Source organism: Pelagicoccus sp. SDUM812003 (genome assembly GCF_031127815.1).
Classification (GTDB): Bacteria; Verrucomicrobiota; Verrucomicrobiia; order Opitutales; family Opitutaceae; genus Pelagicoccus.
The window spans coordinates 1-115,343 of the sequence record NZ_JARXHY010000001.1 but is presented as its reverse complement, the minus strand read 5'-3'; the positions used below and the strand labels follow the sequence as shown (position 1 = coordinate 115,343).

The following is a 115,343-nucleotide window of genomic DNA, read 5'->3' as shown; positions in this document are numbered from 1 at the left end:
ACGCGAAGTAGGGATTGAGGCTTTCTCCCTGAATGAAGTTGTAGATCCTCCCGCCTTCGCCTTCGAGTCGCATTAGATTTTGGTAGGTCGATTCGTGACGAGCCTCGATATCGAGAGCCTTGGCCTCCCCAGACAAAGTTGCCTCTTTCCACCGCTGCAATGACAGTAGCCTCGTGTTAAAGGAGCTGGAGGTACCATGCTTGGTGTACCCCGCAAGGATACGATCCGGGCCAAGCGCTAGCAAAGACGCGTTGTTGTAATTATCCTTCTCCGTCCAAGAGCCGAGCTCGTACTCATAGCGGGCATAGCAGCTCGGCTTGGACTCCAAGCCATAGGAGGTCACCGCGGTCCTGCCGTCGCTCTTCCTGTAGGAGGCATAAAAGGCATCTTCATGAAAGATGACCCGTTCATCGTTGAACCACGTCCAAGCGCCGTCTTCCGCAACCAGTCGTGGCTGGAACCGCTGTGCCGTAAGAGCCGCCATCGCGCGCGACGGTTGCAGCTTGAGCATTTCCACCCCAGCCAAGATGAACGCGCCTGCCGCGTAGTCACGATTGTCTTGCGCCCGCGTCGCATAAGGAGATCCAGCGACCAATTGCACGTAGCCCAAGCGCCCCTCCGGAGATACACAGCCCAACAATCCGCTCCAGCCCCGCAAAACGACCGGCTCGAAATACGCCCGCGGCAGCCATCCCTCGTTAATTCCCTTGGTCATGGCGTACACATAGAACGCGGACCCGCTTGTTTCCTTTTCTGGATGCCATGCCGGATCATTCAAGCTGGACCGCCACAACCCGTCAGGCTGCTGATGCTTCGCCACGCCAAAGGCCAGATCAACGAAGAGTCGCAAGTACCGCTCGCGTTCGGGATCGTCGATCGGGATAAACTCCAGCATCCGAGCCAGGCCTCCCAAGACCCACCCGTTGCCCCGCCCCCAAAAGACCTTTTTCCCATTGGGCGTCGATTGATCGAAATAGGCCGCATCCCGAAAGAAGAGCTGCTCCTCGGGATCGTAGAGAAAGTCGACCGCGTCCCAGTAAAGCCGATGCAGATCCTGGAAATAACGTTCGTCGCCAGTCGCTTTTCCCATGCGGGCGTACACCGGAGGCGCCATGTAGAGAGCATCGCACCAATGCCACAGCTCGCGGCCCACGAAGTCTATCGGCTCCTGTATCCACTCTCTGAACGCGCCTGGTTCGAGCTGCTTCACCCCCAAATACGAGGATAGTTTGGAATTCAGGCTCTCGATCTTCTCCTCTCCCCCTAGAACGAAATACAGATCCAGATATGTCTGCCCTGGGCAAACATCATCCGCATCCACCGGATTGCGAATATCCCACTGCGAACATTCTCCCCACTCCCTTGCTTGGTCGATATACCACTCGTCGCCCGTTTCCTGGTACGCGGCTACAAATGACGAGAAGAACGTGCCGACCAACCAATCCTTGGTCGGCACCGCCCCGCCATACAACTCCAGCTGGTGACGGGCAACCTTCTTCATGACCGTTTCGATGCTTTCCGTTCGGTAGGCGTAGGCGTCCAACTGAGAGAAGGGAGCGGAAATGAGACGACTTGGCGCTAGGGCCAAAACAAAAAGAAGCAGAAAGGCGTGCTGCATGGCTTGGAGTCCGTCAGGACCTTGATCTTTATAGGGGTAAGGGTCTCGTTGGAGTGGGCGCTTAATCAACCGGCATCGACGGCGACGCCAACGAGCGACCAAGAAATGCACTTTGTCTATTGCATTCAATATTTAAATGCCGCTCTTTAGCACGAGTTCCACGCCTCGCCTACGTCTTGCTCTCAGCACCCATTCCCTCATTTACCTAAACGTTCACCCCGCCCATCGAATGAAGCGCCCCACAATTATCCGAATCGCCATCGCCGTCATCCTCGCTCATCTCGCGATTGTCACCTCGGCTCGCGCCGAAACCGTCAAGCGCTGGCACACTTTGGAACTGTCATTCACCGGTCCGCAAAGCTCCGAAACAGCGGAACTCAATCCTTTTACCGACTACCGTCTGCAGGTCGAATTCGTCCACGCCCAGTCTCGCTACATCATTCGAGGCTTCTACGCCGCCGATGGCAACGCGGCGGAAACCGGGGCAGTTTCGGGCAATCAGTGGAAAGTCCGCTTCACTCCGGACCAGCCCGGCGAGTGGCGCTACAAGGCCAGCCTGTGCCTCAGTCCCATGATCGCCATCGACCCCTCCCGTCAAGCGGGCAAACAAGTCCCTCTGTCCCACGCGGAGGGTAGTTTCCAAGTGCTTCCTCGCGACGTCGAAGGTAGAGACTTCCGTTCGCTGGGACGTTTGTCAGCGCGAAACGGATACTTCTATTTCGCCGCCTCCGATCGATACTGGATCAAAGGCGGCGCCGGCAGTCCCGAGAACCTGCTGGGCTACCAGGATTTCGACGGCACCTACCGCTACGTGGCGGAAGCCCGCGATGGCGAAGCGTCCGCCGACGAAAAACTGCACGTATTCGCCCCTCACCTACAGGACTGGCAAGAGGGGGATCCCACTTGGCGCGACGGCAAAGGCAAGGGACTGATCGGCGGCATCAACTACCTTGCGAGCAAGGGGGTCAACTCGATCTATTTCCTCACCATGAACATCGATGGCGACGGCAAGGACGTCTGGCCCTACCTAGACCACCACACCCGGGACCGCTTCGACTGCAGCAAGCTCGACCAATGGGAAATCGCATTTCGCCACCTGCAGGAGAAAGGCATCCTTTTGCACGTAGTCACGCAGGAGACGGAAAACGAACTCCTGCTCGACGACGGCGAGACCGGCCCTCTGCGCAAGCTCTACTACAGCGAGCTGATCGCCCGCTTCGGACACCACCTCGCCCTGGTCTGGAACCTCGGCGAGGAAAACGGTCCCGTGCACTGGTCGCCGCGCGGCCAAAGCGCCGACCAGCAAAAGGCCATGGCCGACTTCATCGACCGCGCCGATCCCTACCAACACCCTATCGTCCTCCACACCCACTCCACCGCCCACGAAAAGTACGAGCTCCTGACGCCCCTGCTCGGCCACCGATCCTACGACGGCATGTCCTTCCAAATCGATCGTCGCGAACAGGCCCATTCCGAGATCATCAAATGGAAAAACCTCGCCGACTCGTCAGACCACCCCTGGCTGATTACCTTCGACGAACAAGGCAAGTGGCACCGCGGAGTATTACCCGATACAGACGACCCCGACCACGATACAATTCGCCGTTACGCCCTCTGGGGTAGCCTCATGGGCGGAGCAGCGGGGATCGAGTGGTACTTCGGGGCTCATTACGCCCATAATGACCTCAGCCTCGAAGATTGGCGCAGCCGCGACCGAATTTGGGACCTAACACGCTTCGCCACCGTATTCTTTCACGAATACCTACCCTTTTCCGAAATGGCGTCGCATGATGAACTTACCCCAAGGACAGACGACTACTGCTTCGCCAAACCGGGCGAGATCTACGCCATCTATTCGCCCGACTCAATCACGACCGAACTCGAACTCGGATCGGACGCCCAACGCTTCAGCATCCGCTGGTATGACCCTTTGCAAGGTGGCGGACTGCAAGAAGGTAGCGTCTTATCCGTATCCGGCCTTGGACTGCACGACCTTGGCGAGGCTCCCAAAACGGCAAATCAAGACTGGGTGATTCTCGTTCGCAGAGATTGAATCCGTCCCAGCGGCTCCTCACGTCGTTTCCCCACCTGCCCGAGCGTTGCATAGGCTGCCCTGAAATGGGTTCTTGCCTAGATATACGGCGTGACCACTTCATCGCCCCCAAACGCTCAACGCACCTACGACGCTAAAGCAGTACTTTGTTGCTTTTTCCAATTCCAAATCACTCTTTGCACCACAACATTCATTCATTCCTAGGAAAGGAACGGATGAGCAGGGAGACCTAAATATTGTCCTTTGCATGCAATTTCAGAATTGCCTAGCGCATAAAATCATTGCTAACCATCATACGTCCGATTTCACGACCCCCCGATTTCCTCCGGAGAAAGGAAACGCCTAAAACGAAGGAAAACTCCCCATTATTACTCGGATTCCCTAGAACTGAACTTTGTGATGAATGGAAAAACGGTCCCATCCCCTGATTCATAGAGTGTTGGCCAGCCGAAATCTGCAATATCACCTGCTGGCAAGACTCGAACGCCCAACGTGAAAATCGATAGAGTCAGGTGCCTTATCCATATCCAGGAATCGCCATTCCCAACGAAAACAACGACCAACTTTACAATGAGACTCCAAGGAAAAACAGCTATCGTTACTGGAGGCGCAGTCGGTATCGGCCGAGCCATTTGCCAAAGATTCGCGGCCGAAGGTGCAGGTGTTGTCATTGTCGACATCGATATCGATGGCGCGAATACCGTCGCTCAGGATATTGTTTCTCGACAAGGCAAGGCGATCGCGGTCGAGGCTGACGTCACCAACCGACAAGCCGTTCGGGAAGCAGTCGAACAAGGATTGGCCGCCTTCGGTCGTATCGATATTTTGGTAAACAACGCAGGAACTGGAAAAATCATTCCTTTCCTCGAGACTACAGAAGCGGACTTTGATCGACTCTTTAGGGTGAACTGCCAGAGCGTCATGATCTGCTGTCAGGAGGTAGCCCAATATTTGATCGAAGCTAAACGCTGCGGCAAAATAATCAATCTCGCTTCCCAAGCCGGAAGACGCGGAGAATCACTGGTCATGGCTTACTGCGCTACAAAGGCTGCCGTCATCAGCATGACCCAGTCCATCGCCCTAGCCCTAGCACCCCACAAGATCAATGTGAACGCCATCGCTCCAGGGGTGGTGGACACCCCCCTGTGGGAGGCTCTCGACAAGCAATTCGCCCTACTATCCGGAGTTGCAGAAGGAGAACCAATCCGCAAAGCCATTTCCACAATCCCCCTGGGGCGAGTCGAACAACCAGAGGATGTCGCAGCGGCCGCCGTATTTCTCGCTTCCTCTGATGCTGATTATATCACACAGCAATGCCTCAACGTGGATGGTGGTAACTGGCCAAGCTAGAAAAGCCGCATTGCAATCGATCCAGCACTAGTTCGAAAGCGAAAAGCTAATCTTATGGGTATAATTAAAGTTCGGCTTGACTTTATTGCATTTTGTATGCAATACACTTAGTACTGTAAACCGCTCAAACCACCGACTCACGTTCAGCCCTCTCGAGTGACTTGATCGCTTCTCACCCACGTCGGCTAGACGCTGATCGGTTTATTGATCGCTTGTCGCCCGACCAGAGACCCCTTGGCTTGTCCTAAGCGACAGAGAACCGTTTTTTTCCTTCGCCCAGAAGGACAATGGTAAAACCCGAAACACCCCAACGATGAACAAGCAACCCAAAGCCAGCGCTTGCGCTGCAACTCCTCGCGAGAACAATGCTCGCAAACGCGGATCGACAACCTACCGCTTCGCTCTCGCAATCCTGATGTCGAACCTCGCTATGGCCGGACACGGACAAGAAAGCGAAAACAAAAAAGAGGAAATATTCGAGCTCTCTCCCTTCGAAGTCAACTCGTCCAACGATTCCGGATACGTCGCGGAAAACACGCTCTCCGGCACTCGACTCAACACTGCGGTCAAGGACCTAGCGACCACCATGTCGATCCTAACCGAGCAGTTCTGGGATGACACCGCAGCATCGAGCGTCAATGACATGCTCATCTACACACCAGGAGCCGAACGAAGCGACACCCAATTCGGAGGAGGCAACGCCCGCTCTCAATTCTGGGGCGACAACACGATCTTCCGCGGTGTCCAAGTCGAGAACATTGTACGCAACCAGTTTCGTTCCAATATCCCCTCCGACACCTACAACGCTTCACGTTTCGAAATTTCCCGCGGCCCCAACGCTGTGCTTTTCGGAGTAACACGAGAACCGGCCGGATTGGTAAACCGAACCACTAAGGACGCCACTTTTTCCAATTCCAACGAGGCCGAAATCCGCATCGACGAGCACGGTTCGCTACGTGCCAGCATCGGACTGAACCGCGTACTCATTGAAGATGTTCTCTCTGCTCGAATCGATCTGCTCAGCGACGAGCAAGACCACTGGATAGAACCGGGCTTCCAAGACCAACGCCGCATATACTCGGCAATTAACTACACGCCGAACGACAAGCTATCCGTCAAGTTCCGAACCGAACACATGACTTGGGACCGAGCCGCCGTGGACCCCTCCGTGGGCAGCGATCGTGTCTCAGCTTGGATCGCAGCCGGACGCCCGGGAGTCGATATTTCAGCAAGCGAAGACATCCCCGCCGAGTCCTACCCATCGGGAACTGCCCGGATGACGAGCGTCAACCAAGTCGCCTTTGTCAATGATGGTTCAGGACGCATGATCAACCTGCGAAATTTCGCCCAAGGTGACATTACACGGCTGATCAACGGCTCGGCCGCGTCACTGCCTTTGGAATTCGCCCCACTAGACTTCAACTTCTTCGGAACTGCTGGGTCGCAATACTTCTCCGGACGCAATTACCAAGGCGTTGTCCAGTACCGGGCCAGCGAAAAAGTAAACCTCGAGTTCGCCTACAACGACGAGTTCATGCTCTATGACTTCATCGCAGCCGGCAACAGCAACCTCTTCGTCGACGCCAACACAACCCTCGACGACGGGATCACAGAGAATCCACACTTCGGCGATTATTTCGCCTTAGCGACTCCAAGCTTCCGCCTGAAACAGGATCGCTACCTGCGAGGGGCGCGCCTGTCCGGATCGGTCCGGCACGATTTCGCTGAGAACGACCGGTTCGCCTGGCTCGGCAAACATGACTTTGTGGCAATGCTCGAACAGAACACCGACGAGTTCTACTGGGACGTACTGCGCCTCATCCCAGAAGGAACGGCAGCGGCCGACGAAAGCGCCACCCTTGGACGCGTCATCACTTACGTCGACTTGGAGAATAAGGAGCTCTCGGGGCCGACCTGGAGTCGCGATTTTCAGAGCATGCTCAACTCAGTACCAGGAAACAACTACAGCTGGCAAAACGGAATCAATGGCAGCGGCATCACCAACAACAGAACCGAAATCGACTCTGCCCTCTTCGTCTGGCAAGGTCGCTTCTGGGACGATCGTATTGTGCCTACCCTTGGTTGGCGCCAAGACGAAATCTATCAATACAGTACCTCCCCTGCGCCTGACACAGGGGGAGAAGAAGTCCGATTTACTGCTCGGGAAATTGGTTACGCGATCGATACCTTGAATTCCGGGGCAAAGCCCAACACAGCGAATCAAGGCATCGTATTTCACGCTATCGAGAACGCGGGCCCCATCGATCACTTCTCACTCTTCTTCAATCGAGCGGACTCATTCGCTGCCTCCAACTTCAACCTCAGGCCAGACAATAGCACCCTACCCGCAAAGACAGGCGAGACGGAAGACTTTGGTTTCCGATTCGGCCTTATGGATGGAAAAATCAGCGGAGTATTTACCATCTTCGACATGGACGTAAAAAACTCGACCGCATCCGTCTCTTGGCGTCCTGTCTGGTTCGCCCTGGACGACCTGTTCGGTGCAGTTGGCATCAACGAATACCACGACATCGCTCAGGTTTCGGATACCCAAGACCTCAAATCCGAGGGCTGGGAATTCCAACTGACAGGAAACATCACCCGCAATTGGCGGATCATGTTCGGAGTCGATCACTACAAAACGTTCGATTCGAATGTCGTGCCCGTAACTCTCGACCTGATCGATGAGTACGGCCCCACCTTCCAGTCCAACGCAGCTGTCATCGTACCCGATCGCGAAGAGGAGATCACCGTCGGCGAACTCTACGACCAAATGCTGACCGATCTCGCACTTCAACTCGCTCAAGTCGGCGGTTACAAGAACAACGAACGCCAGTACAAGTCCACTCTCTTGACCAGCTACTCCTTTTCAGACGGAGCGATGAAAGGCATTAGTTTCGGTGGCAACGCGATCTGGCGCGACAAGCCAGCCACCGGCTTTGCGTTCCGCGAAGACCCAGAACTTGGACTTGTGGTCGATGCAGACAACCCCTTCTTCGGAGAGGACTCCTTTAACGTTGGTCTACACGCCTCCTACGAGCGCAAGATCCTGAAGGACAGTGTAGATTGGAAAGTTCAGCTAAACATCAACAATATCGGCGACGAGGACCCATTCGTCACCCGACACACTGTAGCTGCCTCCGCACCCACGACTCCCATCGTGCAGACCTACAGCAGAGGCAACCCGCAGACCTTGGTGCTCACCAACACCTTCCGTTGGTAACATCCCTCTAAAACAGCGACAGAGCGACCTCATTCAGTGGGCCGCTCTGTTACCGTCTTCCCAATCTGCCTGAACCGCGGCGCAAAGGCACCCTTTCGCATTCCCTCCCCAACGGTCTAGCGAAGCAAAAGAAATAGCCAAACTGCATGGGACACCAAAACACAGGATAAAATGCCGTTCGGACAGTTTTATGAAGAAAAGAAAAATTACTGTATCGCCATCGAAATGGGCTAGCGTCCTCACGTTTCTCGCTGCTGGCGCTGCCAACTCCGCTGGGGAAATCCCCATCACCTCCTTCGAAAAGACGGATGCCGGCCTTGATCCAAAGGCCGAAAATGCCACGATCAAGCTCGTCTCGGGCAAAGGCGTGAGCGACGGAAAAAAGGCCCTTCAGGTCGACTTCGAGGTGGATACCGATTTCGCCGGCTTCGAAATCACTCCCGCCCAGCCCTGGGACACCACCAGCCTCGGCGATTTCCATCTGCGCTACGACGCATACAATCCCAGCGATCGTTCAGTATTCCTCGCCATCACTGTCACAAACGCCGAGGGGCATAATATCCGCCGAGCGGTAGGAATCCCCGCTCGCAGTTCGGGTAGCTACTACTTCGAACTGAAAAGCGAACACCTCGGCGAAGACTACGGCCTGCGCGACGATCCCGATCCCTTCGCGCTCGACGCGACGCGCATGATCGTGAGAGGACACAAATACGCAGTCGACTTTTCAAAGGTGAAGTCGCTCAAAATCGGCACTCAAAGTATCATTCACGATAAGTCGGTCGTGATCGATAACCTGCGTTTCGTTTCCAGTCCCAAAACCGATCCCGATTTCCTAGTCGATATCGTAGATGAATTCGGACAAAACGCTAAGCGTGATATCAAGTACAACGTCACCAACGAAGGCCACCTCAAGGAACTAGCCGACGCCGAGATGCGAGCGCTCGCCGTATCAAAGCCCATGCAGGACCGCAGCTCTTGGGGCGGCTGGAAAGACGGCCCCAAGTTCGAAGCGACGGGCCACTTCCGTACCCACAAATACAAAGGACAATGGGCTCTGATCGATCCCGACGGCTACATCTTCTTCTCCTCCGGCATCGCCAATATCCGTATGGCGAATACATCCACCTTCACCGGCGTCGACTTCCGCGACGACTCCGTTCGCTACCGCGATCCTGAAGACGTCACGCCAGAAGACTCGGTCGGCATCGTCAGCGTCTCCGACAAGGTACGCCAAACCCGCTACATCATCGACAAAACGCGACACAAGATGTTCGTCGAACTGCCGGAATACGACAGCGAGCTAGCCAACCACTACAGCTACCGCCGATCCACGCACAAGGGGCCAGTTCCCCACGGCGAGACCTTCAGCTTCTATCAAGCCAACTTGGAACGCCGCTACGGCGAAACCTTCCCGGGCTCCTACCTGCAGAAGTGGCGCGACATCACGCTCGACCGCATGATCGATTGGGGCTTCACCTCCTTCGGCAACTGGGTCGCGCCCGAGTTCTACCACGCCAAGCGTTTTCCCTACTTCGCCAACGGCTGGATCATCGGCGACTTCAAGCGCCTGTATTCAGGAGCAGACTACTGGGGACCGATCCCCGATCCCTACGACCCTGAATTCGAACGCCGAGCCAAGTACACCACCATGGTAATAGCCGACGAAGTGCTCAATAGCCCCTGGTGCATCGGCGTCTTCGTCGACAACGAAATGAGCTGGGGCCTCGAAGACACCTATGGCATAGTTCTCGACGCCCTGCGTCAACCCCTAGCCGATAGCCCGGCCAAGCAGGCTTTTGTCAAAATACTCAAGAAGAAGTATCCACAAATCGGAGCGCTCAACCAAATGTGGGCCACCGACTTCGCCTCTTGGAAAGCGTTCGAGCAAAATGCCGACCTCCGCGATACGGAACACTCGGAAGAGATGATCGCCGACTTCTCCATCCTCAAGGAGGATCTGGCTAGCACCTACTTCCGCATTGTGCACGACGCCCTCGAGGACGTTCTGCCTAATCACCTTTACATGGGCGCTCGCTTCGCCAGCTGGGGCATGAGCAAGGAAGTCCGGGCCGGAGCCAAGAAGTACGTCGACGTCATGAGCTTCAATCACTACCGCGAGGGACTGGGCAAGAAGAAGTGGGAGCACCTCAAAGATATGGACCTTCCCTGCATCATCGGCGAATACCACTTCGGAGCCCGCGATTCCGGCGTTTTTGATTCAGGCATTATCGAGGCCGCCGACCAGAAGGACCGGGCGGAAATGTACACCGAGTACATGGAAAGCGTATTGGAGAACCCTTACTTCGTCGGAGCCCATTGGTTCCAGTACATCGACTCCCCGCTCACCGGCCGGGCCCACGACGGCGAGAACTACAATGTTGGCTTTGTCACCATCGCCGACGTACCCTATCCCGAAATGGTGGATGCAGCCAAAAAGCTCAACCGCAACCTGTACCAGAACAAATACGGGGATTAAGTAAAGCTAGCCTACGCTTGCCTTTCGAATACCAGGAACATCACCCCTAGGAAAGGCGGTTTTCGCCTCGATTCTCGAGCTGCTGTATAGTCGCTGGCCAGCCAGGGAACTGGTTGGCGGGGTTGCCGTCCGTGGCATCGACCAAGAAACGATAAGCCTCGACAGTGTAGGTCTTGGCCACGGTATCGAAGGTAATAAAACCAAAACCGCTGCCCTTTTGATGCGCTTTCTTATAGCGATCTGACGAAGTGCCGACCTGCGGGTTTCCAACCGCATAGACGTACACCTTGTTGCCAAAGCTGTCTTGGTACTCTCCTGTATTCGGCAAGTCATGACTCGGTCGATTCTCGAATGGAAGCGGCACGTCATCGGGGTTCCACCAACGGGACCAGCCGGCCGCAATCGCAGGCGTGCAAAACGCCCAATTGCTATCTCTCTGAGCTTCGACTCCGTACTGGGAAAACGTGCCGAGGTGAGTGTCACCACAAATGTGCAATGCCATCGAAGTCCGCATGATCCCGATAGCTCGATTCCGAGCGCGAGGCGGCCAGCCGCTTCCATCGAAATCGTATTTCAAGTAGCGATCCGGGCGGGGTTGATGCGTAGACAATCCTGCGAACACCGTTTGACTCAACACAGCCTTAAGCTTGTGACCTCTCCAGTCGTCGGCCCACACCTTCAAGAAACGCTCCTGGCGCTCTCCCAAAAGTTCAAGTCCCTCAGGATTGAAATCCGGATTAACAAACAACGGATCCTCATCCCGCCCTGTATGCCCAACGATTACTCCGATGCGTTCGGGACCACTCTTCCACTGGCGATCCGCCAATATGGCAAAGCCAACTCCACCATACACCATGTCTCCAAAATAAACACTAATCCCCCTTTCCGCCGGCGTCGGATCGTACGGATCAGGGTGGTGTGCCACATTCGTTCTATGGACGGCATTTACTACCCTTACAGGCTCAACATAACCTCCCAAAATGGACGCCCCGGGATCCTTATCAGGATTCTCCATTTTAGCCCCGCCCTCTCCCCAGAGATTACCCTGCAGCACGTCATGATCATCTGGAAGACAAACCGTCGGAGCATCCTTCATCACTTCTCTGAATGCCCATCCAAATTGGTAGAATTTTCTGAGGTAGTTTAAAATGGACCCCTCCGCAGGTTCACGAATGTACCCAAATCCGCCATGGTTCTCGTAGATCTGGTCACCAGAAAAGAAAACAAGATCCGGATCCAATTTCTTCACATTCTTTACGACAGGTTCGTACGGGAAGGCGTAGTCGTTCTGACAAGTCAGCCCTGCCATTCGCAACGGCCCCGTTGGATTAGCTCTCACAACACCTTCCCAATATGCTGGGGTCTCGCTCTGGTCTCGATGTTTCTCCCGGTAAACCAATCGATAAGGAACGGCCTTCTTCTCGCTCCAATTCGGTATTCGAAAAGTGGCTACCCAAGCGTCGGAATCGAGATTCGCGAAGCCTAGGGACTCCCATCCGGATCCGTGATCGCACTGCAGCTCGACCCTCTTGTTATCGTGGGCTCCCAGAGGGCCAGTGAATGCACTCAATTTTAGCACAAAGCCGTCTTCCGAACGCGAATCGCTAAGCGTATACATCGACCAAAGGATCGGACCGAACGCATGCTCGGCAGCGACCGAGAACGCATCGCCTTCCATCGTCCAATTCTCGAATCGGTAGCGAGCGCTACTCAGTTGAGTCTGTTCCTGATCGTAAGGGATTGAAGGTATCGAAAAATTACTTACAATCGCCACGTTACCAAAGACAAGCGCATCAGATACGGTGGTTCTTATCACACCGAGAACAGAATCACTCGAAGTAGAGCGAACCTCCAAATTCAAATTGGCTTTCCCGTCTGCTATCGTACCCGACAAAGTAAGCCGTACGTCGGCAGCCATAGACCCTTCACTCACGGTCAAACTCTCGTTCCCTAAGACAAGCTGGCGACCTTTAATGCCTGCATCTAATCCGCTTTGAACGAAGCAATTACTACGGTATTCATCGATCTCGCTTCGGACTCCGATTCTAAACCCTCCTCCACCGTCATTACCCCATTCCCCCAGTCGCGAAACCGTCACAGACATGAGAAAATCGCCATTTGGCTTCGCCAACGAGCGCGTAAGTGAGTGAACACTTCTGTTTCCTCCGAAACTGATGCATTCAGCTCCTCCGTTGGCGATTCGCCAGTCTTCCATTGGATTCGCCCAAAAGTCTCCACCAATCCAAACTCGGTCATGGCTTTTAGACCAAGCATCGTTCGGGTCAATCACCGAGCTGCGTGTAATGCTAGATCCATTGCTCCGCTCCGAGACGCAACCATTACTTGCAAATAATACGCTGCCTCCCAGCAACTTAAGGACATTTCGACGGGAAACTGGCTTCATGATTGATGTAGAAAGAGGGGGTTAGCTTCAATAGATTAAATACATCAGATGCTTGGGGGGGAGACTACAATCTTTTTTTTGCATATTGCACGCAATTCTATCGACAAGAGCAACACCAACCCTACCTTTGCGAGCATTATCCTGTGGCCATGTCACTAGTGGTCAGTACAATGCCCCAAACGTCCCTGTATCACAATTGCGTCTGCAGACTTGTAGCCGCTCTGCTATCCATCCTATCGATTAGCAGCCCAAAGCTATGTGCTGTGTTTTCTGATGTAACCGACGCTGTCGGCATCGACGACTACCAGCGGATCGCTGGAAATGAAAACGATTTCGTTGTTCGGGGAGGGACCCCAATCGTCATGGATTTCGACCGCAACGGATGGCTAGACATCTACATTGTACGTTATCAGTTGGACGACATCCTCTACCAAAACAACGGAGGGGCTTTCACAAAGGTCGTCAACCCGCTGGGACTCGATACTGCCAATGCGGGAAATGTTGCCGCCTGGGCAGATATAGACAATGACGGAGACTCAGACATGATCGTGGGCTCAGCCTACCACAGTCGTCATTTCTTGTATCTGAACAATGGCGACGGTAGCTTTCGCGAAGTTGCTGAAAATCAAGGGCTGGACCATACTACCACGACCTTGAACCACCAAGCTACCGCTGTGACCGTAGGCGATATCAATCGCGATGGTTACCTCGACGTCATCATCGGCAGCTGGGGTGTCAACCACAGCGAAGGCTCAGAAACCGAGCACCATGCCCTCTTCCTGAACAAAGGTGAAACAAACCCAGGCCACTTCACCAACATAACAGAATCATCTGACTACCTCTTCCCTGGCGCGGGCATCGCGATCTTCGCTCCTTCCATCACCGACCTCGACCAAGATGGCTGGCCAGACATCGCGACCACCTCTGACTACAGCACCAGTGCCCTACATTGGAATAACGCCGATGGTACCTTCACCAATGCTACGAATTCTTCAGGGGTCGGTCTCGAGCATCACGGAATGGGAACGGCCATCGGCGACGTCGATAACGACGGCGACTTAGACTGGTTCGTCACAACAATCGCCTTTGCCAATACTGACGGCTTGCAGGACATCCTAACGACAGACGACAACCCCCTCTACATCAATCAAGGCAATCGGCTGTTCAAGAACGAATCGATACAAGCAGGAGTCAACCGATCGGGTTGGGGCTGGGGCACCAACTTCTTCGACTACGACCACGATGGCGACCTCGATATCGTTTTGGTAAATCAGCAAGACATTGACGAAATTCATGTAAGCCACGAAGGCTCGATGTATTTGTTTCGTAATGACAGCGACCTAGTTTTCACCGATGTATCCCATACCGAGAACGCAAACCAGCGATCTATTGGCTCTGGCCTTGTAACCTTTGATTTCAACAATGATGGAGCTCTCGATATTTTTTATGTCAATGAGCACAGCCGCCCCACCCTTCTTCAAAACGAGTCTCCCGCACCGAATAGTTGGCTGAAAATCGGACTTGAGGGCCGAATATCGAATACTGACGGAATTGGTGCTTTTGTAACCCTTCAGCCCACTGAGAATGGACCTTCCTACGTACGAGAGTTCAATCCCACTAATGCTTATCTCGCTCAACTCAGCCCGTATCTCCATTTCGGATTTCCCGCCGTCGACGCGCCTCTACACAGTCTATCAATTCGTTGGCCCAGCGGAGTTGTACAAGAATTATCAAGAGTATCAGCTGATCAACTACTGACAATAATTGAGGATGAGTCATTGCTCGCTGGGGATACCTTGCCGGCATTCACACAACAACCGGAAAATCTGGTAATCAATCGAGGAGATGTTTTAAACCTATCCGTCTCCTTCGACGGCGAGATCCGTCCACGAGTCACCTGGTACCGCAATGGGCAACTACTTTCCGGTGTCGAAGGTAGATCGATCACTATCGAAAACATGCAACCGCGCGATGCGGGCACTTACTACTCGATCGCGACAAACAATGCGGGCTCCACCAAGAGCGCTGAGTTCGTCGTGGGTGTACGGTCCGATTTCTCCGATCGCAACATTGCACGCCAATGGAATGAATTAATCCTCGATAGTGCACGTATCAACTTTCCGGATCCCCCCATCGTAGCACGTACGTTCTACCATTGCTCCGCTGCCATGTGGGATGCCTATTGGGCGTACCAACCTGAAGGTTGGACAAACGCATCCCCTGTCTTCCACCGTGAAGACCTCAATTCGAGCCACTGGCAAGGAAATCGCGAGGCTGCTCAAGCGGAGGCTCTTTCTCACGCGGTCTACACTGTAGCTAGAGAGCGCTATCGCAAGGCCTTCAATCACGAAGCCATATTGTTGGCCTTGGAAGATTTCATGAGTCAGCAGGGCTACGATCCGAAATACGCATCCATCGATGGATACAGTCCCGCGTCCGTGGGCAATCGTATCGGACAAACCATCTTGACCGTCTCCTTAGAAGACGGTTCCAACGAAGCCAACGGCTACGCCGACACCACCGGATACACTCCAATCAACGAACCCCTTGTTTATGGTACATCCGGCGTAAGCCTCAACGACCCCAACCGCTGGCAACCACTGAACCTTCCCCAATCGATCACCAAGAACGGCATAGACCTTGGACCCGAAGTGCAAACCTTCCTCGCCCCCGGCTGGAACTGGGTAAATCCATTCGCACTCGAAAAACCAACCGAATCAACGATCCTGATCGATCCCGGTCCGCAACCACGTTTTGGTGAGGAAAGCCACGACCAGCTCGTCGCTGAAATCGTCGAGGTCATCAGAGCCTCCTCTATCCTCGATCCAGGTCAGAAGATCATCATCGATGTCTCACCAGGAGCGCCCGGACAAAACAATCCCTACCTTACCCAAGACGGCCTAGGTCACGCTCTCAACCCTGTCACCGGCCAACCTTACGAACCCAATCCCGTTAACCAAGGGGACTACTACCGCCTAACCGCCGAGTTCTGGTCCGATGGCCCCGGTATAGAGGGCCCTCCGGGCGTTTGGAACATGCTCCACAACCAGACGACCGACGATCCTCGCTTCGTCAGAAGACTTGGTGGAGTCGGTCAGGAACTCTCCCCATTGGAGTGGGACATTCACGCTTACCTCGCGCTCAACGGAGCCCTCCACGATGCCGCCATCGCCGCTTGGACCATCAAATCGAAATACGACTCCATCCGCCCCATCTCACTCGTTCGCTACCTTGCTTCGCTCGGCCAGAGCAGCAATCCAAACGCTGAAAGCTACCACCCCCTGGGGCTGCCACTGGTCAATGGCCTAATCGAGCTAATCACCTCCGAAAGCTCAGCAATTGGACAACGACATGCTCACCTCAACAGCTATGTCGGAGAACTGGCCCTTTTCTCTTGGCGAGGTGTCCCAAACAATCCACGCGAAAGCGCCTCTGGGGTCGGATGGGTAAGAGCGGCGGATTGGGGGCCCTACCACCTGCGCACCTTCCCCACGCCAAACTTCGCAGGTTACATTTCCGGCCATTCCACCTTTTCCCGAGCCGGCGCCGAAGTGATGACCCTACTCACCGGATCTCCTTTCTTTCCCGGAGGCCTTAAGGAATTTAAGTTCGAGAAAGGCAAGTACTTGCAAGTTGAATACGGCCCGAGCGAGGACTTATCCATTCAAGTGGCTACCTACTACGACGCGGCCGATCTAACTGGCGTGGCTCGGATCTATTGTGGAGTGCATATAGCCGCGGACGATTTCATGGGGCGCAAAGTGGGAGCTCGCGTCGGCGTCGATTCGGTTCTAAAAGTATTCGATCTCGCTGGCTACAACGACACTACCAGACTCGACAACCTGATTGTCTCGAGCCCACCTGACGCCAACCAAAACTTGCTGGTTCGGTATATGGACCAAACGCCGTTGGAAGTTCGCTTCACCGACGACCCTTCAGATACACGGAACCTAGCCCCCCAAAGCATATACTTCTCGTACGACGACAACGCCGCTCGTCTCCAGTTCTCGACGGATACGCTTAGCCGAGTCGAGGTGCTAAAAGTCAATGCAACTGAGGGTTTGCGGATCATCGACTTCAACATTGAAGGGACAGGCCCAGCCGTACTGCTCATCAATTCTAGCGGTAATCACATGGCAGATTTACGACTCTACTATTGGGACTGGAGCAACTTCAACTGGAAGCCTGTCGATTCCAACCAGATATGGACCGAACACTCTCGCGGCTCAATCGCATCCACGCTGATGAACAGACGCGATCTGGCTGGAAATGAGCTAGGCAACGGAGCAGCAGCCTTGAATGTCACCCTCAGCCCCGGAGTCTACAGATTGGTATACCACAACGAAGCATCACCTCCGGAGCATAGCACCCTAAGCTTAGAGCTGATCAAGTAAAGTCTCACGGACACGCTTCAATCGCCACTACTTACGATGCAATCACCTTCCAATTTTCCCCATCTGAGAAAACAGGGCACCGCCACCCAACTTATCGTCAAGGGTCAGCCTTATCTCGTCCTAGGAGGCGAACTACACAATTCAAGCACCTCGAGTGCCGAATTCCTAGCCCCACTCTGGCCCAAACTGCGGCAGTTGAACCTAAATACCGTTCTAGCAGCCGTTAGTTGGGAATTGCTCGAACCCGAAGAAGGACACTTCGACTTTAGCTTAGTCGACTCCTTGATTTCCTCGGCACGGGCTCACGACCTCAAACTGATCCTGCTTTGGTTTGGAACCTGGAAAAACGGTTTGTCCAACTACGTACCGACTTGGGTCAAACGGGACAGCGATCGATTCGCACGGGCAAAGACTACCGGAGACATCCCGCTTGAAATCGTATCCACTTTTTCCATCAATGCTCGCGAAGCGGATGCCAAGGCCTTTGCAGGCTTGATGCAACACCTTCGCGAATGCGACGGCGAAAAAAACACCGTGATCATGGCGCAAGTGGAGAACGAGGTAGGCATCCTTGGCGACTCTCGTGACCGAAGTTCCACAGCCATGGACGCATATTCATCTGATGTCCCTCCAAAGCTGATACAGTATCTACTTGATGGCACGGCCGACAAAAACGGCGATCTCTCTCGCCTCTGGCGAGAGAACGGAAGCAAGACCGAGGGCAATTGGTCAACCGTGTTCGGCGAAGGAACGGCAACCGACGAGCTCTTCATGGCCTGGCAATACGCTTCCTATATCGAACACGTCGCAGCTGCCGGACGAGCAGAGTATCCCTTGCCCCTTTTCGCCAACGCATGGTTAAGCAGCCTCGATTCGGGACCAGGCGGCGTGGCCAGCGGAGGTCAAAGGCCGGGCGAGTGGCCTAGCGGCGGGCCACTACCTCACACCATGGATGTTTGGCAAATTGCTGCCCCCACCCTGGACTTGCTCGCACCAGACATCTACCAGCCGCAATTCACCGAGTGGTGCCGAAGGTACGCTCGTAGAGAAAACCCTCTCTTCATCCCGGAAATGCATTGGAACGACCTAGCCGCCACCCAACTATTCTACCCGATTGGAGAGCACGACTGTGTGGGAGTTTCACCGTTTGCCATCGATTCTATTGAGCCTGGAGAAAGTAATCGTATCCAAAAAAGCTTTCATCTTCTGAAGCAACTTGCACCCACCATACTTGGACTCCAGGGGTTCGGCAAGTCCGTTGGATTCATACTCAATCAGGAAACTCCAAATGTACGACGCGAACTAGGCGGATACGAACTGCGGATCATGCTCGACGAAGCCTTCGGCCAAGATGCCAAACAAGCGGGAGGACTGATTCTACAAATAGACAATGACACCTTCATCGGAGCAGGATTTGGTTTCCAGGTAGCCTTTTCCCTATCGGGAGAGACGAAGATTCGAGCCGGAATCGAATCAATCGAAGAAGGCAGATTCAAAGATGGGGAGTGGACGCCCGGACGACGACTAAACGGCGACGAAGCGGGGCGAGGCGTTCACTGGCGATTCTTGGATTTCGAATCCCCCGACGGGGCTCTTCTGGCCAACAAGCAAGCGACCGGAATCAGTATCTGCAGACTTTACAGATACTGGTAGGCATTCCACATCTTCGCGAGTTTCCAAGGGCATCTTGTCTGTTGTATACTCCTACATACACATCACTGGTCTCTCTGCCGAGAACGGTGTTCCTCTGCCATCACGAGTATTCTTGGGAATCGGCAACCTTGAAGACGCTACTTTGTATGTCGTAGTATTAGACAATCGAGGCGCAGCTATAAAGGCTGCCCCGCGGCTCGCTGAACGCCGCTGGTAGTCCCGCTTCGAGCGGCGGTTTTAACTATCTTAGGTTATACAAGACTAGAACGATTTGCCGTCCGCCCAATACGGGGAAAGCCGCTGTTGCCCCTTGTACTAGGAATAGGCATTGGAATAGTACACTAACTCCGAAAGCCAAGATGCTGTGACTTTCGGAGCTGGAATTCGGATCGCAATTGATCACGGGACCCGGCATGGAATCGTCCTACACGCCTTGCGCTTAGGTCGCCACTGTCTCGTTTCCAGCGGTCCTTGATCGGCTCTCTGCGAGGTGTATCGCAAATGTCGGATGATGTTGCGAGTTTCAAGTAAGGGCTAGTTCATCCCAATCCGATCGTGTCTCTCGAAGCGATCAACCACTTTCGTTCTCATCTTATTCGCAACCAAGCCATAATCAACTTCGGGCATGGATAGCCTCCTAAAAAGTCCTCTAGCTGTTATTGCATCAATGATATCCGCATTGCGCTGAACAATCCGAGTAATCCCACGCATTTCACCTGAAGAAGCCGCATTTTCTTCCGCACTCGCTGCGATTCGCTGGCTCGTCTCGTTGATTTCACCGACTGACTGCACGATTTGTCTCACACCACAAGACTGCTCGCCAAAGGACACCTTGATCTTCTCCAAACTGTTTTCGAGAAGTTTCGCCTTACCGAGAATATCATGTAGACTAGTGGCAACCTTTTTGCTTATCAGCACGCCAGACTCCGCACTGTCCAGAGAGGCGTTTATTCGCTGAGCAGTCTCGCTTGCCGCAGCAGCGCTCCGCTTTGCTAGATTCCTAACTTCATCGGCAACGATTGCAAATCCTGCTCCAGATTCCCCAGCTCGCGCAGCCTCAACCGCCGCATTCAATGCGAGGATATTGGTCTGAAAAGCAATCTCCTCGATAGTATGAATAATGCCTGTTATTTCTTCACTGGAGGTCTTGATGGCGTCCATAGCCCGACTCATTTCTCGCATAGCTTCATTTCCTTCGTCAGCCACTCTGCCTGCTTCGATAGATTGACTCCTTGCTTCTTCTATTAGCCTTGAATTTCTCTCAGTTATATTGTCAATTTCGTTCAATCCCGCGCTGATTTCCTCAATTGAAGCCGCATCTTCGCTTGCGCTTTTTGCCAGACTCTCGCTCGACTGCGAAATCTGACTAGCAGCCGCTAACCCCTGTTTCACACTCACCTCAAGTTCTGATGTCGCTTTCCGCAAAGTATTAATGATTGAATGAGAAAACCGACTGTTTAAGACGACCAAGGAAAGTATACAGAAGAATGCTGAACCAAGAACTAAATTGCGGTGCAAAACGACACCATTTCTTTTATTCTGTGCAACCATATAAGCCGACTCTGATAATTTATTTAGTAAAAGACCAGTTTCGTCACATACAAAATAATAGGCTTCATTTACTTCCTCCGAGACCATTTTTGATCTTTCGTCTATAAGAACAAGGCTCTCATTCGACAAGTTGCCACCTGAATTCACAATCAACCCTTCTAAAAACAGAGCATTGTTTAGAAGAGTTGAATAGTAGGCCCCCTCTTCCAGCTCCTCAAAAAGTCGCTTAGCCTCAAGGCCTAAGACCCCGGAAACATTAGCCATCAAATCTTTGTGAGACCGTAGATTTCCCACTACCTCGCCAATAAGCGAGGATTCGAGCAGATGATTCCTAAAGACCAACGTGACTCCTTCTCGAATCCGCCAAAATGAACTTTGCAAATAAAGAGCGCCTCTAATACTCTGCAATGATCGATTAATATCAACATCATTTGCATAACGAATAAAATCAGAGTAGGTATTAAAAAGTTTCTTTTCGATCGAGCTAAACAAAGCAGTAGAATTATTCAACCTCACAGGGTTGTGAGCATTCCATTGATAAACCGACTCTAAGGCATTTTCTGACTCAGAAAGAACAGTCTTAAAACCCTCGACAACTCCTAGTACATCTTTCGAGAACGATGATCTATTTTCGGAGATGAACACTCTTAACTGCTTGATTCCCTCCAATGCCTTTCCTGCATGGATTCGATATGGTTCCTGCCACCCCGCACGATCGGTTGGTGGTTGATCAAACGACTCGCTAAAAACGTTCTGAAAGTAGTTAGCGTTACAGAAAGTAGATGCTACATTTGCTAGTTCTCGAGAGAGATCCGTCAAGAGCACCACATCCTTCATCCGACGAGCATCTCTCCAGTTCTTGATTCCAATAAAGCTCGCAAAAGCAACAATCGCAACAATCTGAAGCACGCATATTGTAAATAGTTTCTGGTTGATCTTCATGGGATAAAAAACCGAAGGTAAAATTTTATGACAGAGGAGACCGAGCAAAGACTTTTCATCGCCACAATGCCCTTCCTAGTTTATTTATGAGGGAGGTCCCGAGCAAGTGAAACCGAGTTACTCAGTGATTTGATAGTCAGCATTTCATCGACCAGCAAACCTACGCCTGTACATTATGTTTTGAGTTTTGCATACATTTTACCTCATTTCTAGGTCCGGAATTTTCCTGTTTCTCAGTTTTGACAGCGTGAACAATCTTACAGTGTCCCCCGAGGTAATTGGATTATCAACAAGCGGTCAGCGTTACCCTGTAAGCTAGCTTCTTTGGAGATACACCAATTTCTCTCTTCTGGCCTCTATGAGGCCGGCATTGACTCGGGGCAAACCGCCTTGCGTCGGCAACATCTGATCGATAAAGGATAGATGAGTGAGTACGATAGGACCGTAGCTAGACACTACGACGAATTCTTCCAGCACCCGCTTTCCCGAATGTTTCTGCACATTCTTCAGCGTCAGAGCTGTCCGGCTGGGGAATCGTTTGCAACTTAGAGACTGTCCAATAAGTTGAAAAATGGGTGTTTTTTTTTCGACGGTTGTTGCACTTTGTTAGCGCTTTTCCCCGAAAGCTTCGCAAGATGGGGAGTCGATGGAAAAAGAGCCTTATCCCAGCGACCTGACCAGCGAGGAGTTGAGCGTGATCGAGCCCCTGATACCTAGCCCGAGCAAGCTCGGCCGACCGTCACGCTACGAGAAAAGTCGCGTGCTCGACGCGATGTCCTATCTGGTGCGAAGCGGCATCGCCTGGAGGATGATGCCCAAGTATTTGCCGCCCTGGCCGCATCTGCTACCACTACTTCTCGAAATAGAGGAACCCGGGGGGTCTGGCAGAAGCTCCACGACGAGCTTGGAGGCTTTGTCCGCTACCGCTGCCGGTAAAAAAAAGCTCCCACGGCCGCGATCATCGACTCGCAAAGCGTGCGAGCTGTTGGTCTCCCCGGCCTTCGCGGATATGATGCAGGGAAGAAGGTTAAGGGAATCAAGCGCATCTTCTCGTGGACACGCTTGGACTCGTGCTCGCCTCGTTGTTCCACTCGGCGTCGGTCCATGACCGGGACGGGGCTCGACTGGTCCTAGGCAAGCTCGAGACCGGCTTGTGCTAGCTGCGCAAGGTCTGGGCCGACGCGGGATACGCGGGGGAAGCTCGTCGCATGGGTGTCAGAGATCCCGAGACATCACAAGTTCGAGCTGGAGATAGACCGGCGAAGCGACAAGGCCGAGGGCTTCATGCTGCTGCCGCGCCGATGGGTGGTCGAACGGACCTTCGACTAGCTCTCGCAGCAAGGACGGCTGGTCATCGATCGGGTGTCCAAGGCTTGCTCCTCGGAGGCTATGATACACTTGGCGATGATCAGACTCATGGCTAGAAGACTCGCAAACTAGGACTTATTGTACAGTCTCTTAGGGACTTCATCCTCTATATTCAATTTTCTATTTAGTACTATTTCAAACTGTCACTATTGGGTCAACAGTGCGCAGCACATGAAAGAATTCGCCAGATAGGCTAGCCCTATATGCTTCATGCGATGGGCTCGAAAATTACCTTCGCAATCATGCTCCCCTCGCAAACACCGAAAAGTCGCAACTCCAATCAGTGAGCAATTCTGCTATCTAGTCTTTATCGTCCAAAACTCAACATGACCCTTATTCCGACCTGAAAAGACACTATCACTCGTCCGACACTCACTCGCCTCGCTCTTGATAATATCTCACAAAGTCAACCTTCATGCTTTTTCCATCGATTGCGTCGGTAATAGGGCCTGCGATATCAGCCTTCAAAAGCGCCAAGCTCAGCAAAATCGTCGTCTCGCTGAAGCAGACCTTGTTCTCCTGGCTGTGGAAGAGCTTACCATCCAAATAGAAATCCATGCGTTCTTCCGTCCAGTGCAGACCATAGGTGTGAAACTCTTCTGCATAATCGCCCAAAACGGAGGCGTCATAGCGAACGAGCTTCTTCCACTTGCCACCCGATGTCTGATACTCGAGCACGTAATCGCTCATGAGGTTTCTGGTCGCTCCATCCTCCTGCACCCACCCGTTAAGGAACTGTACCGCTCCCACTTTTCGAGGCTTGCCAAAATCCACCTGTATCCACTTTTCCTGATGCTTGTTTGAAACCCAAGCGGTCGTCGGATCGCCATCCACCGCGTAAGAAACTTTTCCATCGATCGGGGCGAAATACGTTCCCGAAAAACTTCCACTAGTCGTTAGTTTAGCCCCTACCTCCACCGCAAGATTCGCTTCGTTCCCAACCGTTCCAACTTCCGGATACGCATTTGCCGGTCCTAGAATCCGTAAGTCTCGAATATGAATCGAGGCAGGATTTGAAGACCGCAAGCGAACTGCCTTCGCTTTAACCGGATGGTCGAGCTCGATCGAATGCACCGGCTCTCCCAGCAAAGTGTGATGCAACTGGTTGTCTTCGTGGATCTTCTTGCCGTTCTCCAGTTCTATCGTATCGGTCCAATTGTGCACGTTCGTATTGATGATGTGCGGATAGTGCCCCTCGTTGATATCGATTTCGCACGCCTTTTCGCCCTCGGGTACGCCTTGCTTCGGCCAAAGCCAAAATGAATTGTTGGTCCCGTAGGCGCCAGCGTACTTGTAGCGGCATTCGTAGTAGCCGTATCCAAATTGGTCCTTGGTCCAGATACTCGCCGCCGTCCAGTCTTGGCCTCCTCGACTTTCCTTGCGAGCCTCCAAATGCAATACGCCATCCTTCACCACCGCGTTGTCTCGCCATCGACTGCAAAGCACCCATTCGTTCTCTGTCGGACCGTTCTGAGAGATCCATCTCTCGTCCAGCTCTTCGTCCGGATAATCGAATTCGTCCTCCCAAGCCAGTTCGAAACGGGACATGTCGATTGGCTGTCCCAATCGACTATTCTCTGATGATGCAGGAACCTGCCCCCCCCATGCTCCGACGCCCCATGCCCCCAAAGCAATAGCTAAGAGTTCGACGTTCCACCTTTTCCCATTTTTTTCCATATTTGCGCCTCTTTGTATTTTTTTCTCAGTAATTTTTCTCCAACAATCCTCGTTTCAATCGCTGCTCCACCGTCAACCCTAGCTTGAAATACACATCCGGGTGGATGTTGACTTGCGTGTTCTTCATCAAGGGATCGCGGCGGTCACGCCGGAGCGAGCAATCGAAACGGGCGAGAAAACCGTATTTATTGCCCGGCGATCCGGCATTCGTGAAATGACACAGCCCCCATTCGATGCCGCGGCCATCCCCGGAATCGGTGAACGCATCGGGATCGTAAGCCTTCGCGGCCGTAGGAAACAGGGTAGACACCGCAGCCACCTCGAAATTGACTCCATCATTTGAATACTGAATCGTATTCGCCTCATTTCCATTGCGGATGGCCAAAGCGGCAACCCCCTCCCCGAAGGGGAAAAACGTGGTTTCATGCCCCGAGTTCATCACCGGATTCAACGGGTGCTTCTCGAAAGGACCAAGCGGATCGTCCGCCGTTGCCAAGCCTAGGCCGACGAGATAGTCCGGACGATCGCCAAAGGCCGCCTTGTAATACAGGTAGATCTTGCCACGATAGACAATCGGCGATGGGCCGTGAATGGAAAATTGGTCCCAGGTTCCCGGCTCCCCGTTCTCAACGGTGATTCCCTCCACCGCACTCCAAGGACCGTCAGGCGAATCTGAATACGACACCGCCACCGGGCAATGATCCCCCTTCGTGCCGCTGGCCTCCAGAAAGGCTTGATAGTACAAGTAGTATTTTCCCTTCCACTTGAGAATGTCGGGCGTCGCTACCGAACGCCAACCGGCCTGCGGTTTAGCAGAACGAGTGACTGCCACTCCTTGCTCCTTCCAGGTAAACCCATCCTCGCTAGTCGCGTACCAAATCTCCGCAAGGTCCCAGTCCGTCGACGGAATTTCATCGGTGCATTGAACCGCTCCACGCGGAGGACAGATCGTATCACGCTTGGTGTACCAAACATAGTACTTCCCGTTCTCGTAGATGATCTTCGAAGGATCGCGGCGAGTTATGGAGCCATCGCCATCCCGATAGTCGAATCCCTCAAGCCGCGTGTACTTGAAGCTGGTAAACAAAGGGTTGTCCTCCGGACGGGGCGTCAGATAGTTCGCGTACAAGCGATCGAACGCCGCGCTTAGCGGCCTCTCGGGCCGTGTCTGTGGAATGTCCCATGGAAACGCAGAGAGCTGCGCCAGTTCGTTGTATCCTCTTTCTTGATTCATCTTCTCTTCCTCTATTCGTAAACCCGTACGCCAAACAGAGCTGTCGCTGCCCGATCGGAGGTCGGTGAAAACTTAATTCTCAACCCGCTCACCTCGACCCTTTGCTCAAAGCGAATCCGATTGATCGTCTGATAGTTCCCTTTCTTCCCATACAGAAACCTGCCCTCCGCATCGCAGACCTCGTAGTCGCGAACCATGAAAGGCGATACCCGATCCACATGCCCCATTTGTACGCTCTCCATCGCATGGTCGTAGTCAGGATCGAAATACAGATAGATCGACCCCACGGAGACCTTTTTCCCGAAATCGATGCTAAGCGTGGGATCCTCGTCATCACGGCTCGCTACCCAGGCATTACTCGTCGCTAAAGGCCTAAAACTGCCGCTTTTCAGCTGAGCTTCGTCAAAGGGAGCGAGAGGCGGATCGAAGCGAAGCGCCAGGTTCTGGCCCGCCGGACGGCGGCGAGGACACCAGAACTCGAAGGCATCCACCCCGATGCCTTCAGGCGGTGTCTGGGCGCCCTTGCTAGAGACTGCTTTGTTTCCGTCATTGAAAACGGATACAGTGCCCGTCACCAGCGATTCGCTGGCTTTGACGCGTATCCCCTCTTCGCCATGGAAGGAAACCAAAACATACTGATCCTCTTCCAGCGTTCCCGGACACTCGGCCTCGACTCGCTGTTCCCCTTTCTCAATAGTGAAACGCGACTCCGCGACGGTGCGCTCCGGCGTAAAGCGCCCAAGACGATTCGGCGTCCGGAAAAGGACCCGCAGGGAGCCTTGACATTCGCTATCGACGATTGCCGAGACCCGGCAAGCCGTCCCCTTACTCATCGGCACCCACTGCCCGGCTGCCACCTTCAGATCGACCCACTGGTCCGCGGAAGCAGGGAGTTCGGCAAACGGCTCTACGCTGGAGAAGCGAATAGACGCCGCCTGCACCAGGTCGCCGTCACCTTCAAGTGGCGTATCCACGATTCCCTGCCCCTCTCGATTCAAGTCGTTTTGCAAGGCCCGCATGCGCTTAGTCTCCAAGAGATGTTTCGGGGCGAGTCCCTCCTCAAGGCAATGGGCAACCGCAGCGCCAACCGCCTGTCCACCGTGAGCGCAGGTCAACATCACCCGGCTCGAGCCAAAAGCCACATGGGAAGCGCTGATAATGCGTCCCGCCAAAAAGAGATTGTCCAGATTCCGGCTGTAATAACAGCGGTAAGGAATCGAATAGACGCCCTTAGCATGCCACTGGTTGCAGCCTGGAAGATCGCGGTACACCGCGTCTTGCGGATGCAGATCGATCGACCACCCTCCGACCGCCACCCCATCCTCGAACGAACGCCCCTCCACGATGTCTTGTTGGATCAACATGTGGTCGCCTTCGAAACGACGGCTTTCACGCTTTCCGGGTACCGTTCCCACCCACTCCAAGGTGAGGTCGCGAGCTTCGGGAAACAGGCCGGAATTCTTGATGTAGTCCCAGATTCCATACACGATCTTCCAAAGCTCCCACTTGATGTCCTCGCAATCGTGAATCGTATCCAGGCTACCCCCAAACTCGACCCACCAAAGCTTACATCCCTGGTCCTTCACCGTGATCGACTTGTACTTGGGAATACGGGCAATGTCCTTCATAGCAAAGGAGGGAGCAACGTAGTCCACCGGTTTGCCGACATCCTTCGTATAGAAATAAATCGTATGCCCCAGCAGCTCCCCGTACTCCTCGCTCGGCGTGAACTTCTCTCCAAATTCGCTTTCCTTTTCCGCTCCGATGCGAAACGCGGCGCCCGCTGCGAATCCCACCACCCCGTCGCCCGACGCATCGCAGAAATACGGCGCCTTCAGCCGGTAAAGCGTTGAATTCTGACTGCAGAAGGCTCGGGCGGATTCGATCGTCTTCGCGTCCTTCTTCTCCACATCGAAGACCGCCGTGTTCAAGAGCAGCCGGATTCGCTTCTCCTCCCGTACCTTCTCCAAGAGAATCGTATCGAAAATGAGCGGATTCCCGTCCCGGTTGCGGTATAGGTTTTCCACCTGGATCTCGTCGATAATCCCGCCCTCGCGCGACCAGCGATTGTTGTTGCCCATATGCGAGGTCGCTCCCAAGGCCCACAAACGCACCTCGCTGGAAGCATTGCCCCCCAGCACCGGACGATCCTGGACCAACACCGTATCCACCCCGCGTCGAGCAGCGGCGATGGCCGCGCAAACGCCCGCCAGGCCGCCCCCCACTACGACGAGTTCCGCAGTCAACTCGACCTCGCGAAGCTGCCTCTTTTCTTCCGAAAAACCTTCTTTGATCATATCAACAAAATTTCATCCTCGCCTCAGCCCTTCGGCGCCTTGCGCGTCGCGCTTACGGTCCAACCACCTAGGACCACCAGAACCAGCCCCACGCCCGTCACCAAGCTTCGCCCCGTCTCGCCCGCCACGCCGAGCGCCGCAATCAGGACGCCAGTCGCCAGAATGCCCAATGCGATGACCCGTACCCCGTGCCGGTTCTCCAGATTCGCTTCCGCCCGGTCTTCCTGAAGCTGGGCCGCATCGAGGTCCTTCATCCGCTCAAGACGCTTCCGTTCGTATTCAGAAAAGGATACGCTCGAGTCGCCCTTTCGCGCCAGGGCCAACTCCAACACCGCCATCAGTACCAGAGGCAAGCCCGAGCCAAGAATCTGCACCTGAGCCTGCGTAAGGGTCACGTACCCGTTAAACTTGAACAGGCAGTTGACCAGAAGGCAGGCTACGCTCACCGCCAACACCGTCTTTCCCGTGTGTCGCTTGGAAAAGAGCGCCCACAACGGCGGGATGTACATCGCCCCGCCCGTGATGCCGCCTACCGTCCAGATCACGTCCAGAATGCCGCCCATCGCGTCCACCGACAAAGCCACCAACATCCCGACGATCCCGAAGAAAACTGTGGTCACCCGCGCCACGAAGATCAGCTCCTTGGTCGGCGCTTCCGGTTTCATGGTCCGGTACAAATCATTGGTGAAGACTCCAGACACGATGTTCAGCGTGGTATTCACCGAACTGGCGGTCGCAAACATCATAGCCCCTACGATCAGTCCCACCATGCCTTGGGGCAGCACCTCGCCGGCCATCAGCATGTAGGCATGGTTCGCCTCCCCGTTCGCGATATCCAGCGACGGGTTGTAGATGCGGTACAGCATCGGAGGCATCATCCAGATCACCGGGCTGAACGAATACAGGCAGCCGAACAGCAGTGCCACCTTCCGCGAATCCTTGGGCGTGCGCACACTCGTGTAGCGCTGCACGTAAGCCCAATTGCCCGCGATGAAACAAAGGTTGTAGAGGCCGAACCCGAGCATGAACAGCGGCGAATACTCCTCAGTGGTCAGTCCGAAAAAGCCTTCCGGAGCCGCCTCGAAGAACTCGCCCACCCCCCCGATCTTGTCAAAGGCCAGAGGCACGATGATCAACACCGCCGCGCTCAGTATCACAAATTGCAATACATCGGTCACGATCACCGCCCAAAGGCCGCCCACCGCCGTGTAGATGATGATCGCCGTCGCGATTCCCACCACCACGTACTCGAAGGGAAAGCCCGTCGCTCCCTCCACGATCTTAGCCACCGGATACAGAAAGGCCCCGCTCGTGAAGACCGAGATCGCCAGAAACAGATACGAATAGGCCTTCTTGACCCCTTCCCCAAGACGGGCGCCTATGAACTCGGCGCCCGTCAACACCCCTGTGCGACGCCACCGCGCCGCAACAAATCCGGCAATGATAAAGCCAGCCAGGCACATCGTCCACTGCACCGAGATCGACACCGCCCCGTGCATGTAGGCAAGCGAACCCCAGGCTACGAACGTGCCCGCCGAAAAGAAGCTCATGAACAGCGAAAGTCCGCTGATCCACCAAGGCACCTCTCCCCCACCCGCGAAAAAGGTCTTCAGGTTCTTCCCCGAACGGGAAAACGACATGCCCGCCACGAACACCCCGAGCGAAAATACGATGATTACAATATAGTCAATTGTCGTCATTTCTCGAATACATCATTTCCAGTGGAATTCCGTGCTCGTCTCACCTATCGGGTAGCCGCGATTCGCAGGCAACGCCTTGAAAGAATCAAACTCAGCATCGGGAGGGACAATCTACACATAGGGCAATTCGGGGTTCAGCAGGAGAATAACAGGCCCAGAAAAAAAACGCCATGGACAATACAAGTCGCGACATGGACAATACCCCGAAATGCAGAAGTCGAAAGCGCAGATCCGCTGCGAGGAGGAGGTCGAGCTCCTCATGCGCAGCAACCGCCGACAGTACCGCTACCTTGAAGACGTCGCCCCCAAGGTCGCCTACAAGGTGCAACGCGGCCAGGCGCCGGGCATGCGTCTCGCCGACCTGTCTAAGGAACTTACCGCCGCCTACCTGAACACCCCCATCACCGAAGACCTCCTCTGCACGCAAGTCGGCCACCACCAAGCCGTCGGCACCCACTACATCCACCGCCCCAACGGCAGCGACGATACCATCCTCCTCTACTCCACCAACGGACAAGGCTGGATCGAAATCGAAGAGCAAAGCTACACCGTGGCCGAACGCGACGCCCTTCTGATCCCCAGCTCGCTGCCCCACAAATACGGCTCCAACCCCGACGCCCCCTGGGCACCCTACTGGGTCCATTTCCAAGGCCGGCAGACAGCCGCCTACACCAAGCTGCTCGCGAAGCCAGCCGGCACGCCCGTCTTCCACCTCTCCCACCGGCAGGAAATCACCATCGCGATCGAGCAGGTGTTTAAGCAAATGAGCCACGTGCACACCTACGCCAACCTGCTCGCCACCTCCGGAGCCCTCAGCCACCTCCTCTCGCTTATCCACCTGCGCATGCGGGCCGCCGAGCCGCGATCGCGCAGCGTCGACGAGAATCTGGACAAAACCATCGAGTTCATGCATCGCAACGTCAGCGAGAAGTTCAGCCTCTCCGAACTCGCCAAACTCGCCCACCTCAGCCCCAACCATTTCGGAGCCCTCTTTCTAAAGCGCTTTCAGAGCACGCCCATCGACTACTTCAATCGGCTGAAAATACAACGGGCCTGCGAACTGCTCACCACGACCCAACTCTCCGTTGCCGAAGTCGGAGAAGCACTCGGCTTTTCCGATCCCTTCTATTTCTCCCGACTATTTAAGAAGGTGATGGGCAAATCTCCGCGAGCCTATCGATAGCTGCACAAATGCCTTGGCAAGTCATCTGAGAATTCAAAGCCACAGCGATGACTAGTCTTCTCAACAAGCAGATAGTTAACGCACACAATCGGCTAGTAAAATATGGACGAAAGAAGATGAGCAGTTCGCAATAGGCTGGCTCAAATTCAAGATTGCGCACAATATCTCGTAAGTTTGATTCGTGAATCTCCACCCAAAATCTTTAATCATCGCGGTTTTTGCAAACTTGCTCATCGTTTATGTCGCGAGAGCCTCAACCGAACTCAAGCATATGGCATCAGAGGGGATTCCCAAACTCGAGACCGTCTACCCATTCGAGTCCGGCATTCGCGGCAGAGTACACTCTATAGACCAAATGCCAAACGGCGACCTCGCCATTCTGAGCGAGAGCGGATTACACATCTTCGATGGTACTCGCTGGAGCAGACTCTCGGGCGTCAACTGGCCAGAGCGAATTGTAAACATCTCTAACGAAGCGTCGATTCTCGCCACGTCAGAAGGAGCGGTAAGAGTTGAGAATAATCGGCTGGGCACATACGACGTCCAAGTCTTACCATTCGCAGAAGTTTTGCAATCGGTCCAATCGGTCGCACAACTGAATCAGCAACGATTCGCCCTTTGGGCTGACACTCTTGCCGTCGATCTAGGTGACGGCACACATAAATCGATAAAATTGTCTAACTGGGCGGGAGAACTTTTCGTAATCGGAGAGACTTTATTTACAGTTGGAGGTACTGATGCGGGCATCAACAGGTGGGATGCGGGAACCAATACTCTCTCAGAAATGCAAGAAGTTCTCAAGCCAGTAGGTTACAGCTGGCCACACGCTATAACGCCAAGGGCAGAGGGTGGCTTTTGGATACTCACACAAAACAATCAAGTTGTCTCATTCGACGGAATGATATCGCAAGCCTGGAGAGGTAACGAGTCCCTTTTAGCCCAATCAACTAGCGTCCAGGATCTCGTTGAAGTAAGAGCTGGGGAGCTCGCCTTCGGGACGTCCAGTAAAGGAATATTGGCTTACGACAAACTGGGAAATCTAGTGCTCGAATTATCCCAAAACCAGGGTCTAGACGATCGAAATGTTAACCGGGTGGGCCTCGACAGGCAAGGTGGACTCTGGGCAGCAAGCAAAGATCATCTCACTCGAATATCTACAGATTTCCGAACATTGATCTACGACGAGCGACAGGGAGTTACGGAGACCGTAAATGCGATCGAGATCTTCAACGGACGAGTCTATTTAGGAACTGAGGCAGGACTTATCGCATCAAGCCCGTCCAAATCCTCCGCCCCATTTTCGGAAATAGACCAAACCCGTCGGATCTCTGATCTGAAAGCACATGAAGACCATCTCTTTATCGCAGGGAATTACCTCAAGGCCCTTCGTTCAGACGGCATGATATACGAGATATCCCAAGAAGGAGGCACGAATTTCTGGCAGCCCTCGGCTTTTCCACACCTAATGCTCGCTGGCAATTACAGGGGAATAGTCGTCATGAAGAGAGAGCACGGCCATTGGCGGGAGCAAAACGTAATTTCGGCTGCGGGAAATGAAATCTTCTCAATGGCCGAAAGCTCAGACGGCTACATTTGGGGAAGCACAGGCGGCAATCAAATCGCTAGACTGATTTTATCGCCCGGGGGCGAAGGCGAGATCGAACTGTTTTCAATGCCGGCCACTCTCAATGGAGCATGGAGCCACGTCGCCCTCATTAACGATCGAGTTTACCTTAACACAACCCCCTGCTCCGTGTGGAATACTGGTAGCAAAAAATGGGAAATAGATCCACAGATGATCTACTTCCCTGGCCAAGAGCCCATGGGATTCGAACAGATATTCGGCTACAATGACGAGCTAGCTTACGTTTCGGTAAATCCTAGGAGCGGCCAAACACTACTGAGACCAAGCATAAGAGTCCGAGGTGACATCGCAACAGTAGGAAACGCTGTAAACGGGAGAGCTAAGTGCATGACAATCGATCAAGAAGGGATCGCATGGATTGGCGGTACATTTGGACTGATCAGAGCGACTGACCCCTACGGGCCAACCTCAGGCGTAAGTGAAAAGCCCCGAATTAAGCGTCTGCAGTCGTTAAAAGACGGCGAACTGCTGCCAACGACTACCAACAGCGAAAACTCACTTGTCTTAGGTCCGTCCCAGAACTCGCTTCGGTTCGAAATATCCTTTCAACACTTCGACGCAGTAGGACGCCATCAGTACCAAACAATGCTCGAAGGCTTGGACCCGGATTGGTCCGATTTCTCAGACGCACCATTTAGAGAAATAACAAATCTTTCTCCTGGAATATATTCGCTGAAGGTACGAGCTCAGACCGCAACCGGGCAATACAGCGAGATCTACGAGTTCCCGTTTCAACTAGAAGCTCCTTGGTGGTCGAAACCTATCGCGCTTCTATTCTACGCTGCCTGCCTTCTGGGACTTATTTTGCTAATCGTCCGATTGGCGACACGTCAACAGACCCGGAAAGCAAGAAAGCTAGAACGCCTAGTGCAAGAGCGAACCAACGAACTAGAACAGCATGCCTCTCTGCTCACCGAAAGAAACGAAGAACTAAAAGAAAAAACGATCGCACTTGAATCTACAACAAGCTCGCTCACCGAGGCCCTCGAACAACTGAAGAAAGCTCAAAATCACTTAGTCGATACCGCTCGGACAGCCGGCAAAGCGGAAGTCGCCATCAACGTCCTCCATAGCGTCGGCAACACTCTCAATAGCGTCAATACGAGCGTCCATGTGATAGCCAGGACCTTGGAAGCCTCAAAGTCCCTTAAACTACGGCGCATTGCGGCACTATTGGAAGAGAATCAGCGAGACATAGCGAATTATTTAGCGACGGATCCACGCGGCTGCAAAATACCCGAGTATTTAACAAGCCTCTCGAAAGCCATCGACGAAGAAATTGCTGAGCTTTCATGTGAAACGAAATCGATAGAGTCAGACCTCCAGCATATCAAGCGGATCGTTTCTGAACAACAAAACCATGCGAAGAATACTGGAGTGATCGAAGAGGTGAATCTCTACGACCTTTTTGAGACCGCAGTTTCCATAGTCTGCAACGATCCATTCGCGAGCAAAATTGAATTCTGCAACACAATTTCGGAGGACATCACAGTGACATCGGATAGGAGCCAACTCCTTGATATAATCGTAAACCTTGTCAGCAACTCGCTAGACGCAATAAAAGAAAGAAAAGTCGAGCTAGGCTCCATAGCGGCTACTGCAAGTCCCAGCAAGGACTCTATGTATATCTGCCTAGGCATCCACGATAACGGGATCGGTATAGAAGCCAAAATCCAAAACAACGTTTTCCAACACGGATTCACAACAAAGACGAATGGACATGGTTTCGGGCTCCACTCAGCTGCCAATTCAGCTAAACGTCTCGGCGGACGACTTTCGCTCACTAGCCATGGTGTAAACAAGGGAGCCAAAGCCACACTCAAAATACCATTTGAAAGGAAAACAACTGCGTTTTCCGCTGCGTGATAATTGGAGAGCCCCCCTTCTTGATAACGCACCCTTCTCCCGTTGCTGACATCAGGCCCCGCGACTTCGTCGACGACCCTGAGCTTCATCTGAAAGCCCTGCATAATCCTGGGGAAACAAGCGGGGGTTGGCTGTTGACTGTCGTTTTTTTGCATACAACATGCATTACAAACTAGGAAGCGTCATGACCCAAAGGGGATTGTCCTTCTGATCAAACCCCAATTGCTGATCTACCCGGTCAATCCATAAATCAAAATGTCACACCCAAACAAGAAGGCCTTCGCATTCTCGCTCATCGTCGCAATCGGCGGACTCGTATTCGGCCTCGACCTAGTTCTCATCGCGGGCACCTTCGATTACACCGAAATTCAATTTGGCCTCAATGCCGCTCAAAAAGGTCTTATTGCGTCAGGTCCGGGCTGGGGAGCGCTGGCAGCTCTCGCCTTCGCTGGATGGGTTTGCGATCGCATCGGCCGTAAGAAGACCCTTCTGGTCATCGCAGCACTCTACACGATCTCTGCAATAGGTTCCTCCCTCTCGTGGGGGTTTTGGTCCCTATTTCTTTTCCGCCTTATCGGAGGCCTCGCATTCACGTCGTTATCTCTAGCATCTATGTACATCGGTGAAATCGCTCCACCCGAGATACGTGGAAAACTAGTCGGATCCAATCAGCTCAATATCGCAGTAGGCATTTTTGCGGGGTCGGGATTGAATTACCTCATCGCTGATATTGGAAATTCAAATGTAGACTGGGCTTCGGCAATCTTTCTGAACGACCAAACTGCTTGGCGTTGGATGCTCGGTATCGAAACTCTACCCGCAATAATCTGGTTCCTCCTCTTGCTGACCATACCAGAAAGCCCACGCTGGCTCGTCCTCAACGACAAGACCGAACAAGCAAGAAGCGTTTTGGCCAAGATAACACCCGCCCATAAGGTGCAGGAACAGCTCGACGAAATCTTGCGAAATCTCAAGGACATCCACCATAGCCTGAACTACGCCCAACAAGCTAAACTCCTCTTTAGTCGGAAGCTATGGGTCGCCCTAGCCGTTGGCCTCATCCTAGCCTGGGTACAACCTTGGACCGGCATGAATCCGCTACAATCTTTCATGCCACAGATTTTTGAATACGCCGGTCGCGGCGAAACCAAACTCCTCGACCAGTTCATCATTAATCTGGTGGGCATGTTCTTCACTCTCCTCGCGATTCTAGTCATCGACAAGATAGGTCGACGAATCATACTTATTGGCGGTCTGGCCGCCTGCGCCTCCGGATGGCTACTGGTCGCCTACGGATTCGGATCCGCCACCTATTCAGTCACGCCAGAGGTCGTACAAGCGATCCCTCAATCAATCGACCCCTCAGGGCTCTCCCAATTGATCGGCCAAGTCTTCGACAACGAAATGACCTTCAAATCAGCGATAAGAGATTCTGTAGGAGCCGATGTCTACAACCAAGTGGAAAGCGCCGTGATGCTACATGGCGTATCCATGAACGCAGTACTCGTTCTCGCTGGAATCGTTCTATTCGTCTGCGCTTTCAACTTCTCCGCGGGTCCCGTACTGTGGATCCTTTTCTCCGAGCTATTTCCAACTAAAGTGCGTGCCTTGGCCATCACCGGTTGCGCCTGGGTCACCACTATCTTTGGCGGCATCGTAGTACAACAGCTTTTTCCTCTTGAAATCGAATGGTTCGGCTCGACCGTCACCTTCATCATCTACGGCACCTTCTGCCTCCTCGGTATGATCGCTCTAGCCAAGCTCACCCCTGAAACCAAAGGGAAAAGCATCGAAGAAATAGAAGCGGAAATCGAACGACTAAGCAACAAGGCCTAGCAATATCCCTCGAGAGCAGGAGGCTCTACAGTTTTACCAAGCCGGCACCGAGATCGCTGAATCAAGGTCGGTCAACACTGTCCGCATAGGAGAATACACATCCATTGTTCCATGACGCACCCACGCGCGCTTTGCTTCCCTTCTCCTACTCTCCACGGATTCCAAGCTAGCCCAACTTGACATCCAAATTCTTTGCTCTTCGAATCTACAACAGGTTTAAGCTAGCCAAAATTCCGCTCCCGACCTGTAACAGCAAACGCCGATACAAGTGTGGCGGGACTACCTAACGTCACATTTCGTATCCAGAGTTTGGACATGACAACAAGGCAAACCCAGAACGCCGTAGCCCAGGGAAGCAAAGGGCGTGATAGGCTACAACAGAAGCCAGCGACTTCGACCAGTTGCTTGCCACCGCAACTACGTCGTAACTTCAAAACGAATTGGACTCCCTCTCGAAGGAGCTCAGCTGTCACATCCCAAAGCCCCACTTCTTCACTCGACTCTCTATTCCAACCAACCGGCTCGAATAGTTGCTTCTACGCCTATTTCGGCTACTAGCACGATAGTCCCCCAAATGGGCACCCCATGTCGCTAAACGAACTGCTTTTCGCAGTGACGAACACTATTCCGCGACAAATCTATCGCCACAGAATCTAAAGCACTGATTTCAACCGCTTAAAACTGGCGAGCTTCTCCATCCGTGCTGATCCCCACCACTGACATTTGCCTCGTCTGGACAAAAACGTTTTGCAGCATCTATCCTTCCACAATTGAAATTAATCAAAGACCACATCTGCCACCGCGGCAATGCGGCCGTGCATAGGCCTGCTATTTTGGTCGAGGTGCATATCCGCCTCCGGTCAAGATGTGCTCTCCGGAAACTGCAAAAGAACTCGAAAATGCTCCGCATTCGAACCCATAAAACGTCCAGTTTCGAAATAGGTGACTCTTGTCCACGCCTGCCTATTCCGTGTAAAAAGCACACTGCTAGCAAAAAACACTACGTCCAAACAATCATTCAGTATTTGCAAAGCGACCCGTTTCCGTTGCCTTCAAGATCCAGCAGTGCCCCCCCTTCAGACAAGCGTTTCGGCTGCCGCGTACAGAAACAGCCGATGGATCCGCGAAGTGACGCTCCCTACAGAATAACAGTACCTCAGTATCTATCGCGAGCTCCCCGTTGATGCTGAAGCGTCAAAAGAGACTGCGACTCGACGCCGATCAATCATCCCTGTCCGCCACTGAATGGAAGTGCTCATCCGCTGAAATCCTGCACGAAGCCCGTCAAATACACTAATACTCTCATAAAATGCGAATACAAAATCGGCACGGAAACTTCAGTCATTCATCCAATTCGAAGAAGACGCATTGGGACTAAAGAAAAACGCCCGACCTAAGTCGGGCGTTCTAAAAACCAAATCAATTTTATTAAACCCTAAAACACTACCATTCAAAAGTATTCGTTAGAATATATTGAGTAGGCTCGCCTCGATTAGTGTACCAAGCGATGGGCGTCGTCGGTGCACTAGTGACTGCTCCATGTCGAACGACATACGGATCAACATTGTTGATGTTTCTCACGTTCAACTGAATTTTCCAATCGATCTTGTCGTTAAATATTGGTTTGCTATAACGAATATGTGCTCCTACTCGGAGTAGGTCTTCACCGAAGAACGGATGCTCCGAATCAGGCACCCAAGTCCCATTTTCCAATTGGCGGAGTCCAAAGCCAGTAGATGGCTTGTCCTGCCAAATCACATCTGTACCGAATCCAAGTCCCTTGAATGCTCCTTCGTATATGTCGTAGCTAGTAACGAAAACGCCTTTATAACGTCGTTCGTTCATGGTCCGAGACCCCTCCTGTGCCTTCTCGGATAAATACGAGAAGTAAAACCGATCGTATACCTGCTGTGCCGTCAATTCTTCATTAGCACCTGGATTTACAATAATATCCGGATTTGACAGAAGCTCATCAGTATACTGATCAAAAATCATGCGAGTAACCGGTGCCACATTAGAATACTCGGTCTCAAAATGGTCGAAGCTTAGCATAGCTCTCCAATTCTGAGTGAGGTTGGCACTCACCTGAAACTCCCATCCCTCGGAAACAAGATCACGAATATCGCGAGTGGTCGAAGGATCCAAGCCCGACAACTCAGAGAGGCCCTGTGCTTCAGCAATCATACTCAAATCTTGCCAAGGAAGATTGACAACTGCTTCGTTTTCAAGAGCCACGTCAAACACCGTGAACACGCCATTAATCTTGTTGTCGAAAAGACCGAATTTCACCCCGTAGTCGACGGTATCTCCGGTCGTGTTCGGGACACGGTCTTTGTTCGGCAACACTCCCGTCGAGTCCGCATTGAACGTTGTAGACTGATTCGCGTACAGCGTGAGATAGCTAAGCCAATCACGTTCTCGCAACACGTGAAAGTTAACTCCTCTAGAGAAAGTATCAGGATCCAATTCGGGTCTTTCGATATCTCTCGGCACGTCTTTTGCAAGCACTGCCCAACCATCCGGCTTATCGGGATCCTGGCCAATCTGCCCGATCCGTGCATTAATAGTGTCTTCGCGCCAACCGAACGTCGTAACGATGCGATCATCCCAAAAACGTGACTGTAGAACGGCCAGAAAAGAGTCTATCCTCTCTTCAGATGTGCTTCCATTAATAGAATTAAAAGAAGGTACCCACTGAGCGTTTATGCCATCATATTGGTTCGCGTACTCCTGAAACGTGCGCGGATCCGTAGGGCCGAATATGGTTTGAGTTTCAAGATCAACGTAGTTGATCACCTTTATTAAATTTTGACCGTTCCATCCATTTCTTGGAGCACTCGGCCAAGGTTCGTTTATTGCCGGGAGCGGCGTAGACTCAGGTGTGACATTCGCTAGCCAGTAACTATCCCATAGCTGTTCGGAATTAGCCCGTTCACCCAGTAGGGCCAGGTTATGACTACCAAGCCAGTGTAGATTGTCTGAGGCCTCTGCGAAGTCATAGCGAAAAGCTCCAGTTAATCTCAAGTTATCTAGATTGCGTTCCTGATCATAACGCCATTGCGTATCGTTAGTAACAAAATACTTTCCAACATTTGGGTTGGGCGATCCGTCGGCTAGCGTTGCGCTCGTATCGATTCGCAACATATTCGCTGACCAATTAATCATAAAGTCGTAATTCACTGTCTCATCATTAGCAGCCAACTCCAAATCGATATAGTCATTCACCTTGTACTGAACAACGCCCTGAAAATTGTGCCCTTGAAAATCTTGGAAATTTGAGTTTCCAAAAATATTGAAGTCACGTGGCAAGAAATCAGTTGGCAGCGAAGCATTCCTATCTCCAGCTACCTGCTTTGGCGCACCTATGACCTTATTCATCCAGTTACGAGGCTCGAAATCAAAGCCGGCTCCATCGTTCACAAAAACAAGTGTATTGACACCTCCGTAGCCCCAATCCTGAAACTCAGGTCCAACTGAGCCTGGAGCAATCCAAATCCAGTGGCTGCGATCGATGGCATGCTCCTCAGGAGTTTCCCCCGCAGCCTTTGCTGCATCGAGAAATGGAGTCACAGCATCCTGATGTATTCCGTAGGAAGCAATAGACCGCTCCCAATCAAAAGATTCAGCACGAAACTTGATCGTAAGTTTCTCAGTGGGGGTAAATGTGAAAGTGCCGTAGTAACGACTCTGGTCGTTGAAGAGAGGCTTGATCCAGTTTTCGCCTTCTTCATATAACACAGCCACACGTGCAGCCAACTTGCCATCTATTATCTCACGATTAACGTTAAGTTCATGCCGGGTCCCTTCATTGTCATCAATCTGAAAGCGATAAAGATTGGTATTCGCAAAAATGGCATCGTTAGTATAGCGATTTACCAAGCCGGCTGGGTTACCTATCCCGAAAAGAATTGAGTTTCCGCCCCGCGAAAACTCGAAACGGCCTGAGTTGTAAGCATCTGCAGTTATGTTCGTTCGGAACTGGTTTCGTACGATATTTTCGACCCGCACTCCTCGAATTCGCGGATTGTCGCCCCAATAAACTGTGGACGCTCCTTGACTAGCATCTTGCGTAGTCTCCTTCTCAGATCCTGGAGTGAAAGCAATCATTTCGTTAGTATCGCTAACTGCCAAGTCATCCATGAATTGCTCCGTCAACGTTGTCATAGTCACACCAACATCCTTCATGGATGTTTTCATTCGAGTGCCCGAAAGCGTGTTTTGAGCTTCATATCCGCGTACATCGTCTGCTGTCACTTCGAAGGGAGAAAGTGTGAAGACCTCCTCCTCCTCTTCGTCCTGCCCTAAGGCCACTTGTAGTGGAATGCTTGCCAACAGAGCCACAGCAAGACCGGCGATTCCTCTAGAGCTAAAGCGACGGTTAGTCCCATCTCGAAAGCTCGAATTATAGTTTGGAGCGTTTACATTCATAGTATTAGGTAGCTTGATTACTTGTGTTTGATCTCGAATAACTTACCTCTGCCAATCTGCTTTGGCATCGAGAGAAACCCCGAGCGAACTATTGAGATACTCAAAAGACCTAGTGACGTTTGTCATGCACCTCGGCTAATGCGTGGCGGGCGGGCGTCGGGGTATTGGTTCAAATTTAGTTTCTTTGGGGCTATCGAATTCCTCCGAGGCGAAATTGAGAACAGGACCTTGGCGTAAATCAAAGGCCTCGACTCTCGCTTGGGGAAATTAGCTCGAGAGCAGTTGAGGTTTCGTGACGATTGATTGCATACAATATACTTTACCTAGGTCAACATCTTTTTGCATGCAAAACTCACTTCACCCTTCGTCGCAATGAAAACACCTCCGTTTTGCTTTGAGAACCGGCGAGAACAGAAAGTCAATCGACTGACGCGATTGACTCCCACTAGCTCGAAGCAACTTCTCCTACTCGTATGTCTCCCGGGACAGGAAAAACGACTTCAGACTTTCATCGACTTCGAAGCGCTCCAAATACCCTTTTTGACCATCAACGACGTGACACAACCCCCACCTTAGCCCCTCCAACGGACCTTTGTCATGGTCAGATGTCCTGAAAAGTCCATTGGCCTCTGGGGCTCCTTTTATGTATGCCATGATCTCGAAATTGACGCCGTCTCGAGACCACTGAAGAGTGTTCCTTTCTGGCCCATCCGTCGTCAGCATCCCTGCAATACCGCCATTATAGTGCCAAACGCAGATTTCGTGGCCAGAGTTAGAGATAGGGTTGTACTCACTCTTTACATACGGACCTTCAATCTTATCTGCAATCGCGACTCCCCACTTGGTCTCTCGACCTCCCATGAACATCTCCTCCCCCATGGGTTCACCTTTATAGTAGAGGTAGAACTTCCCCCGAAAAAACATCAAACAAGGATCGTGGACTTTATGACTATCAAAGCTGCCCTTTGACTTCACGAGAAATCGATTATCTGCTTCACCATCCCACACGCCATCCGCTTCGGCCTTTAGGATTGGTCCATCGACTTTTGCCCAAGGTCCATAAGGGGAATCTGCGATCGCCATTGAGACATTTTCATAAGAACGTCTCGTGTACGGCGAAGTTACTACCTGATAGACAAGATAGTACTTTCCATCGTGAGCCAGTATTTCTGGAGTGAATACGCTTCGATCATCGTAAGCTCCCGTTGGCCCGCGCCGCACCGCCACGCCCTGTTCTTCCCAATGCCAACCGTCCTTGCTGGTCGCATGCCAGACCTCGCAGTGATCCCACGGAAAGGTCTTCTTGTCAGGATCCCCCGACCCGAAACCGAAGCTCTCGCCCTCGCCCTTACTGTACCAGACATGGTAGATGCCGTCCACTTCAATCACTGCGCTCGGATCGCGCCGCACCATCCCATCCCGCGCTTCCGCAAGATCTCCCGTAATTGGCTTGCTGACAATTTCACAGTACCATTCAGGTCCCTTGTCGTAGTTCTTGGCCCGCAGGCTCGCAGCGCTTAGTTTTTTGCTCATGACAGATCTCCTTTAGAAAAATTGCTCGATTCAAAGCGTGAAGGGACGAAACGAATACAAAGCCTCTGCCCCACACAGATTCGCTTCCCTTAACCAGTCCACCCTTCCGATACAGATGCCGCGCACGGCAACGAAATCTACGTTTCTGGATACGAGGGGGTTCATCCTAATCGATACGGGTCTAAATTCAAGCGGGGCAAGACGGCAAAAGGCGTCTCGATACGATCCAACGTTTTCGCAACGACACAGATTTTGTACTCGTCAAAGCCTTTAGTTGAATTAGGATTGTACACAAAATACAAGTTCTAAAGTCAGAAAAAGCTCTGACCACCCCGAAAACGCCCTGCCCGCCCTCCATGAAAATCTCGGCTATCAAAGCCTTTCCCTCCCGTATCGGCGCCAGCAGCCAGCTCCTGCTCAAGATCGAAAGCGACACCGGTTATTACGGCTGGGGAGCTTCCGGCCTTACCTCTCGCGAAATGGCGGTTTCCGGGGCTATCGATCATTTTCGTCCCTGGCTCATTGGCAAAGACCCAAGGAGCATCGGATCCATATGGCAGGAGCTCTACCGAAGCCAATACTTCGAAGGTGGGCGAGTGCTCGCTGCCGCCCAATCAGCCATCGACATCGCCCTTTACGACCTTAAAGCCAAGGCCCTAGGCATTCCTGTTTACGAATTGCTGGGAGGCAGGCAGCGAGACTGGGTGGAATGCTTCGCTTCTCTCCCATTTGGCAACACCCTACAACTGATCGAACGAGCGGAATCCTTGCTGTCTGCGGGATTCACCTGTCTCCGACTGACCTACGTCAACGAACAGACCATGGGAGACGCTAAAACAACATTTGACCCTCGAAAAAACATCGCAGCCGTCGCAAAATCCATCGTAGCTCTGCGCCAACACGTCGGACAAGAGCCCACCTTGGGCTTCGACTACCACCATCGCCTTACGACGCCCGAAACTGTATCCTTCCTGCATCGCATGCCGATCGGCACTCTGGATTTCCTCGAGGAACCCATCCGCTGCGAGGATCCCAAGGCCTATGCCACGCTGCGGCAATTGGTCGATGTCCCCTTCGCCATCGGCGAGGAATTCGCCAGCAAATGGCAGTTTCTGCCTTTTCTAGAAAACGGCCTGACCCAATTCGCCCGAGTCGACGTCTGTAATGTCGGCGGCTTGACCGAGAGCATGAAAGTAGCCGCCTTGGCCGAAGCCCACTATATCGATCTGATGCCACACAATCCCCTGGGGCCGATCTGCGCCGCTGCGACCATTCATCTTGCCGCCGCCTGCTCCAACGTCTCCTGGTTGGAGGAAGTGAACACTCCCATTCAGGACCTCGGCCTCTGTGACCCCAAGATCTTTCCGCTGCAGCCTCGTCGAGAACAGAACCGCTACCCGATCAGCGACACGCCTGGGCTCGGCATTGAAGTCGACGAGGACGCGCTAGCCAACCAGACCTTCACCCCCATCGAAGTCCCCCATTTCAAACGCGCTGACGGCTCCGTCACCAACTGGTAGCCACCTCCCTCTACTTGCAGCAAATCCATTCATGACCTCAAAAGCCCCCATCCTCTATCTCTGCCTCCTACTTGCCTTTTTGCCTTCGCTTGGAGCGCAAAAGCCCGACGCAATTCTCGACCTCGGCCGCTACCGCAATATCAAGGTATCGCCCGACGGCAGCCATATCGCTGCCACCTACCAAAGCGACAAGGGATACGTTCGCCTCTACGTACGCGACCTGGTTAGGCAAAAAACGGCATACGCCTTTCCACATGATGTGACCAAAGGCGAATGGGGCGAGCGAAGCCTCGAGAACTTCGCTTGGATTGACGACGAACACATTGTCGGCATTTCGAGTTGGGACGATGGCAACAAGGCTCTCGTCTTCGCCAAGGCTTCGAGCCTGAGCGGCATCGAGCCGATGAAAGTGCTCGACGCCCAAGGCGTTTATCGGCTGATAGATGCCATCCCCGGTTCCCCGGAATTCATAGTCGCAAAACTGCCCCCATCGGGAAAAACCGGCAACTGCGCCATCCTAAGGCTCTCTATCGAAAACCCCAAGCAATCGGAGGCCCTCTTTGAATGCGAGGGAACAGGCATCGAGGCCCTCACCGATCGCGGACACCGCTTGCGACTCGTGAAGCCGCTTCGAGAAAAGCAAACGCCCGAATGGCTAGCCCACGATTCCGATACCGGTCAATGGTCACCCATCCGTCTGAGTCCTTGGAGCACCGTGTACGGGTTCGATGCGGACCCCAGCCGCGTTCTCGTTGCCCAGGGTTTCGAAACGCAAGCGGCCGGTATCTACTACTTCGATATCGAGAAAGACAAACTGCTCTCAGCACTGATCGCAGACGAGGCCAAACCAATGCACAAGATAGTCCGACCCGTGTTTTCCCGAAAAGGCGGGCAACTCGTCGGTGTCCATATAAACGACGCCACTCTGAGCAGCAAATGGCTCGATCCCATCTTGCAAAATCTGCAGCGGAACATAGACACGGCTTGCCCGAATTCGAATAATCGAATCCTCGATTGGGACGAGGCTCGCAGCCGCGTCGTGGTAGAGCGAATCTACCCTGACCGCCCGCACCAGATTTTCGCCTTCGACTTCAAGAATGCCAAAATGGACCACCTCTTCGACCTCGGTGGCGACGTTTCTCCGAAACAAACGGCCCCCCAAGAATCCTTCGAATTCGAAAACCGAGACGGCGTCAAACTACAGGGTTTCCTCACCCTACCTCGCAAATCCAAAAAGAACATCCCCCTCGTGATTGTCGTCCGCAACCAGCCATTTAGCAGCCTCGACCACTTGCAGTGGCATAGCGACGATCAGTACTACGCCTCTCTCGGATATGCCACGATGCGCCTCAACTTTAGCGGATCCAGCGAATCCAAAGGGGATCTCGAAATTGACTGGACATCCCCAGAGGGGCCGCTGAAGCCTATCCACGATATCGTAGACAGCATAGACTGGCTTGCCCAAAACAAAGGCATCGATCCCCGGAAGATCGGGATAATCGGTTACGGCGAAGGCGGTTGGATTGCCACCTACGCGACCGCAGCCTACCCAGGCAGATTCGCCTGCGCCGCAAGCAACGATGCGATGTACGCCACCATGGGCCATCTCATCGATGGAGAAACAGAGCCTATCCATACCGCAGGCTTCCGACTATCCGCCTACCCCAAGACCGAACTATCCGAAGATCAGATCAAGAAGCTCGCGCCGTTCCACAACGTATCCAAAATGTCCACCCCTCTCTTCCTCAGCTATGGCACTTGGTCTCAGCCATTCATCAAAGAAGACACCCAACGTTTCGCCCAAATCGCAGCCGATGCCGGATTGGAGGTAAATAAGCCTTTCGAAGGCGCCTGGTGGGAAAGCCACATTACCAACAATGCTGCTTTCGCCAGCTATCAGAAACGCCTAGGCGCCTTCCTGAAGAAGCACTTGGACTAGCTAGTCGTCTCTGAAAAAGTCGTTCTAAGCGGCCGCAGGCGATCCTAGGATTTTCTCGTTTCGAGCTGAAGAACCTGAGCAAGCGAAGCAAGAAAGAAAAATCGTTCATCCATTTCTTGAGGTTGAAGGCCGCGGCGGCCATCAGCAGGTTGATCTCGTCGCCGGATAGGCCCTTGAGGTAGTTGCGGCCCAGCCGGTGGTCGCTTTTGAAATGCCCGATCATTGGCTCGATCCCAGCCCGCTTGCGGAAGAGTTTTCGCTTCTTGGTCTTTTCGTAGGCGGTGTACGAGGCGGCGGGCTTGTCAGGATTCAGTATCCGTGTCTTTGGAAAGGCAGCTCACCTCGGGTTCGTGAAGACTGTAGACCTTGTTCTTGTCCTTCCTTTTCTAGGAGAGGACCCTCTGGAAAAGGGAGAGCTCCTCGGCATGCCCCTTGAGAGGCTCTGCCAGCAGCTTGCGCTGGAGCTCGCGAACCAGTCTCCCGGAGATGGTCTTTAGCTTTCGCTCGGCCTTGCGGGCGTTCTTCACCCGCTTTGGGTTGGAACAGTTGTGCACGGCCTTCATCAGATTGGAGATCGTCCGACGGTAGGAGCGGCGAAGCTTCACTCCGTTGCGATCGGCTATCTTCACGCACTTCTCGCCAATCTTGCGGGCGAGCTTGTAATCGGTGGCATAGGTGAGGTTCTCCTCCTGGACAGTGGTGTCCGGGATGACAGTCGCCTCAATCGCCTTCGCGCCATGCAGGCGTATCGACTTCTTCAGGACGCATTCGCATCCTTGCGCTCCGATTCGCTTGCGGAAGTGGCTCAGGCTGCTGGGGGTCTACCTGAAGCTCCCAGCGGAAGTGGATCTCGCCGGTAAAGTGCTGAAAGTAGGGTAGGGATTCTGTATCCACTGCTCGACGACGGACTCGTCGCTGAGGTCGTGCAGCTGCTTGAGTATCAGCAGTCCCGCCATCAGCCGTATCGGCTTGCCCGGATTGCCCTCCTCTTAGAAGCAACCGAAGGTTTCCTCGAATCCTTTCCAGTCTATCGCCCGAGCGAGCCTGCAGAGCGGCTGCCGCTGGTCGAGCATGCTCGAAAGGTCGGGCGTCAGGAAGCTTGCTTGGGAGGCGTCGTTTCCGGTGCGCTTTTCATCATATCGACAAGGTTTTTGACTGATTCGCCAAGGATCTTGTCAGATCAACCGCAATATGCCAATCATAACTTCTTATAAATCAGCGTTTTGTGCAGACTTCAGAGATGACTGCACACTGCCAAGTTCGCCTGCAGAGCGGTTCGGTCCCATCTCTGCAGCGGCGAACCAGCCGAAGAGGCTCGAGACTACAGATTGGATCGCTTGTGCATGTCTTCGTCCACCTGCATCGCGTTCACCTCCAGCGATACCTCGGGCTGGACCAACCGATTCTCTTGTGCGGCCGAAAAACGCAAACCGTACATGCGAGCGCCCACATCGGTCACGCTTTCCGTCAATTCGGGAAAAGGATTGTCAGCAACATCGACGAGCCCGACGTTATAGTTCTCCCCGTCGCCACGCCCAGTTGGATTCTGGTCACCGTATTGAAACCAGTGCGTACCGACGATGTAAGGATTGAGCAATGCGCTTTCGACATAGACCTTGTAGAACTTCGCTCGCTCTGCCTGGCTATTCGCTACAGTCACGCCTGGATGGAGCGAACCACGATCCAGCGATCCAAAGTGGAATTCCCCGATCAAGATGGGTTTGTCCACACCATGGGGAAAACCGACGTTCGTAACATTGTAATCATACCGGTTCATGCTCATCACATCCTGGTACTTGGCCGCCGTCCGGATCACCGTCTCGCTGTTCGCCCAAGCCAATCGACATCCCAAATACATGATGTTGGGAGCAACCGCTTTCATTTCCTCGCGGACCGTCGAGAAATAGGTCTCTACGATCCTCGCATAGAATGCAGACAAGTCATCCCACGCCTTGGTCCGATCCGGCCGTACGGTGCTCTGAAGCAACGCCTGCCAAGAAGCATATTCAGTAGACCAAACGGCATTGAGCGACTGAATGTCGGCGTACTTGGCTCTGAGGTCGGAGACGAATTCCAGCTTGGCGGGTTGATCGGCCGGGCTCGCAAGCGCCGCCTCGGCCAGCGATCCTTCAGCGCCCCACGAAAGTTCGTTTTCTACGAAGAAGCCAAGACACCAGGAATCGTTCGCTGCCCGCTCCCGACCAGCCAGCGCAGCACGAACCTGCCGACGGAAGCTGGGATCGAACACATCGTGAAACGGACCCCAATATCCCTGCGAGGCCTCTATCTTACGCGTTCCCCTCACCCAAACCGTTTCCGTGTACGGAGTGACGCCGTCCTGGCAGAATTCGCGATCCGAAGCGACGCCTGCCGTATTCATTCCCCAGCTACGCAGACGGGCATGCGCCACGCGCCTGAAGCCCTCGCGCCAGTTTTCGCCAAACTTTCGAAACAAGTTCGAAGCATGGAAGCTGTACGTATCCCTTTCGCCTCTCCCTTTGTAGAATCCATGAGCGGCTCCGTGAGCCTTGCCAAAGAACTGCCCGAAACGAGAATCCTTCTCTGGAATCCATTCGAAATAGCCCTCGCGGTCTGTCACTCCCGTGGACGAGGCCCATGGATCTACGCAACAAACGCCATGCGACCAAAAAAGGTGTCCGTCAGGATCAACAAGCCACCAAGCGCCGTCGAGCTTCTCTGTCCTGAAGAACCCGGTCGCTTCCAGCTGAGGTCCCTCCTTCCAGCCACCAAAGCCACAAAAATGCGATGGCCCGGGATGGCTCGCCAAGCGGCGATCTTCCTCTCGGGCCAATTGACGAAGGTCGTCACTGGAATAGACTTTTCCTGGCCAATCGGCATGCTTGTATTGCCCAAAGCGATCGACAAACGGAAGAAAACCCTCGGAACCAACCCAACGCACCGGATTCGTTGCCCGAATGTTGTCGATCACAAGCTTGTGCCTAGCATCTGGATACACGATGGAAATCCGAACCTGATCGATAGCGCTCAAATCGGTCTTCGCCGAACCGGGCGCGGCCCGCATCGCCACCAACTCAAGCGGTTCGGCAAAGCGCCATGGCGAGGTGGAAATATCGTCGGCCACCGTCTTGGTTTCGCCCGGCTTCAAATCGAACCGAATCTCCATCTGCCAACCTTCCATGTCGTCCTCCGGATCGCCCACCTTGAAGATGATCTTCGCCGGATGCTCGCCAACATTCCTGATGTCCATCTTCACATGATAATAGGGATCGAGATCCCAGCTTCCCGAGGAGCGCTTGAGCGTTACTCCAGGCGCGCCAGAGCGAATCCCCGTTTCCACCAGAAGCTGCCGGTCACCCTCGCCAATCAGACTGGCATTGGCGTCGTTGCTTTCGACAGACCCAAGATCAAAGCCTTCGTCGAAATCAAAGAGCGTCAGGCTGTCAGGTACATCCGTTTGGGCACAGACTTCAGTGCCGAGATTAGGTCCTTGCAACGACAAGCCCAAGGCGAGGGATAACACTAGAAAGGGGGTATCTTTTATCATAGGTTGTGGAGTTCTTTGGGGAAGCTCTTTGAAACGAGCAGATCAGGAGAGCCCAACCGAAGGGCTTTCTTTTTTGCATACAATCGACAATTTTTAGTCAACACTATTTCGCCACGGCCCTTCCATCCGGGACCATTGTAATGCATCAGTCTCCTCAATCGGAACGTGCTTAAAAAGCCAACCGGCGCAACCGGTTGGCTTTTCGCAAAACAGAATATTTCACGCCATATTCGTCGCCACTCTTACAAAACGCAATTCAGGCCAGTCAATCGATATCCCAAAGCTCTTCGTGGTAGCGATAGTAGCTCTTGCCAAAGGCTTGCTGGTCGTCGCGCATTTGATCGTAGAGCTTGAGACTGCGCTCGATCGCAGCCTCCTGGTCTCCGACCATCAGCGTGTGGAAGTTGCTGGACAGGATCTTGCCCTTCGCGTCCGCAATCGACATCTCGACCTTAAAGAGCTCGTAGTCGCTTCCTTCGATGATCGTATCCAGATCCAAATACGCCTTCGAGCTCTCAGCGTCTATATGAACCACCCGGCTACCTTCGCCCAAAGTCTTGCCCGCTGGGCTCAACACCTTCCAACTTAAGATCAGATTCTCGAAGGAGCGATGATAGTCGTTGACGATCCAAACGCTGGCCTCCAGCGGAGAACCTGAATTGAAGCGGCGCTTGCGGTATTCGAGACTGGGCAACAGCGGCTGGTAGGCCCGCGTGACATACTCGAAGGCAGTCTTCTTCTTGCCATAGTAGTCGATTATGCCCCACTTGATGTCCGGCAAATAAGTCATGAAGTGACAAAGCGCCACCGCGCTGACCCGCGGCTTGCGGCGACGGAAATGCTCCAATGCATACTGGGCGATGATCCCATGAGCGAGTTGCGTCGACTCTACGAATTCCTCCAAGGAACCGTCCCGCGTCTCGCCAAAGACTTCCACATTGAGCAACTTCAAAATGGTAAGGTCCGCCCAATGGTAGCCCCAGCTCGGCCCCATCGGCCAGAGCTCCTTTTCGGGGATGAACTTCTTCAGACTCTCCACCGCCGGCGCCGAGGCCGCTGTCAACTCAGGAATCACGCAATAGTCCATGGTGCCGTAATAGTCCTCCATCAGAAGGTGACCGGCAGCGTAGTAGTGCTCATTGGCGTGAGAGGACTCCTTCGGAGCGAAACCAAGCTTCTGCCCGTACTCGCCACTCATCGGCGATGCCAAGGCATAAGGGACATTGGTCACCTCCGCTACCGCCTTACCGATCTCCTCCATGATCAGCTTGTTGTCGCTGTCGACATGGGCATCGGAGAAAAACACTTCCTCCCCTCCCATCCAAATGATGTTCGACGGGTGGTTGCGGCGTTGTATGACCGTGGCCTTGCACTCGTTTAGCACTCCATACAGAAATTCCGGCGTCGCCTCAAAGGCCTGCGTCGCAAAACCGAAATTCGTCCATACCGTGATACCCAAGCGATCGCAGAGTTCGTAAAATTTCGGTACTTCCGGAGGGTGCCAGCCGAAGATTCGTAGATTGTTGATGTTCGCTTCCTTCACCATCTTCAAACGGTCTTCGTACTTTCTATCGGAGTTGCGACCATAGAAATAGGACGGAGGACCACCCCAACATGCTCCACGAAGGAAGTACGGTCTACCATTGATCACGAAAGTCCACGGATTCTCAACTTCCGCCCGTAAGAAACCCGGATTCATTTCCAACTTAACCTCCCTCACACCAAACACTTCACGTTTGGAGTCCAGTCGATTGCCCTCATGAACAAGGACTGCAGAGAGTTCATAAAGATGCTGTTCACCCATATCCCAAGGCCACCAAAGCTTCACATCTTCCATTAGAACTTCTATACAAACTTTGTTTCTACCTGGACGCAGCGTTACGACGCCCTCCCAAGGGTACGCGCGAGATTCAAAGTTCTCTCCTCGGATCTGGGTAACCAGATCTACTTCGATCGGCTGACAGCCCAAGTTCTCAATTTCGATTTCTACCCTTACATTTGCCCCCTGCTGGCTCAACAGATCTGACTCAATCCTGAAATTTCGAATACGCGTAATTCCAGTCGCACGCACCTTGACTGGACGCCATATGCCAAAGGGCACTAACCCTGGCATGTAGTCGCCGGAGAAGCAGAACTTCTTACCCGCCACACGTCGATAGTTGCGCGGCGGAGGATCGAGCTTGATCATAATGATATTGCAGCCTTCGTACCATTGCTCGAAACGGGTCAGGCGGGTTATGTCGAAGTGAAAATCCTCGTACATGCCCTCGTGCTTGCCGAGGTAGATACCATTAAGCCAAACCTCGCAACTGTAGTCGACGCCTTCAAAAACCAGCTCGATCTGCTTGCCCCGCATTTCTTCCGGAGCGTTGAACTTGGACATGTACCAATACTCGTATTCATGGGCCCACTTCGCCTTGCCCATGTTTCGGCCCATCAGGATGTCGTCAATCTCACCCGCCCGCTGAAGGTCCGTGTAGACGTCGCCCGGCACCGAGGCCTGATTCCAATTGAAGTAAGTCCCTTGGTATTCGGAAGGCAGTTTGTGCCATTCCTCCTTCACCCCAGCTCCGGGGCGAATCTTTTCCATCTTCCAGTGATTTCCGCTGAGATCAATTTCCATGACAAAGTAGGTTTTCAATAGTTCTCGAGGTGGGAAGCGACCTTGCATCGCTATCCACTATTTAAATACATTTCCTCTGGTCTATAGGCTAAGCCTTCCTGGCAAAGAGGATCCGCGTCCGCTGCTGCCCGTTCTTCCAGGCATGCGATGTATTCGAGTGGAAGGTGATGAAATCCCCTTCCGCGAAACGAACAGATCCCGTCTTTTTCGTATCGCCGAAACCGGAATACAGCTCTCCACCCCCTTCGATCACATAAGCCAACCACTCGTCCTCCGATGCGTGCAACGGAAATTCGGCGGCTCCTGCTTCGATATCGAACAGGAAAAAAAGCAGCCCAACATCCTCTAGAGACAAGCCCTTCCAACCAGGAAAATCCAAGAGGCTAAAAGAGGGCCCCTCATTTTCGGAGAGAACACTCCCGCACTCCGTTTGACTCATGAGATAGTGTCTGCTCATTTCGCAACTCCCCTTCCCGGACTAGTACTTGAGATAGATCGTCCGCTTCTGCAGATAGCCTTCCAAGCCGTAGATGCCATCCTCGCCCCCCAAGCCACTGCGCTTGTGACCGGAGTGGTAGCCCTGGATGTAGCCGCAAATGCCCTTGTTGATGAAGATCGTTCCCGTCTCCATGCGCTGGATCGCGTCCATGAAGGTCGAGTAGTTCTTCGTCCAAAGGTAGGCCGACAAGCCATCGTTTCGCGCATTGGCGATCTCAAGAGCTTCTTCGTATCCGGAAATCCGTACAATCGGCATCACCGGTCCGAAGATCTCTTCCTGCACCGCCGCCATGTCCTTGGTCACATCGGTCAGGATAGTGGGCAGGTACCAGTTCCCCTTCTCGAATTCCGGGCCCTCGGGACGCTTGCCGCCGAGCGCGACCTTGGCGCCTTGCTTCACCGTCTCGTTGACGATGTCCTCGATCCGCTTCAACCCGCCGGGGCTGGTGCTGGCCCCCATGCCGATGTTTTTCATCGGGTCGCCCACCTTGATCTGCGAAGCCCGGGCGATCACCTTCTCGGTAAACTCATCCGCCACCGCTTCGTGCACCAAGACCATCTCGTTGCAAATGCACACCTGGCCGCAATTCGCGTAGCGGGCCACCACCGCCGCCTCGACCGCCTCGTCGATGTCAGCATCTTCCAATACAATAAAAGGAGCCTTGCCACCGAGCTCTAGCGAGAGGGCGGTCACGTTCTCCGCCGCGGAGGCGCAAATCGCCTGCCCCGCCCGAATGCTGCCGGTCACAGTAACCAGCTTCGTGATCGGACTCTCGACCAAGGTCGCTCCGATTTCCAGCCCGGTGCCGATCACCATGTTGATCACCCCCTTGGGCAAGCCGACCTCCTTCACCAAGCGGCAAAATTCGCAGGCGCTCACCGGGGTCAACTCGTGCGGCTTCAGCACCATCGTATTGCCCGTGATCAAGGCCGGGCCAATCTTGCGCCCGATCAGGGCCAGAGGATAGTTGAAAGCGCAAAGCCCCACCGTCACGCCATACGGCACCTTGTGTATCCACAATTGCTCGCGCGGCGCGTCGGTCGGAAAGATCTGACCCTCGATGCGGCGGCCCGCCTCCGCGTTGTACTGGATGTAGCGGATCGTGTCGTCGACCTCGTACTCGGCTTCGGCCAAGGTCTTGCCCTGCTCCATCACCAGCAGACGGGCAAAGTGGTCCTTCTCCTCCTCGAGCTTCTCGCACAGGGCGAGCAGGTACTTCGCTCGCTCGACCGGCGGCAGGGCCTGCCACTCCTTCTGGGCCCGAGCGCTGCTTTCCAAAGCGCGCTGGGCGTCGTCCTTGCTGCACGACGGAACCTGGGCGAACAACTCGCCGTTAGCGGGATTGCGCACATCGATTCGCTCGCCAGAGGAACTATCGATCCACTCGCCATCCACAAAGCATTGATAATAGCCTTTCACAATAGACATTGGTTTCGGGGTTAGGTTGGGGGTTACCGTTTACCTTCCGGTATAGTTAGGAGATCGTTTTTCGCAAAACGCGCGGAAGCCTTCCTTCGCGTCTTCCGTTTCATAGAGCGAATCCACCAGCCGAGCCTCTAGGGCCAGCCCATCCAGCAAGCTCAGCTCTCGGCCTTCCTGCAGCGAGCGCTTCAGCGCCGCCAACGTCAGCGGAGGCCCCTCCGCGATCGTCTCGAGATCCTGCTGCAGCTTCGCTTCAAATTCAGATTCTGGATACAAGCGATTCACCAAGCCAATCGCATAGGCTTCCGCCGGATGCACGTTGCGACCGAGCGCCATCAGCTCCATCGCCTTGCTCGCCCCGACCAAACGCAACAGCCGCTGGGTGCCGCCATTGCCGGGCAGCAGGCCGAGCTTCACCTCGGGCAAGCCGATCTGATAACTTCCTTCCTTGGCGATCCGCAAATCGCAGGCCATGGCTATTTCCAGCCCACCGCCTAAGGCATGTCCCGCCAGCGCGGCCACGAAGAGCTTGGAGCTTTCTTCGATCTTCGCCAGGGCCGCCCGGGCCAGGTCGACCATGAGCTTGTTGCTCTCCGTATCGTTTTCGGAAAACGCCGCGATGTCCGCCCCCGCGCAAAAGAACCGCTCCAAGGCGCTGCGAATCACAATCACCCGCGACCGTTCGCACGCCACCGCCGCATCCAAAGCCGCATGAAACGCCTCCATGAAGGCACGCGTGTAGGCATTCGCCTTGGGGCGGGCGAAGACAATGCTTCCCACCGCTCCGCTTACCTCGTAGCGAACCCAATCCTTAGACTCCTGCGCTGCGTCCATCTTCCTCGCCGGTTTAGAAATTTAGCGAATCGCCAAGCGACTTTCCCGGTACAAATGGTTTACCGCCTCCAACACCGACTTCGCCTCGCCACCTTCTCTCAAGAAATCGTGAATCGGGAATCCCGCGTTGTCCTGAAATTCCAAATACCCGGCGTAGCGCGGACGCACGAAAGCCGCATCCAAGGTCGGCAGCGTGCTCTTAAAGTACCCCTCGGTAAAGGCGTTGCACTCCTCGCTCAGCCATGCCGAACGATGCCCCGGCTGTCCGCCGCTGTAGAAAAACAGGGTACGTTGCACTTCCGGACTCGCTACAAACTCCGCGTACTTGGCAGCGGCTTCCTTGTGCTGGCTGCGCCCGGATATCGCCAAACCGGTTCCGCCTAACATCGTCCGTGGCTGCACGCCTTCCCGGGTAGCGACCACACCGCAGAAATCCACATGACGCTTCGCGTATCCCGCCCGACTGTAGTTAGAGTAACCATACAGATACGGATCGTATCCCGCTTCGTCCGTAGACGACATCTCCTCCAGGGCCGCGATCGGATTCATACCGTAGTACCGCTCCGGCACGTAGGACATCATCTCCCGCAAGCGCTCCAGGGCTAGCAATCCAGCCTCCCCATCGACGATCTCCTCGTCGTTGGGAAACAGTTCCGCCCCATCCGTGATGCACAGGTTCAGGAAATTCCCGTAAACATCCAAGGGAATGGCTGAACACACCAGCAAGCCCTTCCGGCCAACCGCAATCAACTCGTCCCAAGTCCTGGGCACCTCAAGTCCCGCCTTTTCCAGCAAGTCCCTACGGAAGGCCGAAACCGGAGTGGCCGCATCGATCGCCAATGCCCACTGCTTTCCATCGTATTCGTAACTCTCATACGACTTGCCAACCGAATTGACCCGTTGGTCCGCCAGAAACGCCTCGGAGAGCCAAGAATTCAAGGGCTCGAGCACGCCACTCGCCGCCGCGAAGCCCGACCAGGGATGGTCGATCACCAACAAATCATAAGCCTCCGCCAAGTCGGCGATCGGCTTGTCGGCAAACTCCTGCAAAGAGCGCTTCTCCCAATCGATCCGCACCTGTGGATTCAATTCCGAAAAACGCTGCGCCGTCGCTACCATTGGAGTGAATCCGCGACTGTGATTCCACGTGATCCCCTTGAGGACAATCTTATCGTTCGACATGAAAAATGGGGTTGATTTCAAATTCGAACATTGTTTTCATATTCGAACATCAAGTTCGTCAATGAAAAAAGAAGAGAAGTACGCTGCCCCTGCCTTGGACAAAGGCCTTGATATCCTAGAACGTCTCTCCCGTGTCGGCATTCCCCAAACCCAGCAGGAGATCGCCGAAGCCCTGGGCCGGACCCACACCGAGATCTTCCGCATGCTCGCCCGCCTCGAGCACCGCGGCTACATCATCCGCGATCGCGCCTCGGGCAAATACGAGCTGTCGCTCAAGCTCTTTCACCTGAGCCACACCCACTCGCCCATCGAGCTCCTGCGGCGCACCGCCATCGAACCCCTGCGCGAACTGGCCGACCAAGTCGGACACGCCTCCCACCTTTCCATCATCGACGGCGACGAGCTTCTCGTGGTCGCCCAGGCCCGCAGTCCAGGACCGGTTTCGCTCAGCATCGCGGAGGGCAGCCGCTTCCCGCTGCTCACGACCACCTCCGGCAAACTCATGCTGGCCAGTCTGCCCCACGACGTGCGGGAAGCCACCTTGAATCGACTCAAGCACTACACCGATCTCTCCGCCAAAAAGCAAAAGGAGCTGGTCAAGTCTCTCGATGAATTGGCCAAAGCCGGATACGCCGTCGCCCCTAGCGAGATCACCCAGGGCGTGACCAACGTCTCCGCTCGCGTCGGTCCGGAAGGCGAACACCTGCTCGCCACCGTAGCGCTCTCCTACGTCAGCTCCACCATTGGCGACTCGAAGTCCGACACTGATTTTCTGGTCAGCGCCACCCTGGAAGCGGCCAACAAGATCAATCGGGCCCACGGCCTGTAAATCTTTTCCCATTACATCATGTCCCACCCCCCGCTCCCTCTCGAAGGCATTCTCGTCCTCGAATTCAGCCAATACCTCGCCGGCCCCTACTGCGGTCTGCGCCTCGCCGACCTCGGCGCCGAGGTCATCAAGATCGAGCGACCCGGCAGTGGCGACGCCTGCCGGCAGTTGGCGACCAAGAACATGATCGTCGACGGCGACAGCCTCGTCTTCCACACCATCAACCGGAACAAGAAGTCCTTCGCCGCGAACCTCAAGGACCCCTCCGACCTCGCGAAGGTCAAGGAGCTTATAACGCGTGCCGACGTCATCACCCACAACTTCCGTCCGGGCGTGATGGAAAAGATCGGCCTCGACTGGGAAACGGTTCGCCAAATCAACCCCCGCCTCGTCTACGGCGAAGTCTCCGGCTACGGCAAGAGCGGCCCCTGGCGCGACTTCCCCGGGCAAGACCTACTTGCCCAATCCCGCTCCGGCCTGACCTGGCTCAACGGCAACGCCGACAACCCGCCCACTCCCTTCGGCCTCGCCATCGCCGACATGATCTGCGGCACCCACCTCGCCCAAGGCATCCTCGCCGCCCTGGCAAACAAAAGCCCCCAAGGCTGCCGCATCGAGGTAAGCCTACTGGAGTCGATTATCGATCTCCAATTCGAGCTCTTCACCACCTATTTCCACAACGGCCAACAGCTCCCGGTCCGGGCCAAGAAAGGCAACGCCCACCCGTATCTAGGATCTCCCTACGGCATCTACGAAACGGCTGACAGCTACCTCGCCATCGCCATGTGCGACCTGCAAAAGCTGGGACGCGTCATCGGCTGCGAAGGAGTCAAACGCTTCGCCAAAGCAGAGGAGTTTTCCCGCCGAACCGAAATCTACGAGATCCTCAGCAGCTGCCTTTCCCAGAAACCCACTGCAGCATGGCTCGCCCTGCTAGACAAGGAAGACCTCTGGTGTGCCGACGTGCTCGACTACGAACGCCTGTTCAAGCACGAGGCCTTCGAAGTCCTGCATATGAAGCAAACCGTCAAGCGCGACGGAGGTGTCGCCGTCGACACCACCCGCTGTCCCATCCGCATCGACCGGCGTCGCCTCTTTTCGGATACGGCCGCCCCCCGCATCGGGGCCGACAATGCCTATGTAGAATCGCTCCTCGCAAGAAAGCCAGCATCCCCAACCGAGACAAACGGGGCGAAAGCCAACGAGGCCACACTCCCGCTCGCGGGCATCAAGATCGTCGACTTCAGCCAATTCCTCTCCGGTCCTTCCGCCTCCCTGCGACTCGCCGACCTCGGGGCGGAGGTCATCAAGGTCGAGCATCCTACGCGCGGCGACCTCTGCCGCAGCCTCTACGTTTCCGACACCGAGATCGAAGGCGAGTCCACCCTCTTCCACGCGATCAACCGCAACAAGAAAAGCGTTTCGCTCGACCTCAATAGCCCCGCGGGCATCGAGAAGGTCCTACGCCTCATCGAAGGGGCCGATGTCGTGATGAGCAACTTCCGCCCAGGCGTGATGCAGCGCTTCGGCCTCGACTATGAAACACTGAAGCAGCGATTCCCGCAGCTCGTCTACGGCCAGATTTCCGGCTACGGCACGGAAGGCCCCTGGCGCGACAAGCCCGGCCAGGACCTGCTGGTGCAAGCCCTCTCCGGCCTCACCCAATTCACAGGCAACCGCGATTCCGGCCCGGTCCCCTTTGGCGTCGCCGCCGTGGACATCCTAGCCGGAGCCCAACTCGCCCAAGGCCTCCTCGCCTGCCTCGCGCGCAAGAATCGCACCGGACAAGGTGGCATCGTAGAGGTCAACATGCTGGAAAGCTCGCTCGACCTGCAATTCGAGCCGCTGACCATCTACTGGCAGGACGGCGGCCAGCCCGTCGAACGCTCTGCCACCCACAATGCCCACCCGCTCGTCGGAGCCCCCTACGGCGTCTACCAAACCAGCGACGGCTACCTCGCCCTCGCCATGGCCAACATCTTGCAGATCGGAGAACTCATCGGCTGCGCTCCACTTTCCGAATACACCGACCCAAAAAGCTGGTTCGCCCAACGTGACGCCATTAAAGCCATACTCGCAAGCCACCTGAAAGCCCAAAGCACTCAGCACTGGCTCGACATCCTCCAGCCCGCCGACATCTGGTGCTCCGAGGTTCTCGACTACAAAGGCTTTACAGAATCAGAGGCATACAGGGTCTTAGGACTAGAGCAGTCGATTCACTACGATAACAAGTCGACATTGCATACAACATGCTGTCCAATTCGATTGAACGGCAAAGTTATCCGCAATAAAACCCCTGCGCCTCGCCTTGGCCAACATCAGTGTTTGCTGAACTATTTATGAATACCTGAATCATGCTTTCAACAGATGACGTTTACAATCAAATGTCCAATCGCAGATGATACGCGAATTGCCAAAAGTAAGCAATCGACTGCACTTGGCGTTCATCGCGCTTGCATTTCTGGCTATCATTATAGGCTCGGTCTCTTTAGTTATCGCATGCTCAATTGCAGAAGTTGAAAACTCAAAAAAATCGATTTCTATTCTGCATGAGGTCGCCGGATTCTCCTATGCAATATATCTGTGGATCGTGGTCACTTATTGGACAACGAAATTGATCATTGCTCAAAGACACAAAGCCCAGACAGTCTCAGACTTCTAAAAACCTCATTAGTTCTTCCCCTTTCTGAAACAGAACATTGTTAAAACGCCTTCCATCCAATTGAATGCGCATTTGAGTACGCTGTCGTTGAACTTTATGTCAAAAATAGGATACAAAGCACCCTATCGTATTCATTTTTCTTGTACATAACAAACCATCCTTCAGTTCCAATAAAGCTAAGCGAAGAAGATCTCGACTTCCTGGAAGCTTTGCCCTGTTCAGTTGACCACTCCTAAGTGTGGTGGGCACTCGCAGCCTATCTAACCACCGCTTCGAATGGCTGGATAGACCCAATGGACTCTTGTGGCTCACCACGGGCGAGTTGGTGCGTCTACTTGTTGCCGGTGACCAATAGATGCTGCCCTGCCCCGGTGGCAATCTAGCTCGAAAATTTCACGTCAGCGACTTGGGAAGAGTCAAGTCGACACCAAGGAGGAGTTTCTCCAGAAAATTGTATTGGCCTGGGACTATCCCGCTGGCGAAGGGGAGGAATCCCACTCCATCCAACACCTCGGGTGCAACAACGTATAGCGTCCCCCTCGCGGACTGGACAACCAATAAGAATTTGGAGGTAGCCTGTTCGGGCTTCTTCTTAGGAGAAGGATCCCTTCTTCCCCTGGACCCCATGGGGTCCGCCGCGGGCGTGCGAGACTTCTTTCCATTGTAGAACCAACCACCTAGTGGTGTGTCCGTCAACCAAGGCAATTCACGTATGGTGGTCGAGCGCCCCTTTTCGTAGTCGAGAATGCCCGCTGTAGGCGGAATGCAAACATCGTAATTAACCTTGTAGCACAGGCCGATCTCCTAATCGCAATCCTCAGCCATCTGCAACAGCCCCGCAAAGGCCCCCTTTCTGATGTCATCGCTCAACAGCTCAAGGCCCATATCGAACCAAATCAAGTCCGGGCTGTAGTTCAGGCAAGCTTCCTCCAAACGCTTCCACCACCTCATCTCGTATTCCTCATACGGATACGGAGCAAAACTGAAATTATCCGTCGAAAAATCATGCGTTCTTTCGTACAGATCTTCATTACCAGGCTGTCCAACATCGAATGCATTGGAGGGATGCCCCCCCCACGCAAAAGCATGGTGAAAGGTCATCACGAACTTAATGTTGCGCTTCTTGACCTCGCGTTCGAGTTCTCCGCTCATATCAAAGCCAACGGTATCCACAATATCCTAACGCGTCGTCTTGGAATCCAAGAGATAATAGTTGTCGTGATGCACCGCCATCGATCCTGCGAATCGCGCTCCTGAGTCCTCAAAAATTTCTGCCCTTTCCGCGGCGTCGAACTTCTCCGGATTGAAAAGTCCAATAAAATCCTTGTATCCAAACTCGTTCTGATCGCCCCACTTTTCGCGGTGCATCTTAAACTCTCGAGACGGCTCCTGCAGCAAGTCGAAACGCGGGGCGTTCGTCCACCAGATCGGCTCCGTCTTGTACATAGCCCAAGCATACCATCCTGTTGTTTGGTACTGCGTAACCACCGTAGCAGGAGCCAAGCAAGTGTAGATTTCGAACTTCGCGTCCCGAAACCACTCAGGTGTGGTGTGCTGAGCGATAGAGGGCCACTCCTCCTTAAAAGTCCACTTCACGCGAGCTAGCGCTGACCCGAGCGCCTCGACTTCGCTATCGTTTCCTAGTTTGTCAGCGGAAACGCTCGTTGTCAAAATGCCACCAACGACAGCAAAGCTGGAAACCAAAGATTTATATCGAAACATCATATTCATTTTTCTATCAATTCCAGAGAGGTACCCAATGGTTCAATTAGGGGTCTCCTGCCCTATCTCAAACGCATAGGCGATTTGTTCAGGAGCATCGTCCTTAAGCGTGATTTTGAGTCCATCATGCTCTTGACGCCAGGATTCGACATAGTCGCCGCTCAGAGAACGAACAGATATGATCGGCTCCTCCTGCAAACTGTTGTTGGAGGCCAATGCGACAATGGTCAGCTCCTCCCGCGGCGTACCGAGAGCAATCGCGTAGAGTTGCTCGCCCCGAGTCGTAAACCGAACATCTTGGGCAGTGTACTTCGTTGCCTCTGCGAAGTGCCCGTCGCCTTTCATATTTGTCGGCCCCTCCCCATAGATCTTCCAAGGGCGCGTACCATAGATAGCGTCACCGTTTATCCGCAGCCAATCTCCTAAGTCCTTCAATACAGCCCGCTGATCTTCCGGAATCGTTCCGTCGTACCTTGGAGACACGTTCAGGAGCAACTGGCCATTTTTGGATACGATATCAATAAAATCATGAATAACTCGACTCGACGCCTTAACCGGGAGCCCATCGATGTAAGACCAGCTATGGAGTGAAATAGTGTCATCCGTTAGCCAAGGCTCAACAGTCAACGAGTTCCGGCGCCCCTGTTCGAAGTCCTCGACGGAAACCGTCTCAGGCATGTCGGTATCCTTGTGCGTAATCATGACATCCTTTCCCCATTCATCCGCCGCGTTAAGGTAGTAAGCCGCAAACTCGTAGCGCTTTTCCCACGGGATTAGGTCTAGCCATGTATCAAACCAGATGAGGTCCGGCTCGTAGTTATCGATGACCTCCTTCAGCGTACCCAGCCAAAACACCTCTAGCCATTCTTCCTCTGGAAGATTCCCGTAAAGAAGCGCTAGTTTTGGATCTTCGGAAGAGGTGGCCAATTCTTCATCCCAGGGATAGTGAGAGTTCCAAAAGGCATGATAGCTGTCTAGGTGACCATATCTAGAAGTCGCCTCCTGGAAAGACATGCCCTTGTAGCGTTGCAGGTGCCGAGCGTGGTGAAAGGTCGCCACCGTTTTCAAATTACGTTTCCGAAGCTCCCTATAGAGTTCTCCCATGACATCTACCTGCGGTGCAGTATCAAAGGTATTCCAAGGAGTGATCTCACTATGCCAAAGAGCGTATCCGTCGTGATGCATAGCGATCGGGCCGGCGAATTTAGCGCCAGCTAGCTCGAATAGATCCACCCATTCCTTCGCATCGAAATGCTCGGCGGTAAAGAGGTCCACCATATCGTGGTAGGCGAAGCCCTCGCCAAACTTCTCTACATGCCACTCGTGCAGGTCGTGGTGGTAGCCTGGTTTCTTACCTTCCCAGTCTTCCTTGCTCGCACGGAAATGCATCCAGCGTGGATACCACTCGTTGGTCTTTTCAGCTACAGTATAAGGCCCCCAGGTAAAGTAGATCCCCAATTTCGAGTCGCGAAACCATTCCGGCGCTTCGTAGTGCTTCGCCAATGACTGTTCGTTCGCTTCATATCTCGGAGTTTCGGATACATCATCATTAGCACATCCCGCAAGTGAAACGACGAAGAAAGATCCTATAATTCGTATAGTATTATTAACTGTATTCATATTCCTAATCTCTCAAAACTTATGCGTTGTCCATCGCCCTCGATGGCTATCAAACCTCTTCATGTCCGTCGTGGACGACGCCCCCTACCTGAGCTTAAGCTTGTAGCACCACGCGTATTTCCCATTGGCGTCCCTGGGAAAGTCCAAGCGCAGCCCGGTAGCACTACGCTCCCAGCCAATCTCCGCATCCGTCCCGATCAGTTCCACTCTTTCGATTTCCCGATCCAGAAACGGATTGATAGTCGCTAGCATGACTGAGCTCAGCCGCTCCCCGCTCGGCCGGTCCAACACGATCAAGTAGAGCGTGTCCCCATCCTTACTACGCGTAAATCGGATATCCTTCTCCGTGTAGCTCGCTTCCCAATTCTCGTTAAAGTGATCCTCCTTCGCCAGCTTCGTTGGCCCTTCTTCCGCGATCCCCCAGGGACGCGTCTCGTAAATAGCCTCACCATTCATCTCCAGCCATTCGCCCATCCCCAGCAAAGTCTCAACCTGATCCTCCGGCAACGAGCCATCGGGCTTCGGGCTCACCGCCAACAGCATGCAGCCGTTCTTGCTTACGATGTCGATTAGGATCTCGATCATGACCTTAGCCGAGCGCGAAGGGGTCGTATTGTAGTACCAGCCTCCTAGCGGCGTATCCGTAAGCCAGGCGTCTTCGCGCAGCCCAGTCGAACGCCCCTTCTCGTAGTCGAGGATCCCTGCGGCTGGCGGAAAACAAACGCTATACTTGATCTTGTAGCTGATCCCCACCTCCTGTTGTCGTTCGGCCGCCATGTTGAGCAGTTTGGCGAAGGCCTTCCGGCGGATCCGATCACTCATCAGCTCCAGCCCCATGTCGAACCAGATCAGGTCCGGACTGTACTTACGGCAGGCTTCCTCAAGTTTTCGGTACCAGAGCTCCTCGTATTCTTCATCCGGATACTCACCGAAACTGTCCGGATCCTCGTTAAACTCGTGGGGCCGACAGTACAAATCCTCGTTCCCCGGCAGCCCGCCATCGAACTTGTAAGATTCGCTGAAGAACCACCAACAGAAGGCATGATGAAACGTCATCACATACTTCAACCCGCGCTTGCGCGTCTCCTTCTCAAGCTCCCCGCACATGTCCACCCCCGCGATCCGCTTGCTATTCCAACGCGTCACCTCCGAGTCCCACATCATATAGTTGTCATGATGCACCGCGATCGGACCCACATACTTCGCCCCCGACTTCTCGAAAACGTCCAGCCATTCCCGCGCATCGAACCGAGTCGGCTGAAACTCCTTGATCAGATCCTTGTAGCCAAACTCGTTCTGATCCCCCCACAGCTCCCGATGCAACTCGAACTCCTTGCTCGGCTGATCCCCCGGAAGCAGCTCATTCGTCCAATCCTTCATCTTCCGGTTGTACATCGCCCAGCCGTACCACTCGGTCGTCCGATGCTGGGTCGCCAGAGAGGCCGGCCCCAAGTTCGTGTAGATGCCGAACTTCGCATCGCGAAACCATTCCGGCGTGCGGTGCCGAGCGATCGACGACCATTCCTCCTGGAAGACAGTCTGCTGGACACTCTCTGGCCGGGATTTGGATTCGCTGCGGTTCTCTTGGCTCACCTCCGAAGTACTCATATCCGCTAGTTCTACCTCAGATCCCCAAATCTTTCCATGGACAAAAAGACCGTAGTAATGGACTATATCTGGATATGCCTTCAGTCTCCCCACAAACAAAAGGCGAATCTGCCGTCGCCCAACTCCTGCACAAGCGCGGAGCAGTATTCGAGAGGTTCGAAGACGTCCCCCTCGAAACCATACGCTATCTCATGCGCGGAGCGGTTCCTGGCATGCGAGTTGCCCACCTTTCCCCCGAGCTGACCGAACGCTTCCTCGCCCTCCCCATAACCAGAGACCTACTATGCACTCGAGCTGGCTACCACGAGGCTCCGCGGACCCACTACATGCCCCGCCCGGTCGGGATCGACGATACCATCTTCATCTACAATCCCGATGGCCGCGGCTGGCTCGAGTACCAAGGCAAAAGCTACGCAATCGAAAAGCGCGACGCCATTCTGCTCCCCAGTAAAGCCCCTCACGCCTACGGAGCCGACCCGGACAATCCGTGGAAGCCCTACTGGGTTCACTTCCAAGGCAAACAAGCTTCCGACTACCTCGATCTCATCCGCTCGACCACACCTCTCCCCGTCTTCCACGTCGCCCAACACCAAGAGCTCACCTTCTCCATCGAGCAACTCCTCCAGCTCATGAGCGACGCCCACACCCATACCAACCTCGTCGCCGCCACAGGAGCGCTAAGCGCCCTGCTCGGCCTCATTCAGCTCCGCATGCGGGCCGCCGAAAAACGTACCCGCACCGCCGACGAAAACGTCGAGAAAAGCATCGAGTTCATGCACCGCAACCTCTCGCGTCGCCTCACCCTCGACGATCTCGCCTCCTCTGCCTCCATGAGCGCCAATCACTTCGGCACCCTTTTCAGCAAACGCCACAATTGCTCCCCTATCAACTACTTCAACCAACTCAAGGTCCAACGCGCCTGCGAACTCCTCGCCACCACCACTCTACGCGTATCCGAAATCTCAGAGCAACTCGGCTTCACTGATCCCTACTACTTCTCCCGCCTCTTCAAGAAACACATGGGAGCCTCTCCCAGCGACTACCGACAGACACAGGAAATCCGTATCACTTCAACACCTCAACTACCAAGCGACAGAACAGGTTCTTTTCAACAGAATGCTGAGACGCAGCTCAAGCGATTCCTAGCCCTGCCTGGGAGCTCTGAATAGTGTCTTCTCATCTCATACATCTTGCCCCGCCCCCACTGGCAGAGTCTTCAGTCCATTGCGGCAAGTAGTGAATTCCTGGATTCGGACGCGAGGATAGCAAGGTACTGAAGATTGGCCCCGCTCCCTTCGAAAGCAGCATTTCGGGGTAAGGAGCTTCGATTGGGAAATCGATAAAACGCCAAGACCAAACCCTCTCAAAATCACCTTACCAGTTAGAACGGATCCTCAAAAAACGTGCCCCTGCGTCCCAAATCTCAATGAGCCATCCTCTTGTGCTCCTTCTCGGTATCCAGCCATTTAAGATTGTGCTGGATAAGGATTCCCTCCTCCCCACGAGTCATCGGGCCCTCAGCTGTTCCCTTTTCGATGTACTTGAGAATCGTTGCCTTCTGCAACTCAAGGTCCCAGTCGCGCTGTGCCTGATGAAAGAGAGCAATCCACTCCTCGTGTCCCTTGAAGAATCTCCAACGCGCAAGAGCCTCACCGGAAAACCCAGAGGTATCCACCGCTTCCAACAGCGCGATCCGTCGTTCGCAACCCGCAATCCGATCATCAAAATCCCCTACATTCGTCTGCCCAAGCAATCCCGTTTCTCTCCCGAACTGGGGCGCCGTCGTCCACCACTCCGCAAGGTAGTTCGCCATCTGCTCGGCTTGCGTCGGTCCGAAGTAGTCATACGCAACCTTCTCGCAGGTCTGCAAGTAAGATTCGTTCAAGGAATCACTCCAGATCTGATTCTGCAGATTCTTAAAAAATACATCCAAGGGCTTCGTCATCCAATGTATCACGCCGAAACCATGCGCCCTCGACTCGTGAAGCTTGTCGGCAAAATCGGTAGGCGGGGTATAGGGACGCCCCAGGTACATTCCATCGTCGTGGTGTGCCCATTCAATCACTACAAGATTCCGTTTCTCCCCATAACGCCGGAGCCGTTCCCGAAACGCCTCGTTCGTATCGAACTTCATATTGTACTCCAAGGCGTAAGCGGTAAGCTCCTCATCCTGAAAATAGTTTGCGGGAAAGAAGCTCGTATACTCCTCATTCGATCGTATCCAACTACCGTAACCCAACTTAACTTCAGAACGCCCAAGCTCGTCCAAAGCGTTCCGGAACGCCTCGGTTACCTTCGCATAAAACAGGTTAGCAGGAGCCACTGTCGGGAACTGCTCTGTATCAGGCCCGATCGCATCATCCGGAGCAGCCTTGTACTCCTCATGCCATTCATCCGGCAGTCGAGCTAGCTTATCGTCAAAGGGCAAAGGGTTCACCATCCCATCGTACTTCGTACCACTATTCGCCCGCCACCAAACCGTCAGATTCGTGATCCCCGGATAGTCACTTATGATCGTCTCGATCATATTCTTATAGTACAAATAGCCTTCCTCCGTATCCGGACGCGCGACGTAGCGATCCCACATGCGAATACGGTCCTTTTCGGGCAAAGTCATGATCACATTCTGCGGATTCGCATACCCCGTATCCACATCGATCACCCAGTTAAACTCCATACCAACCGTGTTCACCGCGTAGTCTACGACCTCCCGCATCATCGCTTTTGCCCTAGCGACTCGATTCTCCAGCGTAACGCCATCAAACCCGACCTTGCTCACGTCCGCCCCGAAGATGGGCCCCTCGTCCTCGAACAGCTCCCCACCGATCAGCTTCCGAATATCCTCCGTCTGCTTATTATCCCACAGCGGCCCGTACTGAGTATTTTGGATACGCAACACCGGCTTCGTTTCTCCATTGTAGGAAAAAGCATGAAACGGGCTCCAAGAGTACGCATGAAGCATTACGCTCGTATAACGCATACGAGCAGATTGCCGTATCCATTTCTTGTAGTCATCCAAGTTCCAAGCGCTCACCCCGGAAATGAAATTGTACCAATTGAAAACAAGCCGCTCCTGAAACTCCGGGCTAGCAGCCAAATCCCATTTATCGAAAGAAAATGGCCCCGAGTCCGCATTCTCCGCCGCGTTCCCATGCAAATAAAAGCCATAGCCCAGCTTCTGCTCCAGCAGCGCGTAAACGCCGTCAAGCGTCCCGCGGCTATTATTTCCCACGATTACGCCAATCTCGCGCCCACCATTCGTCACCCGCTTCACGACGAAAGATCCCGGCTTCGTAACGCCCGAATCATCGACTAACTCCCTCAAGAGAGGAACACTCCCGTGAGTCCCAAGCAAAATATAGCCCCCACTCTTCGGTTCCTTTGTTCTCACCGGGAAACGGTCACCCTCGTAGATTTCCTCGAGAAAGCGTGAAAGCTCCGAGGCCGCCCACTTCTCCCGCACATCCGCAGCCTCGCTTCGCACGATCGGAATAACCTCAGCCCCCAGATGAACACCTATCATCAGGCACAGCGATACGAGCAACAACGTTTTCATCGGCACACAACAATCTAATCTTGGATGACTCATAGTAAATGTCCCTTCATACGGAACATCAGCACACACGCTATCATGTAATTATCCGAGTTTTTTATGTACATTTGCGTCTCTCGCTCATCAATAGGTCGTGCATGAGCCGAGCCACCGAGCAAAAGAGCGTACTCCTCGCGATGGGCCCCCACTACATCGATCGCATGCACCGAGGTATAGCCCAGTACGCGGGGCAAAACGGATGGCATCTGACAAACCTCTTCGGCAACACACCCGAGCTGATCCAACAACGCGAATGCGATGGCATCATCGCAGTGCTCAGCTCAAACGACCCCTTGAGCGATGCCGTTATCCAACGCAAGAAACCGACAGTCAACTTGTCGATTACCCGCCACCGACTCAAGATGCCGCATCTGACCGGCGACAATGAACAAATGGGGCGGAGCGCCGCTCAGCACTTCTTGGGACGCGGATTCCAACGTTTTCTCTGGTTCTCGGAAAACAGCTCTCCCGCAGCCCAACTGCGCCTAAGAGGCTACCGATCGGAACTGGAATCCAATGGCTTCGAATGCGCCACCCTGATCGTAAGCGAAGCCTTCCAATCGTCTCCTCCGAACTGGCGTACCCTCAGAACTTGGATACAAGAGACTCTCCAAAAACGTGGCTTCCCCTGCGCCGTCTACGCCTTCAAAGATAGCCAAGCGGTCAACCTCCTGGATGCGTGCATCGCCTGCGGATTCCGCGTCCCCGAAGAAGTCGCAGTACTCGGCACCGACAACCACCCGCTCATCTGCCCCACCGCTGCAGTGCCGCTCTCGAGTATCAACCACGACTTGGAAGAGTTTGGCAGGCGGGCCGCAGCCGAGCTAGACCTCATAATGCGCGGGGCCCCAAGCAAAAACCGCATCATCGAGATCCCGCATCAAGGCATCACTGTGCGGCAAAGCACCAACGTATTCGCGATCAATGACACCCACGTCGTGAAGGCCCTTCACTTCATAAACAACCATTTCCAAAACCCCATCAACGTCGCCGATATCGTCAAAGCCACCGGCCTCTCTCGTCGTGCCCTCGAGCGACGCTTCCAAGAACACCTCAAGCTCTCCATCCTCGGCAAGCTCAACCAGCATCGCTTAGACCACATCTGTCGCCTCCTCCGCGAATCCGCAATGCCCATCGCCGACATCGCCGCCCAATCCGGATTCAACACCCCCGAATACCTACACCGAGTCTTCCAAAAGCAAATCGGCACCACCCCTCGCAAATACCGGCTTTCCAAGAAAAGCGAGTTTGCTTCGCCGGAACACGATAACAACGAACGGCCCGATTAAACCGCTAGTCTAATTTAACCGCTTATAGTCAGCTCCCGGGTATCGATTGCTACGATACACTGTCGTTCCGGTCGCGTTCCTTACCCAATTAATCTCTAGGGGCTGTCCTAGCTAAGGAAGGACATTAGGATGGTAGAATGTATATAAGAAGCAGTCGACTCAGCCCTCGCAATCAAGAGGAGCTGATCAAGCTTTTCGTGGCGGGATCCACCGCAAGGGCGACTGCGGAGATTGTCGGTGTGCACCGCAACACGGCGGCGAACTTCTTTTTGCGGCTGAGGGAACTCATAGCCAGCAAGCTCCCGAGCTTCGAGCTGAGCGGGGAGATCGAGGCCGACGTGAGCTACTTCGGCGGAGTCCGCAAGGGCAAGCGAGGTCGCAGAGCGACGACTATCGAAGACCACAAAGACGAGACTCTCGTGAGTCTGAGTATTCGAGAAAATAGTACAGACAGCAAGGACGCACATATGGAAAGCATCTTCCAACACGGGTTCACGACCAAGAAGAACGGCCACGGATTCGGTCTCCACGCGGCCGCGAACACGTCGAAGCAACTATGCGGGGAGCTCACGCTCGCGAGCCTTGGTGACGGAGTCGGAGCCGTCGCCACCCTCAGGCACGAGACTCGATTTCGACCTCTCACGATACCGCAAGCCCGAGTCGTTCGGAAAAAAACGCATTCCCGTTCCAGCACTAGAGTATGGGGCCGCAAACATGTCGCGAAGGAGCAGCGAATGCTGGCGACAAGTCTACAGCGGGTCCGACATAGCCCATTCACCCCGATCCATCAGGCACAGATAGGCGGTTTCTCCCCAAACCGACAACTGGCTTTACCTTGCGACAGATGTAGTGGCTCTCTGTGACAGTCACCGTGCTGTGCCTCAAAGCAGATGAGGCGGTGTGAATTCCGTAGGCTTCATTGATCAGACTCCCGAATTCCTTACGCAGCGAATGGATGGGTTTGCGAGATTTCACTCCGTTCGCGCGGAGCCAAGCAATGAGTTCCTCCTGAGCCTTTTCGGCTCGATGGTATTGGTAAGTTACTTTGTGCCGGAGAGGCGGACGTTTCGACTCCAAGACGAACTCTCCCGATCTCCCAGCAAAGCATTCTTGGAAGAACCGACAAACCTCCTCCGAAAAGTAGGTGACGCCTTCCGAAGACTTCGATTTCAGCTGGTAGTATTCCGTCGCCGTAACATGAATACAGCTCTGCGAGAAATCGAACGAGCTCCAGAGGAGAAGATCAGCCTCGGTTCTTCTAAGTCCGCATACCAGGGTCAGCAGGAGAACCTTGTAAGCCTCCACATTTGTTTCCCTGAGTTCCGAGTCTGCCTTGTCGAGAAGAGCCTGGGCATCGATGCCTCCTTTGTATCGGTACGAAGGTTCTCGGAGTAATCTAAGCGATGCGCCAGGAATCTTCTCGGGAAGATCCAAGTAAGCGAATTTTTCGATCTGCTCTGCCCTGAAGACAGCTTTGTAGGCCCTGATCAATCCGTTGATTGTCGATGCGGATCGCCTGCGTTTGATTTGGCCGCAGACCTCGCCTCTCTCCAAAGCCAAACGGCATGACTCACGCCATTTCGTGAACTGCCTGTCTGAGAGCGAGCAAATCCTGACCTTCTCCACCTTCCTGCGCCATTTCTCGAGTTCCTTCCGGGGTGCCTTCACGGAGGGCGAGCGTTTGATTTCAGCGACTTCAGCGACAAGGGTGATGACCTTCTTGCGGTATTCTTCCGCAGTCATCAACGCGACACCTGGCATCTTCAGAAACTCGGCCAAGTAGTCTCCGAAGGTCAACGCGTCGCCTTTGGACTTAACTCCCAATCCCAGCAGCGTTCGCTCCCAACCGTTCGCGACGACCGACTCCCAAATCGACTTAGCCTTGGCTGCCGCCTTCTCTCGATCGGAGATCTTTAGCGGAATGTCATGCTGCTCCCCGTCGTGGGCGATTCGAACAGAATAGTCCGCACATCTTCGAAGCTCTCCCTTGTGGCGGTAGGTCCGCTGCCGGATCGCGCTTTTCCAGTACGCCAGCGTCGACTTGGACTTGGTTGTTTCGCCGTTTCCGTTGGTTGTCGAATTCTTCAGTTTTTGCCGTTTGCGGGGCTTTTTCGGCGGAAAATTCTGTACTAGTTCTGTACTAGAATCTCCGAAATTCACCTGAATAAGGTTGTTCTGGACTTTTTCAATTTTCGCAGCCATCGTCTCCTAAGTTTTTGATTCACAGTCATTTCACTTGGAAAGGCTTGTAATCCTAGAGACGGAACTTGTAACGAATCGGCCAACTCATAATCCATTGGTCCTCGGTTCGAGTCCGAGCGGGCCTACCAACTCGATAACATCCACCCGTACATCGGTGGACCGAGTTTTGAAAAGGAACCTCTCGAACCAAGGACTTATGTCCTCGGTGTCAGGCATGTTGTTCGCTACGCTGTCGGCTTTCGCCTCGGTACTCGCTTCGCTCGTGAACGAGTCCGAGCGGGCCTACCAACTCGAAAGTAACCCTCCGTCCAGCGGGGGAAAGAGTTCCGAAAAGGAACCTCTCGAACCAAGGACTTATGTCCTCGGTGTCAGGCCTGTTGTTCGCTACGCTGTCGGCTTTCGCCTCGGTACTCGCTTCGCTCGTGAACGAGTCGGAGCGGGCCTACCAGCATCGCGAAACAAAGCCGCTTCGGCCCCAAGAACTCTGCTCAAGAGCAGTCTGACTACGATCTCGTCAAGCAACTGGCGCTCCTCACCCAGACTTCGAATTTTTAAATAGCGGGATCTCTTAATTAAGAAATAGCCTTTTTTTTTAAATAAGGTGCTTTCTTAATTAAGAAAGCGCGTTAGAGCATGAGAATGCATGATTTTGAGGCGGGCAAATGGTTAATGCAGACAGGTTTTCGAAGCTTTGAACCAAGCTTGATCAATCGACCGTGGCGAATCGATGAACCTAAGGTTCTTGAGGCGTTGAGCCGCGCCGACCGCAATCTCGGACGCTTGGACATGTTCTCCGAATACGTACCTAACCTAGACTTGTTCGTTCGCATGCACGTAGCGAAAGAAGCTACAGAGTCTAGTCGCATCGAAGATACCCAAACCGAGATGGAGGAAGCATTGCTGCCCGAAGAGGAAATCGTCGAGGAGCGACGCGACGACTGGCACGAGGTAAACAACTACATCGCAGCGATGGACACCGCGATCGCAACCCTCGTAGACCTCCCGTTTTCCACTCGCTTGCTGAGAGAAGCCCACGCGACCTTGATGTCCGGCGTGAGAGGCGAGCATAAGACACCGGGCGAATTCCGCCGAAGCCAGAACTGGATAGGAGGCTCAAATCCGGGAAACGCCCGCTTCGTCCCTCCCATTTACGAGAACGTGCCTGAACTGATGGGGGATTTGGAACTCTTCGCCCACAACAGCGAGCTGCATCTGCCTCCGCTTCTAAAGGTCGCGATCATGCACTACCAATTCGAAACGATCCACCCGTTTCTCGACGGGAACGGACGCATCGGTCGCTTGATGGTACCTCTGTATCTCGTCTCTCAGAGGATTCTGAAAAAGCCAGTACTCTACCTGTCAGACTATCTAGAACGAAATCGAGAGGAGTACTATGATCGACTGACTCGCGTGCGGACAGAGAACGCGATCGATGATTGGCTGCATTTCTTCTTAGATGGACTTAGCGAAACAGCGGCCAGAGGTGTCGAAACCTTTAACCTGATCCTTCAATTCAAGAACCATTGGGAAGCTGAGATTTCAGCATGGAAACCCCAAGCGACGTCAGGCCTTGCTCTGTTTCAGTTTCTATTCACCAATATTTGGGTCAACGCCCAGGTCGTGTCCAAAGCCGCCGAAGTCTCTCAGCCCACAGCCTACAAGCTAATCGAGCGATTCGTTGACTGTGGCCTACTACGCGAAATGACCGGGGCCAAGCGTGGCCGGCTTTTTCTCTTCGAGCCCTACCTTCGCCTCTTCAAGCGAAACGACTAGGCAAGCTCAAAAGGGGAACGCGCCAAGGCGGTAAGAACCGGTCAAAAAACTCACCTTCTATCGGCCATCGTCATCCACACACCCTCGATCGTACAAACGCTGATCCCTTACGAAGCGAAAAATCCCCGCCGCGGACGACGGGGATCATGGGTCGTTTACTCGGTTTCAGTGGGGAGTTCCCAGCCTCCGCCGAGCGATTGTATTAGACTAATGGTTTCAATCAGCTTCAAGGCCTGCAGCGCCACTTGCGAACGCTCCACCGAGAGAGCGGTTCGCTCGCTGTCCACCACTTCCAAGTAGCTGACAAATCCTTCATCGTAACGAACCTGCGAGAGCGACGCGGCTTTTCGAGCGGCGGTGATCGCTCGAGCGGTGGCTTGCTCGCGCTCGCCGAGCAGACTCACCGCATCCAGGGCGGTCTGCACTTCACTCAGGGCGGTCAAAACCGTCTGTCGAAACTGGGCTTCCTGCTCCGCGTAACGGGCTTGGGCTCGAGCGAGGCGCGACTTGTTTCGCCCCCCTTGAAACACAGGCAGATAAACCTGCGGAGCAAAGGACCAAATCCGATTGTCGTCGTCGATCAAGTCATCGAGCTCGCCACTTTCCCAGCCACCCGATGCGCTTAGGCGAATGCTTGGATAAAAGGCCGCCCGAGCCACGCCAATACGTTCCACGGCCGCTGCAAGCTGTCTCTCCGCTGCCGCCACGTCGGGCCGAGCAGAAACAGCTTCCGCCGGCACGGCCACGGGCAGCTCGGGAGCGGCGGGCAATCGCTCCACCTCGGCGAGCTCGCTGGCAAATCCGGGAGCTGCCTTGCCGAGCAAAAGCGCCAAGGCGTTTCCGAGCTGCTTGCGACGCTGCCGGACTTCCGCCAGGTCCGCTTCCACGGTGGCGAGTTCTGTATCCGCTCGGGCTAGGTCGTATTCGGCTTCCGTTCCGAGCGAAACGCGATCCGCGATGAGATCGCGAGCGTCTCGGCGTGTATCCACCGTTCGCGACACGATCTGTTCTTCACGCAGCGTCGCTCGATACAAAACCCAAGTTTTCGCCACCTGCCCCGCAATGGAGAGCCGCAGGGCGTGGTGCTGAAAAACCTGAGCCGACGCTTCGTAGCGCGCCGCCTTGGTTCCCTTTCGCACCCCGCCCCACAGGTCGACTTCGTAGCTCAAAACCCCTTCGAGCAAACCGTAGTCAACTTCTCGATACTTGCTTTCCAGACTCTGTCCCCTAGAGCCTAAACCATCCACAGCGAGCTGAGGAAATAGGTCTGCTCGTGCCTGCCCGACAGCAGCTCTGGCTTGGGCGATTCGCTGCAGGTCGGCTTGCAGATCGAGATTCTGGGAAAGCGCCAGCTCGATGAGGCGATCCAGCTCCTGGTCTTGAAACAGGGTCCACCAATAGCGCGTCAGTTCTGTGGGGACCGCCGGATCCTGCTGATGGTAGTCGAAACACTCCGGCAGTCCCACCTCTGGCGAGGCGTATTTCGGCCCCACTTCGAAGGCTCCCAACGGGGCCGCCATGCCAAGCAACCCAGCCAGGACGATTGTTAGGTTTATCGTTTTCACGTTTCGTTTTCCCATTTTCCCTATGCTCCCGCCTCTGCCTGAGCGCCTGCCGGCAGAGGGCCTTCGTTTTTAGATTCTACTTTTTTAGTTCGTCCTAGCTTTTCAACTACGACGTAAAACACAGGCGTCAGCAGCAAGCCGAACACCGTCACCCCGATCATGCCGGAGAAGACCGCCACCCCCATGGCACGTCGCATTTCAGCCCCCGCTCCAGATGAGTAGACCAGCGGCGAAACCCCGGCGATGAAGGCGATGCTGGTCATCAGGATTGGACGTAGCCGCAGCTTGGCCGCCTCCACCGCGGCGGCAACCGGTGACAGCCCTTCCGAACGTCGCTGGGCAGCGAACTCCACGATCAGAATCGCGTTTTTGGCCGCCAAGCCAATGAGCACGATCAAGCCGATCTGGGTGAAGATGTTATTGTCCCCCTGGGTCAACCAAACGCCCGTCAGGGCGGCGAGCAAGGCCATGGGCACGATCAGAATGACCGCGAACGGCAAACGAAAACTCTCGTATTGAGCTGACAATACAAGGAACACCAAAAGGATGGATATCGGATAAACGAATACACCGGTGTTGCCCGCGAGCACTTGCTGGTAGGTCAGTTCCGTCCATTCGAAGGCCATCCCCTTGGGCAGATTCTGCTCCGCCAGAGCGGCGATGGTGGCTTCCGCCGTTCCGGAACTGACCCCGGGCGCGGGCGCTCCATTGATCTCCGCCGCGGGATAGCCGTTGTAGCGCATGACGCGATCGGGACCATAGGTCTCGCTGACCTCCACCAACGCTCCGAGCGGCACCATGTCGCCATTTCGATTGCGGGTTTGCAGTCGAGTGATATCTTCCGCTTCGTCGCGGAAGTTTTCGTCGGCCTGGGCCACCACTTGATAGGTGCGCCCGAAGCGATTGAAGTCGTTCACGTATAGAGATCCCAAATACACTTGCATCGTGTTGTAGAGCTCACGCAAATCGACGCCCTGCTGCTTGGCTTTTTCCCGATCCACATCCGCCTGCAGCTGCGGCGTGTTGATAGTGAAACTTGAATACAAACCAGTCAGCTGCCCCGAGGCGTAGCCTTTTCCGACGAGGTCCTGCACGCTGGCGTAGAGGGCGTCCAATCCGAGATCGGCACGATCCTCAACGTAGAGCTTGAAGCCAGCGGTGGTGCCGAGTCCTTGAACCGGCGGCGGCGGGAAGATGGCGATATAGGCGTCTTGGATGGCTCCGAAACGTTGCTGCAGGGTTTGAGCGATTTCCTGTCCTGACATGCCGGGGCCCTCGCGCTCATCGAAATCCTTAAGAGCCACAAACACGATGCCACTGTTAGGCGAATTGGTGAAGCCATTGATGGACAGACCTGGGAAGGCAATTGCGTTCGCCACGCCAGGGTGTTCGAGGGCGATGTCTCCCATCGCCCGAATCACACTATCGGTCCGATCCAGCGAAGCGGCATCAGGCAACTGGGCGAAGGCCACGAGATAGCCCTTATCCTGCGTGGGAATGAACCCGGTCGGCGTTTCCTTGAAGCCCCAACCAGTCAAGGCCAACAGCCCTCCGTAGAGCAGCAGCGTCAATGCGCTGAACCGAATCAGACGTCCCACCCCAGCAGCGTATTTGCCAGCGGTCCATTCGAAGAAGCGATTGAAAGGGCGGAAGAACCAGCCCAACGCGGCGTCGAGGAAGCGCGAAAAAGCGTCCTTGGGAGCATCGTGGCTTTTCAAGAGAATCGCGCTCAATGCCGGTGAAAGGGTGAGCGAATTGATGGTCGAAATAAAGGTCGAGATTGCGATGGTGATGGCGAACTGCTTGTAGAACTGCCCGGTTAATCCGCTGATAAACGCGGTGGGTACGAAAACGGCCGCCAGCACCAGTGAAGTGGCAATCACCGGGCCGGTCACCTCTTTCATCGCTCGGCGAGTGGCCTCGAAAGGACTGTATCCAAGGGCGATGTTTCGCTCCACGTTTTCCACCACCACGATGGCGTCATCCACCACGATGCCGATCGCCAAGACCAGACCGAAGAGTGAAAGGTTGTTGATCGAAAAGCCCAGGGCCAGCATCACCGCGAAGGTGCCAACCAGCGACACGGGCACCGCCACCAGAGGGATGATGGATGCCCGCCAGGTTTGTAGGAATAATATCACTACAACCACCACAAGCGCGATCGCCTCCAGCAAGGTGTGGATGACCGAGTCGATCGATTGGCGTACGAAAATAGTCGGATCGTAAACGATGTCGTAGCGCAGCCCTTCCGGAAAATTCTCCGAGAGATTGGCCATGGTTTCGCGCACTGAGTCGGATACCGCGATGGCGTTAGAACCGGGCAACTGCGAGATCGGCAAGGCGACCGCGGCATTGTTGTTGAGCAAGGAACGCAGAGAATAGAGCGAGGCTCCCATCTCGATGCTCGCCACTTCATCGAGGCGCACCACGTTGCCGGAGGCGTCAGACTTGACGATGATCTCTCCGAACTCCTCGGCCGACGAAAGCCGCCCCTGGGAGTTGATCAGCAGCTCGAAGTCGGAAGTGTCGGAAAGCGGTTGCTGCCCGATCCCTCCGGCTGCCACCTGCACGTTCTGTTCGCGTATGGCGTCCACCACATCACTCGGCACTAGCGAGCGCGACGCCATCTCGTCCGGGTCCAGCCATACTCGCATGGCGTAGTCGCCGGAACCAAACACCCGCACCTCGCCTACACCTTGCAAGCGTGCCAGAACATCGCGCACTTGCAGGGTGGCGTAGTTGCGCACGTAGATATCGTCGTAACGAGCATCCGGACTCGACAAGTGCACCACCATCAGCAGGTCGGGCGAAGTCTTTGTAGTTGTCACACCAAGACGCCGCACCTCCTCCGGCAGTTTCGGCAAGGCTTGAGCCACGCGGTTTTGCACCTGCACTTGAGCGGTATCCAAATCCGTCCCCAGCGAAAAGGTGATGGTAAGCGTCATGACCCCATCGCTGGTGGCCTGGGAATACATGTAGAGCGAGTTCTCCACCCCGTTGATGGCCTGCTCCAGCGGAGCGGCGACCGTTTCGGAAATGGTTTTAGGATTGGCCCCTGGATAGGTGGCTCTCACCACCACCGTGGGGGGCACGACCTCGGGGTATTCCGAGATCGGCAATCGAAAGAGCGCGATCGCTCCCACGAGAAATATAATTATGGATACAACCCCAGCAAAGATGGGTCGTTTGATGAAGAAGTCCGTGAAGTTCATAGCAGAAGGCTCCGGGTTCAGCGCCGCAATGCCCCTGTATCCGGGCAAAGCAGTAGCTCGGCGGGCGTCAGGGAGCGCCCGCATGTGTCAGTTACTTATTTAGGAGAGCATCACTTCGGTTGAAACCTGTAGGTCGCCGCGTTGAGGCGACAGTTCATCCTAGATGGCGGTTCGGCGCCCCGCCCTACGGCAAAGGAGAAACTACAATTGGCGATGCTTTGTTGTGGTGGTGGATTTGAGAAGGCGGCTAGCGCGTTGCCACTTCGATTGGTTCTTGGAAGGTCGACGCCAGTTGAGGCTCAACCGTCATGCCAGGGCCCACACGCTGTACGCCGTTCACGATGACGCGATCTCCCGGCTCCAGGCCTGCGGTGATCACCCGCTCGCCTCCCAGAGAGGCTCCGAGGGAAACTGCTCGATAGGCCACGGTGTTGTCAGGCTGAACGGCGAGCACGAATTTCTGGCTTTGGTCCGTGCCGATAGACTGTTCCTTGACCACGATGCGTGGGACCTGGGCGCTGATCGGGATGCGCACGCGAGCGAAGGAACCCGGGAGAAGCATCTCCTCCGGATCCTCGAAGAGCAGCCGCACCGTCAAGCTTCCAGTCTCCGGATCGATGCGGTTGTCCAGCGATTCCACATATCCGCTATACGAATACGTGTCATCTTGATCCAAACGCAGCTCCACTGGCACGTTTCCATTCTCGTCCGAAAGGATCTCTCCCCTGCTCTTTGCGAGTCGGAACCTCTGAATGGTCGCTTCGTCCACATCCACGTAAACATGTACCTTTCCAGTGGATACAACAGTGGTTAGGAGCGTGGCCCCGCCGGGAGTCCCCGAAACGAGGTTACCCTGAGTGACATAGGCACGGCTCACTCGCCCATCGATGGGCGAGCGCACGAAGGCTCGGTCCAAATCGATCTGAGCGGTTTCCAGTTCCGCCCGGGCCGCCAGGAGCTCGGCGGACGCTTCCGCGGCGAGCGACTGGCGCAGCTCCGATTCCTCACTGGAGATGGCTCGACGTTCAAAGAGCGTTTTGGCGCGGTCCGCTTCACGCTGAGCGGTCCGAGCCCGAGCTTCGGCTTGGGCCACCCGCGCTTGGGCTCGTTCGACCGCGGCCCTGTATGAGCTAGGATCGATCTCGAAAAGGACCTGCCCCTTGGAAACTCGTTCACCCGACTCGAAGTTCACCGAAGCGATCTTGCCCGAAACCTCCGGTCGAAGCTCCACGGTCTCAACGGCGGCGATACGGCCCAGTCGCTCGGTTCTGGCCACCACGAGCTTCTCTTCAGCCGGCACCACCGTAACCTGCGGCGCAGGCGGAGGGCTCGCAGTCGCGGATTGCGGCTCTTCGTTGGAATCCTTCGAGGCCCAAAGGGCTACTCCTCCCGCGAGGACAGCGGTGACGGCAAAGGCCGACCAAAAGCGAGCGCCTTGGCTACGAGGGCGCTTCGCGGACTGGGGGGTAAGCTTGGGGTCGTTTGTTTCTTTGGTATCTTTCATGGCTGGATTAGGCTAGTAGTTGACTACTTATCTAGTTTAAGACGAAAAACGGTGCTGATAAGGCTGCAATGAAATGCGAAGTTTGTCGCTTAGCTGGAGTCCGCTTCGGGTCTCCTAGTGAGCGGAGGTCGGATTCTTGCCTTCTACGGGCGAGCGCAGAAAGGAAACCGCCAGCGAAGGCAGGCGCTCGAGCGGTTTGAGGTCTCCGAGTATTCGGACCTGGGCCATGGAACCCTCCATAAGGGCCCACAAGCCCGCCGCTCGCTCCTCGGGATCGATCGGCGGAATCTCCCCTTCGGCGATAGCGTCTCGGATACAAGACTCGAGGTACTTGCTCTTGCGGGAGAAGATACTACGAGCCGTGTTGGCCACGGCCTCATCGCTGGTCCCCGTCTCGCAAGCGATGGAGAGAACAGAACAACCCAGCACGCGGCCGCGTTGCTCGGCAATGTCACGCTGGTGCTGGATCACTCCCTTTATATAGCTCTGAATGCGATCCATGGGAGTCATCGATGGGGAGAAATGCTTGTCCATGAACGGCTTTGCGGAATTCTCCCAGTAGTGCTCCAAAGCGGTCACCGCGAGGGCGTCCTTGGACGGGAAAAAATAGTAGAAGCTTCCCTTCTTCACCTCCGCCTTGGCGCAGATGTCGTCGATGCGCAAGGAGCCGTAGCTGCCCTCCCAGATCAGATCCAGGACGGCCTCGATCAAACGTTCCTTGGCGTCAGACTTTCTTCCCATCGTGACACCAAAAGATAGTTGACCATTCGTCTAGTCAAGCGGTTTTGACGATTTAGTAGACAAATGGTCAAATTGAAACCATTTCGTCACCCTAGCTGGGATCATCCTCCTTTCTTTGTCGGGTAAACGACTACCAGGACCCTCGCGCTCGCGTCTTCAAGGGCCGCCTGACACGCTGCTAAACGCCTCCTGGCAAGCCCTCCACTTCAAGCACGGGGCGAATTTCCGCGGTGCCGCGATGCGAACCAGGGATTCGAGCTGCGATTTCGATCGCCTCCTCCATGCTGGGCACGTCCACCAGAAAGTAGCCTCCCAGATACTCCTTGGTTTCCGCGTAAGGGCCATCGGACACGAAACGCTTTCCCTCTCGCACGCGGACCACTGCTCCCGTTTCGGGCGCCTGAAGGGGATGAGCCCCGAGAAACACGTCTTCCGACGCGAGCTCGTGGCAGAGCTTGATCGACTCAGCCAGAGCGGCCTTGTAGTCCTCAGGCGACCACGCTCCCTCCTCCGCGTGCAGCAGGATCAAATACTTCACGTGACCTCCCTTCCCTCGTAAGCAGCCTGTAGCGTGGGAATGTCCAGCTTCACCATGCTCCAGACCGCATTCAGCACGCGACTGGTTCGCTCACCATCCGGGTCGTCCATCCACTGGCCCAATTGGGCCGGCACGATCTGCCACGATAGGCCGTAGCGATCCTCGAGCCAGCCGCACTGCACTTCCTTTCCGCCCTCGCACAAGGCGTTCCAAATCCGATCCAGCTCCTCCTGCGTGTCGCAGGCGACCGACCATGAAAAGGCGGTGGTAAACTCCCAGTCCTGCCCGACATTCAGAGCGCAAACGGGGATGCCACCAAGCACGAACTCCACGAACAGGACCTCATCATTGGCGGGATTACGTCGAACCTTGCCCACTCGAGAGTCCGGAATCAGCGAGGTATAAAAAGCCGCGGCTTCTTCGGCCTGGTTCTTGAAGCCGAGCCACGGGGTGACTTTCGTATTCAGTTTCATAAGCCTAATCCGTAGTTGATAATTCGTTACGTTTTCCAAGCGCTAGATTCCAAACCGACGGATCGCGCAACGCCAGGGAGACCCAAGCGACGATGCCAAGCAGCGCCGGCATAAAATAGGGATCACCAACGCGCACATGAGTAGCGACGGCGCCTCCGAGATATGCGGAGAGCATAATCGCTCCATAGAACGCGATGCGAGGAACAAGGTAGAGAATGGCGATCAACACCTCAAGTATCCCGATAGCAACCATGGTATCGATCGACCACCCGAGATGGCTAAACATCTCCTCCTTCCCTTCCCAATCGGTGAACTTTCCGCTGGCGCTCGCGAAGATGAGAAACGCCGACAACAGGCCGCTCAAGATCCAGCCGGCCAGCTTTGTCTTTGATTTGTTCATACAGGCTTGCCTTCGTATCTCGCCTCCGCCTCGGCGCTTCGCTCAGGAAGCGGAAACAGGGGACGGATCTCCACCGTTCCTTTCTTAGCCGGCGGCAAGCGGCTTGCGATCGATATCGCTTCGTCGAGATCGTCTACATCGATGATGTAGTATCCGCCGAGCTGCTCGTTTGTTTCCGCAAAAGGACCATCGGTGATTTGCCGCTTTCCGTCGCGTATCCGCAAACTGGTGGCGCTGTCTACAGGATAAAGAGGCGAGGAAGCTATCCACTTTCCCTGGGCTTCCAGTTCGTCGCAGATCGCCATGGACTCGAGCATGCAGCTTTCGCGTTCCTCTTCCGTCCAAGCGTCTTCCTTTCCATAAGTCAGGAGCATGTACTTCATTGTTCGTCAGGTTGAATGTGAGGCGTTTGGGGAATCATTATCGGTTTCATCAGCCTCCCGCGCAAGCTCCCGAGTAGTCCGGCTGGCTTAAGACCTCCGGATCCGTGATCGACCACGCTTGGTTGTCCATCGGGTTGAATGGCAGCGAAACGTGCTCGTGCATCACCTTCCACTGGCCTTCGATGCGACGGAACCCAACCGTCACCCGCATCCAAGACTTCGCAGCGGGATGATCGTCAGCGACGATATGATGAACGCCGTATGCGAACGCGACATCGCCCGCTACCTGCACCGTGATGTCGCGATGCTCGGACTGGAATGTCTCTGGGAAATGAGGCAAGCAATGCGTCCATGTGTCTCGAATCTCCTCAACGCCAACTCGTTTGTACGGTGGAATCGCATCGAAGAGAATCACGTCCGAAGCATAATTCGCAACCAGTCCGTCTACATCCTTACGCTCCAAAGCATCGGACCAGTCGGCCATCAATTTTCGAATCTTCGCTTCGTCCGCTTTCGTGTCGTTTGTTTTCGTCATAACAGTTTCTCCTTTCGTATTCTTATTTTGTATACCTTATGAATTCGCTGGATCGGGAATCGTAACCATCCATCCGATACCGAATTTGTCCGTCACCATCCCGAAACAAGGCGACCAGAAGGTCTTGCCCAATGGCATGTCGATCTTCCCGCCCTCCGAGAGAGCGTTGAAAACTCGTGCGGCGTCTGCTTCCGTGGATACAGTGAGCGAAAGACGAAAGCCCTCGTAGCTTCCCGACTCGCCACAGCCATCGGAGGCCATGAGATTCGTTTTCCCAACGGTGAAATCCGCATGCATGATCTTGTTTTCGAATCCTGGCTGAAGCATCCCCTCCGGCAAAGGATCCGGGCACTCGCTGAAGCGCATCATCATGCCGACTTTCGCAGCCAAGACCTCCGTGTAGAACGAGAGAGCTTCCTCGCAGCGACCACTGAAAAAGAGGTAGGACTGCACCTGAGCGGACTGCAGGGAAATCGCATCGCGAAGCGCTTCCTCCCGCTCTCGCAGCTTGCCCGACGGATCGGCCTTCGCGAAGTCCTCCGGTTCATAGAAGGGACGAATCTCGATCTCGGAATCCTCCGGCATCGGGTTTGGGCAACGCTTCACCCATTCGATCGCTTCGTCCATGGACGCGACCTCCCACAGCCAATAGCCCGCGACGAGCTCGTTCGTTTCCACGAAAGGACCATCGGTCACCATGCGCTCCTTGCCGCTAAAGCGCACACGCACTCCGGCAGAGCTGGGTTTAAGCCCATCGCCAGTCCGCATGATGCCCGCTTTGACCAGCGCTTCGTTGAACGTCCCCATGTCCGCCATCAATTGCTCGCTGGGCATTTCACCCGCTTCGGAACTCTTGGTGGCCTTCACTAATACCATCACTCTCATAATCGAATCTATCGTTGGTGGGTTGCACATCGCTCCGCTGGACTGACGCCAGGAGCTAATTGAATTTACACCCATTGATCGAAGGAGCTGACGGCAAATCGACAACGGTCGGAGGTTTTTCCAAAAAAATTGGCCCGCCGGGGCGAGGTCCTAGACGGGCAGCCTAAAGCGCCGCGATCCGGCGACGCAGAAAACGGCGCTCCGGCTCCTGCTTGGCGAGTCCGAGGGCCGTCTCAAACGCTGCCTTGGCAAGCTCTCCGCGCCCCAGTCGATGCAGAAGCTCGCCACGGGCGGAATGCGCCAAGTGATAATCGACCAACTCGCCTCGCTCCAACAACGCGTCAATCAAAGCCAGGCCCGCCTCGGGTCCGTCCCGCATGGCGACCGCCACAGCGCGATTGAGTTCGATCACTGGCGATGGCTCGATGCGCAGCAAGACATCGTAGAGGGCCACGATCTGAGCCCAATCCGTTTCCTCGCTCGAAGCCGCTTCGGCATGGGTCGCCGAAATGGCCGCCTGAATGGCGTAGAAACCGAAGCGTCGCGAGGCCAGCGACTCCTCGACCAAAGCGCAGCCTTCAGCGATAAGCTGTTTGTCCCAGCGACTTCGATCCTGATTTTCGAGCAGAACGATGTCTCCTTGGGCGTCGACGCGCGTGGTTCGACGAGACTCGTGCAACAGCATCAGGGCCAGCAGCCCTTTCACCTCCGGGTCGGGAATCAGCTCCAACACGAGGCGGGCCAGCCGGATGGCTTCTTGCGAAAGGTCGAGGCGAGTCAAACTCTCACCCGTGGAAGCGGAATAGCCTTCGTTGAAAACCAGATAGATGACCGACAAGACCGCGTCCAACCGCTCCGGCAAGTCCGCCAGCGAGGGGATAACAAACGGAATCCGGGCGTCTCGAATCTTGGCCTTTCCGCGCACGATGCGCTGGGCCATGGTGGCTGGAGCGGTCAGAAAGGCGCTGGCGATTTCCTCGGTCGTCAGCCCGCATACTTCGCGCAGCGTCAGCGGTACCTGCACCTTGAGATCGATCGCCGGGTGGCAGCAGGTGAAGATCAGCCGCAAGCGGTCGTCCTTGATATCGCGTTCCGCCAAAGAAAGATTCGCGTCCTCGATCTCCTGCAATCGTCGAGCCAGCTCGGGCTGCAGCGTCTCAAGCTTGGAGCGCCGGCGAATCGCATCGATGGCCTTGAATCGCCCCGTGGAAATGAGCCACTCCGCCGGCTTTTCGGGAATCCCATTCTCCTGCCAAGTCTTAACCGCTACCGCAAACGCGTCCTGCATGGCGTCTTCCGCAAGATCCAAATCGCCCAGCAAATGGGCCAAGGTCGCGATCACTTTTCCAGATTCGCGTCGATAGATGGCAGCGATTTCCGCGGAAATAGCAGTTGGACGAGACATGCGTTGTTCTTGCAGTGGGAAACGACAGGCGCGCTGCCCGGCGTCTAGACCGAAAGCTCGTTCGGGCATTCGGCGCCGTCAGCGAAGGCCTTCAGGTTGCCAAGCGTGGTCTGAGCGATGTTTCGCAGGGCGTTGGATGTCAAAAAGGCTTGATGGCCGGTCACGATCACGTTGGGAAACGTGGTAAGACGAGCGAAAATGTCATCCTGCATGACCTGGGTGGAGAGATCCTCGAAAAACAGATCCGCCTCTTCTTCGTAGACGTCCAAACCGACGTGCCCGATCTTTCGCAACTTCAAGCCCTGAATCAAAGCCGCTGTATCCACCAAAGCCCCACGGCTGGTGTTGATGAGCATCACTCCATCCTGCATCTTCTCGATAGCGGCTTCATCGATCATGTGATGAGATTCTGGAGACAGCGGACAATGCAGGCTCACGATGCTGGAGCGCTGATAAAGCTCCTCGAGGGAAACGTACTTCGCTCCCAACGATGCCGCCTTTTCGCTGGGATAAGGATCGTAGGCCAGCACTTCGCAACCAAAGCCCTTCATGATGCCGACGAAGATCTGGCCAATCTTGCCCGTTCCGATCACACCGACCGTCGTGCCATGCAGGTCGAATCCCATCAGCCCCTCCAGCGAAAAGTTGCTTTCGCGCACGCGGTTGTAGGCCCGATGCACCTTGCGATTGAGGGCCAGGATCAAAGCCACGGCGTGCTCCGCCACAGCGTAGGGCGAATAGGCCGGCACGCGGCCGACGCGTATTCCCAGCCGCTTGGCCGCCGCCAAGTCCACATTGTTGAAGCCCGCGCAGCGCAGAGCGATGGAGCGGACCCCGCTCTCCGCGAGGGAGCCGAGAATCTGCGCGTCCAAGGTGTCGTTCACGAAGGCGCAAACCGCATCCGCTTCCTTCGCCAACAGGACGGTCTCCAGGGAAAGGTCCGTATCGATGAACGACAGGTCGAAGCCATAGGCTCGATTTTCCGCTTCGAAGAATTCTCGGTCGTAGGACTTCGCGCTAAAAAAAATGACTTTCATAACGTATTGGGATTCCACTTGATGGGTTCTCGCAACGTAGCTGGCATTCGCTAAGCATTGCCAGCCCAAACAGCCCGCCTCCAAACTCCTACCATGCTCGGCCCTCCCTCCTCGCGCTCCATCGACTCCCGGCACGTCAAGTACGTGGACAGCTTTCAAGAGCTGCTCGACGTCCGGTTTTCCGATGGCGTGAACGCTCTCTGCTGGCGACGAAACCTGCCAGGCGATTTCGACGCAGTCGCCCGCAAGCTTCGTCACCACAAGACCATTACGCCTCTGGAAACCTCCACCTTGCTCGGACTCGAGCTCGACGCTGCGGGAACCACGGCTCGGGCCCAGATGATCGCCGACCAGACCTTGCTCAGAGACGCGGGCCTGCAACCGAGCCTGGAAATCGTGCCGGGCTACGATCCCCAGCTCGAGTCCCAACCAGTCAGTACCGACGTCTGTTCCTGGCACGCGGACAGCGCAACCGGAGAGGCCGACACCTACCTTTGCAGTTACAACCAGGCCTGCAGCGAGGGTCTGCCCAACGAACAGGCTCGACGAAAAGTGGACAACCCCGAAATAAGGGCCCGGCTGCTTGCGCTCTATCAGGGAGCAGATGATCCGCTCTTCGAGGCCTGGCTGAACGACCAGTGCTTCGATCTCCACTACGAAAGCGCGTCCGACGCGCGCCCCTACCGTTTCGGATTCGGAAACCTATGGCGCATCGCCACCTTGTATCCGCAAAGCCCGGTCCCCCCTTGCATCCACCGCGCTCCATCAAGAGTTGCCAGCAGCATTCCGCGCCTGCTACTCATCAGCTGAACCATCGGCCCATAACACCCCATGCCCACCACCCGATTCATCGCCAACGAAGAGACGCACCAGAGCGTGATCGTCGACGCAGTGAACGAGTGCCAGCAGTTCCTCTGGATCGCCACCTCCGATATAAAGGACATGCACATCAAGCGCGGCAGGCGAGCCATCCCCTTTCTCCAGCGCCTGTCCGAGCTGGTCGACGTTGGCATATCCATTCGCTTGATACACGCCAAGGAGCCGGGCCCCGCGTTTCGCGAGGATTACGATCGCTTTCCAAACCTGATCGATGGCATGGAGATGATCCTCTGCCCGCGAGCCCACTTCAAGTCGATCATCGTCGATGGGCGCCTCGCCTACACCGGCAGCGCCAATCTCACCGGGGCCGGTCTCGGCATGAAAAGCAAGGATCGACGAAACTTCGAAGGCGGCATTCTCAGCGACGACCCCGAGCTCGTACGGCCGATCATGCAGCAGTTCGACACGCTATGGATCGGCGGCCACTGCCCCAGCTGCCAGCGCAAGGCCCATTGCGCCACCTATCACGAGCTAATCGGCGCCGAGTGACGGTGTCGCCCTCTCCTCGGTAACCACCAATTTCTTGACAAGAAAGAGAATATTCGAGCAAACCCAATCAAACGCGATGCTTTTGAATTCCTATTTCATCGAAAGCCATAGCCTGATCGTTGAGATCATAAACGGCGAAGTCACACTAGACTCTCTGATCGAGCTGCGCCTGCTCGAAATCGAACGAGGTTGGATACGCCCAGGCGTTAACTCCCTCGGCATATTCCACCGTATCAGCACCGCCATTACGCATTCGGAAGTCCTCGCCTTCGCGGAATGGACAAAAACAAACCTCACAGCGCTGGCAGGATCGAAAACCGCGCTCATCGTAGACACGCCCATCACGACCGCGTTCAGCCAAATCGTCGCGAGCAACGTTTCCGACATTCGGGCGATGAGAACCTTTTCCACCCTGAGCTCAGCCGCGAACTGGTTAGGCGTGCCCGTGCAATCCATTCTGGAAGCGGTCCCGGAAGCCGGAGATTTCAATCGGAAGTAAAAGGCCCGAGACGCTAAACTTCGTCTGGCGAAGCGGCTCTTGCCGCTTAAACTGCCCCCAGTTTTTCACCTCTGCCCCTAATCTCGCTATGACTACCAAATCGCTCGTCTTCGCCGCCCTCTCGATTGGCTACGCGCTCTGCGCCGCCGCCGACACCAACTCCTTCCGATGGCCCAACGAAAAAGGCGCGGCCGTCTGCCTGACATACGATGACTCCCTCGCGTCCCAGCTCGACGTCGCTTACCCGCAGCTCGAAGAGGCTGGCCTCAAGGGTACGTTTTTTCTGCAAGGCAACGGTCGCACCATGAACGACCGTCTGGACGACTGGCGGGACGTCGCGAGCGCTGGCCACGAACTGGCGAGCCATTCGCTCTTTCACCCCTGCCGCAAAGCTCTGCCTGGCAGAGATTGGGTGGCCGCGAACCGCGACTTGGATCAATACTCACTCGATCGCGTCCGGTCGGAGTTGGAAATTACCAATACGCTCCTGCACGCTATAGACGGCCAGTCCACCCGCACCTTCGCCTACCCCTGCGGAGACACAGCGGCTGAGCATGGAGAAAGCTCGTTTCTGCCCATCGCTGACGACCTGTTCGTCGCCTCTCGCGGCGTGTATTCAAACCTTGGATCGATACGGGACCTAGATTTCAACAATACGCCTGGTTTCGATCCCTCAGGTAAGGACCTCAGCGCCTCGATCGCGTATCTAGAAGATTGCTACGAAAAGGGAACCGTAGCGGTTTTCCTGATGCATGGAGTCGGAGGGGATTACTTGGTCACCGACGCGGAGCTGCATCAAGCCTTGCTCGACTATCTCGTCGAAAACCAGGACCGCTTCTGGATCGACACCTTCAAAAACGTCATGACCCACGCCCACGCCGAGTTCCAACGCCTCGGCTGGGACGAGCGTTAGAGCTCCTGCCACAGTCAACACTAGAAGGTTCCAGCGTTTCGAGTCCGAACGCTCAGTCCACTCGTACCACGCGGTAGAAGATTCGGCCGGAACCTGACAGGTCGGGAACGACCTGCAGCAGCTCGGTCAGCTCTTCTCCGCTGAGCGTTTCGCTCGCTTCCGCCCACGTAACGAGGTCCGTGGACATCTCCAAGCGATAGCTAGCGGTCGTATCCAAGATCTCTACACTGAATCCGATCTCCGCTTGAGTCCCCGTAGTGAACGCCATGAGCGGGCGTTCCACCACCGTCAATAGCGCCGACTGACTGAGCGTTTCCCCGTCGCCGTTGAAAAGAACGCACCGAATCAAAGCCTCGTCATAGGTCAGTCCCAGTGGAGGCAAAGCGACCACCGCCGAATCCAATCCCTCAAAATCCGTCCAGGTTTGGCCATCGTCCAGCGAAACCTGCCACTGGTACTCGATCGGATACGGGCTCACCGCATCGATCCTGAAATCTGCCCGTTGCCACTCGAAAACAGCGACTTCCTGCGGCTGCTGCGTCACTTCCGGCAACGCCGGGGCAGCTTGGGTGACGAGATGCGGCTCTCCTCCGATCGTCAGCGTGACGCTTCTTTCGACACCGGTTTCATTCGCCAGAACCTCGATGGTCACCAACCCGTTTCCAAGGCCTTGCGCCGGCGAAACCTGAACCCAGTCGACCAAGCCCTCGACCTCCCAGTCAGTGTTCGAAGATACCGACAGCTCATAAATCAGCCCGATCGAACGCATCTCCTTGGTCGGCAATTCTATGGCAACGAAAGGAACGCCGAACTGGGCTACGGTATGGCTCTTGTCGCCTATTCGAATCGTGGCCACGCGCGGATTTACGGACTCGTTTTCGGTGGCGCTAAGCGTCACGCTAGCGTCTCCCTCGCCGCTCGCGACATCGACCGACAGCCAATCAGGCAGGCCTTTCACCTCCCATGCTTCCTCAGCGGAAACCGTCAACACATAATCGCTTGGCGGATAGCTCAGTTCCTGATACGCGGAATCAAGCAAGACCGTCGACGCCTCGTTCCCTGTCCCGAAGTATTTGGACGCCAAATACGACTGCATGTAGTCCGCCTCGAAATCGCCCAAGGCCCTATCGTAGATGATAATCGCCGCTACCGACATCTCGAGATTCGCTTGCTCCTCCAACTCCGTGCCCAATACGATTTTTTCCACCACCGTATCGAGATCTCGGGAAAACCAGCTATTCTCTACGCCATTTCTCGACTGCGAGACCCGTCCGTCCGACACCGTTCCCCGGTGGACGAACCAGCCCGCGCCTTTGGCGAGGCTCCCCGAACTGAGCAAGTTTCCCTCTCCTTGCACATCGAGCGTCAGCTCACCATTGCTTTGCTTGATTCCGAGCTCGAAGCCTCCAAGATCCGAATCAGAGCCATAGCCAAATCCGCCTGTCCCCGAGCCTCCGTCGTAGCGAGCCACGAGAAAGACATCCCGATCCGAGCCGCTATCGGGCAAACCGGAAATGTTCGTAGTTTCATCCTTAATACGCTTAAGAGCGTCGCCCACACCATCCAAAGCGATCGCTGGATAGCCATTCGGGGTGGCGTCGAGCTCGAAGCTCGGATCCCCCTGCGCCATCAAATGATTTTCGTTTCCGGAACGGTCCTCCCACGAAAGAACGTTAGCGAAGGCGTCCATACCGACCCCCTGATCGACCTCGAGAAGCAACGCCAACCCCGCGGCCAAGCGACCGTCCTCGGAGAGATCGTGCACCACGATCGTTCGTGAATCCTCCAATACGAGGTCATTCGCTCCAGCAGCGGTGGCAGTGACCACATGCGAGCCCGGGGTAAGGACCACTTCCAAGTCAGGCCCCGTGCCCAATTCGCCATCAATATCGGATCTCCAAACGATGGTATCCGCGATTTCCTCGCGCCGAGGATCATACGCCACCGCACCGAGAACGACCGTCTCCCCCTCCAGATACTCGGAAACCTCTGACTCGGCATCGATCGCAATCGTCGCTCCGTAGTCGTAATCCAGATACTTCGCCATAAGATAGCCTTCGATCAAGGCGGCCTCTCCTTCGTCGAGAGCTCGATCGAAGACCAAGGCCGCGGCGATATCCATATCAATGAACTCGCCACCGGAAATCGACTCCCCGATAACCATGCGGTCCAGCACCGTCGCGTAGCTTCTCGTGGCTTGATCGATCAGTTCACCATTCAAAAAGTGGGAGATCTCGCTCGAACGCAGAATCGCAGATTGGAGAATCCATCCCTGCCCCAGAGCCGCTCGGGAGGAGATCACATCGTTGCTTCCACCGAAACCCTGCACAACCAACTTGTCGGAGCTCGCATTCAGCGTCAAACCGAAGGCTTGGTTGAACCCTGCCCGACCGTAGACGAAACCACCGTAGCCCGTTCCGCCATCGTATCTTGTCACCAAAAACACGCTGCGATTCCCGTTTCCGCTTGGCAAGCCGCTAAAGCCGTCATCGCGCTCCAGAGAATCGTCCGTGCCATCGAACTGGATACCGATCCACCCCGTCGGAGTCGTGGAGCTCCCAAACCTCGGCTTGCCGCTTCGAGCCACATCGTTCCCCTTACCCGATCCATCCAGCCAGCTCTCGACCGTAGAGCCATCCTCTATCGCGACACCAGAGTCGACTTCCAACTGCAACGCCAGCCCTTGCACGCCTGGCCAATACACCGGATCATCCTCAACCTCCACCACCACTAGGGCGGCGCTCTGATTCCCCCCGGAGTCCGTGACGCTGGCTCTGATACGGTGCACGCCCGGCGAGAGGCTCGTCACGATCGATGCTCCGCTCCCCAGATCACCGTCGATGCTGGAGTTCCATGAAACCCCGCTCGAGAGGTCTCCGTCTTCCGCGTCATTCGCGCTGGCAGACAAGGTGGCGTCCGCCGTTTCCGACAATGCGCTCCCAAACCCTGGCGAGGTTATTTCGATATCTGGCAAGGTAGGAGAAGAAGGCTCCTGCAAGTAACGAGAATTCAAATACGCTTCCACCGCAGCGCGCTCCGTTTCGTCAAGAGCTCGATCGTAGACCAGAATCGCGGCCACATCCAGAGAGACTTTTCCGAGTCCGGATATCTCTTCTCCAACCACGATCCGACTCAGCACGGTATTGTAAACGTGGGAATGCGAACCGATCGAGGTTCCGTTCAAGAAATGCGTCGCCACTCCAGAATCCAATACCGCGCTTTGCGTTATCCACCCCGCTCCGTATCCGACTTCGGATGACGTCAGATCGTTGGCCGCCCCCCAACCCTGCAAAACCAGATTTCCAGTCCCTTGATTCGCCGTCAGTCCGAAAGCCTGATTCGCCGCTCCATTTCCATAGCTGAAGCCAGCTGTGGCCGAACCTCCGTAGTACCGAACCAGAAAGAAAACCGAACGATCCGTCGAACCAGCAGATAGGCCGGCTATCGTATCTGTGGAGGAAATACGTTGCAGAACATCGTTTACGCCATCGAAGCCGACGGCATCCCTTCGAGAAGGAAGCGCGTCCTCGAGTAGTTGAGGGGCCCCTACTGCTTCCAAATCGTTGCCGAAACCAGAAGCGTCCTGCCACCCGACAACCGTTTCGCCGTCTAGCATCAATCCTGCATTCGATTCGAGCCGCAAAACAAGGCCAGTCTCCACCAACTCCTGAGCGACGCCCACCGTCGCCTGAGCGAAGGAAAGCGCACATAAAACCATGGATACAAATCGACGTCCAACGATCCTTTTCCACATGTTCCTTTCGAAGCGCTTCACAACGCGAACGAGAACCGAATCACGACAATTGGATACAGGCATAGGCAATCTCCAAGCGGAGGATACTTCAGATGAATAAGGGCAACAGCTCTAGCTATCTGTACTCAAAAACCAAAGACAACTCTAATTCGTGGACCGCGCTAAGAGCCTTCACGTAGGGCACTTAAAAAGCTCCGTAGCCGAACGGAATGGACCCTCTATCATGCCCTCGCTTTTGGACTGCCTTACGCCTAGTCATTTACCCTTTATTTCAAAAACGTCGAATAGAGAGGCGCCTCGGAACGCTTTCGGGCGGCATTGTGACGCCATTCAACTATATGAACGAACTGGGGCCTCGCGCCTGCGAGCTGCAGCGTTGATAAGCAGGGAGTATCGCGTACCGTATCCTCCAACCCCCAAACAGCTCCACCACCCATATGCTAAAAGTACTCTCTACTGCTGCCCTAGGCCTTGCTTTCTCTACCCTTTCGCTTTCCGAAGAAGGCCAAAAGGATACCCTAAGCCTCAACGAGCTCGAGTACCTGGAGATGCCGGGGCTCAACGTGATGCTGGCCCACGACTACTACCCGGAGGGGCATCAGGGTGGAGTCAGCATCATTCAAAATGGGAAACGCGTCGCCACCAACGGCGACCTCCGCCTCGATCGCACCCCAGGACAATGGTCGCCCATCCCGAAGAAGATCGGCGAGCGCGAAATCGACCCCGAAACGGATACCATAAGCTGCCGATTCGCCTATCCAGACGAAGCCCGAAACCGGACCGGCTTCAATCCCATCGAGTATCCAGATCTTGAATTCTCATACAGCATCAGCGTCTCTCCGGAAGAGGGTTCGAGCTTCATCGTGCAGGTCGACCTCGACCAGCAGCTCCCTTCCGAATGGGACGGGAAGGTATCCTTCATGATGGAGCTCTTTCCCGGCTTTCTCTTCGGGAAATCCTACAGCATGGACGACCGCGAATGGGGAATCTTCCCACGTCAGGCCGACGGTCCGGGTCGCTACGACGACCATGGGGCATACGCGATCGACGCCCTCGCCACCGGCGATCGACTCACCATCGCCCCTGAAGACGACAGTCAACGCATGCGGATCCAACGCATGCAGGGCGGCGAACTGGAGCTCGTGGATGGAAGAGGCCTTCACGACAACGGCTGGTACATCGTTCGCGCCACCTTGGAAAAAGGCGCGGTCGAAAACGCCTTGCGCTGGAAGATCACCCCGAACGCCCTTCCCGACTGGAAATCCGATCCAGTCATACAAGTCTCCCAAGTTGGCTACCACCCGAAACAGCCCAAATACGCCATCGTCGAACTGGACAAGCGGGACACCGAGCGCAAGCCCCTCGAGCTCTCGCGACTCGACGAAGACGGATCGCTTGAAACGGTGAAGCGTTCTGTATCGAGCGATTGGGGACAGTTTCTTCGCTACGACTACCTTCGTCTCGATTTCTCCGATGTCACGCAAGAAGGACTCTACGTGGTTTCCTACGGCGAGCAGCGCAGCCACGCCTTTCGCATCGCGAAGGACATCTTCACTCGGCACGTCTGGCAACCGACGCTCGAATACTTCCTTCCCGCCCAGATGTGCCACATGCGCATCAACGATCGCTACCGCGTTTGGCACGGAGCCTGTCATCTCGACGACGCTCGCATGGCCCCGCTCGATCATGTCCATTTCGATGGATACGAGCAAGGCCCCGAGGCGCGAACCCATTTCAAACCAGGGGAGCATGTTCCGGGATTGAATCGAGGCGGATGGCACGATGCGGGCGACGATGACCTTCGCATCGAGTCGCAGGCCGGCACGGTGCTCGGACTGGTTCACGCCTACGAAGCGTTCGGGCGGGACTACGACAACACCACCATCGACCAGCAGACCCTGACCGTGGAGATCCATAAACCGGACGGCATACCCGACATGCTTCAGCAGATCGAGCATGGAGCGATCACCGTAGCGGCTGGCTACCGTGAACTGGGAACGCTCTATCGCGGCATCATCAATCCGACGCTTCCACAGTATGTAATGCTTGGAGACACCGTCAACATGACGGACAACCGCCCCTTCGACCAGACCTTGGCCGAAGATCAGGTTCCAGACATCGGACTAGGCATCGGCGGAGCTCCCGACGATCGCTGGGTGTTCACGACCCGACGTTCCGAGCGCCATGAAATGATCGGAGCAGCGGGCCTGGCCGCAGCAGCCCGGGCGCTGCGCGGCCACAACGATTCCCTCGCTGAGGAATGCCTTCGATTCGCCGAGGAGCTCTACGAGTCGATCGAATTCGAAAACGAGATCTCGCGCATCCCGCTAGCGGTCGAGCTCCTGATCACAACTGGAAAACCGAAATACGCTCAATCGATCAGGCAACAGGCCGCCGGTATCGCCGAACGTTTCGAAAACCTAGGATGGACCGTCAGCCGAACGCTGCCTCTGATCGAAGACAACGTATTCCTTTCTACACTACACGAAGCGGCGAAACGCTATGCCCAAACCGTGCGCGAAGCGGAGGGGAAGACGCCCTACGGCGTTCCCTACGAACCGGGGATCTGGGGAGCTGGCTGGGGTATTCAAAGATTCGGCGCCCAGCAATACTTCCTGCATCAGGCCTATCCCGAGCTCTTTTCGCGCGACCTGATGCTAAACGCGCTTTCCTTCGTGCTCGGCTGCCATCCCGGCTCCAACACAGCCTCCTTCGTCTCAGGCGTAGGCTCCAATTCGATCGAGGTCGGATACGGCCTCAACCGAGCGGACTGGTCCTTCATCCCCGGCGGCAGCGCTTCGGGCACAGCTCTCATCCGCCCCGACTACCCGGAGCTGCTGACCTGGCCTTTTTTGTGGCAGCAAACTGAATACGTTCTCGGAGGCGGCACCACCGACTACATCATACTAGCGCAAGCTGCGGACTATCTTCTCAATCAGGAATAGCGCCCGAGCTTTCATGCGAACCCGACAAAGCCCGTCGCTTGAGGACGGGCTTTCCTCGGTCTGCAAAGCGAGGGCCTAACGGTCCGCGGTTTCGCCCGAAGAAGCGATTTGGGCCGAAGACGCAGTTCAAGCTTCGTTACGCTTGTTCGCTTCCTCTTCTTCGCTGGGGTCTACGGAAAGGTTGGCGATTTCATCGTCGCTCATGCCTTCCTTGGATTCGGCTTTCATCTTGTCTTCCGCCAACTGGCGCACCGCCGGATTCCACACCCCAAGCATTTCCATTTTCGCCTTCTCCTGGGCTTCGGTCAGGGCTGCGTCGCCGGGCGCTTCCGAAACGATCCAACGGGCGAAACCATGACGCACCAGAATCGCGTTGATGTATTCGCCACCCATGCTGTAAAGCTCGGCGCTCATCAACTCGGCAGACTGCACGACACGAGGCTTCACGGTGATGCGCTGGCCCCTGACGTTCTCATCGAAAAACGAGTAAATCTTTTCGTCGAGCATCTCGGAGTCGCTCGCCAGCCCTATGCCATGCAGTTTAACGACCACCGAGCGACCGTCGCCAAAATCCACCGACAACGCATCCTTGCTCAAAACGTCTCTCACCACTCCCTCCCTCTCATCCTCCTCCGAATTCTTATTCAAGAGAAAGTACATCGCAAGGATCACGAATCCTACGACAATCAGTATGGGAATCATTGTCATATCAAGCGGGGGTGGGCACCTTGGAGGTAAAGTTTTATCCGTAAAAGCGTACCTATCAAGGTTATAATGATACCTTTCCCTACGGCGCAGGCGCCGGTTTCCTTTAGCGATTCGATCGCGGCGGGCCGAGATAGACTTTCGCAAGACGCTTCTGCACAGCGCTTTGGAACATACAGTCTCGTATCCATCGATTCCCTTCACCATGGCGACCGCCCTCGTCACTCCCGGCGACCGGCACCTCATCGCAGCGCCCGAGCCGCCGAAGGGCACGCGAACGGTGAAAAAGCTTGCTCCCGGGAGCAGGCGAGCAAACTAGGGGTGCATTGCATGATCGAGGCCGAAACCATCACCAGTCTACAGAATCCGAGAGTGAAAAACCTCGTGAAGCTGCGCGACCGCCGGGCGAGAAACCAGCAAGGCGTCTTCATCGCTGAAGGGTATCGAGCCATCTCCCGAGCCTTGGAAAAGGAGGTCTACCCGCAGGAAATCTACTTTTGCCGAAACTGCTTTCTCGGCGAAAACGAAGACGCCCTACTTTCCCAAGCGGCGAGTCACGGGGCTCGCTTGTTCGAGCTCTCCCAACACGCCTTCGAAAAGGTCGCCTACCGCGACCGTCCGGAAGGCCTGCTCGCCGTCATCAAGCAATGGAGCTACGGCCTGACCGACCTCGCCCTTTCCGACCCGCCCTTTCTTCTGATCGTGGAGGCCATCGAAAAGCCGGGCAATCTAGGCACCATCCTGCGATCGGCGGACGCCGCCGGGGTGGACGCCGTCATCTGCTGCGACTCCGTCACAGACCTCTTCAATCCGAACGTCGTGCGCTCCTCCACCGGCGTACTCTTCTCCATGCCTACGGTCTCCGCCAGCACCGACGAAGTTATAAAATGGATACGCGATCGAGGCATTCGGACCGTGGCCACTACGCCCCATACGGACTTCCTCTATACGGACATCTCGCTGGACGGACCGCTCGCGATCGTGATGGGCAGCGAACAATTCGGGCTTTCCGACACTTGGCTCGAAGCCTGCGATCAGAAAGCGCGCATCCCCATGGCCGGGCAAGCGGACTCTCTAAACGTGGCCATGGCAACCTTGATCACCCTTTTCGAAGCGGTGCGCCAGCGCCCATAGCCGTCACGCCCGTGCGCCTTTCACGCATTCAGAAAAACTTCGAAGCGCTCGCGAGCGAAGACCCGCTATGGACAGTGCTTTCCGAAAAGGGCAAACGTGGCGGAGGCTGGGATCCCGACGAGTTCTATCAAACTGGCGAAGACGAGATCCGCGACCTCCATCAGCGGCTCGCGGCGCTTGGCATCCCGATGCGCGGCGCGACCGCCCTGGACTTCGGTTGCGGGGTGGGCAGACTGACGTTCCCGCTATCTCGCCGTTTCGGCCACTGCATCGGCATCGACATATCCGAATCCATGATACGTGCGGCGAAGGAAAATAGCGGCCGTGGAGAGTCTTGTAAGTTCATCGTCAATACGAGCGATTCCCTTTCCTGCCTTGAGAGCGGCTCGATTGACTTCGCCTATTCCGACATCGTATTTCAGCACATGCCGCGACGCTACATGAAAGGCTATTTCCTCGAGATATCGCGAGCGCTTCGGCCCGGCGGTCACTTCGCGTTCCAGCTTCCCAGCCATCTGAACCGAGCGTCGCCCCAAAACGCGGGGGCCTTTCGCATGGCACGAAAGCGCCTGCACTACGCGACAAAAAACGTCGCCCAGCTCCTCGGCTTGGCAAAGCCCTATTTCGAGATGAACCCGATGCCCCGCCGCAGCGTGACCGACTTCTGCGAACGACGAGCGGGATTGAACCTGAAGGCGCTCTGGAGCCACCCGGGCGCGGGCGACTCCTGGCACGGTTATCTCTACGTATTCGAGAAGTCCCTACAAAGAGGCGAAGCCAGCTAAGCCATCACGTCATCCAATCGGGGATGGTCGATATAGCCCTCCGGCCCTTCTCCGTAGAAGGTATCGGGATTTGGCTCGTTCAAGGGAGCGCCCTGACGGAAACGCTCCACCAGATCGGAGTTGGCGATGAAGAGCTGGCCAAAGGCGACGGCATCGGCGTCCCCCGCCTCGATAGCAGCTTCGGCAGACTGCGCCGTGAACTGTTCGTTGGCGATGAAGACCCCGCCGAAACGACGCTTCAGCTCGGGACCTATGCTGTCTTCGCCCTGATATTCGCGAGCGCAGAGAAACGCGATGCCGCGTCGTCCCAATTGCTCGGCCACGTATCCAAAGGTTTCCGACGGATTGCTGTCACCCATGTCGTGGGCATCTCCTCGCGGAGCGATGTGCACGCCGACTCGATCCGCGCCCCAAACTCCGATCGCCGCATCGGTCACCTCGAGCAGCAAGCGGGCTCGGTTCTCGAGCGAGCCGCCATACTGATCCGATCGCCGGTTCGTCCTATCCTGCAGGAACTGGTCGAGCAAGTAGCCGTTCGCCCCGTGGATCTCCACACCGTCGAAGCCAGCCTTCTTGGCGTTTTCCGCCCCAGCGCGGAAGGCCTCCACCACGCCTGCGACCTCTTGCGTCTCCAAGGCCCGGGGCGTCTCAAAAGGCGTCACTGGACGCATACCGCTGACATGACCGTCGGCCGCGATCGCCGAGGGAGCCACCGGCATCTGCCCATCAAGCAGGCTCGAATGCGAAATGCGGCCCACATGCCAAAGCTGCAGGACGATCAGCCCACCCGCCGCATGCACCGCATCGGTCACCTTGCGCCACCCCTCGACCTGAGCCTCGGACCAGATGCCCGGCGTATTCAGATAACCAACACCCATCGGGCAGACGCTCGTGGCTTCCGATATGATCAGGCCAGCGTCGGCTCGTTGGCGATAGTAGGTCGCCATCAGTTCGTTAGGCACTCGGTTCTCCACAGCTCTCTGCCGCGTCAACGGCGCCAGGACGATCCGATTTTGGAGCTGCCAGGCGCCCACTTTCAACGGTTCAAATAACGTTTTCATAATTCCTCTCTTCCTTCACAAGACGAGCCGCGCTCGTTCGCGATTCATTGTTAGATGATTTTCGAACTTTAAGGATTGAGTTCGACATAAGGTCAATGGTTATTTCGAATGTCATCGAACTATGAGCAGGGATAGGCCCCGGGCGGGTCGATTCCTCCGTACGCCGCGACATGAAACGTTTCACCCATCCAGATCTATCGGAGGTTTCGCTTTCCGAAGTCCTGCACGCCCTCTCGGATCCGTGCCGGCAAAGGATCGTGCGGATCCTCAAGGAAGCCGAGGGGCGCGAGCTAGCGTGCAACGAGATCCCGCTGGAGGTCTCCAAGGCCACGGGCTCCCACCACTTCGAAACCTTGAGGCAGGCAGGTCTTATCAAGTCTCGCGCCGATGGCACGAAATGCCTTTCCTCATTGCGGGAAGAGGAGGTGGAGCTACGCTTTCCGGGTCTGCTCGAGCTGGTGACCAAGGAGTCGGGGCGCGACGTTTCCGAGGTCCCATAGGCGGGAGGCCGCGAAGATCGGGGACTTTTCGCATGACATTAGCTTCCAAGCGCTTACTCTGCCGAAAACAATCCTCCTCTCATGGACGACCCGGCTCTCGGACCCATTTTCATCCAACTCATCGGCGGCCTCGCCATCTTTATCCTCGGCATGAGCATGCTGACCCAGGCGCTCAACAGCCTCGCGGGCGATCGCATGAAGGCCTTGCTGGCCTCCTTCACCCGCAACCGCTTCGCCGCCGCGCTTTCCGGGGCCACCATCACTGCAGTCGTGCAGTCCTCCTCCGTAACGACGGTGCTTCTGGTCGGTTTTTCGTCGGTCGGTCTGATATCCACCGCTCAAAGCGCCGGAGTCATTTTCGGAGCCAACGTGGGCTCGACCTTCACCGCACAGATCATCGCGTTCAAGATTTCGGAGGCGGGAGCTCCCCTCCTAGCCATCGGTCTGGCCATCCACCTGCTTAAGAAATACGAGCGGCTCTCCCAGTTCGGCCTCTTCCTGCTCGGACTCGGAGCCATCTTTTTCGGCATGCAGGAGATGGGCGACGCCACGCGGCCGCTGCGCAGCTACCCGCCGTTTATGGAAGCGATGCAGGGCTTCGACGCCCCGCTGCTGGGAATCCTGGTGGGATTGGTCTTCACCGCGGTGGTGCAAAGCTCGGCGGCCAGCATCGGCCTGACCATCGTGTTCGCTTCCCAAGGCCTGCTCACGCTGGAGAGCGCCATCGCCATCGCCTTCGGCTCCAACATCGGCACCTGCATCACCGCGGCCCTAGCAGCGATCGGCCGCCCGATCGCCGCTTGGCGCATCGTCTTCATCCATGTGATCTTCAACGTGCTGGGAGTAGCCATCTGGTACGCCTTCATTCCCCAGCTCGCTCAACTCAGCGCCGCCGCCGCCATGCTTGGCTCCCAGCAGGGAACGATCGCCCGGGAGATCGCCATGGCTCACACCTTGTTCAACTGCATAAACCTGATCCTCTTCATCGGTTTCACCGGTCCGATCAGCAAGCTTGCCAGCCGCCTCGCCCCCGACCGCCAGCAGTCGGTCGACGACGAGGCGAAACCGATCTACCTCGACGCTTACTTCTTGAATACGCCTAGCATGGCCATCGATCGAGCTCGCCTGGAAGCGGGAAGGCTGGCCAGCTACGCGGTGCGTCTTTCGGAGGAGGTACCCATCGCCGCCACGACCGGCAGCCTCAGCGAGCTCAACGCCCTTTCCACTCGAGACGACGACATCGACGCCCTGCAGACGGCGATCCTCAACTACCTCGCCCGCATCCCAGCTGGAAAGCTCTCACGAAAGGATCAAGCGCGCATCCGCGAAATCATCGCGATCGTGAACGCCTGGGAGAACATCGGAGACGCCCTCGACAGTCACGTGATCGGTCTCGGCAAGGACCGGATAAAAACGGGTCTCAACATCAGCGAAGAGACTTTGGTATCCATCGAACAACTTCACCAGGCGCTGCTTGAGGACATGCGTCTCGCGATGATGGTCACCACCAACAGGTCCGTCGAACAAGCGAAGCGACTGCTCGCCAGCAAAGCCTCGTTCAAACAGCTTGCCGATCAAGCCGAAGCGTCGCTGCACGATCGCCTGCTCGGCAGATCGCCCGACCGCATGGATCTTTTTCGCCTGGAATCCGACCTCATCAGCAATCTGAAGCGTATCCACTATCACGTACGGCGCGTCGCAAAACTCGCCCTCGCGGAGCAGGAAAGCCTGAACAGCCCATGATCGCGCTTCGACCGCTTCGCTCTTGCGCAAATCCGAGCGCATTGACCCGCGAAGCCCCTTCTTAGCATTGCGCTTACCAGAGAAATGCCAAAGCCTGACCCCTGCCTAGCCCAACAACGTCCTGAACAACATGAATCCAAGCATTAGGCCGTGTTTTGAAATGAGCTCAAAACTGGCAGGAACCGATTCTTCGGCAAACAAGACCGCGAAATCGCGGCCGCGCCGAGGCGGATTTGCGGCAGCCTTCGTCTCCTTTATCGCTTGCCTGGTCGCCTGGACGCTCCCAGCCCAAGACCTGCCGCAGCAACAGATCGAGGCCGCGATGACCCTTCGGGTGCTCAGCTTCACCGAATGGCCACAGGAGGCCCACCCCATCCAGATCGGCGTTTTCGAAGACTCCGACAGCCTGACCGCCTTCCAGTCGCTGCTGCAAAACGAAACCTTCCGCTCGCGCTTCGAAGTCAGGCTGATCGATCGCGACATTTCCTCGGAGCAGCTGCGAGGGCTTCAGGCCATCTACTTCAGCGAGCCCGATCTGACCGCGATCCCTAGAATCGTCCTACGCACCGCGGGCCAGCCGATCGTGCTGATCGGGGCCTTCGAGGATTTCCTGGAAATGGGCGGCATGGTAAACTTCATCAAGCGGCAGCGTAAGCTCTCATTCGAGATCGACCTGAAAACATCGCGCCAACGCGGCATCGAGTACCGAGCGAAGCTCCTGCGGCTCGCCAGCAGAATCGTCGAGGAATGAAAATGGACAGCCCATCTCAGGAAAACAGCAGGTTGCTCTCCCGCCAGTTCAGCGAACTTTCGCTGCGCAAGAAGCTGAGCATCATCATCTCCTCGGTGAGCCTGCTGGTGGTCTCGCTCTCCATGCTGACCTCGTTTCTCATCGAGTTCGGCTTTTTCCGCACTCGGCTTCTGGAAGAGTACCAGGCTTCCGCCCGCATCATCGCCACCAATCTGGAGACCTCCGTGGTCTTCGACGAAGTCTACGACGCAAGGGACATGATCTCCGCGTTCCGCCAACGCGAATACGTCATCACCGCGGTGGTCTACACTCGGGACGGATCGATCCTCGCCGCCTACGAGCGCAACCCCAGTTCGGACGATACCGAAAGGCTGATCCCACCCTTCGATGTCGAAAGCGGACTCGAGGGAAACGCCCTCTACGTGAACGTGCCGGTCATGAGCGACGGCATCGAAATCGGACGGGTGGCGCTTCACGCGGAATTGGGCGAACTCTCCTCCTTCCTAGTCGCCAGAGCGTGGATCTTCGCAGCTCTCCTGCTGCTCTCCGTATCCCTGGCGATCATACTGGCCACCAAACTAGGGCGCAAGGTGTCCCAGCCGATCCTGGAGCTCGCCAAAACCGCCCGACGCATCACCACCGAAAACGACTTCTCAAAGCGGCAACCGCGCCTGGCCAACGACGAGACCGGCACGCTGGTGGACGCTTTCAACGAAATGATGGAGACCATACAAAGCCGCGAGGCGGAGATCCTCCTAGCCAAGGAAAACGCCGAGGCCTCCAGCCGGGCCAAGGACGATTTCCTTTCCGTCATCAGCCACGAGCTTCGCACCCCACTGAATCCAATCATCGGATACGTCGAGATCCTCGAGCGAAAGCTAAACAAGCAAGAGGACAAACGCCAGATCGCCCTGGTGAAGCAGTACGCCGAGCACCTTCAGAAACTGATTGGAAACGTCATCGACTACAGCCGTTTCGAACGCGGAGCCGTGAGCTTCTCGCCCGAACCAGTCGACTATTGCCGCCTTTGCCAGAACGCCCTGATCCTGCTCAGCCAAAGCGCCGCGGAAAAGGGGATAGACCTAACCTTCGAGCACCATTTCGATCCGCCCGAGCTCGAGCAAACCCGCACCCTGTCCATCGATCGCACGAAGCTTCAGCAAGTGGTGCTAAACATCATTTCAAACAGCATCAAGTTTACCGAAAAAGGAAGCGTCGTCCTAAAAACCCACCTGCGACGCCGAGGCGAAAGGCATCGCCTGCGTATCGAGGTTACCGATACGGGCATCGGCATAGATTCCACCGACCGGGAAAAGGTGTTCCAGCCCTTCACACAGCTCAACGAAGGCCTCTCCAGCGAGTACGGCGGCATGGGGCTCGGACTCGCCATCACCCGAAAGATCGTAGAGGCCATGGGCGGCTCGCTCGATTTCGAAAGCGAAAAGGACTACGGCTCCTGCTTCTGGTTCGAGCTGCCGGTGGAGCTCAGTGCCGAGAGCGATCCCGACCCCGAGCTGGAACCGCTCACGCCGATTCAGCAATCCAAGTCGGACAAACGAATTCTTCTGGTCGACGATCAGCTGGTGAACCTCGAACTGGGCGAGTCCATGCTCAACTCCTGCGGCCATCGGGTAGCGAGGGCCCGCAACGGCAAGGAAGCCGTCAAATTGGCCGAGCAAGAGGACTTCAGCCTGATCATCATGGATATCAAGATGCCCCGCATGGATGGATACGAAACCTCTCGGGCGATCCGATCCAGCGACAATCCAAACAAAAACACGCCCATCATCGCTATGACCGCCCACGTCACCACTCGGGGAAGCGAGCTGAGCTACGAGTCAGGCATGGACGACTTTCTATCCAAGCCCTTCGACACCGCAAATCTCAACCACATCCTCAAGAAGTGGCTGGGAGCAACCTCCAGCCGCGGCTGAAAGGCGCCCTGCGGAACGCGTCGCTCCCGAAACTCGCCTGCCGCGTCGCCCCATCGACCAGATCAGAACTCCACCCCCGCCTTCACGCTGAGCATGCGCTCGTAGGCGAGGTGGCCGCGATCCAGCAATCGCCCGTTTATCGGATTGTTGGGATAGCGTATCGTGGTATCGAATACATTGTTCACGTGCAGGCTCAGATAAACGCCCTCCCATAGATCGTCCCAACGAGCGTGAAGATCCACCACCGAATACGCGTCGACCGGCTCGCCGAAGAAACCGTCCGGGCGATCCGCCGGCTCGTCGGCGTTGACGTTGTAGAACGAATACATGTTATCCACGTATCGATAGAGTCCTGACAGGGTGAAGTTATCCTTGCGATAGGACAGCTTGGCATGCCCGACCCACTCCGGCGAGTAGCTCATGATGCCTTCCGGGTGCGGCTTGTAGTCCGAATCCTGCCAAGTCGCCCCGAACTCGGCCCGATAGGCCTCCGTCAGCTCGAACCGAGCGAGCAGCTCGACCCCGAAGGTATCGACCTCGCCCCCCGTTCGGCGATCCGTATCCACCAGGTAGTTCGGCAGAAAGCGCAGCTCGTCGGTGATCAGGTCTCGCTGCGAGTTCCAAAAGACGCTGCCGCTTAGCAACATGGAATCGGCTGCGTAGCTGTAGTTCGCTTCCACCGTCCTCACCTTTTCCGACGATACAAGCACGTCGGTGAAACTGGGGAACTTGATCGCGTCTCCCGCCATCAGCTTCAGCACGTTAGCGTCCGAGGCCTGGTAGATGAGCGAGACGCGAGGCATGAAGTTCTCATGACCGCCCTTCACGCCGAAGATGTCGTCAGCGTTGTCCGCGGTGATGCGTCGGCCGTGCTCCTTGAGCTCCTCCACGCGCCCGCCCGCAACCAGCCGTAGCGCATCCGAAATGCTGTAGCTGAGCTGGGTGAAAAAGGCTCGGGTGTCACGCTTGTCGATAAGGACCGTCTCGTTGGCCAGGCCGATCGCCGGCACGTCGGTCAGCTCCACATAGTTCTGCAGGCGCTGCAGATTGATGCCGCCGATCAGCCTAAACCGATCCGAAGGCGCGTAGCTGAGCAGCGACTCCAGTTCCCAGCTGTTGTAGTCGGCTCCGTGAAATCCGACAAAGCCTTCGAACAGGGCGTCGTAGTTCTCGCCCAAGTCGAAGGTGTTGTAGATCAGATGGGTGCTGAGCCGATAGGCCGTCCCGAGCTCGAATTCGCTCCCCAGCGTCATGCGGGTGTTGCGGGTGAAGCGCTGGTTTCCCTCGAACAAGGCTGGATAGCCCGAGAAGGACTCTACCTCCGCCTCGTTGTGCGTCAGCTCGAAAGAGAGATCCCGCCAAGCCGCGCTGAGATGCATCTGGCTGTAGGCCTTCTCCAGCTTCCCGTCCAAAGACAGGTTTTCCTCGGTCACGCCAAAGGCCGGAAGCACCGCCTGATTCTGCGGCCCCACCAGCTCGGTGAGATCGACATCGACTCCCCCAGTCTCGTAGTAGCCCGCGTTCAGGATGACGTGGAAATCCTCGCCGAACTCCGACCAGCGAGCCGCCGCGGAGCGCGTGTGGTAGCCGCCCACCGAGACGCTCACCTGATCGTCGGCGTAGGAGCTGTCGGTGATGATGTTGATCGCTCCGAAGGCCGCTCCGTTTCCGTAAATCACGGAGTTCGGCCCGCGCGACACCTCCACCCGATCGATCGCCTCCACCGGGATGTTCAGCGACTCCATCGGGTTGGACCAAACATCCAGCCGCGACTGAGGCACCCCGTTGAGCAAGATGGCCACGCTGCTGTTCTGCGAGCGCCCGTTCCAGAACCCCCTTATGCCGAAGTTGCCGCTGACGCCGGTGTAGTTGTCTATGTTGTAAAACCCGGGCACGTTCTCCAACACCTCCGTCAGGGTGCGATAGCCGTAGGCCTCCACATCCGATCGCGTCACCAGATAGACGCTGGCCGGAGTGTCGCGAATCTCCTCCGGCACCTTGCCCGGCGTAGTGACTTCCACCCCCATCAGCTCGTCGAGCGACATGCTGGCGATGTCGACATCGGTCTGGGAAAAGGCGTCCGAGCCCAGCGAGGCGCTCGCAAGAAAACTCGAAAATACCCCTAAAACGCGCGACTTTCGGCCAATCATGAAATAAACAGGTCTAGAAACTCGGCAAGGATGAGAAATCCATCGCGTCACGACAAGGGTAGGTTTCACAAAAAGACCCGCTCCCGCCCCCGAGCGATACGTGTTTCCCTTTTCCCATCCGCATTCCTACCGCGGGAGCCTCGAAGGGTTCCCAATGCCACACTCGCGCCTCGACACAGGCCCCGCCCGGCTGATACGCTTCACGCGTTCCATCCGAGCCGCCTCCGGACAGCGTTCGCCGGAACGGGCCCAGCTCAGCCGTCCAACACTCAGCCTATCCAACCATGCTCCCCATCCTCCTCATCCACGGGTATTCATCCGAGGGCGCCAGCACCTCCGTCGAAGAAATCTACGGCACCCTGCCTTCCGACCTCAGAAAGGAATTCGGAGCCGACGCGGTGGTCGACATCGACCTCAGCCGCTGGATCTCCCTCAGCGACGGCGTCACCATCGACGATGTCAGCTACGCCATGGACCGCGCCATCAAAGCGAAAGGGCAACAGCTGGCCGACGGCTTCAACGTGGTGATCCACAGCACCGGAGCGCTGGTCACCCGAAACTGGATCCGACTCTTCAGCCCCAAGCCCTGCCCCATCCAAAACCTGGTGCACCTCGCCGGAGCCAACTTCGGCAGCGGACTCGCCCACATCGGGCGCGGACAGCTGGCCCGCTGGGGGCGCTTCATCCTGCACGGCACCGGTCGCGGCATCCGAATCCTCGACGAGTTGGAATTCGGCTCATGGAAAACCATCGACCTGCATCGACACTTCCTCCAGCCGGGCAACGACATGTACCACGACTATCAGGTGCAGGAATTCTGCCTCATAGGATCCCAAACCCCGGAATCCCTGCGCCACATCCCCATCCGCTACCTGAAGGAGGACTCCTCCGACAACACCGTGCGCACCAGCGCGGGGAACCTGAACTTCAACTACATCAGCGTCACCCCCACCGACGAAGCGCGCCAGATCACAGTGCGCAAGCTGCGCGAGCTCGTGGCCCAGCGCCTGAAGGACGAGACCATCGATTCCTCCTTCTACACCTACGACCTTTCCCAGCTCGCCAGCCAACGGCAAGCCGTTCCCTTCTTCATCGCATTCGAAACCGCTCACTTCGGCGACGAGATCGGCATCGTGACCGGCAGCCAAAATCGCAAGTCCATCCTGCCTCGGATCAAGGAAGCTCTCAGCGCGTCGTACGATAAAAGCGAATACAACCAGATCGTCGAAAGCTTCGAATCCGCCCGAGGCGAAACCTTCGAATCGGCCAAGACGCTGAAGTCCAGCTTCCTGGAGTGGAACAAGCAAAGCCAGTACGAAGGCCACGCCCAATTGATCTTCCGCCTCCGGGACCAGTTCGGACAAGGCATTAAGGATTTCGACATCACCTTTCGCTCCACCCCCCTCGGGATTCGCAAAAACAAGATGGAGGGCATGCTGGAGGATCGGCACAAGAACAAGAAGTTCCCCGGCACCATGACCTTCTACCTGCGCACGCAGCGCTACGACAAGCGACGCAAGAGCTGGGTCGACCTGCTCGACCGGGCGGCCGCGGTGCGGTTGGAGATAACCGCCCACGAGGACGACTCGGACGACATCGACTACATCCCCGTCAATCTGCGCCTCAGCTCGAAAGAGCTGCAAGCGGTCATGCAGAGCTTTCGCACCACCATCATAGACGTCACCCTGATGCGCCTGCCCAGCCAGAAGGTCTTCGCCCTGAAGGCCGCGACCTAGGCGGCCGAAAGGGAGCGGGTGATCGAGGGCGAAACTAGTCGAGAGAGAGCTCCTCCACGATCGATTCCACCAGCGTGTCCGTGTAGTAGCCGGACAACACGATCCCGAGCAAGAAGTCTTCCGACAAGTCGATGTCTGGAGCGTAGAGCAATCGCCAGCTCTCGCCGTCGGTCGAACCCAGAAGCTCGATCCGATCGCCCTTCTTCTCGATCGCCAGATAGGGATCGCCCCCGCAGGCCATCACGCCGGTGGCGTCCCGCTGCCCCGCACGCGAACGCCAGATCCCCTCGAACTGCCCTCTGCCATTGAAATTCATCGACGCGTGAGCCGAATCCCGCTCCAAGGAGTTTCTGACCATGATGCCCACGCGGCAGAACAGACCGTTCAGATCGAAGTCATGCACCTGCACCACGTAGCGAAAGTCGCCAGAGACCTTTCGATACGCGAAGCGCAAGACGTCGTCGTACGGTTGGTAGCCGGGACCGCCCGCGCTGATCGCATGCAGGTTGGTTTCCTCGTCGAAAAGATAGAGCCCCTCCTCGGCGAGCGGTCCGATCACCGCCCCGGTCAAGCCCTCGGCATCGCTTTCCTGCCCGGATTGAGCTTCGCCTTGCGTGGGATGACGAACCTCTCCAGGGCCGTTCGCGGAGTCCGACAAAATGGTCACCAGGGCCTCGCTCAAATAGTCCTCGCTGCCAGCGGACATGACGATTCCGAGCAGAAACGGACCTTCAAACCGAATCTCCCTCCGCACAACCGTGCTCCAGCGGCTGCCATCGTCCGAGACCTTGAGCGTGATCTCATCGCCTGACTTCTCGACGGAGACGTAACCGCTTCGCCTCGAGGAAACCACGGTCCTGCCGACGTCATGCTCCCCGTCGCGATCCCGCCAGACCGCAAGGTAGCGCCCCCGGTCATTGAGCGTGATGGCCGCATGGCGCGAATCCGGGCTAAGGCTCTGACGCACCATCAGCCCGGCCTTGTTGTAGGAGACCTGCGATTCGATATCCGTTACCTTCGCCACGATGCGAAAGTCCCCTTCCACCTCCTTATAGGCGTAACCCAAGACGTCCTCGTACGGTCGAAAGCCGGGCCCCGACGCGCTGATCAGATGAGCATTGGTCTCCTCATCGGTCACGTAACTTCCCAGCATGCCCGTACCGCCAATCATCGCATTCGTGAACTCTCTTTCGAAATCAACCGAATCCTCGAGCGGCTGACCGATCGCATCCTCCACCACCTCCACAATCGCCTCGACCGTGTTGGTGTACCCAGAAAATCCATACTCATTGAAGGCCCGCACGCGATAGTGGTAGTTGCGCCCTTCAGCGGCGGCGCTGTCCTCGAACTGATTTACGTTCGCATCCGTTATGCCGATACGAACGAAACGGATTCCATCCGTGGAACGCTCCACATGAAACCCGAGCTCGTTGTCGGAGTTGTCGCTCCAACTCAATCGTACACTCGCTTCCGCGAAGGAGACGGCCGCCAAGATTCCCGAGGCGACAAGCCCCCTCCTCGCGTATCCGAAATGCAAGGACCTCAGAAGCGATCGAGCAGAGAATTTGAATTTGAGGACAAGAGAAAAAGCAAGAGATTGGCACAACATAGGAGGAGAGCCCGCGCGGCAATTAGGCCAGACCTAAGCGCCCGCCATCGGGTCTTGTTGGGTTCAGGAATGAAAGGTCTCCGAATCGAGTCTTCGGATATGTCGAATCGCGGAAAGGGATCGCCGCGTGGCTCATAGGCGTGGATCGAAGTTTCCCACGTGTCGAGCACACCCTATTCCACAGGCCCTCCCACGTGATTAGAAAAACTCATGCCCGAAGCGGGCCTTGCCACCGCGACCTACCTCCGCAAGCGCTTGTCTATCTATCACTTAACGACGCAAGTCCGGCATCGGCCAAACGACGCAAAAATAGCGCAACCAACGCAACCACCTAATTGTCTAGCTATACCCTAGGCGTCTAAGACCCCTTACAACAAACACTTACGCACCCGTCAATAAAAGTGCCCGCCCATGTGTCCGCTTTTCTACTACGTGTATCCTCGCGCTAGTGTTTTCACAAGGCACCCTTAAGGGAGAAATTGTGGCGCCTATCCGGCGCTTATTGGCAATCGCCCGCCGCGAACCGCCGTTTTCGCTTTAGGGACGGCGCCTGGCGCTCGATTTCGACCTAGCGGGTCGGGGGTCGGCAGGCGCGAAACACCGATCGCTGCTCGCTGTCGCAGACTGGCCAGGACTCGCGAAAAGGCCCCGCCCTGACGGTCTTTCTGGCCGGACCTAATCCGGTTGACCCTGAGACATGCCACTCTTTCCTTACGACCTCTCGATTTGCAGACCTTCCGTCGAAACGCACCCGTGAAAAAATCCCACAGCATTCTCGTAAACCACCTCCAGATCGGCCTCGTCGCCAAAGCGGCGCTCTTCGCATTCGCAGCCCTTCCGCAGCTTCAGGAGACTCGCGAGCTTCTCTCCAGCCAGATCCACGTTCCCGCCGACCTGCTCTGGATTCTCGCCCTAGTCGCCATCGTCGCCATCGACCTGGGCCTCCTCAAGCGCCTGAAGACGCGCCTGGTCTCGCCGCTCGAGCATCTCGTCGACCAGACCAAGCTGGGAGCGAACACCTTCGCCTTCAAAAAGAAGAGCATGAACAAGGAGGAGGACCATCTGAAGCACTTCATCGAAAGCCACGCCCTCAAGCTGGTGGACCTGGAGCAGGAAGTCGCTCGCATGGAGGACGAAGTGCACAAGGTCGAGCGCTACTCCGCCTTCTCGCCGAGCGACATCGAAGAGCTCCAAGCTGCTGTGAAAGACGCCCAGGAAGCGACCCGCGAAGCCGAAAAGCAGATCGCCAGCCTGGAAAGCCGAGCCGAGTCCCTCGAAACGGAAAAGAAGGAGCTCAGAAAGGAACTCAAGGCTAGCCTTCGCGAACTGGAGGACCTGCAAAACTCCCTCGCGAAACGCTCCGCGAAATCGGGCGAAACCGCCGACCTCTCCAGCGTACTCATCGAAAAGCTGCGCGATCCGCTGGCCCTGATCAGCAACCTTTCCTGGCGACTCTCGAAATCCTGGGACGATACCCCTCCCGCCCGAATCCGCGAAGGATTGGACGAAATCGGCCGACAAGCGGAGGAGCAGCTGGCCCTGCTCAAGAAATACGAAACGCCCATCTCCAGTCAGGAGTGAGCGCCGCGCCCCGACGCCCTCGCCCACGCACCGCTTTGCCGTTGCCAAGGGCCAAGGCCCCGCTAGCCTGCCTCGCTCATCCATGAGCGAAGCGACCTTCACCCACATCCTCACCCATCCCGGCAGCGCCCACAAGGACGACCTGCTCGCCTGCTGCCTCCTGCTGGCTTTCAATCCCGCGCCCATCCTGCGCAAAGAGCCGGCCCCTCACGAGCTGGCCGACCCCCACGTCGCCATCGTGGACGTGGGAGATTCGCACGAACCGGAAAACGGAAACTTCGACCACCACCAGTTTCCCCGCGACGCCGCTCCCTCCTGCGCCCTCTCGCTGGTGCTGCAGTACTACGGGCTCTACGAAGACGCTAAACAGTTCTGCGAGTGGCTCGAGCCGGCGGAGTGGTTCGACTGCCGCGGCGCGAACAAGACCGCCCAATGGCTAGGCGTGGAACGGGAAATCATCGGAAAACTCAACTCGCCCATCGACGTCTCCCTGCTGAGGCGATTCGCCGCCTCCCCGTCCCACCAGCCTGGAGAGCCGGTCTGGGAAATGATGCGCATGGTCGGGCAAGATCTGGTCGAGTACCTCAGCGGCTTGCGTCAACGGTTGAACGAAATCGACCGATCCTGCCAGATCTGGAAGATCGACGAAGCCCCCGACCAGGCGAACCTCGTTCTCTTTCTGCCACGGGTCGATCCCCTGCCGGAAGAGCCCTCGGCGGGGATCGGACACTACCTGCGCCAAAAAGCCATCGACGGCCAAACCATCGGCACGATCTACCCCGACCGGAGAAATACCGGGTATGGGATTTCTCGATACAACGATCATCCACTGCTCGACTTCACCCGAATCGAGGGGGAGAGCGACGTGCACTTCGCCCACAAGAGCGGCTTCGTCGCCAAGACCACCGCCACCGATCCCAAGCGCCTGCGCCAGCTGCTGCTGCTGGGCCTCAAGACCACCTGATCCGACCGAGCTTCGGATATTCGAGAAAACCTATCGGACGATCGCGATATCGAATACGGTTGGCTCCGCTGCCATTGTGAGGCGCAATCGCTGCTCCCCCATCAAACACAACCCGTACTCCCGAGATATGAAACCACGCTCCACAATCGCGCGCATGACGCGACACCTGTTCGCGATCATCGCCTTGATCGGCATCGCGACCACCTCAATCGAGGCTGAAACCTCAGGGAAGAAGGCTCCCCTCAATCCCTCCGGCTTCGCCATTCAACGCGGCATCAACTTGAGCCATTGGCTCTCGCAGGACTTTGGCTGGTCCCCCCGAGAAACCTTCATCACGGAAAACGATATTCAGTACCTGGCAGGCATCGGCTACGACCATGTGCGGCTGCCGTTGGACGAAAAGGAAATGTGGGACGCCGAAGGCAATCCCATCGAGGCCTCTTTCGCCTACGTGGAAAAAGCGATCGAATGGTGCCAAGCCCACGATCTGCGCATCGTCGTCGACCTGCACACCATCAACGCCCACCACTTCAACGCCGCCAACGAAGGGCTGGAGAACACCCTCTGGACCGATCCCGCCGCCCAAGAAGGCTTCTTCGATCTCTGGCGCGACCTTTCAGCCCGCCTCCATCACTACCCGGTCGACCTCGTCGCCTACGAAATCATGAACGAGCCGGTGGCGGAAGACCATGAAGACTGGAACCGATTGGTGGAAACCGCTTTGAAGACCATTCGCGAACTGGAGCCCGACCGGGTCATCGTCATCGGAGCCAACATGTGGCAGATCCCAGTCAACGTACCCAAGCTTCGGATACCTGAGAACGACAAGAACATCATCCTCAGCACCCACGTCTACGCTCCACTCGCCTTCACCCACTACAAAGCGAACTGGACTCCTTTCCAAGTCTACGAAGGACCGGTCAGCTACCCCGGAGCGCCCATCACCCAAGAGGTGTACGACGCCCTAGTCGCGGAAAACCCGGCGCTGGCCGACCTGCTCAACAACGCTCGAGAAGACTGGGGCCCGGAACGTCTCGCGGCGGAATTCGCTCCCGCCATCGAACACGCGCGCAAACTCGGCCTGCAGCTCTATTGCGGCGAGTTCGGCTGCTTGCCCACCGTGCCACGCGAGCAACGCCTGGCCTACTACCGCGACCTGCTCAAGGTGCTCGAAGACAACGACGTCGCTTGGGCCAATTGGGAGTACAAAGGAGATTTCGGCATTTTCGAGTGGCATTCGGAAATCACCAGCATCGGGGCGCCCGACCTCGATATGATCGAGGTCCTCACAGGCACGCGCCCGCAATAGGCGTCTGCCGTCACCCCCCTCTCAGCTGACTGCGCGCCCGCCGATACTCGGCGGGCGTCATGCCCACCTCCTTGGCGAAGGCTGAGCAAAAGCTTGCCGCGGAGGAAAACCCGCATTCCGCCGCTATCCACTTTATGGGCTGCGTCGTCTGCAAGGCTAGCTGCTTCGCTCGACGCAGTCGCAGCCCGCGCTGATAGCGTAGTGGAGTCACCCCTACATACTTCAAAAAGAGCTCGTGAAAGCGCGAGCGCGAATAGCCCGCCACCTTGGCTAGCGAAGCGAGGGAAACGGTGTCCAGGTAGTTGCTATCCAAATACTCTATCGCTTTTCGCAGGGCGACCGGGATCTCGCCGCGTTCATCCCAGTAGCCGCTAGCCTCCACTTGAAAGAAGATTTCACCCAGCATCATGCGCTCCAGCGTCGCTTGATCGAAGCCCTGGAGCTCGAACAACGCCTCGCAGCGTTTCGCGAAGTGAGAAGCGTGCTCTTCCCCGTCGACCCAGCGACAAAACCGGGGCAACGCCACCCGGTCCACCCCTGGTAGCAATCGGATGTTTATCGAAAGACAGACGTAGCCTTTTTCCGGATACGCTCTATAGATCGTTTCGTCCCATTGCTGGTTGAGAACGAGATCGCCAGGCTCGACTCGCCGAGAGCAGTTTCCATCCAGTATCCAGCCGCCTCCCTCCAGCATCAGCTCCACTCGAATCATGCCCGGGGGGATCCCGATGGGATTCGGCTGCCCGCCAGCAGGCATTTCGAAGCGAAACAGCTCGTCGATGCGTAGAGTATCGATCGGAAAACTCATGAGAAGACGCGGCCGCGCCGCAGACATTTCTCAAAACCCCGGAAAGCTCCGCTCCCCTTCGAATCGCGCTCGGAGTTCCTCCCTAGAACGTCCATTCGACTCGCCAGGCCCACCCTAGCCCAAAGCGGGGGCGACCTTGCCTTCGGGCACGGTGATGATTTCCGGCCCGTCCTCGCCCACCAAAACCGTGTGCTCGAAATGAGCCGACACACTGCCATCGGAACTGAGGGCTGTCCACCCGTCCTCGCCCATCACGATGCCATGCCTCCCCATGTTCACCATGGGTTCGATGCAGAGCACCATGCCCTTCTTCAATCGCTGGTAATCTCCCGGACGTCCGAAATTGGGGATCTGCGGCTCCTCGTGCAGGCTCTTGCCCACGCCATGACCCACGAAATCGCGGATCACGCTGAAGCCCGCCCGCTCCACCTTCTTTTGAACCGCGTTGGAAATCTTGCCCACCTTGTTGCCCGCCACCGCGTTGCGGATGCCGTCGTACATGGCCTCTTCCGTCACGTCGAGCAAGCGCTGGACCTCGGGCTCCACCCGCCCTACCGGCACCGTACGGCAGTTGTCGCCGATGTAGCCACGGTAGCGCGTGCATACGTCGACGCTGATCACATCGCCTTCCTGCAGCACGCGCTCCAGAGAACCGATGCCGTGCACCACTTCGTTGTTGACCGACAGACAGGTAAACGCCGGGTAGATGCGCGAGCCGACCTTGTACTTGTAGCAGGCGCTCTCCGCTCCGAGCTCCTCGATGAATCGACGGCCCGCTTGATCCAGATCGTAGGTGTTCATTCCCGGAGCCACCAGACCCACCATGCGGTCCAGCACGGTAGCTGCGACCTGCGCGGCTTCTCTGATTGCTTTGTTCTGCTCTTCGTTGCGTACGATCATGATCAATCCGGGATGCTAGCCCGTTGTTCTAGAATAGAATAACGGTTTCAAGCGCAAAACCTTCGGCCGCATTTACATCCGCTTCACAACTGAGCCCCCCAGCTCGCCCCAGAGCCTCGCCCCTCCCCATCGCCATGCCCCCAGGGCTGCAACTCTTTTTTGTAACGTGGTGGATTAACACTTCTAAGGAATATCCGCCTTTTGTGGCCGCCTTGGCTTCGCTATCTTCGAGAGGTAGTCCGA

The 115,343-nt window shown here is 55.7% G+C and carries 72 protein-coding genes, 1 tRNA gene and 2 pseudogenes (1 of these 75 running past the window's edge); 34 read left to right on the top strand and 41 right to left on the bottom strand.

From position 1 onward, the window contains the following. A protein-coding gene (locus QEH54_RS00375; protein ID WP_309016621.1) for a glycoside hydrolase family 88 protein crosses the window boundary here: on the bottom strand, window positions 1-1,618 show its 5' portion. The gene continues 773 nt to the left of window position 1, outside the view; only the first 1,618 of its 2,391 coding nucleotides appear in the window; the start codon lies at window positions 1,616-1,618; its stop codon lies off the left edge, out of view. A gap of 229 nt (window positions 1,619-1,847) precedes the next feature. Between QEH54_RS00375 and QEH54_RS00370 the strand changes: the two genes are divergently transcribed. The 4 genes from QEH54_RS00370 (at window position 1,848) to QEH54_RS00355 (ending at window position 10,720) form a co-directional block, all read left to right on the top strand. Next, on the top strand, window positions 1,848-3,671 hold the full coding sequence (locus QEH54_RS00370) for a DUF5060 domain-containing protein (RefSeq protein ID WP_309016620.1): 1,824 nt from the start codon (window positions 1,848-1,850) through the stop codon (window positions 3,669-3,671). A 570-nt stretch (window positions 3,672-4,241) separates the two neighbouring features. Then, on the top strand, window positions 4,242-5,021 hold the full coding sequence (locus QEH54_RS00365; RefSeq protein WP_309016619.1) for a glucose 1-dehydrogenase: 780 nt from the start codon (window positions 4,242-4,244) through the stop codon (window positions 5,019-5,021). A 313-nt stretch (window positions 5,022-5,334) separates the two neighbouring features. Then, entirely contained in the window at window positions 5,335-8,244 is a 2,910-nt protein-coding gene (locus QEH54_RS00360; RefSeq protein ID WP_309016618.1) for a TonB-dependent receptor plug domain-containing protein, read from the top strand. 190 nt (window positions 8,245-8,434) lie between these two features. Beyond that, complete coding sequence (locus QEH54_RS00355; RefSeq protein WP_309016617.1) at window positions 8,435-10,720, top strand: beta-galactosidase; 2,286 nt, start codon at window positions 8,435-8,437, stop codon at window positions 10,718-10,720. 46 nt (window positions 10,721-10,766) lie between these two features. On the opposite strand, the gene QEH54_RS00350 is transcribed toward QEH54_RS00355, so the two are convergent. Further along, window positions 10,767-13,124: an alkaline phosphatase D family protein gene (locus tag QEH54_RS00350; protein ID WP_309016616.1), complete on the bottom strand. Its 2,358-nt coding sequence runs from the start codon at window positions 13,122-13,124 to the stop codon at window positions 10,767-10,769. A gap of 263 nt (window positions 13,125-13,387) precedes the next feature. Here QEH54_RS00350 and QEH54_RS00345 point away from each other — a divergent pair, with 263 nt between their 5' ends. After that, entirely contained in the window at window positions 13,388-17,518 is a 4,131-nt protein-coding gene (locus QEH54_RS00345; protein ID WP_309016615.1) for an FG-GAP-like repeat-containing protein, read from the top strand. A 36-nt stretch (window positions 17,519-17,554) separates the two neighbouring features. Continuing rightward, the gene (locus tag QEH54_RS00340) at window positions 17,555-19,171 is read left to right on the top strand and encodes a DUF5597 domain-containing protein (protein WP_309016614.1); all 1,617 of its coding nucleotides are present in this window, start codon (window positions 17,555-17,557) and stop codon (window positions 19,169-19,171) included. Between the two features lie 534 nt (window positions 19,172-19,705). Here the strand turns inward: QEH54_RS00340 and QEH54_RS00335 are convergent. The 5 genes from QEH54_RS00335 to QEH54_RS00315 form a co-directional block, all read right to left on the bottom strand. Beyond that, on the bottom strand, window positions 19,706-21,664 hold the full coding sequence (locus QEH54_RS00335; protein ID WP_309016613.1) for a methyl-accepting chemotaxis protein: 1,959 nt from the start codon (window positions 21,662-21,664) through the stop codon (window positions 19,706-19,708). Between the two features lie 1,740 nt (window positions 21,665-23,404). Then, on the bottom strand, window positions 23,405-24,580 hold the full coding sequence (locus QEH54_RS00330; protein WP_309016612.1) for a family 16 glycosylhydrolase: 1,176 nt from the start codon (window positions 24,578-24,580) through the stop codon (window positions 23,405-23,407). A 154-nt stretch (window positions 24,581-24,734) separates the two neighbouring features. Next, entirely contained in the window at window positions 24,735-25,943 is a 1,209-nt protein-coding gene (locus QEH54_RS00325; RefSeq protein WP_309016611.1) for a hypothetical protein, read from the bottom strand. 11 nt (window positions 25,944-25,954) lie between these two features. Beyond that, the gene (locus QEH54_RS00320) at window positions 25,955-28,240 is read right to left on the bottom strand and encodes an FAD-dependent oxidoreductase (RefSeq protein WP_309016610.1); all 2,286 of its coding nucleotides are present in this window, start codon (window positions 28,238-28,240) and stop codon (window positions 25,955-25,957) included. A 23-nt stretch (window positions 28,241-28,263) separates the two neighbouring features. Continuing rightward, window positions 28,264-29,940 carry a sodium:solute symporter family protein gene (locus QEH54_RS00315; protein WP_309016609.1) on the bottom strand — a complete coding sequence of 559 codons (1,677 nt, stop codon included), beginning with the start codon at window positions 29,938-29,940 and terminating at the stop codon, window positions 28,264-28,266. Window positions 29,941-30,148: 208 nt separating this feature from the next. Here QEH54_RS00315 and QEH54_RS00310 point away from each other — a divergent pair, with 208 nt between their 5' ends. The 3 genes from QEH54_RS00310 to QEH54_RS00300 all read left to right on the top strand — a co-directional run bounded on the left by QEH54_RS00310 (window position 30,149) and on the right by QEH54_RS00300 (window position 36,470). After that, on the top strand, window positions 30,149-31,123 hold the full coding sequence (locus QEH54_RS00310) for a helix-turn-helix domain-containing protein (RefSeq protein ID WP_309016608.1): 975 nt from the start codon (window positions 30,149-30,151) through the stop codon (window positions 31,121-31,123). Between the two features lie 181 nt (window positions 31,124-31,304). Further along, window positions 31,305-34,634 carry an ATP-binding protein gene (locus tag QEH54_RS00305; protein ID WP_309016607.1) on the top strand — a complete coding sequence of 1,110 codons (3,330 nt, stop codon included), beginning with the start codon at window positions 31,305-31,307 and terminating at the stop codon, window positions 34,632-34,634. 255 nt (window positions 34,635-34,889) lie between these two features. Continuing rightward, the gene (locus QEH54_RS00300; protein WP_309016606.1) at window positions 34,890-36,470 is read left to right on the top strand and encodes an MFS transporter; all 1,581 of its coding nucleotides are present in this window, start codon (window positions 34,890-34,892) and stop codon (window positions 36,468-36,470) included. A gap of 1,443 nt (window positions 36,471-37,913) precedes the next feature. Here the strand turns inward: QEH54_RS00300 and QEH54_RS00295 are convergent. Together QEH54_RS00295 and QEH54_RS00290 are read right to left on the bottom strand one after the other, a co-directional pair. Further along, the gene (locus QEH54_RS00295; RefSeq protein WP_309016605.1) at window positions 37,914-40,898 is read right to left on the bottom strand and encodes a hypothetical protein; all 2,985 of its coding nucleotides are present in this window, start codon (window positions 40,896-40,898) and stop codon (window positions 37,914-37,916) included. Window positions 40,899-41,363: 465 nt separating this feature from the next. Beyond that, window positions 41,364-42,431 (bottom strand): family 43 glycosylhydrolase, encoded by a 1,068-nt coding sequence (locus tag QEH54_RS00290; protein ID WP_309016604.1) that lies wholly within the window; start codon window positions 42,429-42,431, stop codon window positions 41,364-41,366. 356 nt (window positions 42,432-42,787) lie between these two features. Between QEH54_RS00290 and QEH54_RS00285 the strand changes: the two genes are divergently transcribed. Together QEH54_RS00285 and QEH54_RS00280 are read left to right on the top strand one after the other, a co-directional pair. Continuing rightward, complete coding sequence (locus tag QEH54_RS00285) at window positions 42,788-43,951, top strand: mandelate racemase/muconate lactonizing enzyme family protein (RefSeq protein ID WP_309016603.1); 1,164 nt, start codon at window positions 42,788-42,790, stop codon at window positions 43,949-43,951. A 31-nt stretch (window positions 43,952-43,982) separates the two neighbouring features. Beyond that, window positions 43,983-45,890: a CocE/NonD family hydrolase gene (locus QEH54_RS00280; protein WP_309016602.1), complete on the top strand. Its 1,908-nt coding sequence runs from the start codon at window positions 43,983-43,985 to the stop codon at window positions 45,888-45,890. Window positions 45,891-46,276: 386 nt separating this feature from the next. Here QEH54_RS00280 and QEH54_RS00275 read toward each other — a convergent pair whose 3' ends face one another. The 7 genes from QEH54_RS00275 to QEH54_RS00245 form a co-directional block, all read right to left on the bottom strand. Further along, window positions 46,277-46,519, bottom strand: coding sequence for a hypothetical protein (locus QEH54_RS00275; RefSeq protein ID WP_309016601.1), 243 nt, complete (start codon window positions 46,517-46,519; stop codon window positions 46,277-46,279). A gap of 692 nt (window positions 46,520-47,211) precedes the next feature. Further along, the gene (locus tag QEH54_RS00270; protein ID WP_309016600.1) at window positions 47,212-49,416 is read right to left on the bottom strand and encodes a hypothetical protein; all 2,205 of its coding nucleotides are present in this window, start codon (window positions 49,414-49,416) and stop codon (window positions 47,212-47,214) included. Window positions 49,417-49,681: 265 nt separating this feature from the next. Further along, window positions 49,682-52,039 carry a sugar-binding domain-containing protein gene (locus QEH54_RS00265; protein ID WP_309016599.1) on the bottom strand — a complete coding sequence of 786 codons (2,358 nt, stop codon included), beginning with the start codon at window positions 52,037-52,039 and terminating at the stop codon, window positions 49,682-49,684. Between the two features lie 88 nt (window positions 52,040-52,127). Then, a complete protein-coding gene (locus QEH54_RS00260) occupies window positions 52,128-52,418 on the bottom strand; it encodes a cupin domain-containing protein (protein ID WP_309016598.1) in 291 nt (96 codons plus the stop codon). 99 nt (window positions 52,419-52,517) lie between these two features. Then, a complete protein-coding gene (locus tag QEH54_RS00255; RefSeq protein ID WP_309016597.1) occupies window positions 52,518-53,966 on the bottom strand; it encodes an aldehyde dehydrogenase family protein in 1,449 nt (482 codons plus the stop codon). A gap of 30 nt (window positions 53,967-53,996) precedes the next feature. Continuing rightward, complete coding sequence (locus QEH54_RS00250; protein WP_309016596.1) at window positions 53,997-54,794, bottom strand: enoyl-CoA hydratase-related protein; 798 nt, start codon at window positions 54,792-54,794, stop codon at window positions 53,997-53,999. A gap of 21 nt (window positions 54,795-54,815) precedes the next feature. Beyond that, window positions 54,816-55,976 carry an extracellular solute-binding protein gene (locus tag QEH54_RS00245; RefSeq protein ID WP_309016595.1) on the bottom strand — a complete coding sequence of 387 codons (1,161 nt, stop codon included), beginning with the start codon at window positions 55,974-55,976 and terminating at the stop codon, window positions 54,816-54,818. A gap of 61 nt (window positions 55,977-56,037) precedes the next feature. Between QEH54_RS00245 and QEH54_RS00240 the strand changes: the two genes are divergently transcribed. Continuing rightward, window positions 56,038-56,805, top strand: coding sequence for an IclR family transcriptional regulator (locus tag QEH54_RS00240; protein ID WP_309016594.1), 768 nt, complete (start codon window positions 56,038-56,040; stop codon window positions 56,803-56,805). A gap of 18 nt (window positions 56,806-56,823) precedes the next feature. Then, window positions 56,824-59,148 (top strand): CoA transferase, encoded by a 2,325-nt coding sequence (locus tag QEH54_RS00235; RefSeq protein WP_309016593.1) that lies wholly within the window; start codon window positions 56,824-56,826, stop codon window positions 59,146-59,148. Between the two features lie 1,123 nt (window positions 59,149-60,271). Here the strand turns inward: QEH54_RS00235 and QEH54_RS00230 are convergent. The 3 genes and pseudogenes from QEH54_RS00230 to QEH54_RS00220 form a co-directional block, all read right to left on the bottom strand. After that, a pseudogene (locus QEH54_RS00230) lies at window positions 60,272-61,063 on the bottom strand (alpha-L-fucosidase). A 168-nt stretch (window positions 61,064-61,231) separates the two neighbouring features. Then, on the bottom strand, window positions 61,232-62,809 hold the full coding sequence (locus QEH54_RS00225; RefSeq protein ID WP_309016592.1) for an alpha-L-fucosidase: 1,578 nt from the start codon (window positions 62,807-62,809) through the stop codon (window positions 61,232-61,234). An 84-nt stretch (window positions 62,810-62,893) separates the two neighbouring features. After that, window positions 62,894-64,417, bottom strand: coding sequence for an alpha-L-fucosidase (locus tag QEH54_RS00220; RefSeq protein ID WP_309016591.1), 1,524 nt, complete (start codon window positions 64,415-64,417; stop codon window positions 62,894-62,896). A 74-nt stretch (window positions 64,418-64,491) separates the two neighbouring features. Here QEH54_RS00220 and QEH54_RS00215 point away from each other — a divergent pair, with 74 nt between their 5' ends. Next, window positions 64,492-65,586: a helix-turn-helix domain-containing protein gene (locus QEH54_RS00215; protein ID WP_309016590.1), complete on the top strand. Its 1,095-nt coding sequence runs from the start codon at window positions 64,492-64,494 to the stop codon at window positions 65,584-65,586. Between the two features lie 254 nt (window positions 65,587-65,840). On the opposite strand, the gene QEH54_RS00210 is transcribed toward QEH54_RS00215, so the two are convergent. Beyond that, window positions 65,841-67,973 carry an alpha-glucuronidase family glycosyl hydrolase gene (locus tag QEH54_RS00210; RefSeq protein WP_309016589.1) on the bottom strand — a complete coding sequence of 711 codons (2,133 nt, stop codon included), beginning with the start codon at window positions 67,971-67,973 and terminating at the stop codon, window positions 65,841-65,843. Window positions 67,974-68,107: 134 nt separating this feature from the next. Here QEH54_RS00210 and QEH54_RS00205 point away from each other — a divergent pair, with 134 nt between their 5' ends. Then, window positions 68,108-69,298 (top strand): DNA-binding transcriptional regulator, encoded by a 1,191-nt coding sequence (locus tag QEH54_RS00205; RefSeq protein ID WP_309016588.1) that lies wholly within the window; start codon window positions 68,108-68,110, stop codon window positions 69,296-69,298. Window positions 69,299-69,441: 143 nt separating this feature from the next. After that, window positions 69,442-69,684: pseudogene (locus QEH54_RS00200) on the top strand (IS1595 family transposase); the annotation flags it as partial. A gap of 388 nt (window positions 69,685-70,072) precedes the next feature. On the opposite strand, the gene QEH54_RS00195 reads toward QEH54_RS00200, so the two are convergent. Then, entirely contained in the window at window positions 70,073-71,500 is a 1,428-nt protein-coding gene (locus QEH54_RS00195) for a tyrosine-type recombinase/integrase (RefSeq protein WP_309016587.1), read from the bottom strand. Between the two features lie 40 nt (window positions 71,501-71,540). Here QEH54_RS00195 and QEH54_RS00190 point away from each other — a divergent pair. Then, a tRNA-Ile gene (locus QEH54_RS00190) sits at window positions 71,541-71,628 on the top strand. A 622-nt stretch (window positions 71,629-72,250) separates the two neighbouring features. Continuing rightward, entirely contained in the window at window positions 72,251-73,273 is a 1,023-nt protein-coding gene (locus QEH54_RS00185; RefSeq protein WP_309016586.1) for a Fic family protein, read from the top strand. 155 nt (window positions 73,274-73,428) lie between these two features. On the opposite strand, the gene QEH54_RS00180 is transcribed toward QEH54_RS00185, so the two are convergent. The 12 genes from QEH54_RS00180 to QEH54_RS00125 form a co-directional block, all read right to left on the bottom strand. Further along, entirely contained in the window at window positions 73,429-74,838 is a 1,410-nt protein-coding gene (locus QEH54_RS00180; protein ID WP_309016585.1) for an efflux transporter outer membrane subunit, read from the bottom strand. A 20-nt stretch (window positions 74,839-74,858) separates the two neighbouring features. Next, window positions 74,859-78,050, bottom strand: a complete 3,192-nt coding sequence (locus QEH54_RS00175) for a multidrug efflux RND transporter permease subunit (RefSeq protein ID WP_309016584.1) — start codon at window positions 78,048-78,050, stop codon at window positions 74,859-74,861. A 247-nt stretch (window positions 78,051-78,297) separates the two neighbouring features. Further along, window positions 78,298-79,554, bottom strand: a complete 1,257-nt coding sequence (locus QEH54_RS00170; protein WP_309016583.1) for an efflux RND transporter periplasmic adaptor subunit — start codon at window positions 79,552-79,554, stop codon at window positions 78,298-78,300. Window positions 79,555-79,668: 114 nt separating this feature from the next. Continuing rightward, complete coding sequence (locus QEH54_RS00165) at window positions 79,669-80,295, bottom strand: TetR/AcrR family transcriptional regulator (RefSeq protein ID WP_309016582.1); 627 nt, start codon at window positions 80,293-80,295, stop codon at window positions 79,669-79,671. Between the two features lie 178 nt (window positions 80,296-80,473). Then, window positions 80,474-80,833 (bottom strand): YciI family protein, encoded by a 360-nt coding sequence (locus QEH54_RS00160; protein ID WP_309016581.1) that lies wholly within the window; start codon window positions 80,831-80,833, stop codon window positions 80,474-80,476. Next, entirely contained in the window at window positions 80,830-81,306 is a 477-nt protein-coding gene (locus tag QEH54_RS00155; RefSeq protein WP_309016580.1) for a VOC family protein, read from the bottom strand. Before QEH54_RS00155 ends, QEH54_RS00160 begins: the two co-directional genes overlap by 4 nt. Window positions 81,307-81,310: 4 nt before the next feature. Continuing rightward, a complete protein-coding gene (locus QEH54_RS00150; protein ID WP_309016579.1) occupies window positions 81,311-81,706 on the bottom strand; it encodes a DoxX family protein in 396 nt (131 codons plus the stop codon). Next, window positions 81,703-82,089, bottom strand: coding sequence for a YciI family protein (locus tag QEH54_RS00145; RefSeq protein ID WP_309016578.1), 387 nt, complete (start codon window positions 82,087-82,089; stop codon window positions 81,703-81,705). Before QEH54_RS00145 ends, QEH54_RS00150 begins: the two co-directional genes overlap by 4 nt. Before the next feature lie 49 nt (window positions 82,090-82,138). Continuing rightward, on the bottom strand, window positions 82,139-82,624 hold the full coding sequence (locus QEH54_RS00140) for a nuclear transport factor 2 family protein (RefSeq protein ID WP_309016577.1): 486 nt from the start codon (window positions 82,622-82,624) through the stop codon (window positions 82,139-82,141). 36 nt (window positions 82,625-82,660) lie between these two features. Beyond that, window positions 82,661-83,509: a YciI family protein gene (locus QEH54_RS00135; RefSeq protein ID WP_309016576.1), complete on the bottom strand. Its 849-nt coding sequence runs from the start codon at window positions 83,507-83,509 to the stop codon at window positions 82,661-82,663. Window positions 83,510-83,672: 163 nt separating this feature from the next. Further along, window positions 83,673-84,914, bottom strand: coding sequence for an RNA polymerase sigma factor (locus tag QEH54_RS00130; RefSeq protein WP_309016575.1), 1,242 nt, complete (start codon window positions 84,912-84,914; stop codon window positions 83,673-83,675). A 44-nt stretch (window positions 84,915-84,958) separates the two neighbouring features. Beyond that, on the bottom strand, window positions 84,959-85,951 hold the full coding sequence (locus tag QEH54_RS00125; protein ID WP_309016574.1) for a 2-hydroxyacid dehydrogenase: 993 nt from the start codon (window positions 85,949-85,951) through the stop codon (window positions 84,959-84,961). Window positions 85,952-86,044: 93 nt separating this feature from the next. On the opposite strand from QEH54_RS00125, the gene QEH54_RS00120 reads away from it, so the two are divergent. The 4 genes from QEH54_RS00120 to QEH54_RS00105 all read left to right on the top strand — a co-directional run bounded on the left by QEH54_RS00120 (window position 86,045) and on the right by QEH54_RS00105 (window position 88,731). Then, window positions 86,045-86,761 carry a hypothetical protein gene (locus QEH54_RS00120; RefSeq protein ID WP_309016573.1) on the top strand — a complete coding sequence of 239 codons (717 nt, stop codon included), beginning with the start codon at window positions 86,045-86,047 and terminating at the stop codon, window positions 86,759-86,761. Window positions 86,762-86,782: 21 nt separating this feature from the next. Next, on the top strand, window positions 86,783-87,319 hold the full coding sequence (locus QEH54_RS00115) for a phospholipase D family protein (RefSeq protein WP_309016572.1): 537 nt from the start codon (window positions 86,783-86,785) through the stop codon (window positions 87,317-87,319). 76 nt (window positions 87,320-87,395) lie between these two features. After that, the gene (locus QEH54_RS00110) at window positions 87,396-87,818 is read left to right on the top strand and encodes a hypothetical protein (protein ID WP_309016571.1); all 423 of its coding nucleotides are present in this window, start codon (window positions 87,396-87,398) and stop codon (window positions 87,816-87,818) included. Between the two features lie 88 nt (window positions 87,819-87,906). Then, window positions 87,907-88,731, top strand: a complete 825-nt coding sequence (locus QEH54_RS00105) for a polysaccharide deacetylase family protein (RefSeq protein WP_309016570.1) — start codon at window positions 87,907-87,909, stop codon at window positions 88,729-88,731. Window positions 88,732-88,783: 52 nt separating this feature from the next. Here QEH54_RS00105 and QEH54_RS00100 read toward each other — a convergent pair whose 3' ends face one another. Next, on the bottom strand, window positions 88,784-92,449 hold the full coding sequence (locus tag QEH54_RS00100; RefSeq protein ID WP_309016569.1) for a BACON domain-containing carbohydrate-binding protein: 3,666 nt from the start codon (window positions 92,447-92,449) through the stop codon (window positions 88,784-88,786). 473 nt (window positions 92,450-92,922) lie between these two features. Here QEH54_RS00100 and QEH54_RS00095 point away from each other — a divergent pair, with 473 nt between their 5' ends. After that, entirely contained in the window at window positions 92,923-95,430 is a 2,508-nt protein-coding gene (locus QEH54_RS00095) for a glycoside hydrolase family 9 protein (RefSeq protein WP_309016568.1), read from the top strand. Window positions 95,431-95,556: 126 nt separating this feature from the next. Here the strand turns inward: QEH54_RS00095 and QEH54_RS00090 are convergent, their stop codons facing one another. Then, window positions 95,557-96,132: a thermonuclease family protein gene (locus QEH54_RS00090; RefSeq protein WP_309016567.1), complete on the bottom strand. Its 576-nt coding sequence runs from the start codon at window positions 96,130-96,132 to the stop codon at window positions 95,557-95,559. Window positions 96,133-96,301: 169 nt separating this feature from the next. Here QEH54_RS00090 and QEH54_RS00085 point away from each other — a divergent pair, with 169 nt between their 5' ends. From QEH54_RS00085 to QEH54_RS00075, 3 genes are read left to right on the top strand one after another with little or no spacing between them, the layout of a single operon-like run. Next, window positions 96,302-96,454, top strand: coding sequence for a hypothetical protein (locus QEH54_RS00085; protein ID WP_309016566.1), 153 nt, complete (start codon window positions 96,302-96,304; stop codon window positions 96,452-96,454). Window positions 96,455-96,465: 11 nt separating this feature from the next. Next, window positions 96,466-97,269 carry an RNA methyltransferase gene (locus tag QEH54_RS00080; protein ID WP_309016565.1) on the top strand — a complete coding sequence of 268 codons (804 nt, stop codon included), beginning with the start codon at window positions 96,466-96,468 and terminating at the stop codon, window positions 97,267-97,269. A gap of 11 nt (window positions 97,270-97,280) precedes the next feature. After that, window positions 97,281-98,054 carry a class I SAM-dependent methyltransferase gene (locus QEH54_RS00075; protein ID WP_309016564.1) on the top strand — a complete coding sequence of 258 codons (774 nt, stop codon included), beginning with the start codon at window positions 97,281-97,283 and terminating at the stop codon, window positions 98,052-98,054. Here the strand turns inward: QEH54_RS00075 and QEH54_RS00070 are convergent. Beyond that, window positions 98,051-99,115 carry an alkene reductase gene (locus QEH54_RS00070; protein ID WP_309016563.1) on the bottom strand — a complete coding sequence of 355 codons (1,065 nt, stop codon included), beginning with the start codon at window positions 99,113-99,115 and terminating at the stop codon, window positions 98,051-98,053. The two genes, QEH54_RS00075 and QEH54_RS00070, sit on opposite strands and share 4 nt — an antisense overlap. 170 nt (window positions 99,116-99,285) lie before the next feature. Here QEH54_RS00070 and QEH54_RS00065 point away from each other — a divergent pair, with 170 nt between their 5' ends. The 4 genes from QEH54_RS00065 (at window position 99,286) to QEH54_RS00050 (ending at window position 104,043) form a co-directional block, all read left to right on the top strand. Then, complete coding sequence (locus tag QEH54_RS00065; protein ID WP_309016562.1) at window positions 99,286-99,615, top strand: helix-turn-helix domain-containing protein; 330 nt, start codon at window positions 99,286-99,288, stop codon at window positions 99,613-99,615. Window positions 99,616-99,696: 81 nt separating this feature from the next. Next, window positions 99,697-101,358: a Na/Pi cotransporter family protein gene (locus tag QEH54_RS00060; protein WP_309016561.1), complete on the top strand. Its 1,662-nt coding sequence runs from the start codon at window positions 99,697-99,699 to the stop codon at window positions 101,356-101,358. Window positions 101,359-101,518: 160 nt separating this feature from the next. Beyond that, window positions 101,519-102,109 carry a YfiR family protein gene (locus QEH54_RS00055; RefSeq protein ID WP_309016560.1) on the top strand — a complete coding sequence of 197 codons (591 nt, stop codon included), beginning with the start codon at window positions 101,519-101,521 and terminating at the stop codon, window positions 102,107-102,109. A gap of 2 nt (window positions 102,110-102,111) precedes the next feature. Next, window positions 102,112-104,043 carry an ATP-binding protein gene (locus QEH54_RS00050; protein ID WP_309016559.1) on the top strand — a complete coding sequence of 644 codons (1,932 nt, stop codon included), beginning with the start codon at window positions 102,112-102,114 and terminating at the stop codon, window positions 104,041-104,043. Window positions 104,044-104,105: 62 nt separating this feature from the next. Here QEH54_RS00050 and QEH54_RS00045 read toward each other — a convergent pair whose 3' ends face one another. Continuing rightward, on the bottom strand, window positions 104,106-106,193 hold the full coding sequence (locus QEH54_RS00045; protein ID WP_309016558.1) for a TonB-dependent receptor: 2,088 nt from the start codon (window positions 106,191-106,193) through the stop codon (window positions 104,106-104,108). 284 nt (window positions 106,194-106,477) lie between these two features. Between QEH54_RS00045 and QEH54_RS00040 the strand changes: the two genes are divergently transcribed. Further along, window positions 106,478-107,929 carry an alpha/beta hydrolase gene (locus QEH54_RS00040; protein ID WP_309016557.1) on the top strand — a complete coding sequence of 484 codons (1,452 nt, stop codon included), beginning with the start codon at window positions 106,478-106,480 and terminating at the stop codon, window positions 107,927-107,929. 34 nt (window positions 107,930-107,963) lie between these two features. On the opposite strand, the gene QEH54_RS00035 is transcribed toward QEH54_RS00040, so the two are convergent. Then, window positions 107,964-109,385, bottom strand: coding sequence for a hypothetical protein (locus QEH54_RS00035; protein ID WP_309016556.1), 1,422 nt, complete (start codon window positions 109,383-109,385; stop codon window positions 107,964-107,966). Window positions 109,386-110,291: 906 nt separating this feature from the next. On the opposite strand from QEH54_RS00035, the gene QEH54_RS00030 reads away from it, so the two are divergent. The 3 genes from QEH54_RS00030 to QEH54_RS00020 all read left to right on the top strand — a co-directional run bounded on the left by QEH54_RS00030 (window position 110,292) and on the right by QEH54_RS00020 (window position 113,392). Then, window positions 110,292-111,119: a hypothetical protein gene (locus QEH54_RS00030; RefSeq protein WP_309016555.1), complete on the top strand. Its 828-nt coding sequence runs from the start codon at window positions 110,292-110,294 to the stop codon at window positions 111,117-111,119. Window positions 111,120-111,201: 82 nt separating this feature from the next. After that, on the top strand, window positions 111,202-112,083 hold the full coding sequence (locus tag QEH54_RS00025; RefSeq protein ID WP_309016554.1) for an MYG1 family protein: 882 nt from the start codon (window positions 111,202-111,204) through the stop codon (window positions 112,081-112,083). 127 nt (window positions 112,084-112,210) lie between these two features. Then, window positions 112,211-113,392: a cellulase family glycosylhydrolase gene (locus tag QEH54_RS00020; protein ID WP_309016553.1), complete on the top strand. Its 1,182-nt coding sequence runs from the start codon at window positions 112,211-112,213 to the stop codon at window positions 113,390-113,392. 10 nt (window positions 113,393-113,402) lie between these two features. Here QEH54_RS00020 and QEH54_RS00015 read toward each other — a convergent pair whose 3' ends face one another. From QEH54_RS00015 to QEH54_RS00005, 3 genes are all read right to left on the bottom strand, one after another. Beyond that, complete coding sequence (locus QEH54_RS00015) at window positions 113,403-114,200, bottom strand: AraC family transcriptional regulator (protein ID WP_309016552.1); 798 nt, start codon at window positions 114,198-114,200, stop codon at window positions 113,403-113,405. Window positions 114,201-114,314: 114 nt separating this feature from the next. Next, a complete protein-coding gene (gene map / locus QEH54_RS00010) occupies window positions 114,315-115,100 on the bottom strand; it encodes a type I methionyl aminopeptidase (RefSeq protein WP_309016551.1) in 786 nt (261 codons plus the stop codon). Window positions 115,101-115,128: 28 nt separating this feature from the next. Then, window positions 115,129-115,343 (bottom strand): hypothetical protein (locus QEH54_RS00005; protein WP_309016550.1); only part of this gene is annotated, 215 nt, incomplete at its 5' end.

Coding starts and splice junctions, on each gene's coding strand:
- QEH54_RS00015 (WP_309016552.1), bottom strand. CDS start 114,200: ATGAGTTTTCCGATCGATACTCTACGCATCGACGAGCTGTTTCGCTTC.
- map (WP_309016551.1), bottom strand. CDS start 115,100: ATGATCGTACGCAACGAAGAGCAGAACAAAGCAATCAGAGAAGCCGCG.
- QEH54_RS00195 (WP_309016587.1), bottom strand. CDS start 71,500: ATGGCTGCGAAAATTGAAAAAGTCCAGAACAACCTTATTCAGGTGAAT.
- QEH54_RS00210 (WP_309016589.1), bottom strand. CDS start 67,973: ATGAAAACGTTGTTGCTCGTATCGCTGTGCCTGATGATAGGTGTTCAT.
- QEH54_RS00150 (WP_309016579.1), bottom strand. CDS start 81,706: ATGAACAAATCAAAGACAAAGCTGGCCGGCTGGATCTTGAGCGGCCTG.
- QEH54_RS00300 (WP_309016606.1), top strand. CDS start 34,890: ATGTCACACCCAAACAAGAAGGCCTTCGCATTCTCGCTCATCGTCGCA.
- QEH54_RS00080 (WP_309016565.1), top strand. CDS start 96,466: ATGATCGAGGCCGAAACCATCACCAGTCTACAGAATCCGAGAGTGAAA.
- QEH54_RS00205 (WP_309016588.1), top strand. CDS start 68,108: ATGAGCCGAGCCACCGAGCAAAAGAGCGTACTCCTCGCGATGGGCCCC.
- QEH54_RS00060 (WP_309016561.1), top strand. CDS start 99,697: ATGGACGACCCGGCTCTCGGACCCATTTTCATCCAACTCATCGGCGGC.
- QEH54_RS00115 (WP_309016572.1), top strand. CDS start 86,783: ATGCCCACCACCCGATTCATCGCCAACGAAGAGACGCACCAGAGCGTG.
- QEH54_RS00065 (WP_309016562.1), top strand. CDS start 99,286: ATGAAACGTTTCACCCATCCAGATCTATCGGAGGTTTCGCTTTCCGAA.
- QEH54_RS00070 (WP_309016563.1), bottom strand. CDS start 99,115: ATGAAAACGTTATTTGAACCGTTGAAAGTGGGCGCCTGGCAGCTCCAA.
- QEH54_RS00320 (WP_309016610.1), bottom strand. CDS start 28,240: ATGATCAAAGAAGGTTTTTCGGAAGAAAAGAGGCAGCTTCGCGAGGTC.
- QEH54_RS00120 (WP_309016573.1), top strand. CDS start 86,045: ATGCTCGGCCCTCCCTCCTCGCGCTCCATCGACTCCCGGCACGTCAAG.
- QEH54_RS00270 (WP_309016600.1), bottom strand. CDS start 49,416: ATGATAAAAGATACCCCCTTTCTAGTGTTATCCCTCGCCTTGGGCTTG.
- QEH54_RS00145 (WP_309016578.1), bottom strand. CDS start 82,089: ATGAAGTACATGCTCCTGACTTATGGAAAGGAAGACGCTTGGACGGAA.
- QEH54_RS00355 (WP_309016617.1), top strand. CDS start 8,435: ATGAAGAAAAGAAAAATTACTGTATCGCCATCGAAATGGGCTAGCGTC.
- QEH54_RS00285 (WP_309016603.1), top strand. CDS start 42,788: ATGAAAATCTCGGCTATCAAAGCCTTTCCCTCCCGTATCGGCGCCAGC.
- QEH54_RS00050 (WP_309016559.1), top strand. CDS start 102,112: ATGGACAGCCCATCTCAGGAAAACAGCAGGTTGCTCTCCCGCCAGTTC.
- QEH54_RS00170 (WP_309016583.1), bottom strand. CDS start 79,554: ATGAAAGATACCAAAGAAACAAACGACCCCAAGCTTACCCCCCAGTCC.
- QEH54_RS00100 (WP_309016569.1), bottom strand. CDS start 92,449: ATGGTTTTATGTGCGCTTTCCTTCGCTCAGGCGACGGTGGGCGTCGCT.
- QEH54_RS00165 (WP_309016582.1), bottom strand. CDS start 80,295: ATGGGAAGAAAGTCTGACGCCAAGGAACGTTTGATCGAGGCCGTCCTG.
- QEH54_RS00025 (WP_309016554.1), top strand. CDS start 111,202: ATGAGCGAAGCGACCTTCACCCACATCCTCACCCATCCCGGCAGCGCC.
- QEH54_RS00240 (WP_309016594.1), top strand. CDS start 56,038: ATGAAAAAAGAAGAGAAGTACGCTGCCCCTGCCTTGGACAAAGGCCTT.
- QEH54_RS00370 (WP_309016620.1), top strand. CDS start 1,848: ATGAAGCGCCCCACAATTATCCGAATCGCCATCGCCGTCATCCTCGCT.
- QEH54_RS00365 (WP_309016619.1), top strand. CDS start 4,242: ATGAGACTCCAAGGAAAAACAGCTATCGTTACTGGAGGCGCAGTCGGT.
- QEH54_RS00360 (WP_309016618.1), top strand. CDS start 5,335: ATGAACAAGCAACCCAAAGCCAGCGCTTGCGCTGCAACTCCTCGCGAG.
- QEH54_RS00130 (WP_309016575.1), bottom strand. CDS start 84,914: ATGTCTCGTCCAACTGCTATTTCCGCGGAAATCGCTGCCATCTATCGA.
- QEH54_RS00225 (WP_309016592.1), bottom strand. CDS start 62,809: ATGAATACAGTTAATAATACTATACGAATTATAGGATCTTTCTTCGTC.
- QEH54_RS00055 (WP_309016560.1), top strand. CDS start 101,519: ATGAGCTCAAAACTGGCAGGAACCGATTCTTCGGCAAACAAGACCGCG.
- QEH54_RS00340 (WP_309016614.1), top strand. CDS start 17,555: ATGCAATCACCTTCCAATTTTCCCCATCTGAGAAAACAGGGCACCGCC.
- QEH54_RS00020 (WP_309016553.1), top strand. CDS start 112,211: ATGAAACCACGCTCCACAATCGCGCGCATGACGCGACACCTGTTCGCG.
- QEH54_RS00215 (WP_309016590.1), top strand. CDS start 64,492: ATGCCTTCAGTCTCCCCACAAACAAAAGGCGAATCTGCCGTCGCCCAA.
- QEH54_RS00045 (WP_309016558.1), bottom strand. CDS start 106,193: ATGATTGGCCGAAAGTCGCGCGTTTTAGGGGTATTTTCGAGTTTTCTT.
- QEH54_RS00290 (WP_309016604.1), bottom strand. CDS start 42,431: ATGAGCAAAAAACTAAGCGCTGCGAGCCTGCGGGCCAAGAACTACGAC.
- QEH54_RS00350 (WP_309016616.1), bottom strand. CDS start 13,124: ATGAAGCCAGTTTCCCGTCGAAATGTCCTTAAGTTGCTGGGAGGCAGC.
- QEH54_RS00155 (WP_309016580.1), bottom strand. CDS start 81,306: ATGAAACTGAATACGAAAGTCACCCCGTGGCTCGGCTTCAAGAACCAG.
- QEH54_RS00040 (WP_309016557.1), top strand. CDS start 106,478: ATGCTCCCCATCCTCCTCATCCACGGGTATTCATCCGAGGGCGCCAGC.
- QEH54_RS00315 (WP_309016609.1), bottom strand. CDS start 29,940: ATGACGACAATTGACTATATTGTAATCATCGTATTTTCGCTCGGGGTG.
- QEH54_RS00335 (WP_309016613.1), bottom strand. CDS start 21,664: ATGAAGATCAACCAGAAACTATTTACAATATGCGTGCTTCAGATTGTT.
- QEH54_RS00295 (WP_309016605.1), bottom strand. CDS start 40,898: ATGAATGTAAACGCTCCAAACTATAATTCGAGCTTTCGAGATGGGACT.
- QEH54_RS00125 (WP_309016574.1), bottom strand. CDS start 85,951: ATGAAAGTCATTTTTTTTAGCGCGAAGTCCTACGACCGAGAATTCTTC.
- QEH54_RS00250 (WP_309016596.1), bottom strand. CDS start 54,794: ATGGACGCAGCGCAGGAGTCTAAGGATTGGGTTCGCTACGAGGTAAGC.
- QEH54_RS00095 (WP_309016568.1), top strand. CDS start 92,923: ATGCTAAAAGTACTCTCTACTGCTGCCCTAGGCCTTGCTTTCTCTACC.
- QEH54_RS00310 (WP_309016608.1), top strand. CDS start 30,149: ATGCAGAAGTCGAAAGCGCAGATCCGCTGCGAGGAGGAGGTCGAGCTC.
- QEH54_RS00090 (WP_309016567.1), bottom strand. CDS start 96,132: ATGATTCCCATACTGATTGTCGTAGGATTCGTGATCCTTGCGATGTAC.
- QEH54_RS00325 (WP_309016611.1), bottom strand. CDS start 25,943: ATGAATCAAGAAAGAGGATACAACGAACTGGCGCAGCTCTCTGCGTTT.
- QEH54_RS00330 (WP_309016612.1), bottom strand. CDS start 24,580: ATGTCCCGTTTCGAACTGGCTTGGGAGGACGAATTCGATTATCCGGAC.
- QEH54_RS00235 (WP_309016593.1), top strand. CDS start 56,824: ATGTCCCACCCCCCGCTCCCTCTCGAAGGCATTCTCGTCCTCGAATTC.
- QEH54_RS00135 (WP_309016576.1), bottom strand. CDS start 83,509: ATGAGAGTGATGGTATTAGTGAAGGCCACCAAGAGTTCCGAAGCGGGT.
- QEH54_RS00220 (WP_309016591.1), bottom strand. CDS start 64,417: ATGAGTACTTCGGAGGTGAGCCAAGAGAACCGCAGCGAATCCAAATCC.
- QEH54_RS00255 (WP_309016597.1), bottom strand. CDS start 53,966: ATGTCTATTGTGAAAGGCTATTATCAATGCTTTGTGGATGGCGAGTGG.
- QEH54_RS00175 (WP_309016584.1), bottom strand. CDS start 78,050: ATGAACTTCACGGACTTCTTCATCAAACGACCCATCTTTGCTGGGGTT.
- QEH54_RS00105 (WP_309016570.1), top strand. CDS start 87,907: ATGACTACCAAATCGCTCGTCTTCGCCGCCCTCTCGATTGGCTACGCG.
- QEH54_RS00245 (WP_309016595.1), bottom strand. CDS start 55,976: ATGTCGAACGATAAGATTGTCCTCAAGGGGATCACGTGGAATCACAGT.
- QEH54_RS00110 (WP_309016571.1), top strand. CDS start 87,396: ATGCTTTTGAATTCCTATTTCATCGAAAGCCATAGCCTGATCGTTGAG.
- QEH54_RS00265 (WP_309016599.1), bottom strand. CDS start 52,039: ATGGAAATTGATCTCAGCGGAAATCACTGGAAGATGGAAAAGATTCGC.
- QEH54_RS00140 (WP_309016577.1), bottom strand. CDS start 82,624: ATGACGAAAACAAACGACACGAAAGCGGACGAAGCGAAGATTCGAAAA.
- QEH54_RS00280 (WP_309016602.1), top strand. CDS start 43,983: ATGACCTCAAAAGCCCCCATCCTCTATCTCTGCCTCCTACTTGCCTTT.